We start from the raw sequence: 92,656 nt of genomic DNA on the forward strand, positions 1-92,656 counted from the left end.
CGTGGCAGGAAATAACAGAGAAGTTGGAGTGGGCAATGGTGTATTTATCCAAAAACGGCAAAAAGAGTAGGCAGAGAAAATCCAAGCAAAACAACACGTTAGACGGTATTATTAATTCGCTTGCCGCTTAAGGTTCTGTACATGAAAGTCCGATAAATCGGCATAGCCAATATTATCGTAATAGGGGGGATCAGAAGAAATCACCTTATTTCGACTAATTATCTGTGTTTGCGCGTCAGCCTGGATCGCGATCCCATGTATCGGGTTAAGTGGCAAATGCTCTAGACTTTTTTGAACCCATTCTGTTGAATTACCTGTCCAGTTCCCGCAAGAATCAGAGAATGGATTAACCTCTGCAAAATCCCATGTCATTGGAATTGCTTGCCGAGCAAAGGTATTCCGTGTTGCATCAACCTGATTTCGCCATGTAACTTGAGCACTCCAAGCATCTGATGCGCGACTAAGGCCAAAACCAAGAAACAGCCCCACTGCCTGTGCATAAGCAGTGGCGCCTAAGCCACCCGCATCAAGGCCAATACCATCGTCGGCCATTCCAGCTGAGAGCGCATCCTCACGGCAGCGGGCAATGGCCTCAGCAACCAGATCGGAGAAAGTAGTCAGCGCGACTAATTGGCGCGGAGTGAACAGGTCACCAAATTTATCCAAACCGTAGTTAGGCGTTTTAAAATCGCGTGGGTTATTGGGCAGGGACATTTCTGGTGACCACTCAGGTCTCGCTTGCAGCGCTGCAGCAAGTTGCTCATCTGTTGGGGATAGATAAACCCGCCCCTTTTTGCCTTCGGCGACAATTGCCATCAGCCGTTGCCCCATACGCCCCGCACTGCCTTCACTGCGGATATGTTTGTAATCAACAGGAGAACCTGACATCAGGCAAATGAAGGCGGCTCGCTTGCCCGCAGTGGTACCACCTTTGGCCGATTCAGGTGGTGTACCCACCTTAATGGCAAAACGATAACTATCCCCCTCAATAACAGGTTCAACATAGACCTCTTTGCCAGCCTTGGAGGAAAGGATAAAGGTGGAGGCAAGCGGCACCGCCACATGGGAGAATGCCGGGTTAGGGCTTTTTACGGTACGGGCCCAGAGCCAGGCGATGACGGTGAGTTCCTCGCCCAGATAGGACTTAAGATCCGGCCGCTCCGCCACCATGGCTTCGGTCACCAGCACCTTGGGGTAGAGATGGCCAACGCGCTTCTCGGCCTCGTCGCGCATCCAGGCGCCGTAGCGGCGCACATCCTCCGCCAGCCCCTGGGCACCGGACCAATCCTCGAAAGCATCCTTGGTGGCTTTTTTCTTGCTGAGCTTATCGCTGGCAGGCAGAGGCCCCACCGGCTCGCGTCCGGCAAATTTGGGCGGGATCTCGATCATCGCCTTATTGATGGTAACCGCCACCGGGTTGAGATCGGAGGCGTGAGATGCCAGCCCCAGCCGCTGGGCTTCGAGCGGCAGGGCACCGCCACCGGCGAAAGGATCGTGAAACCCCGGCAGTTGCTCGGGATTGAATAGCTCGGCAGCCTGTGGGTGATCCTTATTTAATGCGCAGATCTCGCGCCAGCTCTCCCGGATGGCCTCACGGGCCTCTTCGAGCACAGCCTCGTTATTGGTGTTCTCCCACTTCACCAGCTCGCGCAGGATATTAAACAACTTCTCGCGCTTTTTGGCGGCTTCCTGCTTGTTGACCCCGTACTTAAACCCCGCCCCCTGCTGATAGCCGGGGTCATTGACCATCTGGGCGAAGATCACCGCCCGCGCCGCAGCCAAGGGGCGACGTGCCCACCACAGATGCAATGTAGAAGGGTGACCATGACGAATGGATTTCTCGCGCGCCGCAGCAGCGTTGATATCATCCAGCGGCAAGGCCACTTCGATCAGTTTTTTGGGGGATTTGATTTGAGTCATACGAGTTCTGGGGCCTCACGCTGCAATACTGTTTCGGCGACAGGGCCGAAGAATTGGCGAGTCAGTGAAAAAAAATGGTTTAGCTGATGATGCGCCGTCGGCACTAAATCAAGGTGTAATAGCTGATTAAGATCCCAGCCTTTCGTGAGATGTTCTTCTTGGAGTTGCTCTAGCTCGTCCCACCATTGCTGGCGTAAATTCACCAAGTAAGGGCTATTCAGGTTGAGCAAGTCGATGCTGTATTGAGCCCGCTGTTGCTCACCTGCATTCAAATGAATGGAGGGTACCACTCGACCATCCGACATATAGGCAAAATAGCGCGCACAATCTGGTTGGTAACAGTGAACAAACCGAGCCATCTCCACGCCAGCTTGTTTACCCACCGCATGGCCACCAAAAACATCGGCCTTCACTCTCGACGAGACTGTGTCAGAGCTGAACGCACTTGCGGCGAGATTGGTTTCATCAAAGGTGCGGGTAGGCACTTGGCTTTTGTTCTCTACATGTTCGATGTGATAATCAAGCCCCAGTAGATCAGCGCGCACCTCGCTGTAGCAACAAAGTTGATATTGCTGGTTGCATAACCGGGACAATAGTTCGCGCTTGTGGCCAAAAGAGGACCAACGGCTTGTCGCTTGTTCCTGTGTGTGTGGTGGTGTTTGATGAGCCATTGCTAGGCCATGCACATGCAAACCAGATTGGTTGACATATCTCATTGCTTTGCATCCAATCCTTTCAGCCATTGTTGACGGGCGATACTGCGCTGCAATCGTTGTAACTGTGGGTGCCCAGCCCCCAGCACCATCAGCAATTGAGCCATCAGTCCCTTGGCTTCTTCCTCATCGCCCAATCCTTGATCGACTAGCTCGGTCAAGCGAAGCAATAAACTTTTTTCGTCAATCGGTGGCTGAGGATCAACCAGCATGACCGTGCGCAAGACATTATTACTCGGCTCACCGTAGGTGTTAGCTAGAGGGATTGCGGCAATCGCATTGCCATTGACATCCTCACCCAATACTCGAATTGATTCGGTACGCACAGTGCTGATTACCTGCGGGCTATGGGTGGTGACGATAAATTGGAGATTGGGAAATGCCTGCTGCAACGAGGCCAATACTGTCTGCTGCCACGCTGGGTGAAGGAACATGTCCACTTCATCGATCAGTACGATGCCTTGGGTTTTGTGCGCCGCATCCACACCTAAATGAGGGTTGAGCTTGATACAGCGAAAGGCAATATCCGACACCATGGCAACCATATTACGCAGACCATCGCTGAGCAGGGAAAGCGGCATATAGCCCAGTTCGGGATGCTCCATCACCAGTTGCTGGCCCATGCTGGAGCGGTATTGCAGATCCCGCCAGCCGGTCAGCGAAGTTGTGAGGGTGTTGATGGCACGCTGCACGACTTCAATGGCAGCCGCGAAGTTGGCCAGCGCACTCTGATCCGGCTTCTTAAGTCGATTCTCCAGCTGATCGATTTGCAGCTCGCGATAACTGCGAAATACCCAGCCATACCAGGTTTCAAACTGCTTATAGCTAGAGGTTGCCGTTAGACAGTTCTGGTAGCCCCAAAGGCGGGAAAACACGCTGGTATCGAGCTTTTTATCTTTTGCTTCAGAGGTATAGCGCCCCTGATACCAGAGGCGCCCAGTTCCTAAATAGACCACCAAGGGTAAATCGATAGCGTCTATGTTGGCTTCCTGCCCTTTATAAATCGTTGACTGGAATTTCTTTGCGAGCCGAGTCAGAACTTGTGTCGACTGATCCCCCTTGGTTTGGGTTCGTGGCTTGACCTGATCGCGGCTCTGTTGCCAGTGGAGCGGACGCGGCTTCTGATCCTGATTGGGGATACTACTGGTCTGGGCCGTAATCTGGCTGGGCAATATCGGTTCCATCTCTTGTTCACGGCGCTCAAGACGCACGTCTTCAATCTGAATAGTGGCCGACTTGCCGGTTTGGCTGCCCAGATCAAAGCCTTTGACGAACGGCCAAAGCGCAATGCGCACCGCATCGAGGATCGTGGTCTTGCCCGCACCATTGGGGGCAATCAAGACAGTCATCTGCGGATGAAAGGTCACATCCAGCAGCTCAAAACAGCGGAAATTTTTTAAGGTAATTTGTTCAATTTTCATAAGCTACCTTCGGCATCGGTGGCGCGCGCCAGCAAATCCGCCAGATCGTAATTGATGCTCGCCACGCCCATATCCGGCTCTTTGGTAAAGGGCTGGCGAATATAGAAGGGCACCTCGGTGTTGTCACCCTCTACCAGCACAATGGCCAGCAGGAATTTGTCGGCCTGGTTGAGGGCATAGAGGATCTCGTTGCGACTGACGGTGATGGTGGTTTGCCCCTTGCTGCGCCCTTTGACTTCGATATGCCGGTCTGGTTTGAGTGAGCCATCGGCATTCAACTGCGGGCGAGCGGTGATATCCCAACCACATTTATCCGCCGATACGTCGATCACCATGTGGCCGAGGGCTTGCTCGGCCTGCGTCACGGCCTGCATTGCAATCTTCTCGATATGGGCCCGGCTGGCGGCATCTGGGCTAAAGATTGCTTCGCCTTTGCGTTTGGCCAGTAAACCTTGTGGGATCACTAAGGCACTGCCAATCACCACCGGGGTGCTAGAGACCACCTGCTTGAGTGCGGTGAGCTCTGCCGTGCGCTGTTGCAGACGTGCGGTCAATTCATCGACTCGGCGACGAGCGTTTTCGGGCTGCATTTTGGGTTGCTTGCCCGCTTTGACGTCATCGCTCAATTTCAAGAAGCGATCCTGCCAGTAGTTGATCTCTTTGATCAGTCGCTCATGCACAGCCGTGAGGGTTTTATCGGCTTGCAGTTCACGGCGCGTTTTCACTTCCGCAAAGTGTTCTGGCACCAGCTTTTCAGAGGCCAGTTGCAGCGCCAGCGGTTCGAGTGGCTGAGATAACCAGGGTGAGTGCAGGATATCCTGCACCAGTGCCAGATCAGCATCCGCTATCGGTTGCAGGTCTAAATGGGGGGCCCAACCGGCATAGCTGGCCCGACAGGCAGTATCGATGGCGACAAACTGCAACCGCCGTGAGGCGACACTCTTGGCTTGTTCGCTGGTTTCGCGGATTGAGTGCTCCAGCATCATGATGAGGCGAGGTTCGTCCCCTTCATCGGCCGGGTCCACCAGCACAGCCCCCTGCTTGAGCTTGGTGCGATGGGCTTGCAAGGTGAGATCGAGCAGCGAGTGCATCAGTGGATGTACGGGATGAAGCAGTTCGGCCAGCACCTTGCCGGTGGGCCTGATCAGCTGCTTTTCAAAACAGACGCGTTCATAACGGGACAACACAGGGGTGCGGCTTTCGCCGATGCTGCGATCCCGTTCGCGGATCACCGCTGGGACATGCTTTATTTCATAGCGGCCCTGTTCACGCTCCCTCAGTTCGCCGTTTAATCCGGCAAAGGCTTCTTGGAAAAACGCCCGAATAAAGAACGGCTGCAAGCGACGGGCTTCTGCTTTTTCCATCTGCTCTTTGATGGCGTAAAGCCCCTCTAAGCCCATATGGGATTCAACCAGTGCGTTGCGGCGCATGATCTCTTTGAGATGGTCGCTATCGAGTGCCCCTTCAATGACCTGATCCATCTTGGCGCGCACTGCGGGATCTTCACCATAGCGAATGGCGTCGATCAGCAAGTCTTTCAGAGAGACGTTATCAAAGGCTTCACCAAGGATGTCGAACACCTTACCACCCAAGGCTTTTTTTTCTATTTCCAGCTTATCAAACAGCTTTTGGAACACTTCCCCTTCACGGGTTTCATTGGCCACGATATTCCACAGGTGGCATACCTCTTTTTGGCCGATCCGGTGAATACGGCCAAAGCGCTGTTCGAGGCGGTTCGGGTTCCAGGGCAGGTCGTAGTTGACCATCAGGTTGGCGTTTTGCAGGTTGACGCCTTCCCCGGCCGCATCGGTCGCAATCAACACCAAGACGGTGGGATCACTGCGGAACTCGCTCTGGATCTTGCGGCGCTCATCCCGATTGGTGCCGCCGTAGATGACCCTGACTGCTTTGGGCTGACCCAGCAGATCACTGACACGTTGGCGTAGGTAATTCAGAGTGTCTTTATGCTCGGTGAAGATAATCAGTTTGCGACGACTGCCGTCGCGGTTCTTCATCTCGGGGGAGTCTTGCAGCAGTGATGAAAGCTGTTCCCACTTTTTGTCATTGCCAGACTGCACCAGCGTCAGCGCCTGCTGCTCAAGGTCTTTGAGTGAGTGGATCTCGGCGTCCAGCTCAATGATGGTTTCTGCTGCGGTGGCCTGATCTGCCACCTGTTCGGCATAGAGTTCGTACTCTTCGGCACTGAGATCTTCATCCAGCTCATCCCAGTTATCAGGCAGATCGATCTGTTTGGTGATGGTGTAAGTGCCGAGTGTTTCAGCAACACCCGCTTGTTTAGCCTTCTGGCCACGGGCTAGCAGCTTCATCTCAGCAAGTTTGTCTTGCAGTCGATTACGTCGGCGCTTCAGCGATTGATAGATTGCCTCCGGGCTGGAAGCCAAACGCCGTTGTAGCTGGGTTAATGCAAAACCCACGGTGGTTTTTTTCTTGTTATCGAGCTTGTCGGCCCGATTCATCTCTTCCCTGACGTACGTCGTTACCTGCTCATAAAGGCTGGCTTCAAGGGGGGAGAGATCATAGTTGGCCGTGTAGGCGCGGCGCTCAGGAAACAGGGGAGTGCCGTCGAAGGTGAGCAGCTCTTCTTTAACCATCCTGCGCATCATGTCGGTGATATCGACCTTGTGGGCGCCTTCGCGGAACTTGCCATAGAAGCGGTCGCTGTCGAGCAGTGACATCCAGACTTGGAAGTCTTCCTCTTTGCCATTGTGTGGGGTTGCTGTCATCAGCAGGAAGTGGCGGCAAATAGACCCCAGCAGCTCACCAAGGACGAAGCGCTTGGTTTTGTTGATTTTGCTGCCAAAGTAGTTGGCTGAGAGTTTGTGCGCTTCATCGACGATGATTAGATCCCAGTCGGTATTGCGCAGCTTCTCTTGCAGCTCTTCGCTACGAGAGAGTTGGTCCAGTCGGCAGATCAGGCGATCGGTTTCAGAAAAATAGTTACCGGTCGCGCACTGCTCTTGTTTTTCTTTGCTAAAGATCTCAAATTGCAGACCAAATTTTTCAAACAGTTCGTCCTGCCACTGTTCAGTCAACGAGCCCGGCGAGACCACCATGACCCGTCGAGCATCTGCACGAAGCAGCAGTTCAGAGATGAACAAACCCGCCATGATGGTTTTGCCCGCACCTGGGTCATCGGCCAGAACATAACGCAATGGCTGCTTGGGTAGCATGTATTCGTAAACTGCTGAAATCTGGTGCGGTAGTGGGTCAACGTTCGCCATGTTGACCGCCATCATGGGGTCAAACAGTGCAGCCTGCGAGATCCGGTAGGCTTCCAAACCAAGTTTAAAATCTGCCCCTTTTGCATCAAATGACCAAGGACGGCCTACTGTGGCCAGATCCAATGCTATCTCATCGGTTCGGAACAACATTCGCTCAGCTAGATTGCCACTGCTGTCTTTGTAATAGACTGTCAGCGCATGTTCACCAATAGGTTCAACTGTCACAACTCGCACCACTTGCCCTTCGACAATGCCGCGAACCTGAGCATCCTTTTTGATTTCTTCGAGCTTGAGCATATTGTTCCTATCGATGGTCTGGCAGATAACGGGCTGGGGTAGGCAATGTCAGATCTTGGCTGGATCGAGCCCTGCCGCTTTCAAACGTGCAGTGAGGTTACGCATCTTGCTAAATTCGGTGCCAAGACTCTCTTTGAGTTCCACTTTTTCGCAAAACTCTTTAGCCGTCACGTGCTTGAGTTCGTCGGCATACTTGAGCATTTGCAGGTGCATTTCGACCATGTATTGCTTGCGAGGTGCAGCTAACAAGGCACTTTTGATCTGCTGGTAGATCTCTTCCTCAGTCACTCAGGGACTCCAAATCGGCAGGGCACAGCTAATTTAGCTAAATTAGCTTGCAGCCCCCTAAATGGCAAGACTGAAAAGTCTCAAATGTGACTTTCAACTCATACAACAGAACGCATTTACAGTGCATTCTCAGGCAAGATGCCCCATCACTCTCCTTCGAGAACCGCAGGCGGCGCACTCTGACCATCACACCTGACTTGCCCCAGGGAGTTGGTGCGACAGATGGTGCCATCGGAGGCGCGCAGGTTGCCGAGGCTATCCTTGCGCCAGGTGACCGTATCGCCGGTACCCGGATTGCTAACGCGCACATTGCCCAGGCTGTCTTTGCGATAGGTGGCGCCTTCGCTGCTGCGGACATTGCCGAGGGAATCTTTACGCCAAGTGGTGCCACTTTGCGAGTCTCTGACGTTACCGAGACTGTCTTTCCGCAGGGTGCCGCTCTTGCCATCGTCACACTGGTAGCGGGTATTGCCGAGGCTGTCTTTACGATAGGTGCAGTCAGCGGCCCCAGCACTCTGGGCCACCAGCAGCAACAATAAGACCGCACTGAACACAGTGCTAGATAAGAGTGACATTTCATGTCCTTGGGGCGGATTTTCAAGTTGGCTCAGTATATGTCGTCTGTATACTCATGCCGATACTGGTTACATTAACATGTCGCATTTTGGAGCACATATGCCCCCTAAGGCTCTCACTTGGGATCAGACCCTGCGCTTTCGACTACTTGAGATCGTGCTGCTATGGGAAGGCCGTCTTACCACCAATCACCTCTGCACCGCCTTCAACATAGGACAGCATCCGCTGCTCTACCCGCTGGTGCTGGCAAACCGGGACGAGTTGGTAGCCAAGGGCTGCATCTTCAAGCTCCGAAGCCCGGATTTGCGTGAGAGTTAAGGGACTTAGAGTGTTCCCAGAATAAAAACATGACTACAGGAAGGCTAGCCCCGTTTGTACCTACTTACTTGCTCAAGAAAGTAGCTGCCCAGTTCACCCTTATGCTGGCTTGCTTCGCTTTCTGCGCTGGCCAAGTGACCGTTGCGCTCCTTCCATACGGCATATGCGGCAGCCTTCTCGACCTCGACCCGTTCTTGCTGCTCTTTCGGTAGGGCACACAGATTGTGACCCATACTGACCTCTTTGTTATTTATTGGTGCCATGGTACGCCATCAGTGATATGCGGGACTTGCGCTGGTTCAAAGGTGGTGCGCTATAATACCTGTATATAAATACAGGTGTTGTTGCCATGAAGCTGTTAACCCCAGACCCATCACCCGCCGAGGTGACCATCCCGCTGTTCTTGCATCGCGCCTCTTGTGGCTTTCCCAGCCCAGCCAGCGACTATCTGGAAGGGAAGTTGGACCTCAACACCCACTGCGTGTCGCACCCTGCAGCAACCTTCTATCTGCGTGCCGAGGGGGAAAGCATGACCGGGGTCGGCATCTTTCCCGGTGACTTGCTGGTGGTCGATAAGAGCCTCACCCCACGCCATGGTGATGTGGTAATTGCACTGCTTGACGGCGGCTTCACGGTAAAGACCTTGCAGCTCAAGCCTAGGCTGCGGCTGTTGCCAGCCAATCCGGCGTTCGCGCCTATCGACCCTTGTATGAGTCTCTCCCTGGAGTTGTTCGGAGTGGTCACCCATGTGATTGGCAATCTGAGGCAGCGTGATGGCTATAGCGCTCGTTGATGTAAACAACTTCTACGCCAGCTGTGAGCGGTTGTTTCGCCCTGAGCTGCGTGGCCGCCCGATCGTGGTGCTTTCCAACAACGATGGATGCGTGGTGTCGCGCAGCCCCGAAGCCAAGGCGATGGGTATCAAGATGGCCGGGCCCTACTTCAAGATCCGCGAGCAGTTCGAGGCGCATGGCGGTGTGGCATTCAGCTCCAACTACGCGCTCTATGGAGACATGTCTGGCAGGGTGATGAGCACGTTGGAGACCATGGCCCCCGAGCTGGAGGTCTACTCTATCGATGAAGCATTCCTGTCACTGTCGGAGTCGTTTGCCGGGGACCTCATAGCCTATGGGCAACAGATCCGGCAGCGAGTGTGGCAGTGGACCGGCCTAACGGTAGGGGTTGGGATCGGCCCCACCAAGACCCTTGCTAAGCTGGCCAACTATGCAGCCAAAAAATGGCCTGCCACAGGCGGCGTCGTGGATTTGCGTGACGAGCTGCGCCGCGCACGGCTGATGGCTATCACCCCGGTGGACGAGGTGTGGGGCATAGGACGGCGCTTGGGAGCCAAGTTGGTGGCACAAGGCATCAACACCGTTGCTGACCTGGTGGCTAGCGACGCCAAAGGGTTACGCGCCCAATACGGCGTGGTGGTCGAGCGAATCGTACAGGAGCTGCGTGGCCTGCCTTGCGCAGAGCTGACCGTTGAACCGGCGGCGAAGCAGCAGATCCTCTCGAGCCGTTCCTTTGGTGAGCGCGTGACTGACCGTGGAGAAATGGCCCAAGCGTTGTCAGGCTTTATGGCTCGCGCAGCCGAGAAGTTGCGGGCCGAGGGGATGTGTTGCCAACGGGTGCACCTGTTCGTGCGAACCAGCCCCTTTGACGAACGAGCTCCTTACTACAGTGAGCAGGCTGGCGTCCGACTGGTCTGCCCTAGCGATGATACCCGGTTGCTGCTGCAGCAAGTGAACGTGCTGCTACCGCAGATTTGGCGCGACGGTTACCGCTATCAGAAGGGGGGCGTCATGCTGAGTGAGTTCACCCCCAAGGGGCAACAACAGGCAGATCTGTTTGCCCCGTCCTCCGCTCAATCGGACGCGCTGATGGCAGTGATGGACCAGATCAAAGCCAAGGGATTGGGGCGAGTAGGCTTTGCCAGCCAAGGTACGGGGTCGCCTGAGTGGATGATGCGACAAGAGCTCCTGAGCCCCTGTTACACCACCCGCTGGGAGGACCTGCCGGTGGCCAGGTAAGTGGATACAGTAATGTGCCTACCGTTTGCTAGATGTGGTACCCCACGTGGTACCCCAATACGAGGTTTTAGGATGATTTCTCAAGATCGACAAGTCGCGGCAGCAGACCGCGAGGATAGGCGCATCTCCTCCCCTCTGATAATCTGCCGTGGCCACGGTAGCCAACTATCCCGTTTTCATTTGGAGTTTTCATGTCACTGACCAAGAGTAAAACCTCGGCCAAGCGAAAAAAAGCCGAGCCGCGCCACGAGAGTCCGGCCCTTGCCTATTTTCATCGCCAGTGGCAGGCCATCGAAAAGCTGCAGGCCAAGCTGGCCAAACAGGAGCAAGAGGGGGCGGATATCTATCAGCGCTTTGTCAGCGACATTGAGCCTCTGGAGCGTGAGCAGTGTGGGCTGATTTTTCAGCTTTGCCAGCGGCTGGCCGGTTTCACCGCCCGCAAAAGTTTTACCCAGTGGCAGCGCGAGATGCTCCATGGCTGGATTGATGAATTGATGGGGTATCTTGAATCCAACCCGTTTCGGGGGGAGCTGGATCTGGAGTCACTCTATATGGCGGTGCAAGCGGGCAGCGTCAGCCAGCTCGATGATGATCAGCTCGAGGCGAGCTGCGATTTTATCACTGACATGCTGCAAGAGGCGTTTGGCGAGAGCCCCGATGATATCGAGCTGCTGCGCGAGATGGTCAGAAATCCCGAGAAGCTGCGCGACTATATGCAAGCCCAGGCCCAAAAACAGGGCGGTGATGAGCATGAGTGGGACGACGACGCGCCGGACTGTGGCGATGACCCCTTTGCCAATGACGAGGCTTTCGCACGTTGGCAGGATCATCATGACATGGCCGATCCGGATGAGGTTGCCAGGGTTGAGCAACTGCTCGATAACTCAAGCCTTAAGCAGCTCTATCGCAAGCTGGCTATGACGCTGCACCCGGATCGGGAGCAAGACCCGGTCAAGCGTGAAGAGAAGAGCCGCCTGATGGGCGAGCTCAGCCATGCGTGGGAAACGCGGGATATGTTTACTCTGTTGCACCTGGCTCACACCCATCTGCCCGAGGCAGACAAGCTGCTGAGTGAAGAGAATCTGGTGGCCATCAATCCGGCGCTCTGGCAGAAAAAACGTGAGCTCGAGATCTGCTTTTATAGTGGCCCGGAGGGAGTGCAAGGGGTTATCTTGCACAAGTTTAAACAGCGCTCGAAGAAGAAGACCGATCTCGCGTTCGAGGAGCATCAGCACTATCTACAGCGGGATATCAAGCAGTTGCATGGACAACTGGCGACCATCACCACCCTTGCAACCCTCAAACCCTATCTGGCCGAGCGCTGGGACGCACGTCAGCACGCCATCTGGGATGAAGAGCCGGACTTTGATGAGATCTTCTTTCGATAACACTTTTTTCGAAAACACATTTTTTGAAAACACCTATTTCGAAAACAAGAGAGAGCCAATGGCTCTCTCTTGTTTTGGGTAGCTTGAAGGATGTCGTGGCAATGAGACATCCAGATGAGTGCTATCGAGGCGCTGGACAGCCAAGGGCGCATGGAACACCAGCACAAGCTGACTGACCGAGTGAAAGGTGTTAGCGCCTTATTTATTCTCGGCCTGATACTGCACACCGCTCGCCGACATGGTAATGGCCGGTAGCTTTTGACGAACCGCCTCCCAAAAGCTGCTCTTGCGTTTGTGCTGCTGATAAAGCTGATTCAGATACTCCTGTGGCGAACAGAGAGGTCTCTCTCCATCCTCTTGTTCTACCTTTAAGGCCGCCTGATAATCCAGGCTCTTTTTCAGATCCGAGGCTGCCCCCGTGTAGTAGGTGCTCTTGCCCTGATTAACGACATTGGCCACCAATTGACGACGTAGCCGCACTGCCACCACGATAAATCCCTGCTGATAGAGGCGGCTCGACCAGGTTCGTACGGTTGAACCAGCAAGGAGTGAGAGATCCTCCTGCAAGTCTGCATCTGTACATTGCTCAAGCCGTTGTGCCAGTTGTGGCCATGCATCAACCTCCTCCAACAGCAACAAGACCTCGCGTAGCCCCCATGATTCGGCAATGGCAACAAACTGGCCTAATGCTACTTCTCTAGGCTCATCTCCACTTTGGCAATAACTCGCAAAAAACGAGTTTGCCCGTGTGCTAGCAAACGCGCGTAATGCCTGAGCATGAGCGTCAGCTCGGCGTCCCTCTTCCAGATAGGCCCGGATCAACACTTGATGCCACAGGTTCAATTGGCGGTGGCGCTGCAACAGAGCCGAGTCCATTGCCTCTAATACCGCGATGGCTTGATCGGCGCGTAATTCGTCGGTCAGCAGTCTGGCATAGTCAATCTGCTGACGGGGGTGGCTAAAGAGACCAGCCTGTTGCACCGAGTCAAAGAATGCAATATCACGCAACTCAAAGCTCAACCCCAACGCCTCTGGCAATAGACCTGCCGCCGCATAGTTATCGCGCAAGGCTCGCATCACTGGGGAGCCGAGCACATCACGGTAATCAAACAGGCAAGTAATGCTGATCGATGGATCAATGTCTGACAATCCGTCACGTAATCGACGAGCCAGCACCTCTGGGGGGACAGACTCTCGTTGAGCAGCGATCGCCATCAACCACTGTTCGACCAGCGCAAGATGGTAGTCCTCCCAGCTGCCACTGGATGTATCCATCTTTTCATACAAGGCTCTGGCATTCGCCAGCAACTCGAGGGCGAAGAGTTCTCCCTCCCTTGGAGAGGCGACGATCCCCTTGGCCAGCAACGGAATAAACTGATTTTGCAAGGTATCGAAGAAGGCATCCACCTCCTTATAATCCCAGGAAGGGGGGCGACGAGTGAGCTTGCTATACTCTTTTTTTGCCAATGCCAATAAGGCATCCTCAGCAGTAAGGTACTGGTTAATCAGGTGCTTTTTTGCGAGGGGAAGATGCGTTGCCAGGTCAAGCACGATAGCCAACAGCTCGGCTTGGCTTTTGCTTTCCAGTTTACTCAATTGCGCTTTGGTTAATATTCGTGCCATCAGCTGAACTACCCATTATCAGGTCTATCTAATCGAACATTGTGCCTGAGACCGATATAGATGCCTATCCATTGGAGCGACATCCCCCGGATGACAGAGACCATAAAGAACACATGGTTAAGAAACCATGTCTACGTCGCTGGAGGCGCTCAGCAATGAACACCTGCAAGAGCAAGCCACCAAGGCCCGATTTGCTGCTCGTATCCTTCATGCCCACTTTCTGGCACAACGTAGCGAACACCAGTGGTGGTACCCATCAAGATTGGCCGCAACGAGCCGTGTCCCTTTGGCTGCGGCTAGAAGTACAAGCAGTGCTGTTTGCACTGACCAACACAATAGATAGCAAGAGAGGGCCATTGGCCCTCTCTTGCTTTGGTTAAACTGAAAGGAGTAACGACGATGACCTGTCCAAAGAAATGCTATCGAGGAGCAGGACAGCCAACACCTAATGGCATACTCACTGGCATACCAAAAATCTCAGATACAAAAAAGCCCAACCGAATCAATCAGTTGGGCTATATATATGGCGGAGGAGGTGGGATTTGAACCCACGGATGGTCGCCCATCGCCGGTTTTCAAGGGCTGAGATGCCGGTTGTTAAGCGATTATAGGCACCATAAACCCATGATTACAAGCGGTTTCGGGTGTTTGTGGTATCGGGTGAGCGCGGGAGGTATTCGCCAAAGTCACGCCAATTGCGCCAAAAAAACGCCCCATTTAAGGGGCTCAGGCGGCATCAAAGCGGGGGTCATTGCTGGCTAGGGGTGGACGTGGCCGCTTTATCATCTCCTTGGCCTCGGCTGTAAAATCCCTAAGCACATGATCAGGCGGGACGGACAAGACGGCGAGAGGATACTTTGCCAGCCATGCACGGGGGCGGTTATGCCCCCATCGGTTCCACGCTGTTATGGCCTCCCCTCTCATTGCTGTGCGGCTGGTGTTCATTGCGGATCTTCTCCTATGTACGTCTCCCAAGGCGATTGCATCAGGGCTACATGTCCCGCTTGTGTTGGGCTGCGCCGCGCCATCTCTGCAAATGCCTCATAGCTCACGGCATAGGCCAGCCACGATGGGTGTATGGCTTCGGGTAGCTTTGCCCATGTGCCCGTTCTGGTGTCGTCTGCGGTGGTCTGCTTGAAGTACAAACAGGTGATTGGGATCAGGTCGCTTTTCATTCTTCTGGCTCCTGCATGATGCGCTGAAATGCGGCTTCTTCTTCGGGGGTGGTCGGTTTACTGGGTCGGCTCATTAGCTCGTCAAAGTCATCAGTTAGGCGGGATCTGGTTAGCTGGTTGGCGACTTTGGCTAGGGTGGTGCGGGGTGGTCGTCTCATTTAAGCGCCTCCAATTCCTCCACACGCTGCGCCAGCTCTGCCCACTCTGTCACACCTGCCACGGCGGTGAGGCTCGTTATAAGCTGCTGGGCTACGTCAGGGGCGATTCTGCCAGATACGGCAGCGGCTAGGATTGCCTCGGCTCGCTCTGGTGTCGTCATCTGCTCAAACTCGGCGGCGGTGATCAGCTCCACGGGCTCCTGTGTGGCCTTCAGTGGTGGGACTCCACGGGCAAGCACCAGGGCGGCGGCCTGCATGTCGCCATCAATAGCCTGTGCTATCACCTGCTGCAAAACGGCGGGGCTTGCCTGCTTAATTAGTTTCATAGCGGGCGAAACAGCCCCCTTTGGTCTGCCTTTAGGATTGCCGGATTGTCCGGCTTTGAACTGCCCGTTCATCCTTAATCCTCCACACGACCAGCGCTCTGCAAACCCTGTTCACACTGGGCGATCTCAATGTCGCAATAACCCCCTACGTTGCGGGTTAGGGTGTCCAGTGCCTTGAGTTCGTCAATGGCGGCCTGCTCGATCTGGGCCTTCTCTGGGTAGTGCCGTTCCCACGCCTTGTTCATCATCTCGGCGTGTTCTTCGCGCTTAAGGCCGAATGCCTCGGGCGGGTAGTAGTTCGCTGCCTGGGCAAAGCGGGGGTCGATCATCGCCAGCTTCTTGATCTCGGCTGGGCTCTTGTTCATCAGGTGAGCGGCAAGGGTCATCGCTGACAAGTTGGTTTCACTGGGCATCAGGTCACGCTGTCGGGCCTTCTGGGCTTCCTCTGCTCGTTCCACTCCGAACCGATAGGCAAGCGCCATCGTGCGTTCTAAATGTTGCTTGGCGTCCTGTGCGGCCTTCTGGCGCATCGGCAGCTTCTCCAGCGGGTTGCGGGTGCGGTCGTTCTCGATGCGGTTTAAACGCGCTTCCAGCTCGCGCCCAATGGCTGCGGCGTCATCAATGGCCTTCTGTGCAAGGTCGGAAATAAGTCCGCGCCATGCTCCGGTTGCTACGTGGTTAATCTTTGCCATGTTAATACTCTCTTTGGGTTGATTGCCTTTTGTTACATTATAACATAACAGCCCTTATTGAAGCCAACCTGCCCTGTTATTCCCTGATCTTTACAGGCAAACGGATTGGCAATCAGACGGGAGGAGGGGGGTGATCTGCTTGCTCAGATCGCTGAAAACCCAAAAAGGCACAAAACACACAAAAAACACGCTAAACCCAGTGGTGGCGTACCTTGCGGGCTGTGTATCAAAAAACAAAAAGGCACAAAACACACAAATTCCGGCATCCCATTTTGTGTGTTTTGTGTATTCCTGTGTTACCGACACACAACCGCAAAGCCGCGCCGTTACTGGGTTTTGGCCCTTTTTTGTGTGTTTTGTGTGTTTTCGGGAAATAAAAAAGGGGCACAAGGCCCCTGTCGGTGTTGTTACGGTCAAACAAGCCGGATCGTCTTGCGCTTCGTCATCCCTGTTTCTACCATTGCGATCCCGAGGGCTATTAGCTTCTCGATAGTCGCGCCGATCTGCTTGGTTCCTCTACCCTTGAAAGCCGCTTTGGAGCGTAGGCTGTTTTTTGCTTGCTCCATGTCTTTACCCTGCGGGAATCTCTCCAGATAGCTGATAACTGCATCAGCCTCGGCACCGAACCCGATGATCCGCTTGCTTATCAGCGCCAGACGGTAGCGGTTTAATAGTTCGCGGCAAATGGTTAGCGCGATCCTGAAATCAGCGGCCCCTATGTTTGGCGGAACGGCAATCCCCTGCATTAGATTGCGGCTAACATGCAAGATTGAAGCAACCTTCATCACCTGCATATCAAACTTACCAGCGGCCCCCCTCACTGCGTCATTGCCAAACTGTCCGCTATCGCCTAACTCCTTTTCGATCTCTTGCTTGGCCTTGCGCAAGTCCCCCAACAATGCGGCAGGGATTGCCAGCGGCGTGAGTCTATCCAGTGAGGGGGCGAGCGGCATTAGCTTGATGGTTTCTTCGCACATGCGGGTGAATTGTTCGGCGTCTGGTTTGATCCATGGTTTCAAGTGGTCGCGCTTCCCGAGGTTGTGATCATCACTAAGCCACAAAAAACGCTCGGCTAACCCAGTGCCTCCACTCGCCAGCATAATAGATTCAATGCTGCCAGGTTGCGCAAAGCAGACGATCGAGCCGTGAACCTCGCCGTCAAAGCCTCGCCGTGTTGCCCTCACCGATACATAGGCCCCACCATCAAACCCCTTTAGCGCGGCGTCCATATTGGCGGGAGCCCCCTTTCCATAGCTCAGGCCGAAAACGCTGTTAAGCAGGCCCCTTTCATCACTGGCGAGCATGAAAAAACCATCGTTTGGGCTAATGGCATCCTTCTCTAGTGCCTCCGGCGTTGCGTTGCTGATCCATCCCCTCACTGGCTTTGCCTGCCCTTGCATTTGCTCCTCTAGCGCCCCCTTCAGTGCGGGGTCATCAGCAGCATCAATCTGGGCCTCTAGCGCGTCCAGCGCATTGTTTCTGGCGTCGTTCATGCTGCGCAAAGCTGATCTAAATGGCTTTTGAAATGCTGCCATGACGCCAGACTTGCCAGCGGCTGGCGGTTGCTCTGCTGTCACATACAAACCAAGCGGCAAATCTGCATCCCAAGGCGTTTTCACGCTGTGGGTCGAGCCCACAACGGCAGACGTCAAACCCAAGCCGATCATGAATGTCGAATCTCGGCTTATCTGGATAGAGTCCGCAACCTGTCGGGCGTAAGTTGCCAGCGGGTGATCTCCGGCCATCTCTAACAGCGATACGGGGGCAATCTCCGGCCCATCGGCACTCTCGGCGGCTACCGATGCGAGTATGTCATCTAGTGTTGATTCGGTGGTCCCCATCACCTCACGGGCCATCCTGCCAGCCTCGTGCTGTGGCAGGTGCGGGGATTTACGGGATGGTTTCGTTTCCTGCTGATTCGGCTTTTTAAAGCGTGCCAAGTGTTCTGGATCGCCAAATGTCCCGTGGCTCATGCTGCCACCTCCATAGGCTGCTCACGCAACTGGCGCTGAATGTTAACCACTGCCATAACCATCTCGGCAAGCTCGCTAGGGGTTGCATCGTATGCGGCATAATCAACCCTCACGGGGTCGCGCATCTTGAGCTTAAAAACATCAATCTCGCCATCTGGGGAGCGTGGGATCTGTGCCTTATTCATTTGTCGCCCCCATAGATCCCAAACCCAAACTGATCGAGAATCGCCTTTGTTTCTTGCTGGCGTCTCTCTGTCGGGCTAATATCCATGTCGCTAATTTTGTTTTGCTTGTTCTGCCCCTGCTCGCTCTCTACAGCCTGCAGGGGTTTTTCTTTTGCGCTACCGGTCATTCTTTGCTCTCCTTTCCTGCCTAATGCGCCAATTTTTACGCCAGAATCTGTAAGTGATTGTTTTTGCTTGGTCATCTTCGGGTTACTCAGGCGGAGACGTTTTGTTCTGGCAATAATCCGGCAAGATATGCCCCAAACAGCGGCGCGCAGACGTACAACTTACGGCCTACCATGCGGGCGCATCGGTTAAGGGCTGGGTTCTCCTCCCGGTGCCATAGGTATTGTTTGAGTTGCTGATACTTGAACTGGGGGAAGTGCTCCGGCATCTCTCGCAACGGCTTCCAGTTGGTCAGGTCAGTGGCAAGCGCTTGGATCTGGTTCTCGTTCATATCGTTAAACTCCATTCGGTGCCGCTTTTCATCTGGACTGAATCACGGCGGGTCTGTGCGGTTGTCGAGCGCATTCTTGCAAGCAACTAGGCGGCTGTATTTGTCACTTTTCCCACCAAAACGACACGATCACTTGTTGAACCCCCGTTCTACCCTCCCACGCTGGGGCGTTGCTCTCGGCTATGGCTGTGCCCAAACTGTTTATGCCCCGTTCCATTTGAAATGCGGCGGTCATGATGTCAGCCAGGCAAGGTCTACCCCTCCACACGCAAGCAAGCCCATAGTGCAGTGCCATAGCCGGTAAAAGCGGCTTCATCTGCCGGTAAAAATTGCCCTGCTCTATGTCCTGTTGGCCTCTTAGGCGATCTTTTAGCTCGTTTGCTGAAACCCCCGCGTCAGGGGTGTTATACAGGTGCAGCATTAGCCGGTGGCCTTCAAATATCCGCTTCAATCCCTTATCTATGCGCGGCTGGTACTCCCTCTGTTTAAGGCGTGCCCAAGGCTTGCCTGTTGGCCCAATAGACGGGGCGAACTCCTTTGCCGTGTGTCCCTCAATCAGGTGAGATTGAGCCCAAAACAGTGCCTCCTTGAACTCCTCAGCCTTGGTGCTGTCTCTCTCGTGCGGATAGGCGAGCAAGCCGAAATAACTCAATACACCAGCAAAACTGGCCTTTATGTGCGCGTGTGTGTTCATTTCATCTGTTCCATGTATGCGGAAACGGCAGCACGCCAAAGAATGGCGGCTTCTTGGTGAAATCCTGCCCGGTAGGCAATGACGGCGGCTTGTGCTGCTTGTTGTGCGGCGGTTCGGGTGGTTACAATGCGGGTGTTCATGATCGATGTTCTCCCATCGGTCGTGTTCCATGGCCCTCGAACCGGTGCAACGGTTGCGGGGGCTTTTCTTTGCCTGATCCCTTCCTCTGGCTAGCCATCTTTAGGGCTTGCAAGCTGGCAAGATCAGGGCGGTCAGGCACTGTTTATCACTAGCAAATGACTTGCAAGGCATAGGGCTCCCCCCTCCCATAACCTCCTAGGTTATAGAGTGCGGCCCCTGCTCGTTTACAGGGTGGTCAGTGTTCTAGCTTGCCGGTGGTGTTAGCCCATAGCGTCCCCCCTAGCATGGCGGCGGATAATGGCCTTAACTTGGGTCACTCCTGCCCCCTCTGGTATCCAGATCTCGGGCTGCTCATCCCCTGCATCAGTCCAAGTAATGAACTGATCCCCCTTGAACCAACACCACTCGCGGTCGGTCTCGGTGTCGCCAGCTTCCAGAATGCCCACGCAATAGGTGAAGTTGATCATGCCTCCACCTCCTGCCAATCCCCGTTGCTGTCCTGCTCCACTTCTACCAGTACGGCAGCGGCGAACCCTTCCGGGCCTAGCTCTGCCAGCCAGTTAGATCGGGTGTCCACGCTTCCGGTGAACGGGTTCATCATCATCGGCTCGTTCATGCTGTGGCCCTCCGTCCGATACTGCCAAATGAACCGTTGACGGCTATCTGCTCGCATTCGTCACTGAGGTGGCTGTAACGGTCTGTCATGGCTGGCGAACTGTGGCCCAATATCTTGCCCACGATCTGCAGGCTGTGGCCGTCCATCGCTAGCCAAGAGGCGCAGGTATGGCGCAGGCCGTGAAACTTAATATCTACCCCGGCAGCCTTGCGGGCTACTCTCCATGTTTGGTCAAAGTGAACCCACGGGCGGTAGGGGTTAACCGCTTCATTGGTAAATACAAAGGCTTCACCAATACCCCGGAACCGGCGCAGCTCCTCGATAACTTCGGGTGTCAGCTTTAGATAGCGAACCTTGCCATTCTTGGTGTTCGGTAGGTATGCCTTGCAGCGGTCGAAATCAATGTCGCACCATCGCAGGTTGATCAGCTCTCCCTTGCGGCCTCCGGTACTGATTGCCATTAGTACCAGCAGGTAAAGGCGATCCCACCGGCTATCAAGGCAAGCGTCCAGCAGGCGGGCGGCTTCGTCCTTAGTCAGAAACTTGTCATATGGTTTGCTTTCTTTGCGCCGGTATGACGCTGTGGCGGGGTTTTCTTTGGTGTGCTTGCGGCGGATCAGCCAAGAGTAAAGCGTTGAAAGCTGGACACGGTAGCGGTTCAGGGTTGCACCTGATAAACCGTCCTCTTCCATATCGTTCAGGGCGTGATCTATGTCATCGGTGGTGATGGAAACAAGCTGGCGGTCTTTGAATCGCTTCATCCAGTAGCCAAGGCGCTGTGGAATGGTGGGATCTCGTAGCTCCTTGAACTCTGCACTCTGCAGGTACTTCTCGGCGGCTTCGTCAAAAGTCAGTTTGTTTTTGGTGCGGTCTAGGATGGTGCCAGAAAAGCGCTTGTCTACGGTCAGCAGGCCGTCAAACTCTTTGGCTTCTAGCTTGGTTTTGAATGTTTTGGATACGCGAACGCCGTCGAGCATACGCTCAACGCGATAGGTTTTTCGGCCATTGGTGCCAGTGCGGGTTTGTATGCTCATTTGTTGTTACCTAGCAGGGGTTCGCCCAATCACGCCAAATTGACGTGAACACTTAGATAACAACCGCAACTCACTGCCCTGTTAGTCACTCTAACCCTTTGTCCAGAAAGGGAAAAAATGGCGGAGGAGGTGGGATTTGAACCCACGGATGGTCGCCCATCGCCGGTTTTCAAGACCGGTGCATTCAGCCGCTCTGCCACCCCTCCGCAGCAGTGCGACGCATATTACCCATGCCCCCAGCCCTTGTAAATCCCCACTCCGTTTGTTTGCCCATTTATTGGGCTATCTGGCGCACAAAACCGGCAAAACCGCTACAAACCGTGCTTTTTCAAGCGTATGGCTTGACTTGAAAACAGACTCACCCACTATAGGGGCCACTACCACATCCCCAGCAAGATGGACTTATGAGAATCAAACATGCCCTGTTCGCCGCCCTGACCGGCGCGACCCTGCTTGCGGCGCCCGTGCAGGCGAGCGAGCTGACCAAGAGCGATGTCGAGCAGATCGTGCGCGACTATCTGGTCAAGAATCCGGAGATCCTGGTCGAGATGTCCAACGCCCTGCGTGCCAAGCAGGAGAGCCAGCAGGCCGAGAACGACAAGACGCTGATAGAAGCCCATGCCAAGCAGCTCTTCGCCAACCAGGATCCCGAGAGCGGCAATCCCAAGGGCAGCCTGACGGTGGTGGAGTTCTTCGACTACAACTGCGGCTACTGCAAGCGCGCTCATCCTCTCATTCAGCAACTGCTCTCTGAGGACAAGGAGATCCGCTACATCTACAAGCAGTTCCCCATCCTGAGCGAAACCTCCTACTACGCCGCCCGCGCGGCGCTGGCGGTGAAGCTCGGCCAGCCCGACAAATACCAGACCTTCCACGACAAGCTGTACGCCCATCAGGGGCCCCTCTCCGACGAAGCCCAGGTGAAAGACATCGCCAGAGCCGCCGGCGTGGACTGGAGCAAGGTCGAGGCGAAGATCAAGGACGGCAGCATCGATCAGAATCTGGGTACCAACCGGGCGCTGGCCGAAGCCATGGCTATTTCCGGCACCCCGGCCTTCATCATCGGCGATCAGATCCTGCGCGGCGCACCGCGGGATCTGGCCAGCCTCAAGGCCATCATCAAGGATGTCCGCGCCGGCAAGAGCATTCAGTAACCCGCGCGTTGTGCATGAAAAAACGCCCCGGCATGCCGGGGCGTTTTGCTATTCATGCTGCAAACCATCAGGTCTGATGGGCCGTCGCGAGAAGCTGTCAGCAAGGCGAAGAGCAGCGCAGGGACCCGAGTTTATATGAATAAATGAGGTTCCTGAGCAGCGCATGACCCTTGATCACGGCTTCGCAGCAGGGCCATAACCGTTCGGGTTCTGGCTTTGCCAGCGCCAGGTATCCACCATCATCTGCTCCAGACCCCGCTCAGCCTGCCAGCCCAGCTCGTCACGGGCCAGGGCCGGTTCAGCCCAGCACTCGGCAATGTCGCCGGGGCGACGGGGCTTGATCTGGTAGGGAATGGCACGGCCACTGGCTGCCTCGAACGCCTTGACCATCTCCAGCACGGAATAGCCCTGACCGGTGCCAAGGTTATAGGTGAAGACGCCGGTATCACTCTTGATGCGGGCCAACGCTTTGAGGTGACCGATGGCGAGATCCACCACGTGGATATAGTCGCGCACCCCGGTGCCGTCTGGGGTCGGATAGTCGTTGCCAAAGACCCCCAGCTCCTTGAGCTTGCCCACGCCGACCTGACTGATGTAAGGCAGCAGGTTGTTGGGGATGCCGTTGGGATCTTCACCGATGAGGCCGCTCTCGTGAGCCCCCACCGGGTTGAAGTAGCGCAGCAGCACGATGGCCCAGCGAGGATCGGATTTGGAGAGGTCACGCAGGATCTCTTCAACCATCAGCTTGGAGCGGCCATAGGGGTTGGTGGCGCTGGTGGGGAAATCTTCCCGCAGGGGTACCGAGGCCGGATCCCCATAGACGGTGGCCGAGGAGCTGAACACCAGCCGGAACACGCCGGCCCTGGCCATCTCTTCGCACAGCACCAGGGTGCCGGTCACGTTGTTCTGATAGTAGGTGAGCGGGATCTGGCCGGATTCCCCCACCGCCTTGAGGCCGGCGAAGTGGATCACGGATGCTATCCTGTGTTCGGCAAACAGCCGTTGCAGGCAGGCTCTGTCCAGAATGTCCCCTTCCACGAAGGTGACCGGCTTGCCGGTGATCCGCTCGACCCGCTTGAGAGACTCGGGGGAAGCATTGGAGAGGTTGTCCAGTACTACGACCTGCTGCCCGGTACCAAGCAGCTCGACCAGGGTGTGGGAACCGATGTAACCGGCTCCCCCCGTCACCAGAATTGTCATTTTTTATCCCGTACTTTGCTGAAACTGGGGTTGAGTCTACCCGCACGACCCGCCCGAGAAAAGCTCGGGATACCAATGACGCCCGTCAATACTCCAGGCTCACATCCCCTCTGGCGGTGCAGGAACAGGCCAGCGCAACCCCGTTCTCGAGGTCCTGCGCGCTCAGGGTCATCACGCTCTGGCGCTCGATTTCGCCTTCCGTGGTGCAGCGACAGGCGCCGCACACCCCGGCGCGGCAAGCGGCCATCATGGTCTCCCCCACCCCCTCCAGTGCCGCCAGCAGGGTCTGGCCAGGCAGTATCTTCACTTTCTTGCCGCTCTTTTTGAGGGTTAGCCAGAAGTGGTCGCTATCGGCCGCAACTGGCGCCGCGCTTGAGGCCACCCCAGGCAGGCCGAACGACTCCTGATGCAACTGCTCGGGGGGCAGCCCGAGCCCGGCCAGCATCTCGCTCACCACCGCCATATAGGGGGCTGGCCCGCACAGATAGACATGGCGGCTCAAGAGATCCGGCGCCAATTCCTTGAGCATCCCCGGTGTGAGCCGGCCAACCCAGGGATGAGCCGTTGGCGCCTCTTCCCCTACTTTCTCCAGCACTAAAGCATGGCGCACACCGGCATGAGCCTCGGCCAGCGAAGCCAGTTCCCTCGCGAAGATCACATCCCCGGGGGTTCTGGCGCTGTGAATAAAGCGGATATCGGCGTCCGGCCGCTTGGCGAGCTCGTCCCGCAGCATGGCCCACATGGGGGTGATGCCGGAGCCGGCGCTGAGCAGCAGCGGCCGCTCGCAGGGGAGCGCGGTCAGGTGGAAATCGCCGAAGGGGCCGTCTACCCGGATCTCGTCCCCCACTTGCAGGCTCTGGTGCAGATGGTGAGAGACCAGCCCCACATCCTTGATGGTGACCTGCCAGAAAGGATCCTGCGGGCTGGAGGAGAGGGTGTAGGCGCGGCAGTGGGGATGGCCGTCAATCATCGTGTGCAGGGTGACGCACTGGCCAGCCAGCACGGAGGGCAGGTCGCCAGCCAGGGGTTCAAATTGCCAGCTCGCCACATCGTGGGTCTCTGCCCGGCGGGCTATACAGCGCAGGCTCAAAGAGGTGGAGGTCATCGCAAGGCTCCTCTTGCTCGGAAATAGCGTTGAAAAAAGGCGAGCCATCAGGCTCGCCAAAGGCTTACAACATGCTGAGCGTGTAAGGCTGTGTCTTTGCTCAGGCCGCCAGGATCTCGGCGAGATCCGCGTCTGCCGTAGTGGTTCCTTTCAGGCCGAACTGCTCCTCCAGCACCTTGAGCAGGGCCGGGGTGAGGAAGGCCGGGGCGGTCGGGCCGGTGCGGATGTCCTTCACGCCGAGTGCAAGCAGGGTGAGCAAAATGACGATGGCTTTTTGCTCGAACCAGGAGAGCACCAGGGTCAGGGGCAGATCGTTGACGCCGCACTCGAACGCGTCGGCGAGCGCCAGGGCCAGCTGGATGGCAGAGTAGGCATCGTTGCACTGACCCACGTCCAGCAGACGGGGAATGCCACCGATGTCGCCGAAATCGAGCTTGTTGAACTTGTACTTGCCGCAGCCCAGGGTCAGCAGCAGGCTGTCCTGCGGGATCGCCTTGGCAAACTCGGTGTAGTAGGCGCGCTCGGCACGGTCGCCGTCACATCCCCCCACCAAAAAGAAGTGGCTGATTTCGCCAGCCTTGACCTTGTCGATCACTGCGGGAGCGGCCTGCATCAGGGCGTTGCGGGCAAAACCGATGGTGATGAAATGCTCGAGCTCAACGTGCTTGAAGCCTTCCAGCGCTTGTGCCTTGGCGATAACGGCGGAGAAATCTTCCCCTTCCAGGTGAGTCACGCCCGGCCAGCCGACGATGGAGCGAGTGAAGATGCGATCCGAGTAGTTGCCCACGTTCGGGTCGATGATGCAGTTGGAGGTCATCACCACGGCGCCCGGGAAGTTGGCAAACTCCTTCTGCTGGTTCTGCCAGGCAGAGCCGTAGTTGCCCACCAGGTGCGGGTACTGCTTGAAGAAGGGGTAGGCCAGCGCCGGCAGCATCTCGCCATGGGTGTAGACATTGATGCCGGTGCCCCTGGTCTGCTCCAGGATGAGCTTGAGATCCACCATGTCGTGACCGGAGACCAGAATGCACTTGCCCGGTACCGGAGTGACGCGTACCTGGGTCGGCTCGGGGTGGCCGAAGGCGGTGGTTTCACCGAGATCCAGCATCTCCATGATCTTGAAGTTCAGCAGGCCAATATCCATGGCGCACTTGAACAGGGGATCCAGATCGCAGGGATCCGTGCCGAGCCAACTCATGATGCGATGGAATTCGGCGGCGACCCCGGCATCCTGCTGATCCAGCACCCGGGCGTGTTCCATGTAGGCGGCGGCCCCCTTGAGGCCGTAGAGGCAGAGCAGGCGCAGCCCCATGATGTCTTCGTTGACGTCGTTCTTGCCCCGGTTGACCGCGGTCTGCGGCGCCTGGGCAAGCTGGGCCAGCAGATCGGCACCCGGCTCGAAGCTGGCCGCGGCGGGCAGTGTGTCGGCCTGCACCGCCAGCGGTGCCAGCTTGGCGGCCAGTTGCTGGCGATAGGCCAGCGCCTGGTTGACGTAGGCGACGATGCGAGCGGAGTCGAAGTTGACGTTGGTGAGGGTGGCAAAGAACGCCTTGGGCACGAAAGCGTCTATTTCGCTGTCGACGATGCCGTGCTCGCGGGCCGCCAGGGCCCAGGCGCTGAGCCCTTGCAGGGTATAGATCAGCACATCTTGCAGGTCGGAAGTTTCCGCCGTCTTGCCGCACATGCCTTGTGCATAGGCGCAGCCATTGCCTGCCGGGGTACGAATAGTCTGTTCACATTGCACACAAAACATCATGTCTCTCCTAATTGGACATTTCAGTTATCTGTTTTGTGGCGATTCTATTCCCCTCTTGGAAAACTTAATAGGCATTCAATTTACCAATTAACATTTCATTGATGCAGATCAAATAGAAAAAAGCCGCCCAAATCGGGCGGCAAGCGGGTGGGAAATCAAGGAGAGACAACTCGGGTTTGCAACAACAGGGGCAATGATACGGGCCGGAGCATGGGCAGCCGGCCCCAGGTTCATCAGGCCAGATAGGCGCGCAGCATCCAGACCAGTTTCTCCTGCTGCTGCACATAGTCGGAGAGGATGGATGCAGTCCCTTCATCACCGGCATCGGCGGCCTGACCCAGGATGCGGCGCTGGGCAACCAGCAGTTCGCGGAAGCTCGCCAGCAGGGATTCCACGCAGGCACGACCGTCATGCAGCCCCTTCTGCTCGGGGATGGCGGACACCTGGATGTAGTCGCTGAAGCTGTGCAGGGGCACGCCATCCAGGGTCAGAATGCGTTCGGCCAGGGCATCGACTTTCAGCAGCAGGTCGTTGTAGATCTCTTCGAATTTCAGGTGCAGCTCGAAGAACTGGTTGCCGCGGATGTTCCAGTGGAAGCCACGGACGTTCATGTAGAGGATCTGGTAGCTGGCCAGCAGCTTGTTGAGCTCGGCGGCCAGGGCTTGTGATTGAACGGTATCAAGACCAATGGGGCTCTTCATGATTCACCTCCAGGTGGTAAGCATTATCGGGAACGGAGTCAGCTTATCCAGAAGCAGACTCAAAGGACAATCGTCTGTGCCTTGCCGATCCATAGCCAATAGCTATTGTCGGCAAAAAATGCACCGGCTTTCATTGTTCAAGCCGTTCGATATAGAGGATCACCTCGCCGAGGTGAATGCCGAACTTGCTGATCTTCGCGCGGTTGATCAGGCGATCGTCGTCCAGCAGATACATCCAGTCATCAAAGCTCACCCTCACCACGCTCTCATCCGGCAGTGCCAGATCGAGTTGATAACGCCAATTGAGGGCAAAGCCCTCTGTCTTGCCTACCGCCTCCCCCACCACGTCTGAAGCCGTGCCGCGCCAGTGGCCATCCGCCCCCTTGCTCAAAAACCAGGTGCGGGTCTGCCGACGGCCATCATCGAAGTAGAACTGCTCGAACAGCTCCCCCTTGCCCTCTCGCCAGTGCCCCTGCATCTCGACCCGAAAGCGACTGGTCACTTCGCCGCTGCGGTCCGTCACCAGGCCGTGGGCCACCAGCTTGCCATTGAAGAAACGGGCGAGATCCCAGCCCGGCTGGGAGCCGCGATAATCGTCAAGACCCGCGCCGCAACCAGAGAGCCACAGCAGGGGCAGCAACCAGGCAAGACGCCACCAGGAAGAGAACTTCATGGAATACTCCATCAGGATTGGCCGCGCAGGCGGCGGGTCAGAGCGGGATCCTGGCTGTCGTCAGTCAGCCAGATGGCAAGAAACGCGGGGGCGAAGGCGGGATCATCAAGAGAGCCAAGGAGGCGATCTCGCAACCAGAAGTGGCCCGAGCCTTGCTCGTCCACATAAAAAACCAGCTTGTCGCCGGGGGCGACATCCGGCCAGAGCGTGGCCAGTCGAGCCAGCCAGCGTTGGCGCTCACTCTCGCTGCCAAGGCCGAGCCGCTGCCACTCGGCGGCGGTCGCCTCCAGCAAATCCTGGCGCTCGATGGCCCTCGCGTAGGTAATGCTGAGGGCCTGCGGGTAGCGCCCCGGCTGATAGCGGCCGCTCTCGCTGTAGAGGGTGGCGTCATAGAGCTTGAACCAGAGCCAGCGCATCTCCCCCTGTCCCACGGTACGCAGCCCCTGCCAGGGGGCGGCAACGCTCTGGGCGGTCGCAAACAGTGGCAGGCTCAAGGCCGCCAGCAGCAGGCTAGTTCCACCCCATGTGCCAACGGGCGGGATCCTCCAGTTCATGCCAGTCCATCTCCTGTTCCTGCAGGGTGTTGATATCCTGCATCACCACGCTCGCCAGATGCCCCTGAGCATCGCGCTGGCAGGCCACCACCAGGTAGAAACGCTCGGCCAGCTCGCACTGGCCATCCCTGGTCCACTTGGAAAACAACAAGGTGTCGGTCGAAAAGGTGTTCATCTCGTCTCACCCTCCAGCTTGACCGTTACCCACAGGAGTACGGGTAACCACCACATCCAGATCACCGCCAGCAGCACTGCGCTTGTCCAGATGCCCCAGGGTAAGTTTACTGCCCCCATGGCGGCCCCCGCCATATAGGAGGAGGCGCCCCCTACCATGCCGAACAGCCCCTGTTGCCAGCGCGGCAAGGGGCGAAGCCAGCGAAGGCCGTGGGAGAGGGTCAGGGCGAAACCGCACCAGAGCAGCAACAGCCAGAGCGGAAAACCGGACGGAAAGTGAAACAGGCCGAGGCGCCAGAGCAGGATGTCGAGCAGGCAGCCTGCCAGGGCGACCGGGATGAGGCGCCAGTCATGCCCACGGCGGGGGGAGAAGATGAAATGGAGCAGCAGCATCCCGAGCAGCGGGCCCGGTTGCTGCCATGTCACCGCCAGCAACCAGTAGAGGTTGAATCCCAGCAGGTGGGCCCACTGCCACATGATCAGCGACCGTGTGCCGGCAAGTCCCCGGACCAGCCATGGGGCCCCGGCTTGGCGGCCTCCAGTTGCACCAGGCTGATGGCCCGCTCCCAGAATCCCCCTTCACAGTAGGCGAAATAGAAGTGCCAGAGCCGGATGAAATCCTGGCTGTAACCGAGCTTGGGCAGCTCTGGGGCCAGCGCCAGGAAGCGTTCGCACCAGTGGGCCAGGGTACGGGCATAGTGGTGGCCGTGATCGTGCAGCCGTACCAGCTGCATGTCGGTCTCCCGCGCCAGCAGACCCGCCATCTGGGAGACGCAGGGCAGGCAGCCTCCCGGGAAAATGTAGCGCTGGATGAAGTCCACCCCGCGCAGATACTGGGCGTGACGCTGATCGGCGATGGTGATGGCCTGGATCAGCAGGCGTCCGCCGGGCTTGAGCAGGCGCGACAACTGGCGGAAATAGTCGGGCAGGAAGGCGTGCCCCACCGCCTCGATCATCTCGATGGAGACCAGCTTGTCATAGCGTCCCTCCAGCTTGCGGTAATCCTCCAGCAGCAAGGTGATGCGATCCCCCAGCCCCTCCCGCTCGATCCACGCCTTGGCATAGTCGTGCTGGGCCCGGGAGATGGTAGTGGTGGTGACCCGGCAGCCGTAGTGACGGGCCGCATAGACGGCAAGACCGCCCCAGCCGGTGCCTATCTCCAGCAGGTGATCATGGGGACCGAGCTCAAGCCGCTCACAGATGGTGCGCAGCTTGGCCTGCTGCCCCTCCTCCAGGGTGGCATCCGGGTGGGGATAGATGGCGCTCGAATACTGCATGTGATCGTCGAGAAAGCCCTGATAGAGGGTGTTGCCAAGGTCATAGTGGGCGGCGATGTTGGCACGCGAACCGGTCAGGGTATTGCGATTGAACCAATGGCGCACCTTGTTGAACGGGAAGCTGAGCCAGCCGAGGCGCCGTTCCAGGGCGTCGAGCAGCGGCAGATTGCGGGCCAGCAAGCGCACCAGTGCCACCGGCTCCGGGCTGGTCCAGAGACCCTCCACCCAGGTCTCTCCTGCGGCGATGCTTCCCCCCAGCAGCAGGCGGCGATAAAACGCCGGATCCTGCACCACCAGCTCGGCATGCAGGTCGCTGCCCGCCTTGCCGAAGCGGTGGCACTCGCTGCCGTCGTGAAGCACCAGTTGACCCTGCTCAAGGCGCGCCAGCAATTTGAGCAGCAGTTGCTTGGCCCCCTTATCGATGAAAGAGGCAGAGAGGGTTGATTGAGCAAGTTCCATTAGCGGCTCTCCGAATGGGTCAAGAGTGGGGTCGTTCGGTTGGGATGAACCCGCACCATGGGCTGCTGACAACACCAGGAAGCGGAATTAAACGGGTGTGTCGGCGTCATGGGCGGCTCTCCGGATGGGTGAAGACGGGGGTGCGTTTGATAAAAAGGCGCAGGGCCTGCCAGTAGATCCCGAGCAGCACCTTCAGGGTCATCCAGGGCCAGCGAGCCAGCAGCGCCGCCAGCCCGCTGCGGCACCAGGGCGCGCGGCGCAGGGCCAGGGTGGCGTCAAACAGCTTGTTCTCACCGGATACGGGGTGGCTCTCGATATGGATCAGCGCCTCCTCTTTCGGTGCCCGGATGCGCCAGTGGTAGCGCATCCCCAGTCCCATGAAGGGGGAGACATGAAAATCCTTGTCATGGGGGGAGAGCGCCGCCAGATCCAGCAGGTAGTAGTGGCGCTCGTTCCAGGGGGTATTGGAGACCTCCGCCAGCAGGTAGCGGGTCTCCCCCGCCCGATCGCAGAAGTAGAAATTGACCGGGCTGAAATAAAACCCGAGGCAGCGCACGTTGCCAAGGAGCAGCACCCGCCCGCCGGGCTCCGCATGCCCCCCAAGGGCCGCCACCTTGTCCCAGACCGCCTGCTTGAGGGGCCCTTCGCTGCCCCGCAGATAGTCCTCGCGGCGAAACGAGAGCAGTCCGGCCCGCTCCACGGCAAACCAGCGCCCCTGCTCAAGCCCGGGCAGTTCGTCCAGATCCAGCCCCAGCATGAAGAGGCTGTAGGAAAAGGCGTGGGGACGCGGCGCGAAGCGGCGATGGCGCACCGAACCTTGCCAGATGGCGCTGATCCCCTCCCCCATTCCCTCGTCCCCCTGCGTCAAGGCCGCGGCGCCGCTCATAGCTCGGCCCCGAAGCGTCTGGCCACGTCCAGGGCGCTGCGCACCCCGTCCTCGTGAAAACCGTTGTACCAATAGGCCCCGCAGAAGTGGGTATGCTGATGGCCACAGATCTCGCCCCGTCGCTGCTGGGCGGCGATGGAGCCCTGATTGAATACCGGATGATGATAGACGAAACGGCGCAACACCTTGCTCTCGTCCACCCGTCCACGGGGATTGAGGCTGACGCAGAAGGGCGCGGGGGAGCTCACCCCCTGCAGGATGTTCATGTTGTAGCTCACCAGGGGGCGCGCCCCGTCATCCTCACCGAGCTGGTAGTTCCAGCTCGCCCACGCCTTGCGGCGCATCGGCAGGCAGGAGGCGTCGGTGTGCAGCCAGACGTCGTTGGCCTGATAGGGCATGTTCCCGAGGATGGCCCTCTCTCCGTCGCTCGCATCCGCCAGCAGGGCCAGGGCCTGATCGCTGTGACAGGCGAAGATCACCTCGTCAAAATGGGCCTCCTGCCCCTGGCTGGTGACCACGACGCCATCCGCCACCCGGCGCACCGCCTCCACCGGGGTAGCGAGGCGGATGCGCGACTGCCAGCCCGCCGTGAGCGGCCCTATGTACTCTCGCGAGCCACCCGGGATCACATACCACTGGGGCCGGTTCGCCACCTCCAGCAGCCCGTGGTTGGCGAAAAACCGCAGGAAGAAGCTCAAGGGGAAGGCACGCATGTCCGCCAGGGTGGAGGACCAGATGGCCGCTCCCATGGGCAGGATGTAGTGGCGGGCGAAATAGTCGCTGAATTTCCCCGCCTGCAGGAAGTCCCCCAGGGTCAGCTCGGGGGTCAGCTCCCGCTGGCGATGCGCGGCCAGCCAGGCCCGCGCCTCCCGGTTGAAGCGCAGTATCTCGGCGACGAAGCGATAGAAGCGCGGGCTCAGCAGATTGCGGCGCCGGGCGAACAGGGTATCGAGGTTGTGGCCGTTGTACTCCATCCCCTCGGGACTCTTGACCGAGAAGCTCATCTCGGCGGGTTGGCGCCCCACACCGATGCGCTCCAGCAATTTGAGGAAGTTGGGATAGGTACGGTCATTGAAGACGATGAAGCCGGTGTCGATGGCATAGTGGCGCCCAGCCTGCTCCACCTCCACGGTGGCGGTGTGGCCTCCCAGGGTCGGCGCCGCCTCGAACAGGGTGATGTCATGCAGCTTGTGGAGCAGAAAACCGGCGGTAAGACCGGAGACACCGGAGCCGACGATGGCGATCTTTTTCTTCATGAAGGGCGTCCTTTCGAAACGAGTGTGCGGCCAAGGCGCAGCCAGAGCCCCGTCGGCAGGGCGCCGAGCAGGCGCAGCAGCCAGATGAAGCGACGGGGAAAGTGGATCTGGTGGCGACCGGCGGCAAGCCCCGTCATGATGGCGCGGGAAGCCTCTTCCACCGTCACCAGGCAGGGCATGGGAAAATCATTCTTGTCGGTGAGCGGCGTCTGCACGAAGCCCGGGCGGATCAGGGTCACCCCGATGCCCTTGCTGGCCAGATCCAGGCGCAGCGTATTCGCCAGATAATCGAGGGCCGCCTTGGAGGCGCCATAGGCCTCCGCCCGTGGCAGGGGCAGCCAGCTCACCGAGGAGCTGACGATGGCAAGCCGTCCACCTGCCCCCAGCCGCGGCAGCAAGGCGGCCAGGGCGTTGCCGGTGGCGATGAGGTTGGTCTCGATGACCCGGGCAAACAGGGCGCCGTCAAAGCCTTCTGCCGGATCCATGTATTCACAGTTGCCCGCATTGAGAATGAGCAGGTCGAGGGCGGGCAGACTCGCGGCCACCCCGGCCATGGCGGCGCTGTCGCGCGCATCGAATCGCAAAGGGGTGATCCCCAGGTCGGCCAGTGCCTGCAAGCGCACCTCGTCCCGGCCACAACCCCACACCTGCCAGCCGGCGCGCCGATAATCCAGCGCCAGCTGGCGGCCGATGCCCGAGGTGGCCCCGGTGATCAGCACCCGGCCGCTCATGTCCCCAGCCTCCCCTTGATGGCACGTACCACGGGCCCCAGCAGCGGCAACTGCTCGTAGAGCATGGCCCCGAGATCGAAGTAGTCCCGGTGCAGGAACACCTTGCCCCAGGAGTCGAACGTCAGCCGGGTGGCCCCCTCCACCCTGACGGCCCGGCCACCGGCAATCCTGGGGTGGGAGAAGGTCATGACCCAGGCGAGCCAGGCTTCGTTGCCCGACTGCTGCTGACTCGTTATCTCGAAACTGCACTGGGCAAGGCGCTCATAAAGGGAGGAAAAGTAACGGGTGAGCGCGGCCAGCCCCTCTATCCGGTGCGCAGGATCGATGAAGAGCACCTCATCGGCATAGACCTCCGACAAGCGGTGCAACTGATGCTTGTCCAATTGCAGGTAGAGGATGACAAAGCGGGCCAGCGCGTCATTCATGCTAGTTTTTCTCCAGTTCGCGGAACATCTCGATGGCCCTCACCCGTGCAACGGCATGATCCACCATGGGGGCCGGATAATCCTGCCGCCCCTTGAGCCGCAACCAGTCGTGGGGCTCGTGAAGATAGGCAGCAGGCACATCCGCCAGCTCAGTGACCCAGGTACGAATGAACTCCCCTTGTGGATCAAATCGTTGCCCCTGGGTGGTGGGGTTGAAGACCCGGAAATAGGGCGCCGCATCGGCCCCGGTCCCCGCCGCCCACTGCCAGCCGCCATTGTTGGCCGCCAGATCCCCGTCGATGAGCCGACTCATGAAGTAGTCCTCCCCAAGCCGCCAGTGGATATGGAGATCCTTGGTGAGGAAGCTCGCCACTATCATCCGTAGCCGGTTGTGCATCCAGCCGGTGGCGTTGAGGCAACGCATGGCCGCATCGACCACGGGGTAGCCGGTGCGCCCCTCGCACCAGGCGGCGAAGGCATCCGGATCCCAGCTCCACGGCAGGGCCGCCGTCTCCGGCTTGAAGGGGCGGTTCATGGAGAGGCTCGGGATCAGCACCAGCAAGTGGCGGTAGAACTCGCGCCAGATGAGCTCGTTGAGCCAGACGAAACCGGGTTGGGCCTTCGACTGGGGCCGGTAGCCGAGACGCTGCTGCAGCGCCCCCACGCACTGGCGGGCACTGATGATGCCCGCCGCCAGATAGGGGGAGAGCACGGAGGTGCCCGCCAGCGCCGGAAAGTCCCGGGTCTCGCCGTAATCGAGCACCGCCTGATCCAGAAAAGCGTGCAACCGGCGGCTCGCCTCGGCCTCCCCCACCGGCCAGCGGGTGTCCGGCGTCAAATCCCCCAGCCCGTCGTCCACCCACTCCCGCTCGGCCAGGGGCAGCCACGGCAACCGCTCGCCGCGTGGTGCGGGGGCACGGTGAATGACGAAGCCATCCTCCTCGAGAGCCTTGAGCCAGGCGCGGCTGAAGGGGGTGAAGACCTTGAACATCTCCCCCGACCCGGTCAGCACCCGACCGGGCGGCAGCACGCAGCAGCCGTTGAACCAGTGGCTGGTCAGGCCCTGCTCCCCCAGCGCGGCGCTGACGGCGTGGTCGCGGCGCAGCTCGTCAATCTCGATGGCCTGGTTGGCGTAGAGCTGGCTCACCCCGAGCTCCCGGCAAAGCGCCGTCAGCGCCGTCGGCACCTCGGCAAAGGTCTCGACCCGCAGCAGATGAAGCGGAATGCCGAGGGCCGCCAGCTCGCAGCCCATGGCATCCGCCTGTGCCAGCATGAAGCGCTGGCGGACCGGGGCCAGCTTGTGCTGCTGCCACTGGGTCGGCGAGACGATGAAGAGTGCGGCGACCGGTTCATCTCCGGCGCAGGCGTGGCGCAGGGCCGGGTTGTCGGCCAGACGCAGATCGTTGCGAAACCAGACCAGCCTCATGACGGTGTTCTCCCGCCCTTGCCCTTCGCCTTGGCAGTGCGGGGCGTCGCACTGACCTCTGCCAGGGTGGCGTGCCAGTTGCGGGCACGCCGCCACGGCTCATCGTAGAGGCGTCCCAGCTCGCCAAAGAAGCGGGTACCCGCAGGCCATTCGGCGGCCTGGTCCTGCTTGCCGAGCCCGGCCCCCAGCAGGATCAGCCAGGGGGGGGTGGCGCGCCCCTCCAGCAGGGTGGCATGGCGGGGCTCCACCGCCCCCAGCAGTTGCACCTCATATCCCTGACCGATGAGCTCATACGCAGCCCAGACAAGATCCAGCGGCCCCACCTGCCCCCAGCTTGCCAGGGTGACGGGGACGCCCTTCTCCTGCTCGATGAGGTGGCGGGCGAAGCGGGTATGCAACCAGCCGAGCCACACCTGTTGCAGCAGCTCGCCATCGGGGCGCTCGCGCCACAGCCCCAGCAGCCGCTCCACCAGGGGCTGCAGCACCCGGCTGCGCACCAGCTCGAAGGGGTAGCTCGCCAGCAGATCGCCAAGCTCGGCCTCCGCCTTGCGCTGGTTGAAGGCGAGCAGCGCCTGGCTGAACTGCTCCAGGGTCTGCTGCCAGTGATCGCTCACCGGCGCACTCTGGGGCTCGCTCAACAGCCCCTTCACCTGACCTATGCTCACCCCCCGCTCCAGCCAGCTCAGGATCTCGCCTATCTGGCGGATGTCCTGCTCGCTGTAGAGGCGATGGCCCTTCTCGGTTCGGGCCGGTTGCACCAGCCCGTAGCGGCGCTGCCAGGCGCGCAGGGTGACGGCGTTGACGCCGGTGAGGCGGGAGACCTCGCGAATGGGGTAGACGCCCTCGTCGGGGAGAGGCGCGGCTGCTTGTGGTTCATCAGACATGAGAGAGTCCATCAGACGTTGGGAAGAGGCCCCGGTCATCCGCCGGGGCCTGCACAGGGGGTTCAGAGCCCGTAGCGCAGCTTGAGCGTGTCGGGATGAAGGTCGAGGTAGGCCTGATCGGCCAAATCCAGCCACACCTTCACAGCCCGTAACGCAATTTCAGCGTGTCGGGATGGGGATTGAGGTACACCTGCTCGGCGAGATAGGGGTTCGGGTACTCGCGCAGGTAGTGGCGGATCAGGGTAAGGGGCACCAGCAACGGGAAGACCCCGGTGCGGTACTTGTCGATGGTGTCGCACAGCTCCTGCTTCTGGGCCGGGGTCAGCACCCGCTTGAAGTAGCCCTGCAGGTGCATCAGCACATTGGTGTGGCTGCGGCGGTTGGCCCGCAGGGTCAGCGCCGCCATCAACCCCTGGATGTAGCTGTCGGCCACCTCCTGCAGGTTGGCCTTGCCAAGGTTGGCGAGCAGGCGCCCCAGCGCCCGGTAGTGGGTGGTGGCGTGGGAGAGCACCAGGTACTTGTAGCGTGAATGGAAGCGGATCAGGGCTGAGGCGGTGATCCCCCGGGCGCAGAGCTGCTGCCAGTCGTGGTAGGCGAAGACCCGCAGCACGAAGTTCTCCCGCAGGATGGGGTCGCACAGGCGGCCATCTTCCTCCACCGGCAGCAGGGGGTTGGCCTCCATCAGCGCCTTGGCGAAGAGGCCGACCCCCTCCTTGGCGCTCCCCTCGTTGTTGGCGCCATAGATGCGCACCCGCTCCATGCCGCAGCTGGGGGATTTGGCGCAGAGGATGTAGCCGGAGAGGAAGTCGAGCTGGCGTGCCTTCTGCTCGCTGAAGGCAATCAGCTTGTCGGTGACGTCGAAGCTGCCGTTGCTTGCCTCGGCCCGCACCTCGCCCTGGCGCTTCACCAGCCGGATGGCGGCGCGGGGTGCACCCAGGCCAATGGCCATCTCGGGGCAGACGGGGTGATAGTCGAAATGGGCACCCAGATCCCGTTCGCAGAAACTGGATCGTTTGTGGCCCCCGTCGAAGCGCACTTCCTGGCCGAGCAGACAGGCACTGATACCGACCTTAATCTTGTACATGATGAAGCCCCTTGTATAAGCCTTGAGTAAGTTATAGCAGTTATACAAAAGATTGGAAGCTGTATAACTATTGCGAACTGATACGGCCAGGGGGCGGCGGGCGGATCAGCCCCCATAAAAAAAACCCATGACCGAAGTCATGGGTAAAGGTGAAGACCCTGCAGGAAGGATGATCAGAAGCTGTATTTCACACCCAGGCTGGAGATGGAGCCTTTTTGCAGATCCCAGTTGCGATAGGTGTAGTCGGCGGTGAGGGCCAGGTTCTGGGTCAGCTTGTAGGCCGCCCCCGCCTTGAAGTCGTGCATGTCGTCGGTCATGTTGGCGTAGCGATAGCCGGTGGAGAGCTCGACGGCGCCGATGTCGTAGCGCAGACCCACTTCTCCGTAGAGGCTGCCGCTCTTCTTGCGGGCCAGGGTATCCCAACCGGAGTGGTTCACGTCGGAAGCCAGCTCCCGTTCCAGGCTGTAGCCCATCAGGCCGGTTTCACCGTAGAGGTTCAGGCCGGTGCTGAGGGGGGTGTAGACACCCATCCCCAGACTGGAGATGGCCATGCTGTCGTTGCCGCTGCTGCGGGAGGTGTATTCGCTGCCGATCCGGCCATAGACATTGCTGGTGAAGCTCTTGGAGAGATCCAGGCTCAGGCCGCCGAAGTCGCGGTTCTCCCCATCCTTGCCACCGATGTAGTCAGACTTGGTGTGGGCCCAGGTGGCAGAGCCCTTGGCATAGCTGAAGGCATCTTGCGCCAGGACGGAGGTGGAAGAGAGACCGGCCAGAACCAGAACAGACAGTGCGATCTTTTGCATTTTGTTGACTCCATGGGTTGAGTTAGGCGGACCTAACTGGAATGGAGCCATTGTGACGGGCAAAGGGGGCAACGCCGAGGAGCAAGCTGTTGCCAAACCATGTCAGATGTAAGCGGATATTGCTGGCGGTTACCGGTGCAACACTCTGCGGGGGAGCGAGGGCTCCCCCGCCGTCATCCTAGCGGAACTCCACCTCGTCGATCTGCACCCGCACCAGCGGCTTGCCGGTGAGGCCGGCGGGTCGTGCCAGCTCGATGGCCCGGGAGGTGCGTGCCTCCCCCTTGCGCAGGTAGGAGTCAGGCAGGCGGTTCTCCCCGACCCAGAAGCGCACGGGCTCGCTCGAGAGCTGCACCCCGTCGGCGCTGAACAGGGTCAGGCTGCCGTTGACGCGCACCACGTTGCGACTGCCGGTGTTGCTCACCACGAACTGCAGGCTGAGGGGATCGTCCCCCGCCACCTGGTCCAGCTTCACCGTGATGCCGTCCCGGGTCGCCTGGGAGAGCAAGTCGGGATGGGCCATGGCCTGCTCGGTCAGCACCGGGGCCGCGACACTCGCCGTCACTGCCTGACCGGCTACCGTGGCTGCCGGCTTGACCAGCAGGTATTCCCAGGTGAAATCGTCATTGAGTTGCACCTGGCGACCATCCGGCAAGGTGATCTGGTGCAGGGGAGCCGCCTCGGCCAGCAGAGGGCACAGACAGAGGGCGACCAGCAGTCGGGAGAGGGGTTTCATGGGCAGGCACTCGATAAAGGATGCGAAGGGAGCAGTATAAAGAGTCGCGCCCTCCTTGCCTATGACCCCCCTCACGTTACGCCCCGACTCAGATGACCAGGGGGTGGGGATCCTCCAGCGTGGCCAGATCCAGGGTCACCAGATCGAACTGGGCACTCCTGAGGGCCTTCTGGATGGTGGGCTGCATGTCGAACACCAAGGCCCGCAGCCGTTCGGGCACCCGGATCCTCGCAAGGGTGGTGACCCTGTCACCCAGGGTATGGAAGAAGACCTGGGCTCCCCCCAGCCCCATGTCCACCAGCATCTGCTCGGCCATGTCGACCATCCGCAGGTGCCGCCTGTCCAGGGAGGTCATATCGACAAACCGCCGGCTCAGGCAGGCCTCCCCCACGTCTCCCCAGAGCGCCAGTTGCCGCTTGTGAAAGCCGTAGCGAAAATCCCGGTTGGTCATCCCCTGCTCGGCAAAGATCCAGAGGGTGTTGGCGGGCAGGCTGTGGAATCGGCGCAGGTACTCCCGCTTCTCCTCCACCGAGGCCGACATCAGCAGCGGCGGGCCCTCTTCATGTTCGAGCTGCTGGCAGAGGTAGCGCACCGGGTCGGTCACCTCGGCGAGGTGGCCCAGGTGCGCGCTGAAGATCATCTCGTCGGTCTTGAGCACCTGATGGGGGATGCCGTAGTGCCGGCAGTAGCGCTGTGCCCTGGCCACCGACTGGCGGCTGAGGGTGGGGTTGTCCAGGGTGATGGCGCGAAATCGCACCCCGCTGGCCCGGCACAGATCCATGCTGTAGCAAGATTCCTGTCGGCCGGAGAAGGAGACAAGCAGTTCGCTGTAACCGGCCAGGGTGTTGATGAGCCTCTGTTCCCTGGCTTGAAAGGTCTGATCGTATCCCCGATGCAGCGCAACGACATTGGCATCCATAACAACAACTCCGGATGATGAACTGGATACCATTTTGCCCGCACCAAGCTGAATATACACTTAAAGAGCATGGATAAAGCTGTACGTTATTTGCCCTCAATCAAGGTTTTGCACACTTTTTTCGCTGCGAAGCGAAACTGGCTCTCCTCAGGCAGGCAACAACCCCTGAGCGATCAGATGCGCCCGGCACCGGGCCGGATCGGTGAAGATCAGCCCCCGCAGACCGAGCGCCTCGGCCGCCGCCACGTTGGCCGGGCTGTCGTCGATAAAGAGGCACTCCCCAGCCTTGAGGTCGAACGACACCAGCAGATAGCGGTAGATGTCGGGCTCGGGTTTGAGCATTCGCACCCGGGCCGACACCACCTTGCCGCTGAAGAAGCGCCAGAAGGACTGATGCTGCTCCAGCCAGTCGATGCTGGCGTGCCCCATGTTGGAGAGGGCATAGAGGGGGTGGCCTGCACCGTGCAGTTCTTCGATGAGCGCCACCATGGCGGGATCCGGCACAAGGGAGGACGGCACCGCCTGCAAGATGGCCAGATTCTCCGCCATCGACAGGCCGGTGCGCCCCTGCGCCTGACGGGCCATGGTGTGCAGGGAGAGGGTCCCCCTGTCCACCTCCAGCCAGTCCGGGTGGTTGAACAGCTGCTCCGCGATCGCTGTCGCCCCATCAGGTCCGCGCACCCCACTCACGATGGCCACCGGATCCCAGCGCACCACCACCCTGCCCAGATCGAAGATCACCGCCATCGTCTCGTCCTCTCTATGTGTTGTTGCCACGGATGTGGTCACGGCGGTTGCCACAAACAGGGACCAGAACGACGCTCACTCCCCCTCGGCAACCCGAGCCACCACCCTGCCCCGTTCAACGCCCCCGGGCAAGTTTTACTTGCATCGCACCGCCAAATCCCTTAATGGTTATGGCGTTACATTCAGGACACGCCCATGAACACACCATTCTTCTTTGTTTTCTCGTTTACCCGGCCCACATGAGGGAAGGCCCGTCGTCACGTGAACCATTCGCGTAAACAGAAACCAAAGACGAATCGAGCCTCCCCAGCGGAGGCTTTTTTTTGCACCACACACCACAGAATCACTGGATAGGGAACCACCATGGCAACGCTCGACGAGATCAGACACGACATCACCCAGTTGGATCAGGAGCTGCTCGCCCTGCTGGCCAAACGCAAGACCCTCAGCATCGAGGTCGCCCGCGCCAAGCAGGCCAATCCCCGTCCCATCCGTGACCACCAGCGCGAACAGGACTTGCTGGTCGCCCTGATCCAGAAAGGGCGCGCCCTCGGACTGGATGCCCAGTACATCACCCGCATCTACCACACCATCATCGAAGACTCCGTGCTCTCCCAGCAGGCCTACCTGCAGAGCCTGCTCAACCCCCAGCAACAGGAGCCCATGACCAGCGTCGCCTACCTGGGACCGCGCGGCTCCTACTCGAGCCTGGCCGCCCGCAAGTACCTGGCCCGCTACAAGGATCAGGTGATCGAGGTGAACTGCCAGAACTTCCGCGAGGTGCTGGACACCGTGGAGTCGGGCCGCGCCGCCTTCGGGGTGCTGCCCATCGAGAACACCAGCTCGGGCTCCATCAACGAGGTGTACGACGTGATGCAGCACACCACCCTCTCCATCGTGGGTGAGCTCACCTATCCCATCGAGCACTGCATCCTCACCGCCGTGCCCACCGAGATCGAACGCATCAAGACCTTCTACGCCCATCCCCAGGTGTTCCAGCAGTGCTCCCATTACCTCAGCAAGCTGGAAGGAGCGCGCCACGAGATCTGCGACTCCTCCTCCAGCGCCATGATGAAGGTGAAGGAGCTGGCAAGCCCGGAAGCGGCGGCCATCGGCAGCGCCGCCGGCGGCGAGCTCTATGGCCTGGACGTGCTGGCCGAGCAGCTCGCCAACCAGAAGGAGAACTACAGCCGCTTCATCGTGGTGGCGCGCAAGCCCATCGACGTGGCGCCCCAGATCCCGGCCAAGACCACCCTCATCATGTCCACCTCCCAGAAGCCGGGCTCCCTGGTGGAGGCGCTGCTGGTGCTGCGCAGCCACGAGATCAACATGACCAAGCTCGAATCCCGTCCGGTGCAGGGCAACCCCTGGGAGGAGATGTTCTACCTGGATGTCTCCGCCAACCTGCAGACCCCGGCCATGCAGGCCGCCCTGCTGGAGCTGACCAAGATCACCCGCTACATCAAGGTGCTGGGCTGCTACCCGAGCGAAGACGTCAAGCCGACCGCCGTGCCGCCCGTCTTGATGGGAAGCTGATGGGGAGCGGATCCCGCCCCTGCCACACAAAGGCGAGCCCCGGCTCGCCTTTGTGCTCTCTGCGCCCTCCCCGTGAGACGCGGCCCAGTCCCGCCCTTCCCTTCCGGCGTTAAACCGCCCTCCACCCCCTTCCTCGTGGACCCGGGATCCTGGCGCTGCTGTCTCTCCACTCACCATCAGGCCATCTTCCTCCCGTTGCGGCCTCCTTTTGCCGCCTGCCGGGCCTTTCTATCGTTTGGCTTTATTTAACGACATGGTGATATCGTTAGATTTCCCTAAACAAAAAAGGCTGCCATTCCGGCGCCCGGGCACCTCTTGTTCTACTTCAGCCCCCTTTTTCCTCGCCACAGGCCGGATCCCGCCCGGCCATCAAGTCCGTTTCTCCTGCAGAAGACCAGCTCTCCCCCCAAGACGCCAATCCCGGTTATCCTCACCGCAGGCCAGTTATCCCCCAAGACGCCAACCCCGGTTATCCTCCCCAGGCCCTATCCCGTCCAAGGCGCCAACCCCGGTTATCCTCCCCAGGCCCTATCCCGTCCAAGGCGCCAACCCCGGTTATTCCCCGCAGATCCGAGCCCTTTCCCGACCAAACAAAAAGGCGAGCCTGCGCTCGCCTTTGTCTGTGCCGTGATCATCGCCGGGCTCATGCCGGCGCCCCCCGGACCCGCCCTAGAACTGGCCCGCCATCAGCTGGTTCAGGTGATAGAGGTTGCGGGTGTCGAGCTCCAGCTCGGTGGCATAGGTGTTGCCACGGGGATAGGTCGCCACCACCCGGGCACCGCGCACCATGCCCGCCACCGACACATCCAGGGAGTTGGAGGTCTGGGTCAGGTCCTTGTAGCTGCTCTGGCCGCGCACCTGCTGGCCGTTGAGCTGCTCCGCCAGCTCCCGGTAGGCGTCCATCTTGGAGGCGCGGATCGCCTGCAACATCTTCTCGGACTGGGAGGGACCGGGCTGGATGTCGATCACCGCATACCCCACCGCCTTGAGCACCGGGAAGTCATCGGGCTTCTCGCCCACGTCATAGTTCACCACCCGGTTGCCACTGCACGCCGTCAGCAACATGGCCATCAGGCAACCCAACAAGATTTTCATCGCTGTTTCCCCGTTTTCCTGTTCACCACACCCGATGTTTCACGGCTCAATGTCAGCCAGCCCGCTTCACGCTTCATGACGCGCCACCTCAAGGGGTCAGGTTGACCAGATGGCCGGACGGGCTCTGGCCCCCCCGCATCAGGTAACCGCGATTGATGGAGGCCCGGCCAAAGGAGTTGCTGGCACCGGACAAATATTGTTTCGGGATCAGGCTCTGGGCCGTGGTCTCCACCATCTTGGTGCGCAGATCGATGATGCGGGCGTTGACCAGGATCCCCTGCTGATTGCGGCTGAAGGTGCCGGTCAGGATGCGGGAGATGGGCAGCCGGGACGAGAGATCCTTGTAGTTGCGGCTCATCACGAAATCCCCCTGCGGGGTCACCTGGATGTTGCCCGTGGTCTTGAAGTCCACCACCACTTCCCCGCGCCGGTTCAGCTCGTAGATGAAGCTCTCCTCGATCTGCTGCCCCATCCAGTTGGTGTCCTTCAGGGTGTCGAGATCGACAAAGGAGGCGACCGCAATGGGCTCGGTCAGGGTCGTGAGGGACTTGCGCTCCATCAACTGATCCGTCATGCGGGCCACCAGCCAGTTGAGCTCCATCCCCTTCGCCGCCTGGCGAGGGTCTCCCAGCTCCCGATTGATGGGGTCGGCCGACCCGCAACCGACCAATGCCAGCGCCACCGCCAGCACCGTGATAACTCTCTTCATGGATACCTTTCCTGTATCTGCACCTGACCTGTTATCGGTCGCAACCGCCAACACTTGAGGCGGGAATGCGCGCAGGATCCTCGATGATCCCAGGGCAAAGGCGCGCACTGTGCCACCGGAGCCCACCGTACGGGCTCCGGCCAGGGAAGAAGGCATGGTTCTTGCTTTTATTTGGTCACCCGCTCCGGTGCAGACCGGATCTGTGTCCAGGATCCCTGACCCGCCTCACCGGCGGCAGCGGGGTCGCCCACTCAAGGTGTTTGTTATGAAAGTTTCGCTGCTGTTCACCCTGCTGCTGGCCAGCCTGTCGGCCAGGGCCGAACTTATCGAGGCCCAGGGCAGTGCCGCCATTCTGGGGGGCGACGAGGTCTACGCCCGCGAGCAGGCAACCCGGGATGCGCTGCGCCAGGCCCTGCTGGCCAGCGGGGCGTCCGTCTCCAGCATCCAGCGCCTGGAAAATGGCAGCCTGCGCTCGGAGCAGATCCAGATCCGTTCCGGCGGCGACATCCGCCAGTACCGCCTCAAGCGCGAAGAGGTGCGCAACGGCCGCATGTACATCACGCTGGTGGCCGACATCCAGGCCGAGCGCCAGATCTGCCAGACCCAGCACTACGCCAAGGATTTGACGCTGGTACGCCTGCGCATGCGCTACCCGGATCAGGCGAGCACCGGCGCCCTGGACGACATGCCCGCCGATCTCTCCCGCCGCCTGTTCGAGACCTTGGCGGCAGCCCCCCAGGGGGTGGTCGCCCGCCAGTGGCTCGACGAGAACCTGCGCATCGATCCGCTCCACCTGCAGCAGGGGGATCGCAGCGCCCTCGAGGAGATCAAGGCCCTGAGCCTGCGCACCGACAGCCAGTACCTGGTGCTCGGCAGCATCGACGATCTCTCCCTCGAGCCTCAGGGCAACGCCCTGACCAGCTGGTATGAGGATCCCGTGCGCAATTTTCGCATGCAGCTCTACCTGTTTGACGGCATCAACGGCACCCTGCTCGGTCGCAAGGAGTACCAGGGGCGCGCCAACTGGACCTTCTCCAAGCGGGAACAGGTCGGCAGCAGCGGCGGCCGGTTCTGGCAGTCGAGTTATGGCCAGGAGGTGGGCTACCAGTTGAAGGAGGCGGCCCAGGACATCGTCGCCGAGCTTGCCTGCGCCCCCGTCACCGCCCGGATCGTGGCCCAGCACGAGCGCGGTCCCCACATCAATCTGGGCCGTCGCAACGGCGTCAAGCTCGGGGATCAGTTCCGCGTCCAGCACAGCGCCGACTTCGTCGACCCCTACGGCAAGTCCCGCGTGATGCGCAATCCCGCCGACGGCCTGTTCGAGGTGGTGCAGGTGTTCGAGGACGGCGCCGTCATCAGCAGTCAGAACAAATATTCGCCATTCAATGTCCAAATCGGTGATTTGGCCGTATTGGAATAGGAATCAAGGGTTTAAAAGCACAATGCTTCTTGTATAATGCCCGCCACAAGGTTCCCGTAGCTCAGCAGGATAGAGCGGTCCCCTCCTAAGGGACAGGCCACTGGTTCGACTCCAGTCGGGAACGCCATACAAAACAAGGGGTTGGCATCGCAAGATGCCAACCCCTTGGTCGTTCTTGGCCCCTTCATCATCCCCCGCCAGCACTGTGCGCAGTGCGGCCCCAGCCCCGTGGGGATGGCGACAACCGGGGCAAGGGCTCGCCGTCCACCTGCCCACCCATGATCCCGATCACCCTCTGCCCTCGCCGCCAACGGCGAGCCGGCGTCGTCATCTACGCTTGAAGGGCGCCGTCCGGGATGACGGCCACTCTCCATCCGTTTGAGACACAAGAAGGACATCATGGGCAGCAAAAAAAAATCCAGGGCTGAACAGCCGGTCGTGGTCGAGGAGCAGAAGCCCCTCGGCAACAAGGCATACGAAAAGGCGCTGCGCCGCCTGCACGTGGAGCTGGTGAAGCTGCAGCAGTGGGTGGTGCACAAGGGGCTCAAGGTCTGCATCGTGTTCGAGGGGCGCGACGGGGCCGGCAAGGGGGGCACCATCAAGGCGATCACCGAGCGGGTCAGCCCCCGGGTCTTTCGCGTCGTCGCGCTGCCCGCCCCCACGGAGCGGGAGAAGAGCCAGCTCTATTTCCAGCGCTACATCCCCCACCTGCCGGCGGCGGGCGAGATCGTCATCTTCGATCGCAGCTGGTACAACAGGGCCGGCGTGGAGCGCGTCATGGGCTTTTGCAGCGAGGAGGCGAGCGACAAATTCCTGGCAGGCACCCCCATGGTGGAGAAGGCCATGGTCGATTCGGGCATCATACTGCTGAAGTACTGGCTGGAGGTGACCCCAGAGGAGCAGGAGCGGCGGCTGCGGGATCGCATCGACGACGGTCGCAAGATCTGGAAGCTCTCCCCCATGGACATCAAGTCCTTCAACCGCTGGGATGACTACACCCGGGCGCGGGATGCCATGTTCATCGCCACTGACACCGCCTGGGCCCCCTGGTTCGTGGCCCGCTCCGAGGACAAGAAGCGGGTGCGCCTCAACATCATCTCCCACCTGCTGTCGCACATCCCCTACGAGGCGCTGCCGGCCGAGCCGGTCAAGCTGCCCAGGCGCAAGATAGGCAAGGCCGCCCCCTCGGAACACCCCCTGCGCATCATTCCGGAGCGCTTCTAGGCAAGCGGGGTGAGCCCGGGCTCACCCCTGCCCTGCCGATACTGGCGGATAGCCGCCCTGGCATTGAACAGCATGCGGCTCTCCCCCAGCTGGCTGGCCAGCCCGCTACGGCGCACGTTCTCGAGCACCCCAGGGTTGAGCCCGGCCAGCCAGAGCGTGACCCCCTTGTCACGCACCTGCCGCTCCCCCTCCATCAGCATCATCAGGGCCGAGTATTCCACGTCCTGCACCCGGCTCATGTCGAGCACCACCACCTCGGGCCTGTGCGTCTCGGTCAGCTGCCGGACCTGGGCCGCCACGTGTTGCGCGTTGATGAAGAAGAGGCGCCCCTCCGGGCGCAGGATCAGCAGGCCCGGGATGGTCTCGTCATCGGGATGCTGCTCGCTGAGCGGGCGCAGCACATCCTCCCCGGGCTTGCGGCCGATCACATAGACCCTGGGGTGCGCCGTCTGGCTCGCCAGCCCCAGCAGGGAGGCGAGGATGGCGACCACTATGCCCTCCAGGGTGCCGAACAGCAGCACCCCCAGGCAGGCGATGACGGCCCAGCGAAACTCCATCATGCGGATCTGCCCTATCTTGCGAAACTCCCCCGGCTGGATGAGCCCCACCGAGTAGACGATGACCACCATCGCCAGGGTGGCGCTCGGCAGCCAGGAGAGCAGCGGGGCGAGGAAGATCATGGTGGCCAGCGCCATCGCGGCGGTGACCGCGGAGGCCCGCTGGCTCAGGCCCCCGACGGAGCGCACCACCGCCGTCTGGGAGGTGCCGCCCCCCGCCGGCATGCTGCCGCAGAAGGCGCCCCCCAGGTTGGCCAGCCCGGTGGCCACCAGTTCCCGATTCGCATTGATCTCGGGCTCCTCCTTCCCCACGAAGGCCCGCCCTGCGGCGATAGTCTCGGTGAAGCTCATCAGCGCTATGCCCGCCGCCCCCGGCAGCAGCTGCAACACCAGGGTCGGATCCGGCATCGTCAGGCTGGGCAGGCCGGTGGGGATGCTCCCGACGATGGCGACGCCCGCCTCGTTCAGGCCGAGGCCCCACACCAGCGCGATGCCGACACCCACCCCCAGCAGGGGGGCGGGGGAGTGGGGAAAGCGCCACTCCATGAACACCAGCACCACCAGGGTGGCGAGGGCGACCCCCAGGGTCAGCCAGGAGGTCTGGGGCAGCGCCTGGCCGAGGTGGTAGAGATCCAGGAAGAAGTTCTCCTTCTGGAGGTGCACCCCGAACAGCTTGGGCAGCTGGTCGAGGATGATCACCAGCCCTATGCCGCTCTTGAACCCCACCAGCACCGGCAGGGAGATGAAGTTGGCGATGAAGCCGAGCCGCAGCGCGGCCGCCAGCATCAGCATGGCCCCCACCATCAGGGTCAGGGTGGCCGTCACAATGAGCAGCCGGCCTGGGTCGCCGTCCGGAACCACCAGTCCGAGCTGGGTGGCGGTCAGGATAGCCAGGGTGCTGGTGGAGCTGACGCTGAGCACCCGGGAAGAGCCCAGCAAGGCGTAGATCACCATGGGCACGAACGCGGTGTAGAGACCGATCGCCACCGGCAGCCCCGCCACCGTGGCATAGGCCATGGCCTTGGGCAGCACCACGGCCGCCGCGGTGACGCCGGCCAGCAGATCGGACAGGAGGCGCCCAGGCGCCGACGCAAGTGATGACATCTGAATCCTCCATTATCCCGGGTCCGGGCTGGCGCACTATTCGCCTTGATGACAGTGTGAAGTGTAGGCGGCGAAGTGATGCAATAGCTTGTTGTGTCTCACGTTTTCCCGCTCCCTTCCCCTATACTTCAGCGACGTTCAGGCCTGGCCAGAGAGAGGATATCCCCCATGTTGCGACTGCTTGCCCTGCTGCTTGTCTGCCTGGCGCTCCCGGTGCGGGCGCTGACCCTGACCCAAGTGGCGGGGGAGCTGCGCCACCCCTGGGGGCTCGCGTTTCTCCCCGATGGCGGCTACCTCGTCAGCGAGCGCCCGGGCCGCCTGCTGCGCATCGACGCCGGCGGCGAGCGCCACCTTATCTCGGGCCTGCCCCCCCTCGCCGCCGCGGGTCAGGGGGGGCTGCTCGATCTCGCCCTGGACGGCGAGGGCTGGGTGTATCTCAGCTACAGCGAGCCGGGGGACGGCGGCGCCGGCACCGCCGTGGCCCGGGCCCGGCTGCAAAAAGATGCGTTGGTCGACTGGCAACTGCTGTTTCGCCAGCAGCCCAAGGTCGCCGGTGGCGCTCACTTCGGCTCCCGCTTGGTATTGATGGATGACTATCTCTTTATCACCCTGGGGGATCGCTACAGCGAGCGGGCGCGGGCCCAGACGCTGGACAACCACCTCGGCAAGACGGTGCGCCTGCACAGGGATGGCCGGGTGCCCGCCGACAATCCCTTCGTCAAGACGGCGGGGGCCCTGCCGGAGATCTGGAGCCTGGGCCATCGCAACATGCAGGGGGCGGCGCTGCGCCCGGTTAGTCAGCAATTCTGGGCCCACGAGCACGGCCCCCAGGGCGGGGACGAGGTGAACCTCATCCTGCCCGGCCACAACTACGGCTGGCCCAGAGTGACCTTCGGCGAAGAGTACGGTGGCGGCAAGATTGGCGTGGGCCAGAGCGCGCCGGGCCTGACGGCGCCGCGCTGGATCTGGGTGCCCTCCATCGCCCCCTCGGGCATGACCTTTTATCAGGGGGGGCTGTTCAAGGAGTGGCGGGGAGATCTGCTGGTCGGCGCCCTGCGCGGCCAGGCCCTGTTGCGCCTGCGCCTCGACGGGGACACCATAGTGTCACAGGAGCGGTTGCTGACCGATCTGGGGGAGCGGATCCGTACCGTCAAGGAGGGCCCCGACGGCGCGCTCTATCTGCTGACGGACTCGGGTCAGGGACGCCTGCTCAAACTGACCCCATAGGATGCAAGGAGGAAGGATGAACGCGAATCGCATGCTGCTGGTGCTCTGTGCCAGCCTCTGGTTGCTGGGCTGCAACACCATCCACGGGATGGGACGGGACATCGAGAAGGCGGGGGAGGTGATCCAGGGCTCAGCCAACCTGGCGGAGGAGCCGGCGGCAGGCAGCCGCTGACCCGGGGCCCGTCCCTGACCAGTCTCAGGGACGAGGCCCCCTCACTCGGCGCTGACCGCCAGGCTGGCCAGCGGCGCCATGGTCACCCTGACCCCGTGCTGGGCCAGCGCCTCGCGGGCACTCTGGGGCAGTTGCTCGTCGGTGATCACCTGATCGATCGCATCCCAGCTCACCACGTTGAAGGTCCCCACCTTGCCATATTTGGACGAATCGCAGATGAGGATGCGGGTCGCCGCCGACTCCACCACGGCCCGCTTCACCGGCACTTTCTGTTCGCTCGGGGTGGAGATCCCCTGACTGTCCCAGGAGGAGGCTGACAGGAAGGCAACGTCCAGATGGAGGTTGCGCAGGAAGTGGGCGGTGGCCTCCCCGGCACAGGACTGGTTCTCGCGAATGACCTGGCCCCCGGTGTGATAGAGGCGGCAGCGGCCGTGCTCGATGAGGTAGGCGCAGACCATGAAGTCGTTGGTCACTATCATCAGGTCTTCCCGCAGCGCCAGCTCCCGGGCCAGCTCCAGGGAGGTGGTACCGGCATCCAGATAGACGGTGCTCCCCTCGCTCACCTGGGCGGCGGCGAGCCGGGCAATGGCCAGCTTGGCCCCCTGCATCAGGCTGCGCTTGGCGGCGTGGGAGGGCTCGCTCTTGATCCGCTGGGAGAGGCTGACCCCACCCGAGACGGAGAGAACCCGCCCCTGCTCCTCCAGCTTCTGGATGTCGCGCCTGATGGTCATGTGGGAGACCTGCAACCAGTCGGTCAGCTCCACTATGCTGACCACGCCGCGCTCTGCCAGCAGTTGCAGGATACGTTGCTGTCGCTCTACGGGAATCATCTTGCCTCGCGCCTCGGGGAAGGGAAGGCGCCATTCTACCCCAGCGACCTGGGAAAAAATGATAAATAACCTGCAACGGGCTCAAAAATCACATTTATTCACACAAAAAACGCCAAAACTTGACTCGAAAGAATCTCAACTCTCTCAAATAACAAAAATTAACATCAATTAAGTTATTTTTTGTGACGACTGCCTGATATTTCATCGCCGCAAGCCTCTACTATCGGCTCATCAGTCGTAATCGAGGAATCACGAGATGAGCACTCCCTATCATGTTGCGGTCATCGGCCTGGGCGCCATGGGCATGGGCGCCGCCCGTTCCTGCCTGCGGGCTGGGCTCACCACCTATGGCATCGACATCAGCGAACAGGCTCGCGGCCAGTTGCAGCAGGCCGGTGCCGCCGCCGTCATGGCCGATGCCAGGCCCCTGGCTGAGACGCTCGATGCGGTGCTGTTGCTGGTGGTCAACGCCACCCAGGTGCGCCGCATCCTGCTCGGCGAAGCGGGGCTGGCTCGCCACCTCAAACCGGGCACCGCCATCATGGTCTCTTCCACCATCGCCGCCGAAGAGGCGAGCGCCCTGGCTGCCGAGCTGGCGCTGATGGGGTTGCCGATGCTGGATGCGCCGGTTTCCGGCGGTGCCATCAAGGCCGATGCCGGCGAGATGACGGTGATGGCCGCAGGCTCAGACGACGCCTTCGACAAGCTGGCCCCGGTGCTGGATGCGGTGGCCGGCAAGGTCTACCGGGTCGGCAGCGAGCCGGGCCAGGGCAGCACGGTCAAGATCATCCACCAGCTGCTGGCCGGGGTGCACATAGCCGTTGCCGCCGAGGCCATGGCGCTGGCCAGCCGGGCAGGCGTGTCCCTGGATCTCATGTATGACGTGGTGACCCATGCCGCCGGCAACTCCTGGATGTTTGAAAACCGCATGCCCCGGGTGCTGGCCGGTGACTACCAGGCCCGCTCCGCAGTGGACATCTTCGTCAAGGATCTCACCCTGGTGGCCGACACCGCCAAGGCGCTGCGCTTCCCGCTGCCGCTCGCGAGCACGGCGCTGAACATGTTCCTCGGCGCCAGCAACGCAGGGTACGGCCAGGAAGATGACAGCGCCGTCATCAAGATCTTCTCCGGCATCCAGCTGCCGGGTCAGGAGGAACTGCTATGAAACTCGGTGTCATCGCAGACGACTTCACCGGCGCTACCGACATCGCCGGTTTCCTGGTGGAGAACGGCCTCTCCACCATCCAGTTTGCCGGCATCCCGGCAGCGGCGGATCTGACCGGGGTCGATGCCGTGGTGATCAGCCTCAAGAGCCGCTCCTGTCCCGCAGGCGAAGCGGTGCGCGACTCCCTGGCGGCCCTCGACTGGCTCAAGGCCCGCGGCTGCCCGCGCATCTACCAGAAGTACTGCTCCACCTTCGACAGCACGGCGGCGGGCAATATCGGCCCCGTCACCGACGCCCTGCTGGCGGCGCTGGAGAGCCGGTTCACCCTGATCTGTCCGGCCCTGCCGGTGAATGGTCGCACCGTCTATCAGGGCAACCTCTTCGTGGGGACCCAGCCGCTGGCCGAGTCCGGCATGCGCCACCACCCCATCACCCCCATGACCGACAGCAACCTGCTGCGGCTGATGGAGGGACAGGCCCAGGGCCGCGCCGGTCTGGTGCCGTTCAATACCATCGCACAGGGTGCCACCGCCATTGCCGACGCCTTTGAGCAGCTAACACAAGCTGGTGTGCGCTACGCCGTGGTCGACACCCTGACCGAGCAGCACCTGCTGGACATCGCCACCGCCGCCCTCGACATGCCCCTGGTGACCGGCGGATCCGGCCTCGCCATCGGCCTGGCCCGTCAGCTTGGCAGCGGCGATCTGCAGGGTGCCCGCGAGGCGGGCTGGCCCAGAGGCACCCGCGCCGCGGTGCTGTCGGGCTCCTGCTCCGAGATGACCAACCGTCAGGTGGCCCGCTATCGCCAGCACGCTCCTGCCCTGGCGCTGGATGTGGTGCGCTGCCTCGAAGAGGCCGACTACCCGGCCGAGCTGGCGCGCTGGGTACTGGACCAGCCCCGGACCCCGGCGCCGCTGGTCTACGCCACCACCAGCCCGGCGGAGCTGGCCCGCATTCAGGAAACCCACGGCCAGCAGGCGGCCAGCGATGCGGTGGAACACTGCTTTGCCCGCCTAGCCCAACTGCTGCAAGGCGCCGGCGTGGACCGCTTCATCATCGCCGGTGGCGAGACCTCGAGCCGGGTCACCCAAGCCCTTGGCGTCAAGGCGTTCCACATCGGCCCGCAGATCGCCCCCGGAGTGCCCTGGGTGCGGGCCATCGACGCCCCCCTGTCGCTGGCCCTCAAATCCGGCAATTTCGGGAGCGACGACTTCTTCGACAAGGCTCAGGAGTACTTCCATGACTGAACAGGCACTGCGCGACACCATGGTGATGCTGGGGGCCTCCCTCTTCCAGCGCGGTTATGCCACCGGGGGCGCCGGCAACCTCTCCGCCCTGCTGCCGGACGGTACCCTGATCGCCACCCCGACCGGCTCCTGCCTGGGACGGCTCAGCGCCGACAGGCTCTCTCACGTCAATCTGCGGGGGGAACACCTGGGGGGAGATCGCCCCTCCAAGGAGGTGGCCTTCCACCTTGCCATCTACCACAACAATCCGGACTGCCGGGCCGTGGTACACCTGCACTGCACCCACCTGACCGCCCTCTCCTGTCTGGAGGGGCTGGATCCGGCCAACGTCATCCGCCCCTTCACCCCCTACTACGTGATGCGGGTCGGCCAGTTGCCGCTCATCCCCTACTACAAACCGGGGGATGCCCGCATCGCCGAGGAGCTGGGGCGCCACGCCCCCGAAGGCAACGCCTTCCTGCTTGCCAACCACGGCCCCGTGGTGACGGGCAAGGATCTGGTGGATGCGGTCAACAACATGGAAGAGCTGGAGGAGACGGCGCGCCTGGCACTGATGCTCCATGGCCACGCCATCCGCTACCTGAGCGAACCCGAAATTGATGAATTGAGGAGGATGAAACCATGAGCAAGTTTGCCGCCAATCTCACCATGCTGTTTACCGAGGTGCCGTTCCTGGAGCGCTTCGCCGCCGCCCGCGACGCAGGCTTCGAGGCGGTGGAGTTCCTCTTCCCCTACGAGTGGCCGGCCGCAGAGCTGGGCCGCCGCTTGCGCGAGCAGGGGCTCTCCCAGGCCCTGTTCAACATGCCGCCGGGCAACTGGGGCGCGGGGGAGCGCGGCATGGCTGCCATCCCGGGGCGGGAAGCGGAGTTTCGCGGCCACCTGCCAAGCGTGCGTGACTATGCCCTGGCGCTCGGCTGCACCAAGGTACACGCCATGAGCGGCATCGTAGACCCTGCTCATAGCCTCTCGGCCCACCGCCAGACCCTGACCGACAACATCCGCTTCGCCGCCGACTTCCTGGCCGAAGACGGCATCAAGGTGCTGCTCGAGCCCCTCAACGATCGGGATGTACCCGGCTACTTCCTGGCCCACCAGCTCGACGCCCTGGCCCTGGTGCAGGAGATAGACAGACCCAACGTGGGGGTGCAGCTCGACCTCTATCACGCCCAGATCATGGACGGGGATCTCACCCGTCTCATCGGCAAGCTGGGCCCGGCCATCGGCCACGTCCAGATCGCCTCGGTGCCGGATCGCCACGAGCCGGACGAGGGGGAGATCGCCTACCCCCACCTGTTCAAGGTGCTGGCGCAGGCGGGCTACCACGACTGGATAGGCTGCGAGTACAACCCCAGAGCCGGCACCCGGGAAGGGCTGGCCTGGCTGACACAACAATAACGACCCTGAACATGAACGAGTCTGAGGATAACAAGATGCAGATCATCATCACCGGCGGCGGTGGCTTCCTGGGCCAGAAACTGGCCCGGGCCCTGCTGCAAGGCCCCCACCCCTTCACCGAGCTGCTGCTGGTGGACATCCAGCAGCCGCAATCCCCTCTGCCGGACCCCAGGGTTCGCTGTCTGCGGGCCGACCTCACCGAAGCCGGTGTCGCCGAGTCCCTCATCAGCGAGCGGACCGCCGTGGTCTACCACCTGGCGGCCATCGTCAGCAGCCACGCGGAGCAGGATTTCGATCTGGGCTGGCAGGTCAACCTGGACACCACCCGCACCCTGCTGGAGGCGTGCCGCCATGCCCGGCCGGGCATCCGCTTCGTCTTCACCAGCTCGCTCGCCGTCTATGGCGGCCCGCTGCCGGAGCTGGTGAATGACGGCACGGCGCTCACCCCCACCTCCTCCTACGGCGCCCAGAAGGCCATGGGGGAACTGCTGGTCAACGACTACAGCCGCAAGGGCTTCGTCGACGGTCTGGTATTGCGCCTGCCCACCATCTGCGTGCGGCCGGGCAAGCCGAACCGCGCCGCCTCCTCCTTTGTCAGCAGCATCATCCGCGAGCCGCTGCAAGGGGAGAGCGCCATCTGCCCGGTGAGCCCGGATCTGCGCCTCTGGCTCTCCAGCCCCGCCACCGTGGTCGCGAACTTCCTGCTGGCGGCCAGACTTCCCGCCACCGGTGACGCCCGCAGCATCAACCTGCCCGGCATCAGCGTGACCGTCGGCGAAATGCTGGAGGCCCTCGCACGGGTCGGTGGCCAGGCGGCCCGGGATCGGGTGCAGTTTGCCGCCGATCCGGCCATCGAGCGCATCGTGGCGAGCTGGCCGGGACGCATCGACAACCTGCGGGCCAGCGCCCTCGGTTTCGCGGCAGACAGGACGTTTGCCGACATCATCGACAGTTTCATCACCCATGACATGCAGGAGGCATCATGAGCGACATCCCAACCCCCATCATCGGTCTCATCATCGCGGTCTTCGTGCTGGTGTTCCTGGTCATCCGCACCCGGGTGCACGCCCTGATCGCCATGCTGGCGGCGGCCTGCATCGCCGGGATCACCGGCGGCATGAGCATCGACAAGACCCTCACCGTGATCACCCAGGGCTTTGGCTCCACCCTCGGCAGCATCGGCATCGTCATTGGCCTCGGGGTCATGATGGGTCGCCTGCTTGAGGTCTCCGGCGCCGCCGAACAGATCGCCTACAGCTTCATCAAGTGGCTCGGCAAGCGCCGCGAGGAGTGGGCCCTGGCCATCACGGGCTACATCGTCAGCATCCCCATCTTCGTGGACTCCGCCTTCGTCATCCTCTATCCGGTGGCCAAGGCGCTGGCAAAAAGTGGCAAGCGCTCCCTGCTCACCCTGGGGGTGGCGCTGGCGGGCGGCCTGGTGGTGACCCACCATACCGTGCCGCCGACCCCGGGCCCGCTGGGGGTTGCCGGTCTGTTTGGCGTGGACATCGGCGCCATGCTGCTGACCGGCATGGCCCTGGCCATCCCCTGCGTGCTCGGCATCGTCTTCTACGCCCAGTGGCTCGACAAGAAGTACCCCGAGTTCGGTGCCCAGGCCGCCCAGACCCCGGACGAGCTGCAAGCCACCTATGAGCAGTACCTCAAGGAGAAGGAGGGCAAGACCCTGCCGAGCCTGACCCTGTCGCTGCTGCCGATCCTGGTGCCCATCGTGCTCATCTTCGTCAAGGCCATCTTCACCACCCTGGCCACCCTGGAGGGCATGGACGGCCTGATGGCGAACCCCCTGGTGCAGGGCATCAACTTCATCGGCACCCCCATCATAGCGCTCGCCATCAGCGTGCTGCTGGCGGTCTACACCCTGGTCCCGCACATGGACAGGCACGCCACCGCCGCCCGCCTGGAAGAGGGGCTGCAATCCGCCGGCATCATACTGCTGGTGACCGGTGCCGGCGGGGCGCTGGGAGCCGTGCTGCGCGACAGCGGTGCGGGTCAGCAACTGGCCGAGCAGATCGCCCAATTGCCCATCTCCCCCATCCTGATCCCCTTCATCGTGGCGACTCTGGTGCGCCTCATCCAGGGGTCCGGCACCGTGGCCATGGTGACGGCGGCCTCCATCTCCGCCCCCATCCTGGCGCAGATCCCCGGGGTCAACATGCTGCTGGCCGCCCAGGCCGCCACCATGGGGTCGCTCTTCTTCGGTTACTTCAACGACAGCCTGTTCTGGGTGGTCAACCGCATGATGGGGATCTCCGACGTCAAGCAGCAGATGATCGTCTGGTCCATCCCGACCACCATCGCCTGGGCCATCGGCGGCACCGGCGTCGCCCTGCTGAACCTGATGTTCGGCTCCGGCGGCACCTGGTTCGACCCCGTGCTGCCGCTGCTGGTGCTGGCGCTCATCGTCTGGTACGTCAAGGGGCAGTCCCTGGCCCCGGCGGCAGGGGTCGTCCCGAGCCGGGAGTCATAACCCGCACCGTCACGGCAACGCTGTGTGACGAGGGCCAGTCTGCTAGACTGGCCCTCTTTTTCGTTCATTCATCTTGCAAAGGAGTGTTGGATGCCTGCGTCTTCCTGGTGGGACAAGTCCACCGGTTTTGCCCTGCTCACCATCTTGCTGTGGGCCTCCCTCGCCGCGCTCACCTCCCGGATCACCAGCGTCTCGCCGCTGGTGCTGGTCGGGCTGGTGCTGCTGTTCTGCGGGGCGGGCACCCTGCCATTCTGGCGCCAGTGGCGCGCCAGCCCCCTCACCTGGCTGGTGACCATCACGGCCCTGCTGCTCTATCACCTGCTGCTGTTCACAAGCTTTCGCCACGCCCCCGTGCTGGAGGCGAACCTCATCAACTACCTGTGGCCGCTGTGCATCATCCTGTTCACCCCCTTGCTGCTGCCGGGCCACCCCTTGAGCCTGCACCACCTGCTGGCCGGGGCCCTGGGTCTCGCGGGGTCGGTGCTGGTGATGGTCGATGGTCACCTGCAACTGCAACAGGCCCACTTGCCCGGCTACCTGCTGGCGCTCGGCGCCGCCATCGTCTGGGGCGCCTATTCCGTGCTCTCCCGCCGCCTGCCTCCCGCTCCCGCCGTGATCACGGCCGCCGCCTGCCTGCCCGCAGGGCTCCTGGCCCTGCTGCTGGCATGGATGCTGGAAGGCCCCTTGCCATTCGCCCGGATCCCCCAGGGTGACTGGCTGCTCATCGCCGGGCTCGCCCTCGGCCCCATGGGGGCGGCCTTCGTCACCTGGTATCTGGCGCTCCGGGACGGGGATCCGCGCCGCATCGGCGCACTCGCCTACCTCACCCCGTTGCTGAGCACCCTGCTGCTGGTCTGGCTCAACGGCGAGGCGCTCACCCCGCGCCATCTGCTGGCGGGGGCCCTTATCATGGGCGGCGCCCTGCTGGGCCTGCTGGTGAAAACACCGAAGACTCAGCCAGTTGCAGAGCCTCTGTCATAAAAACGCCATCAGGCCTGCTTAAGCTCACGCCCATTGCGTGGTTCAAGCAGGACTGAAAAGTGAAAATTGCCCATTTTGCCTCCCTCTCCTCCCTCGTCTTGTTGCTGGTGGCCGGTGTTCAGGCCGCCGCCCTCTATCAGGGCTGGCAACAATTCAACCACTCGGCCCAGGCCCAGCGTCTGCAGGAGCGCCTGCAACAGCAACTGAGCGGTCCGCTGCAGGGGGCGCTTCGCGACTATCTCGGCAGCGGGGATCCCCTGCTGCTGGCCCAGGCCCAGGGCGTACGCCAGCAGGCGCTGGCGCTGTTGTCCCGCCTGGAGGATCCCCAGACCCAGCCGCTAAACGCCCGGCTTGAGCAGATGAAAACCCGCATTGACGGCGACTATCTGGCGGCGGGCAAGCTCTCCGGCAACAGCCAGTGGTTGCTGCAAAATGCCGAGAACGAGTTGACCACCCAGGCCAAAGCCTTGCTCCGTTACGGCCAGCAGGGAGCAGCCGCCGGGCGGGATCCGGCCCTTGCCGAGCAGTATCGCCAGGGGGCGGCCGACATCCTGACCGCCCTCCCCTCCCTCGCCCACCAGCGCCAGAACTACATGGAGCAGGCGAGTGCCAAGCGTCTCGAAGGGCTGCAATTCGAGCTGGCTGCCCTGCAAAAGCAGGCCGACTCCCTGGCCGCCCTGCCGAGCCTGGAGCTTTTCGAGGAGGCACCGGCCGACGAATTCACCCTGGGAGAGCCGATACGCAAGGAGCTCGGGGATCAGCCCAAAGCCGAGCTGACCTCCCTGCTCAAGCGCTATCCCCAGGAGCTGGAAAACAGCCGCAAGGCGCTGCAACAGCAGCAGGCCGCTCGTCAGATGGTGCAGCAGGACATCACCCAGCTGCTGCAAGCGGGGGAGCAATTGGGTGAACAACTCGCCGCCGCCCGTCAGACGGTGAACCGGGAACTGGCCACGGTGCTCGGCGTGCTGGCGCTCTGCCTGGTGGTGGTCGCCCTGCTGTTCGCCCTGGTGCAGCGCCGCTGGCTGGTCAGCCCCCTGCTGCGGCTGCGGGCCGCCTTCCTGCAGCTCGACGCCACGGGTCAGGCCCAGCTGCTGACCCCGGGGCGCGAGCGCAACGAGCTGGCGGACATCGTCGCGAGCTACAACCGCCTGATACAGCGCCTGCAACAGGATCAGCAGCAGAAAGAGGGCCAGCTATCGGCGGTGTCGCAAAGTCTGCAAGGGATGGTCAACCAGGTGCAGGAGATCCATCACAGCACCCGCACCACGGAGCAGGCGGTGGATGAGAGCGACACCATGATGCAGGAGCTCAACCAGCTCGCCAGCGAGGTGCACCAGGTCGCCGCCGAAATCGCCCAGCACGCCCAGCACAATGAACACTCCATGAGCCAGAGCGAGCGGCTGGTCGGGGGCATGCTGACGGCTACCGCCCAGACCGGGCTCGCCATAGACGAGAGCAGCGGCGCCCTGGCCCAGCTGACCCGCTCGGTGGAGGACGTGACCGCCATCGTCGACGTCATCGGCCATATCTCCCAGCAGACCAACCTGCTGGCCCTCAACGCCGCCATCGAGGCGGCCAGGGCCGGGGAGCAGGGACGCGGCTTCGCGGTGGTAGCCGACGAGGTGCGCCACCTCTCCGCCGACACCCAGCGCTCCCTCGGCCAGATCACCGAGATCCTGGCCAGCCTCACCCAGGCGGGGGATCAGCTCGCCACCGTGCTGGCCCGCATCACCGCAGAGGCCGCCGAGCAGCGTCAGCAGGCGGAGCAACTGCGCCAGACCACCCTGACGGTGCGGGAGATGGCGCGCAGCACCGCCGTCATCGCCCTGCAAGGCGCCGACAATGCCAAGAGTCAGGAGCACAGGCTGGCGAGCTTCGCCGCCCTCATCGGTCGCATCAGCCAGCACGCCCGCCAGGGCAGCCGCCTCTCGGTACAGGTCTCGGAGCATATCCACCACCAGGCCCAGCAGATCCCCCGTATCCTGAGCCAGACCTGATAACCCCCGGGCCTGGTTCGCACCAGACCCGGGGCGCGCTCCCTGTCAATCTCCCCGCGGCCCGGCCTTGCCGCAACCCTTCCCCTGATACTCCCGTCACGTCTTCACGGGCGATGACGGGTTGCCTCATCCATTCAGTCACAGACTCCCTCACCCCTTTCACATCTCTGGTCCCCCTGTCTGTCGGGGCGACGGCTCACGCTCACGACAGTGGGCATCCGGCCGGGTCCATCTTTTTTTGTGATACAAAATTATATGTTGCCACCGGGTTAACAAAGAAAGTTCTGCCTTGACGGCAAGATCTGCGCAGGAGAACGGTGAAATCACCATGAAAGCGCTGTCATTGCCGACATGAGTGGCCTGGGAGTGCCCACACCAAGAATCATGATTATTTGCACTCGGTCATATTTTTGAAACTTGCCGGGAACTTTACATTGATATTTCGCACCGCGAACGTACTCTTGGTGATGTCAGATCGCCAAGGATCGACAGCCAAAAAATAACGACTGTAACGATGCAGATAGCCCCGACCGATGCGCCAAGGCATCAGGCACAAGGGCACGACAGAGAACCATTTTTTTGCCCTTCGGGGTGTTGATTGCAATGCCAATACCGAGCGGCGGGTGCCTACCCGGCTGCCGGATAAAAAAGCTAAGTCCATAAAATCAGGAGCAATAACAAATGGAAAAAGTGATCTTCAAGCGCGCCGCGTTGAGTGCTGCCGTGGTCGCGGCACTGGTCGCACCTGGCATGGCGTTCGCCGCTCAAGACATGATGAGCCCGGAATACGGCAAGTCCTACAGCGCCTTCATCGACGAAGGCAAGCTCACCGGTGGCCTGTTCTACTTCCAGCGTGAGCGTGATCGCGTCCAGGCAGGTCCGGGTCAGGATGGCAAATACCACTCCAACCTGAGCCATGCCACCACCCAGGCAGCCCTGAACTTCAACTCCGGCTATGCATGGGGTGTGGTCGGCGTCGACGTGGGCGGCTTCGGTGCCTACGACCTGGCCGTTGACGAGAGCAATGGCGTCAACGAAGAGAACGAGTTCTCCTTCTGGGGCGACAAGTGGGGTTCAGGTGGTGACGGCGTTCCCGAGAACGGCTTCAGCCTCTCCAACGCCGCCCTGAAATTCAAGTTCGGTGACGCCGTCACCGCCAAGGGTGGTTACACCCAGCTCTATGTACCCGGCATCCTCGGCGTCAACTGGTCCTATCAACCCGGTACCTACCGTGGTGGCCAGATCGAAGGCACCTTCGGCGGCCTCTACCTGACCTACGCCATCGCCGACGAGTACAAGGCTCCCTGGTTCAAGAACACCACCGGCTTCTCCAAGAGCAGCCCCTATGCCAGCGATCCCTTCACCGATGCGAACAAGATCGACTACATCCACGGTCTGGCCGCTCGCTACACCTTCGAGAACGGCACTGCCGTCACCGCCGGCTTCGGTCAGTCCGAAGGCTACATGGACAGCTACCACTTCAAGCTGGCCCACAAGTTCGACGTACTGGGTGGCCTGAACACCAGCTACCAGTTCTACGGTTCCGACACCGAGAACAGCGACTATGACGGCCTGGCCTGGCAACAAGCCCTGACCGCCAGCTGGGCAGCCGGCCCCTATGGCTTCCGTCTGGAAGGCCTGTGGACCAAGGCTGAAGGGGATCTGGGCAACTACCTGCCCCGTCTGACCCGCGGCTACGGCAACTCCCAGGGCGCGAACGAAATCTGGTGGGATTCCCGCTCCGACTGGAACCACAACGACGAGAAAGCCCTGTTCTTCGGCGTGACTCGTTCCCTGGATGATCTGGTGGGTGCACCGGGCTGGGGCGTGGGTGTCTCCGGTGCCTACGGCTGGGATGCCAACAACGGCGACAAGTCCCTGGAAGGCGGCAAAGAGTGGGCAGCCAACTTCGACGTCATGTACACAGTGCAGGACGGCAAGCTGAAGGGCACCCTGTTCAAGCTGCACTACACCGACTACAACAACGAACAGGACGACAAGGGCAGCTGGTACTACCCGAACATGTTCAGCTCCGAGCATGACGTCAAGTTCCACATCATCATGCCGTTCACCATCATGTAATCAGGCATCTGACGTGACCGAAAACCGGGCCTCTGGCCCGGTTTTGTTTTTGGTGGCACCACGCTACCATGCCAGCTTCGGGCCACCTGCCGGCCGTCAATCAGGACCATGCTCATGCCCCATCCCTTCGTGCTCGTCACCGGCTGCTCCAGCGGCATCGGCCTCGCCGCCGCAAGAACGCTCGGCGCCCGGGGCTTCACCGTCATCGCTTCCGCCCGCAAGGCCGAGGATGTGGCCCTGCTACAGCAGCAGGGTCTGTTGGCGGTGCAACTGGATCTGGCGGACAGCGCCAGCATAGAGCGAGGGGCGGCAGAGGCGCTGGCCCTGGCAGAAGGGCGCCTCTACGGCCTCTTCAACAACGGCGCCTACGGCCAACCCGGTGCGCTGGAAGATCTGCCCACCGAGGCGCTGCGCGAGCAGTTCGAGACCAACCTCTTTGGCTGGCATCACCTCATTCGCCAGATATTGCCCCCCATGCTGGCGGCAGGCGAGGGGCGCATCGTACAGAACAGCTCGGTGCTTGGCCTGGTGGCCATGAAGTATCGTGGCGCCTACAACGCCAGCAAGTTCGCGCTGGAAGGCTATACCGATACCCTGCGCCTGGAACTCGCGGGCAGCGGCGTGCACATCAGCCTGATCGAACCCGGCCCCATCGACACCCGGTTTCGCGCCAATGCCCGGGAGGCCTTCCTGCGCCACATAGACCCCGCCACCAGCCGCCACCAGGACGCCTATGCCCAGACGCTGGCCAGGCTGGAGCGTGAAGAGGGTGCCCGGGGCTTTACCCTGCCAAGCGAGGCCTGCATCCCGCCGTTAGTGCATGCGCTCACGAGCAAGCGTCCCAGGCACCGCTACCCGGTCACCTTCCCGACCAAATTGTTTACCGTGCTGCGCCGCCTGCTGCCAAGTCGCTGGCTTGACAAGCTGCTGATCAAATCCGCCTGATAAAAGGGGCCCTCGGCGGCCCTCCTCTTGACATGCACCGGTCTCAGCAACGATGCCCGCTCAATAGTGCTGGCCGTTGCTGTAGTAGTGACTCTTGACGATGGGCAGCACCTGCACCACCACATAGGTCTGCTCCCCCAGCACCCCTTTCAGGTGGCGGGTGATGAGGGCTGCGGCGGCATCCTGCATCTCCTGCGGTCGCTCGAACCAGACCAGCTCCACGAAGGGGAAACCGGCTTCGGGCTGGCCATCTCGTACCCACTGGCTCGGCACACACTCCAGGGTGACGAACTCCGGCTTGCCACCGGTCAGGGCGCAGAGATCCGCCATCAGGGGGGCGCTTATCCGCTGCAGGGTGTCGACAGAAACTGCCCGAAAACGAAGGTGGGGCATGGGAAACCTCTTGGCTGTGACAAATGAGGACTTATCATAGAGCACTCATCCCGCTCACATAAGGTGCCTCATGAGATTCCATCCCACGCTGCTCTCCTTCCTGCTCTGCCTGCTGCTGCCGCTCCATGCCATGGCCGATCCGGCCTTTTACCGCATCAACAAGGGCAACGAACAGCACTGGCTGCTGGGGTCCATCCACGCGGGCAAACCCTCTCTCTATCCCCTGCCGGACCCGGTGGAGCGCGCCTGGCAGCAGAGCCGCGCCCTGGTGATGGAGGTGGACATGACCCACATCAGCCAGGAGCAGTGGCAGGAGATGGGCGCCATCACCCGGCTCGTCGACGGCAAGACCCTCAAGGATCACCTGCCCATCGACCTCTACCGTCGCACCCTCATCGCCGCGGGCCAGAATGGTCTGAACGAGAGCATGCTGGCCCCGCTGCGTCCCTGGTTTGCGGCCATTACCCTGACCCAGGCGGCCCTGGAGCGCACCGGCTATCGCGGTGAATACGGTGTCGACCAGCACTTCGCCAAGCGGGCGAACGACGGCGGCAAGCCCATCGTCGGGCTGGAGACCCTGCTGGAGCAACTCGGCTATCTCGCGAGCGTCGGCGACAACCAGACCCTGATGCTGGAGAGCACCCTGGACGAGCTGCCCGACATCCAGCAGGGGTTCGACGCCGTGATGACCGCCTGGCAGAACGGGGATCAGGACACCCTCATCAATCTGCTCAGGGAGGAGATGGCGCCGCCCAAGCTGCAAGTCTGGCTGGAACAGACCCTGCTGGCAGAGCGCAACCGCAACTGGGTCAAGAAGTGGCCCAGCCTGCCGAACGAGAGCTTTATCGTGGTAGGGGCCCTGCATCTTTACGGCGAGCACGGGCTGCTCGCCCTGCTGGAGCAGCAGGGCTGGCGCATCACACCCCTCACCGAACCGACCCTGGAGAAAGCAAAATAGCGTCCAGTCCGGCGACCTGACGCGCCGGATGCGCGTCGGCTCACAGAATTTGCTGCCGATTAAATAACCAGAGAGGGAGTTGATCGAGATCATCCCCTCCCTCCTGAAGAGGTATCTATCATGCCTGTCACCGCCCAGTGACAGGAGTGAACGAGATGGCATTCTGGATGAACCTGATGTTCGGCAACAGCGTGGGGCTGATGTCCATGCTGGTGATTTTCGGCACCTTCCTGCTCATCAGCGCCTATGCGGTCTATTTCATCTACAAGGTGATGCACGCAGAGCCGCCCAAAGAGGGGCAATAACCAGGCTCGCTCAGACCGCCCTCCCCGGCAGGGCCAGGGCCTGCGAGCGTTGCCATTCTAAGGCCCACCAAGGCCCGCTATACTGGCTCCCTCATTTTCATGCGGGGAGCCTGCCGTGTCTCATAACGACGAACTCTCACTGTTCCTTCAGGAAGTGGCCGACGTGCGGCCCCTTCGCAGCGACCATATCGCCCCCGTTGCGGGCAACAGCCAGCCCACCGAGGCGCAACTCGCGCGCCGGGAAGCCGCCACCGCCGAACAACTCACCCTGGATCACCTTGGCACGGAAGCAGTCGAGATGCTGGACCCCCACGCCATCGTCGGCTTCAAGCGTGACGGCGTGCAGGAGGGGGTCTACAAGAAGCTGCGCCTTGGCAAGTACGAGCTGCAAGGCTCCCTCGACCTGCACCACAAGACGCTCAACGAGGCCCGTATCGCCCTGGTGCAGTTCATTGCCGAATGCGAAGTGCGGGATATCCGCTGCCTGCTGATCCTGCACGGCAAGGGGGAGCGCAGCACCCCGCGTGCCCTGCTCAAGAGCCATGTCAGCGCCTGGCTGCCACAGTTGCCTTCGGTGATGGCCATGCACAGCGCCGAGCGCCGCCACGGCGGCAGCGGTGCGCTCTACGTATTGCTGCGCAAGAGCGAGCGCAAGAAGGCGGAAAACCGCGAACGGCACCAGAAGCGCCTCGGCTGACTGCCTGAGGGTGGCACCAGGATGGATGGCAGTGCTAGCATCGGGCGGCCCCGATCATGCCAGGTACGGGGTGCATACCATCAGGGACGATAACAAGGACAATCCCATGTCATACCAGAAACTCGAACAACATCAGCAACAACTGCACCGCCTCTCCCACCTCTCCGCCATCTGCGGCTGGGATCAGGCCGCCATGATGCCGGAGGGGGGCAACGAGGCCCGCGCCGAGGCGATGGCGGAGCTTGGCGTGCTGATCCACGGCAAGCGCACCGCCCCCGAGCTTGGGGAGTGGATTGCCAAGGCAGAGAGTGAACCGCTGGACGAGCACCAGCGTGCGAACCTGCGGGAGATCAAGCGCCAGTGGCAGGATGCGAGCCTGCTGCCGGGGGCGCTGGTGGAGGCGCTTTCCCTGGCCGGCAGCAAATGCGAGCACGCCTGGCGTCGCCAGCGCAAGGAGAACGACTGGGCAGGTTTTGCCCCGAACCTCGAGGAGGTGGTGCGCCTGTCGCGGGAGGTGGCTCGCCTGCGCGCCGACGCGCTCGGGGTGCGCCCCTATGACGCCATGCTGGCGCTGTACGAGCCCGGCATGACGAGCGCGAGGCTGGATCAGATCTTCGGCGATCTGACGAGCTGGTTGCCCGGCCTCATACAGACCGTGAGCGAGCGGCAGAAAATCGAGACCCTCCTCACCCCGCAAGGCCCGTTCCCGATCCCAACGCAGCAGGCGCTCGGTCAGGAGGTGATGGGACTGCTCGGCTTTGATTTCGCGCACGGCAGGCTCGACGTGAGCAGCCACCCGTTCTGCGGCGGCGTGCCGACGGACGTGCGCATCACCACGCGCTACAACGAGCAGGAGTTCGTCTCCAGCCTGATGGGCATCGTCCACGAGACGGGCCACGCACGCTACGAGCAGGGCCTGCCGCGCGCACTGCTCGGCCAGCCGGTGGCCGAGGCGCGTTCCATGGGCATTCACGAGAGCCAGAGCCTGTTCTGCGAGATGCAGCTCGGCCATCACCCCGCGTTCCTCGCACTGATTGCACCGCGCATTCGCGCGCACTTCGGCGAACAGGCCGCGCTCGCACCGGCGAACCTCGAGAAGCTGTACAACAGGGTCGAGCCCGGCTTTATCCGCGTCGATGCGGACGAGGTCACCTACCCGGCCCACGTCATCCTGCGCTACGAGCTGGAGCGGGACCTGATGGAAGGGCGCATCGAGGTCGCGGACATCCCCGAGCTGTGGGACGCGAAGATGCAGAAGTGGCTCGGCTTGTCCACGAAGGGCAATTACCAGAACGGCTGCATGCAGGACATCCACTGGACGGACGGCTCGTTTGGCTACTTCCCGAGCTACACACTCGGCGCCATGTACGCGGCGCAGCTGCGCTTTGCACTCGAGCGTGAGCTCGGCGACATGGGCACGCTCGTAGAGTCCGGCCGCCTGCCGGAGATCTTTGGCTGGCTCGGTCGCCATATCTGGTCCCAGGGCAGCCTGCACGGCACGGACGAGCTCATTCGCCGCGCGACCGGTGAGGCGCTCAATCCCCAGTGGCTGCGCAAACACCTCGAACAGCGCTACCTGAAATAAGCGAGGTTGAACCCCCTCCCTGCCTCCCCCTTCACAAGGGGGAGGAGCTAACCCCGCCCCCGTTCACAGAGGGGAGCTGTTTGTCCCCTCCCCTTACGAAGGGGAGGGTTAGGGTGGGGTCCTGCCCCCCTAACCTTACAAAGGGAGGACTGGGATTCCTCGGATCGCACTATTTTTGCTATCCCTGTCCGTTTTTGGCTAGTCACTCCCCTTGCACCCGCTTAGTCTCTGGGACATGCACACCCTCAGCCGAGTCATGCCATGAACACAGCGTCCCCCGTCTCATCACCCCAGGACGAGATCATCCCCGGCCTCACCCGCGAGCAGTGCCACGCCGCACGCCTCGCGCGAGACGCGCGTTTCGATGGCCGCTTCTTCACCGGGGTGCTCTCCACCGGCATCTATTGCCGCCCCGTGTGTCCGGCGCGGGCACCGCATGAGCACAATGTGCGCTATTTTCGCTTCGCGGCGGCGGCGGAGCAGCACGGGCTGCGCCCCTGCCTGCGCTGTCGCCCCGAGCTCGCACCGGCCCAGAGCGGCGATCTGCCACCGCTCGTCGCCCAGGTGCTGGCGCGCATCGAGCGCGGCGAGCTGGCGGAGCACAGCCTGGGCTCCCTTGCAACACAGGCCGGGATCACGGAGCGCACCCTGAGGCGCCAGTTCGAGCAACACCTCGGCGCCTCGCCGAAACAGGTGGAGCAGACGCGCCGCCTGCTCCTTGCGAAACGGCTGCTGACGGAGACGCGCCTGCCCATCACGGACGTGGCGTTTGCCGCAGGCTTTGCGAGCATTCGTCGCTTCAACGACGCCTGGCTGCAGGCGTATGGCATGACGCCGGGCGCCCTGCGCAAGCAGGAAGGGGGCGCGGAGCAGGAGACGCCGCAATCGAGCCTGCAACTGCACCTGCTGTATCGCCCGCCGTTCGACGTCCAGGCCATGCTCGCGTTCTACCGGTTGCGCGCCATTCCGGGGCTGGAGCGGGTGGATGAGCACGGTTACGAGCGCCTTCACCGGGTCGGTGAGCAGGAGGGGCTCATCCGCATCGAGCCCGTCGAGGGGGAGAGGCTCAGACTCACGGTGCGGGATCTGCCGCCGGGTGCGCTGCCGGACATCCTGTACCGCGTGCGCCGCATGTGGGATCTCGACGCCGACATGAGCCGCATCGGCGAACACCTGGGGCAGGATCCGCTGCTCGCCGGCATCCAGGGGCGCTGGCCCGGGGTGCGGCTGCCGGGGGGGTGGGATGAATACGAGGTGATGCTGCGCGCCATCGTCGGCCAGCAGGTGTCGGTCAAGGGTGCCATCACCATCATGGGGCGCCTGGTGGCGCGCACCCAGGCTCAGTTCGACACCGCACAGCTGCCCACCCCGACCCAGCTGTGCGAGCTGGATCTCGACGGCATCGGCATGCCGGGCAGCCGCATCCGCACCCTGCAAGGGCTGGCCTCGGCGCTCGCAAGCGGCGCACTCACCCTCGCCACGGCAAGCGACGAGCAACTGCTCGCGCTGCCGGGCATAGGTCCCTGGACGGTCGCTTACTGGCGGCTGCGCTGCGGGCTCGACACGGATGCCTTCCCCGCCTCGGATCTCGTGCTGCAAAAGGCGCTGGGGGGCGGTGACAAGCTGCCGGTGAAAGAGGTGACAGCGCGCAGCGCCCCCTGGCAGCCGTGGCGCGCCTATGCCGCGAGCTGGCTGTGGCACGCCATGAGTGAACAACCGGCGCTGCTCACCCGGCCAACACAGACACAAGACGAGGAGAAGAGCCCATGATCCGCTATGACATGATGCCCACCGACCAGGGCGAACTGCTGGTCGCCATCGACGAACGCGGTCTGGTCCATGTGGACTTCCTGGCCGGACTGCGGCCGCTGCCCGACATGCAGGACTGGCTACAGGACGGCGAGGCGCTCGCCCCCTTCCTCGCCGAGTTTCGGGACTACTTCGCGGGCCGGTTGCAGCGCTTCACCCTGCCGCTCGCCCCCAGGGGCACGGCGTTTCAGCAAGCGGTGTGGCAGGCGCTGTGCGACATCCCCTACGGGGAGACCCGCAGCTACGGCGACATCGCCCGCACCATCGGCAAGCCAAACGCGGTGCGGGCGGTGGGTGCCGCGAACGGTCGCAATCCGCTCTCCATCATCATCCCCTGCCACCGGGTGATCGGCCAGAATGGCAGCCTCACCGGCTATGCGGGAGGCCTGCCCATCAAGCAGGCACTGCTGACGCTGGAGAGGGCCTCTCGTTGATCCGGCGCCACCCGGCCAGGGCTCACTGCCGCTGCGCCAGCCAGCCGTGAAACCCCAGCGCCTGAAAGAAGCGGTGCGCCTCCGCGAAACCGGCCCCTTGCAAGAGGCGCCGGGTCTGTCCCTCGTCCAGGGAGGTGAAATCCTCTCCGAGGCGGCGCACCATCTGCTCGCAGGCAGGAAGCGGCAGACCGGCGAGGGCGGCTTGCAACCCCATCGCCTTGCGCTCGAGCGGGTCCGTGGGCGCCATCAGATCCGCCAGCAGCAGGGGAGCACCAGGATTGAGCTGGCGATAAATATCACCCAATAGCGCAGCTTTGGCATCTTGCGCCAGAAAATGCAGAACCAGCAGACAGAGTGCACCATCGCAAGGCTTATCCACCACAGGCAATGCGCCCAGGTGCCAGCACACCCTCTCCCCCATGCCCGCCTGCTCGGCCCGCACCCTGGCCTGGGCCAGCATGTCCGCCGAGATATCCTGGGCCACAAAGGTCCAGCGGGGGCAGAGACGGCCAAGCAGCAGCAACTCACTGCCCGTGCCCACCCCCACCAGCAGCACCCGGGCCTCCTGGCCCAGCGCGGCCATCAGCCGGGAGGCACAAAGCTGGTGCAGCAGCTCGTAGCCTGGCACCAGCAGGGGGATGCGGCTGTCATAAGCCTTCGCCCCTTCTCCTTCGAATCGCTCCGTCATCTTTTGCTCCTTTGGTGTGAGCCCCCTTGATAGGGGCTGCCGCCGGGAGAAGGTCAAGAGCCGCCGGGGCGAGCCAGTTGCCAGCCCAGCCCTTCCCATGAAGGGAGGGCCCTAGCCCCCCTTGCCCAGCACCGCTTTCAGAGCCGGATTGAAGACGCGCTGGAGGGAGGCGGGGTTGTTCACCAGCTTGGCCGCCGGGCGGCGCGGGCGCCTGACCAGCTCGCCGCCACAGTTGGGGCAGGTCAGGTGCAGATACTGATCGTTGCACTCGGCGCAGAAGGTGCACTCGAAGGAGCAGATGTAGGCCGTCGCCGTGTCGGCGGGCAGATCCCGGTCACAGCACTCGCAGTTGGGTCTGAGTTCAAGCATGGCAAGTTCCTGAAGCGCAAAGGGAAGCGGGAAAGAGGGCGGCTCAGTCGACGATAAAGAGGCGAGCGCCCAGTTCGGTATAGGAGCGATGGGGTTCGGCGTTGTCCGCCACCTGGTAGCTCATGCCCGGCGTCAGGCTCTGTGGGTCAATCTCATAAAGCTTGCGCTGGGCGGGCACAACGGAGCCATCCACAATGGGGCGAACATTAGCAATACGCCAAGCCCAGTAGCCGGGCACCCAGCCACTCGAGCAGGCGGCGGCGACTTCATCGGGTTGCCATTCATGCACCTCTTCAATGTCGACGATCGCAACGACTTTGCCATCAGGATCAACTGGCATATCGAGAGATAAAAATACTGAATTTTCAACGATCAATAAATCACGAACAGGCAGAGATGGAGGGCACCAGGAACGGACTTCCAATGTCTTTTTACCTGACGCGATATTTGTCCCGTGTGGACTGACTATCGAGAGTGCGAGCATAGATCCGTCTAAACCTCATTCCTTGTGGTGATAACACAGACATAGAGGCTCGAATAAGGCATCAAGCCTCTCACGAAGAGAGATGACAGCCCCTCTTCGCAGTCCCCCCATGATAAGAGCACACTCCTTCCCCCAAGTCATGGCCCACTCTGGTGATGGATACCTGACACCGGGCATCCCCCAGGAAAGGGGACAGGACTAGGCCATCACCCCTTGAGGCTGCCCATCACCTGCATCTCGCAGCGGTGGCAGTCAAAGCGCAGGCGGAAACTCTCCTTGCCCATCTTGAGCTCCAGGGGCTCGGCCTTGAGACCGGGCATCTCCTTGGGGCAGAGCTGCTGGCTGTAGCGAATGCAGTGCTTCGTTGTCATCAGCACCACTTCCCGCTCCTCCTTGTTCGCCTCATACGCGGGGGCGATGCTCCCCACCCCGTGTTCGCGAAAGAACTGCTCCGCCGCGCTGTTCAGCACGTTGCCGAGGTAGGAGAGCCGATGCTGGGGATAAACGGCGCCTCGCAGGGGAATGCGCCGCTCGGGTCGCCGGTAGGCAGCCAGACGGGCCGCCTCCAGGGCGGCGATCCCCTCCCGGCGCAAGCCGTTAAGCTGTGAAGCCGCAATAAACAGCGGGTGAGTGAATGCCAACTCAATCTGGCGAGCCACAAACAGGGTGTTGCCGAGTTTGCCGAGCTGATCCCTGGCCTGTTGCAGCGCCCGTTCCGGGTTGTCGGCCGGCTGCTGGTCGCAGGGGAGCGTGACGGCGGCACCAATGCCCTGCTCGTCCACAAGTTCGAGCCGCAGTCCCTCGTCGCACTCCGATAGCCGCATATCGACCCGGATGCGGCGATCCGCGCTCCCCTTTTCGAGCTGCTTGCTGAAGGCCTGATCGTGGTTGCGAAAGATCTCGGTGCCTACCTTGAGACCGGGCATGGGTTCCGACAGGAGTAACCGCTTGCTCTGTGCCTTCTCCTCCACTTTATTGAGGCGCATCCCCACCAGCTCGCCCCCCGGCTTGAAGAAGCCGAGGCCATCGCCGTTGTTGAGGGCTACGGCCTGGCCGTCGATCTCGATGCCATCGCGGGTCACGCTGGTGACGCGTCCGAGCGGCTCCCCGACGTATTTCGGGCTGCGCGGCGAGTCGATGCCTGGCTGTCGGCCATGGAGGAAGTAGTCGGTGCTGCCCCGGTTGAAACTCTTCTTGGGATCCGGCGTAAAGGTGTAGCTGCAACGACCGGCGGAAGCGGCCACCAGATCGGGGCGGCTCGCCAGAATGGTGTCCAGCTTCTGGCGATACCAGGCAGTGACGTTCTTGACGTAGTCGAGCCCCTTGAGGCGCCCTTCAATCTTGAAGGAGCGGATCCCTGCGGCGATCAGCGCCTCCAGGTTGTCGGTCTGATCCATGTCTTTCAAGGAGAGCAGGTGGCTGTTTTCCACCAGCACCTCCCCCCCTGGCGTTTGCAGGGAACAGGGCAGCCGACAGAGCTGGGCGCACTCGCCGCGATTCGCGCTGCGCCCGGTACGGGCGTGGCTGATGTTGCACTGGCCGCTGTAGGAGACGCACAGGGCGCCGTGGATGAAGAACTCCAGCTGCACGCTCGTGGCGGCGCTTATCTCGCGGATCTGCGCAAGGGAGAGCTCGCGGGCCAGCACCACCTGGGAGAAGCCCACGTCCTGCAGAAACGTCACCTTTTCCAGGGTGCGGTTGTCGGTCTGGGTGCTGGCGTGCAGCGCGATGGGGGGCAAATCGAGCGCCAGCAGCCCCATGTCCTGCACGATCAGCGCATCGGCCCCTGCCTCGTAGATCTGATGGGTCAGGCGCCGGGCCTGCTCCAGCTCGTGGTCGTGCAGCAGGGTATTGAAGGCGACGAAGACCTGGGCGCCGAAGCGGTGGGCATGGCGGGCCAGCGCCTCGATGTCCTCGAGGCTGTTGCCTGCTGCGCTGCGGGCACCGAAGGCGGGGCCGCCCATGTAGACGGCGTCGGCGCCGTGGTTGATGGCCTCGATGCCATAGGCAAGGTTCTTGGCCGGGGCCAGCAACTCCAGGCGGTTGTGATGGTTCTGATCGCGCATAACGTCCGGTTCGAAGGGCTGCAAATGGCCGCCACTCTAGCCAGACTCCCCGCCCCCCGCCTTGATCCCGCTTAAGATCACCGCAGAATGCAGGATTGACCCGGAACAAGGACATCTGGCGGGCCCTCATCCCCCGGCCCTGAGAGTGTGCCGACTACGCTGGCACCCGACGCGGAGCTAGATCACGACCTTGAGGGCCAGCCCCAGCAGCACCAGGCCGCTCACCTTGTCGATCACGGTGGATTTGGCCTTGAGCCAGGCGAGTACGGGCCCGCGAGAGAGCACCAGGGCCACCAGCACATACCAGAGCGCATCGATGCCGCCTGCGGTCATCATCATGATGCCCCCCTCACGCCAGCCGGTGTCGGCGTGCACGAACTGGCTGAACAGGGCGATAAAGAAGATGGCGAGCTGGGGGTTCAAGAAGGCCACCATAAAGCCCTCGAACGCCCCTTGACGTCCCCGTGGCGGGTGCCCCTCCTCCTTGCCTGCCTCACCCCCTGCGGGCCTGGCCAGCAGCGCCTTGATCCCGAGCCAGGCGAGGAACGCCGCGCCGCCGTAGCGGATGAGATCGAACAGCAGCGGGGTCTGGGTGATCAGGATGGCGAGGCCGAGGGCCGTGATCAGCGCATAGATGCCGACTCCCAGGCCGTGGCCCAGCGCAGTGGCAACCCCGTGGCCCTGCCCTCCCTGCACCGTATTGCGGATGATCAGTGCCAGGCTCGGCCCCGGGCTGATGGCCCCCATCACGCAAATGGCGGCCAGCGCCAGCCAACTCGTCAGCTCCATACCCTCTCTTCCTTCGTGTCGATTGTTGTCACCCGGGATCAGGGTAGGGGGTGGCTCGCTATGCCAGAAGTGAAAGTTATGAATAGAGTCCATAGCCAGTGGTTATAGAGTGGCACAACCCGCTGCCATCAGTGGCCCGCCTGCGACCCTCCAGCCAACTGCTTGCGACTCTCCCCCAGGGTGAATTGCAGGTGATCCCGCAGGAAGGGATAGGCCAGCTCGCGAAACCAGCGGTGAGCCGGATCCAGGTGGTGGCGCTGGTGCCACAGCAGATGATACTGCTGGACCCGGGTGGCGAAGGGGAGATCGCAAAAACTCAGGGCATGCTCCCTGGACAGCTGCCAGGCGATATGGGCCGGGGTGGTCATCAGACAGTCTGTGCGCAGCAGCACCTCCACCGCTGCCTGGAAGAAGGGCACCCGGGCAAACCAGCGGCGGGAGAGCCCTCGGGGGGCCAGCACCTGCTCCACCGGGCTGTCCTTGTCCCCGCCCCCGCTCACCTGCAGGTGGGGCCAGGCGAGGTAATCCTCCAGGCTGAGCGCCATGCCAGAGAGCGGGTGATGGCGCCCCATCAGCACCACCAGCCTGTCCTCCCCCTGATGCAGGCCGCGGATCTGATCCGGCACCAGCTCGGTGATGGTGGAGACCAGATCCAGCTCGGACTGCCACAGCTGCGGCAACTGGCGCTTGTCCCACAGGCTGTACTCCAGCGCCGCCCGGGGGGCGGCCCTCGCCAGGGCCGCACAGATGTCCGGCAAGATGTGCTGGGCCACGTAGTCGGAGGAGGCGAGCCGAAACACCCGCTCGCAGCGCTCGGGGGCAAATTCCGGCGCCTCGTAGAGCCGCTCCAGGGCCCCGAGGGAATCGGCAAGCTGGGCCGCCAGGGCCTCGGCCCGCGGGGTCAGCAGCCAGCGCTGCCCTTCCCGCACCAGCAGCTCGTCGCCAAACTCGCTGCGAAGCTGGCCGAGCTGCTTGCTGATGGAGGGCTGGCTCAGGTTCAGCAGCTCCGCCGCCCGGCTGATGTTGCGGGTCTCCAGCAGCACCTTGAGGGTGGGCAAGAGATTGAGATTCGCTTTGTGCACAGGAGTCACCTCGGGAAGGGGTCGCCGGGATCGGGCCTTCATCTTACGGCAAGGAGAAGCGGAAATTTAAGCAAAATCACGGTCTTGCTCCCGCCACTCCCCTTACACTGGGGGGACCGCAGGATGACAGTGAACGCCCCGTGCGGCATAATTTCGCCACTTTCCGCCCCAGGGCGGCCATCACGACAAGCGACGACAAGATGACATACGCCACTATCACCGGGTGGGGAAAATGCCTGCCCCCCGCCTCGCTGACCAACGATGACCTCGGCACCATCATGGATACCTCGGACGAGTGGATCTACCCGCGCACCGGCATCAAGGCCCGCCGGGTCTCCCATGTCAGCACCCAGACGCTCGCCACCCTGGCCGGCCGTCGCGCCCTGGCGTGCGCAGGCCTGGACGCCGCCGCCCTCGATGGCATCATCCTGGCGACCGCCACCCCGGGCACGCTGGTCCCCAATGGTGCCTCCGCCGTGCAGCAGGCTCTCGGCGCCCACAAGGCGGCGGTGTTCGACCTCAACGCCGCCTGCACCGGCTTCGTCTATGCCCTCTCGGTCGCCACCTCCCTGGTGCAGACCGGCATGATGCAAAGGGTGCTGGTGATCGGTGCCGAGCGACTGACCCAGTTGCTGGACTGGGCCAAGCGCGACACCGCCGTGCTGTTCGGGGATGGCGCTGGCGCCGTCATCATCGAGGCGAGCGAGCAGGAGAGCGGCCTGATTGCCAGCAAGCTCGGTTGTGACAGCGAAGCGCGGGAGATACTGCACGTGCCGAACTTCGGTACGGATCGGGTGCGTTTCGCCGACATTGACGGCCTCTTCACCTTCAACTTCGAGGGGCAGGAGATCTTCAAGCGCGCCGTACGCGGCATGGGCGAAGCCACCGGCACCGTACTGGCCCAGGCCGGCATCGCCCCCGAGCAGATCGACCTCATCGTGCCGCACCAGGCGAACGTGCGCATCATCGAGACCCTGGCCAAGCGGATGAACGCCCCCATGGAGAAGGTGATGGTCAACATAGAGCAGTACGGCAACACCTCCGCCGCCACCGTGCCCATCGCCCTGTGCGAGGCGCTGGAGCGGGGTCGGGTCAAGCCGAACAGCTACCTGCTGACCGCCGCCTTCGGGGCCGGGCTGACCTGGGGCGCCGCCCTCATCAAATGGGGAGATCGCGTCACCCCGATCGCGAGTTGCGACGAGGTGCTGCCCCCCTGCGAGCAGAGCGCCCTCGAACTCATCGCCCATGCGGTGCAGGGTTGCCAGCAGGCCCGCCCCGCCGACGCCTGAGCGAGCGCCCGCTCCCCATGATCCGCCAGGAGCCCCGTGGCTCCTGGCAGCCAGCCCCCCTACGCCCCCTCGCCGTTTCGGCAGCGACATAAAAGTCATTGAAAAGTGTGAATTTTGAGCGAAACATATCAAAAAATGACCACTTGACACTTTTTTGTCGTCAGAATGCGGCCAAGGGGTTCACAACCTTGCCGGATCTGGTAGTATGCGGCCTCGCACTTGGGGAGGGGTTCCCGAGCGGCCAAAGGGATCAGACTGTAAATCTGACGGCTCTGCCTTCGAAGGTTCGAATCCTTCTCCCTCCACCATTCAAGTGCGTCAAGTAAGTAAAAATCAGGAAAATACCCCGTGGAGGGGTTCCCGAGCGGCCAAAGGGATCAGACTGTAAATCTGACGGCTCTGCCTTCGAAGGTTCGAATCCTTCTCCCTCCACCATCTTCCTGAATACAATATGCAATGCCCCTGTGGAGGGGTTCCCGAGCGGCCAAAGGGATCAGACTGTAAATCTGACGGCTCTGCCTTCGAAGGTTCGAATCCTTCTCCCTCCACCATCCTTCAGACAACCCGGCCTCGCGCCGGGTTTTCGCTTTTCTGGATAGAATCCATATGGCGCTGTCAGATCTGACAATTGCCCTCCCCGCACTTTTTAGAAACAGTGGAGCCTCATGTCGCAAGGAGTGCACACAGATGTTTGAAATCTGGGATGAAACGGGTCGCGAGCACGGGCTGACACTGCCCGAGCTGCAACTGCGGCTGCGGGATTACCAAGGAGACGTGATGGTGCGCTACCTCAACCGCCTCGGCCTGCCGAGCACCCTCTTCCTGACCATCCGTCAGGGATGCGCCTATCAGCGCTTCAAGGCGGGTTCCCCCATGCTCGACTGGTCCTGGCTTGCCCAGGCCATGCACGCAGCCCCCCTGGCTGGCACCGCACCTGCACAGGGCCATGCCCTTCCCTGATCCCTTCCTGCCCACGCCCAAGCAGGGCCCATTATCAGACTCTTCCTACAGCCTCCCTTTAGACCCTCCCTGTATGATGCGCAGCCATGTTCCCGTCAGGTGAGAGCCATGTTTGCGTTCAAAGAAGAGTATCCCGTGAGTGCCATGGTCAGCATGGCGGATATCGTCGTCCCCTTTTATCAGCCCATCATCGGCCAGGATCGTCAGGTCAAGGGGTATGAGGTGCTGGCCAGACGCTGGGATGCCGGCAGCCAGGGTTATCAGGGCATCGATTTTGCCGCCCTCGGCGAAGATGACGCTCTGCACCTGGATATCGTCATGCTCAGGGCCATCATGCGCGATCTGCCCGTGCTCGCCCAAAAAGGCCCCTATGCGCTCTCCATCAACCTCAATCCGGCGCTCTCCAGCCCCACCTACCGCAATCTGCTGTTGCTGGTGCTGCTCCAGGCCCGCAAGCTGGGGATTGCCATCTGGTTCGAGGTGCTGGAACACGTCAGGCTCAAGCACCAGCACAGGGAGATGATCGAGGTGTTGCGAGCCCATGGCGCCCACATCGCCTGTGACGACTTCGGCTCCCTGGCATGCAACTTCCAGCGCCTGATGATGCTCCCCTACGAGATCGTGAAACTGGATCGTTCCCTGCTGCTCCAGGCTGTACGCAGCACCCATGCCCTCAACATGCTGACGGGGCTGGTGAAATACCTGCAACGACTCGGCATGGCCGTGGTGTGCGAGGGAGTGGAGACCCAGGCCCATATCGAGGTGGCGAACCGGCTGGGCTGCGACTACCAGCAGGGCTACGCCTACGCCATTCCCTCCCCTCTCTCCCGCTGGGCCTGAGCCGAGCGCTTGCGTGTCACGGGGGAAACCCGGGCACCTTTCCCATGAAATTCGGCAGGGTGCTGCCATTTTCCTGCCAAAGATGGCAGGCTGTCCCGGCCACACTGACGCCGAGGCCCGCCATGGTTCGCTTTGCCACCTTCAATCTCGCCTTCGATCGCACTGCACCCGGCATGCTGGGGGAAGAGCTCGCCCTGACCCGCACCGAGCAGGATGCCCTGCTGGCCCGCCTCGCCGACGGCACCTTGAGCGGCGCCGAGAAGACCAAGGCCCTCGACCTGCAGCAGATCCGCAACATCGCCGAAATCATCCAGCGCACCCGGCCGGACGTGTTGCTGCTGAGCGAATTCGACAATGACGGCAAGGGCAGCGACACCACGGACCTCAACGCCTTCAACGACAACTACCTGGCCCATGCCCAGCACGACGAGGTGACCGCCATCAGCTATCCGGTGCTGCAGAACTTCGCCACCAACACCGGTTTGATGAGCGGCCATGACCTCAACCTGGACGGCAAGGTCAACAACGGGCCGGACGACGCCTGGGGCTTTGGCAACTACCACGGCCAGTACGCCTTCGCCGTGATGTCCCGGTATCCCATCGATACCAAACAGATCCGCACCTTCCAGACATTCAAGTGGAAGGAGATGCCGGGCGAAGCGAACCCCGTCATCGACGACTGCCACAACCCCAGGGCACCGATCCCGAGCGGCCGCCAGTGTGGCGATGCCTGGTATGACGACGCCGCCTGGCAGGCGCTCCCCCTCTCCTCAAAGAACCACGCCGACGTACCGGTGCGCATCAGGCAGGGAGACAGGGAGGAGGTGCTCCACTTCCTTATCTCCCACCCGACCCCGCCCATCTTCGGCAACGCGGCGCGCCACAACGTCAAACGCAACCGTGCGGAGATAGCCTTTTGGCAGGACTATGTGGCAGGGGCTGGCTACATGGTGGATGACGCCGGCAAGGCCGGTGGCTTGGCCGAGGGCGCCAAGTTCGTCATCGCCGGCGATCTCAACGCCGATCCCCAGATTGGCGATGGGGATCTCACCGCCATTCAGGCGCTGCACAACCATGTTCTGGTCAATCAGGCCGTCACCAACGGCGCCCTGATCCCGGTCAGCCAAGGTGGCCCCGAGTGCCTCGCCAGCCAGCCGGATCAGTGCAAGCGCAACAACAACCGCCCCACCCCGGAGCGCATCACCAGCAGCAGCGGTCTGCAGCTCGACCACGTGCTGCCCTCCGCCAACCTGAACGCGGTCGCCTCCGGCGTGTTCTGGCCGGCCAGCTTCGAGCCTGGCTACCACCTGGTGTATGACGCCAAGCTCGGCATCGCCAAGGGAGTCAGCTCGGATCACCGCCTGGTGTGGGTCGACGTCACACTGTGACAGTGACGCAGAGCAGACAAGCAACGGGGCCCGCAGGCCCCGTTTTCATTGGTTTGTCATACCAGCTTCTCCACCCGGGCCGGCAGCCCCTGACGGGCCGACGAGCCGATGGCCCAGTCCACCAGGGGGTAGCGGCCATGGCGGCTGGGATCCAGCACCGCCAAGTCATTCAGATTGACCCCGGCTCCGCGCAGCGGATTGGCGACCACTTTCTGGCCGTCTATCCAGTGTTCCCGCGCCCCCAGTTCCTTGTGGCCGAAGCCGTGTTCGATGGCGATGGCATCGGCCTGCACCCCGGCCACGCACTCGGCCACCCCGATCACGCTGCCATCCGGGGTGCTGACCCGCACCCTGTCCCCGCTCTCGATGCCCAGCTGCGCCGCCGTCTGCACATTGAGCCGCACCCGGTTGCTGGGGTTCACCTGGCGCAGGCGATCCGAGCCGATGCTCATGGAGCTCATGGTGTGGGACTTGTAGCTGGTGAGCAGCAGCGGCCACTGGGCCGGCTTGAACGCCTCATTGAGCGGCGTGCCGTCCGCCAGCTGGGGACGGAAGAAGCGCGGGGTGCCACTCAAGAACTGCCCGCTCTGGCTGTGGCGGCGGCTGCCCACCTCGGGGTTCCACACCATCAGCGGCTTGGGCCAGCGCTTGCTTGGCTGACCCGCTTCGTCGCGCCCCTTGGCCGCCGGCTCGAAGCGCCCGCCACGGGCGAAGAGATAGGCGGCGCGGCCCGCCTCTTCCGCACTCAGGGTGGCATTCAGCACCGGCAGGATCCGTTCCACCCCGGACCAGGCAAGATCCTCAGGCCCGATAGGAGGCACCGGCTCGCCGAGATAGGCGACGTTGGCCGCGCCGTAGAGGGAGAAGTCCGCCGCCCGGTTCAAACCGTGCAACTTGCCGTCCGCCCCTTTGAGCGCCCCCTCGCCAAAGCCCGGCAGCCCCAGCCGTTTGGCCACCGCGATAAAAAAGGACTCCATGCAGACAGGATCTCCCTCGGCGGTCTTGGCGACACGGGGCTCCACGATGGGCCAGCGACCGGTGGAGACCTTGGTCATCACCCCGTGCCAGGCGGTGGCCCAGCCCCAGGACTCGTAGGTCAGGGTATCCGGCACCAGGTAGTCCGACAGCGCCGACGACTCGTTGATGAAGCTGTCGATGCTGACAATGAGCGGCAGCACGGCAGGGTCTTTGAGCTCTTCGCCTATGGCCTTGGCGAGCCCGGCCTGACCGTAGAGGGGGTTGCCCATGTGGTTGATCCAGGCCTTGAGCCGGTAGGGATAGCCGTTCACCGCCGCAGTCAGGTGTTCGCCGAGCAAGGGGCCCGAGATCGGGAACCAGGGCTCTTGCGCCGGATAGGGGTTCTGGCCCGCCTCGCGCTTGCGCCGATATTCGGAGGTCTTCTCGTAGGGGAACTTGGATCGCGACAGGAAGACCCCGGCGGGCTTGACCATGCCGGGGAAGCTCGCCAGATCGTAGCGCGGCCCCGCCCCGAAGGGCTCGAACTTGCCGCCACTCGCCACGGCGCCGCCCCGGGCGTTCAAGTTCCCAATCATGACGTTGAGCATCATGATGGCCCAGGCCGAGTAGAAGCCATTGGCGCTCATGGTACCGCCGTGGGAAACCACTGCCGCGCGGGCGCCGTGGCTGGTGAACTCCCGCGCCAGCGCCTCGATATCGCTCACCGGCACGGCGCACTCGGCGCTGTATTGCGCGAGGGAGTGCTCCCGGCACGCCTCGGCCAGCAGCTGGAAGCTGCTCTTCACCATCAGCTCCCCCTTGGGGCCCTGAATGGGGCGATCCACCCAGAGATTGGCCCGCTCACACTGGCCGGCGGGTCTCGGCTCGCCGCTGCTCGCCTCCTCTACCAGCATGGCGTCCCCCTCCCCGTAGGCTTCCCCCTCAAAGGACAAGCCAAGATCGCTGGCCCGCAGCATCTGGCCAAAGCGCGGATGCCCCTCGTTGCAGACAACCAGATGGCTGGCGTTGCAAAAACCGCGATAGCCGGCTCGCTCGGCGGCAGCGGCATTGGGCGCAGTCAGGAAGGGCTCGGCGTAGCGTTGGTTGTCGATGATCCAGCGCAGCATGGCCATGGCCAGGGCGGAATCAGTGGCAGGGCGGATGGGCAGCCAGCGGTTGGCGGGGGAGGACGGCATGTTCACCGTGTTGGGCAGGCTGGGGGCCACCACCACGTAGGAGAACGGCTTGTCCTGCCGCGCCCGGTTCGCCGCCAGCTGACGGGACTGGCGCTTGAAGGGATTGCCCGATTGCTGGGGCGAGGTGCCCATGAACAGCAGGAAGTCGCTCTCGTCCCAGTCCGGCTTGAGGTGGGCGTTCTTCTCCAGATCGTCCAGCAGGGCGCCGGCCCCGACCCGGAACGACAGACCGCAGTAAGCGCCGTGATTGGCGAAGTTGCGGGTGCCGAAGCTGTTGAAGGTGAAGCGCTTGATGAAGTGATCCCGCCCCTCGTCCGAGGCGTTGCTCACCAGCAGCTGGTTGGCCCTGGGGCCGTACTCCGGGTTGGCCGGATCGAGCGGCTCGGCGAGGTTGCGAATGGCCCGCAGCCCCTCAACCTGGCCCTCGCCAAACAGATCCCCCCCCTCCACCACCTCGGCCACCAGCTGCTCGAAGGGGATGCTCTGCCAGCGGCCGCTGCCACGGGGCCCCAGCCGCTTGAGGCAGCGGGTGACTCGCTGCGGGCTGTCGAGCTGCTCGAGCATGGCGTTGCCCCGGGCGCAGGCGGTGGAGCGCCCGTCCAGCCCCCCCTTCCTGGTAGCCACTGGTGGCGAGCAGCGCCTGCTTGACCGGGGTCTTGAAGTCGATGTGATGGCGGGCGGAGAGGGGGTGATAGGGGTTGCCCAGGATCCGCACTATCTGGTCGCGCTCGTTGTCGATGCGGGCCCGCACTCCGCACAGGGTCCAGCAGCCGAGACACATGGTGTTGGCAACCCGCTGGGCCGGGTTGGGGTGCAGTTCCCCCTGCTCGTCAACCCGGTACTCCACGGCCAGCGAGTTGCCATGGATGGGATCCCGGGTCGGCTGGCCCGAGCTACCGGTGGCAAGGCCGCTCGCCACCTGCTTGAGGGTGTCGCTGTAACCGGCGACGAACAATCCGGTACCTCCGGCGATGGCGGCGCCCTTGAGAAACTTGCGTTTGCTGTGATCCATCAGAGTGCCTCGCGTGCAAAAGGAGTGGATGCCTTGATGGCGGGGGAAACAGAGGAGCGCACCAGCTCCGAGAGGGCTACCAGCAGGGCCAGCAACAGACCGAAGGTGCCGAGAATGCCGAGCACACCGGCCGGCCCCCAGGCGATTTCATAGAGATAGACGCCGGCCCCGTACTTGGGCGCGAGTTGCCCCTGAATGAGCACCAGCCAGCGCAGGCCCCACACCAGGTGCAGCCCCAGCAGCGCCAACCCCCAGAGTGACAGGCGAGCAGAGATCCTGGGCCGCAGCAGCATCAGCAGGCTGGCCAGCCCCAGGGTCAGCAACAGCCAGTGGGCCGCCAGCCGCCAGCTCGGGTCGAGCCGATAGAGGGCCGCGGCCTCTGCCGCCGAGGCGCCGCCAAACAGGGCCCAGCCCAGCAGGGAGAGCGCCAGCAGGCCTAACGTCCAGCCGCTCTGGCGCAGCAGGGTCGACTCGGTCTGGGCACCCCAGCCCGCCAGCAAGCGGTTGAGCAGCAGCAGGGCACTCTGGGCCCCCAGCACAGCGCTCAGGGTCAGCAGCCAGGGCAACCAGGGGGTATGCCAGAGCGGGCGCGCCGCCACCGCCATGGTCTCGAGCCCGGTGTAGAGGGCGATGCTGAGCCCGCTCAGGGCCGCCAGCAGGGAGAGGGGCCGCAGCCAAACGTGCCCCGACCAGCTTCCCAGGCAGAGCAGCCGGGCAAGGCGGGCGATCTTGTCCCCTTCTGCGCCACGCCGGGCCAGGGCTGGCCTTAGCAGCAGCCAGCCGAGCAGCATGGAGAGCAGGCTGAACAGCGGCAGCAGATAGGCGCCATACCACATGACGGAGCCAAAGCGCGTCTGGGCATAGAAGTGCCAGGCCCGGGCCGGCTGGTGCAGATCCGCGGTCAGGGCAATGGGAGCCACCAGACCGGCCGCCACCATCAGCACCGCCGCCAGGGTCTGCAGCCGCGGGGCCGGCGCCTTGCGCCACAGCTCAAACGCGCCGAGCCAGAGGGCCCCGTAAGCAAGGCCGATGAGGAAGAAATATTGCACCGCCCAGGGCAGCCAGGTGATGGGCTGAGCCGGGGCCAACAGTTCGTTAATGACCATGGGCTATCTCCTTGCCATCGTCGGTGAGCAGGGTGCGCAGGGCCGGGTTGCCGTCGACCTTGCTGACGAAGGCCTCGTCCATGCCGAGATAAAAGACCCGCGGCTGGGTATGGGCCTCCGGCTTGAGCACCTTGAGGGCCGACTCGTGTTCGCGCAGCAAGCGGCTGATCCGGCTCTTGGGGTCGTTCAAATCGCCTATGATGCGCGCCTCGCCGACACAGCTCTCGACGCAGGCGGGCAAGAGCCCCGCCTCCAGCCGATGGGCGCAGAAGGTGCACTTGTCGGCGGTGTTGGTCTCGTGGTTGATGAAGCGGGCGTCATAGGGGCAGGCCTGCACGCAGTAGCCGCAGCCGACGCACCAGTCGTTGTTGACCACGACGATGCCGTCATCGCGCTGGAAGGTGGCGCCGGTGGGGCAGACATCGAGGCAGGCGGGCTCGGCGCAGTGGTTACAGAGCCTTGGCAGCATCAAGAGGGAGGCGGGAGCCTCGAGGGCGGCCACGTCGCTCACCTCGTACTGGCTCACCGTGGTGCGAAACTGGCCGAGGGGGGGCTGGTTTTCGATGGTGCAGGCCACGGTGCAGGCCTGACAGCCGATGCAGCGGCGCAGGTCGATCAGCATGCCGTAACGCTTGCGCCCGTCCCCCCGGCTGATGGCCGCCCGCCCGTTGCGGGGAGCGGGAACGGACTGCGCCTGAACCTGGGTGACGGGGATCAGGGCCGCCCCTGCGGTGAGGGCGGCGATCCCGGATAACAATCGGCGCTTGCTGGGCTCCATGGCATCTTTCCTTCTGCTGAGCTGGCTTGAAAGGGGTCGGGCCGATTGTCCTCAACGCAGGAAGTCGCCTCTATTGTGGTTTTCCACATACCGGGAGCCGGGTTGATCCAGCGCAATAAAAAATGCCCCAGCCCTGCTGAACTGTGACCGGGGCGGCGTTTGCTGCTCCTCCCGGCCCCGTTCGCGTGCAAGCGCACGTCCCGGTGATAGACTGCCCCCTTTGCACCGAGAGGAGAGCCCCCTGCACGCCCCAGTCCCCTTGCCCCTGCTCAGCCTGCTGCTCTGGCTCGCCCTGTCAGCCCTGCCGCTGCGGGTGCAGGCCGCCCCGACCCCCTCTTCACCAGCGCCAGTCCGACAGGAATCCGCCCCATCCCAGGCCACGCCGGTGCAGACCATGGCCGAGCCGATACGCATCGGCGTGCTGGCAACCCGCGGCCCGGCCCTGGCCAGAGCCCAGTGGCAACCGCTGTTGCGCTGGCTGGCACTGCGCGTGCCCGACCATCGCTTCGTGCTGCATCCGCTGGGGCTCGATGAACTGGCCGAGGCCGTCGCCCGCGAGCACCTCGATTTCGTCATCACCAACCCGGGCCAGTCGGTGAGTCTGGCGCGCCAGTACCCACTGGCCTGGCTCGCCACCCTCAAGAGCCCGGCCGGGGGGGACAATCTCGCCATCGGCGCGGCGCTGGTGGTGCCCGCCCGGGCCCCCTACCGACACTGGCGTGACCTCGAGGGGCAAGCGGTCGCAGCCGTTTCGGAGAACGCCTTCGGCGGCTACCTCGCCTATCGCTTCGAGGCGGGCGAACAGGGGGTCAGGCTGGAGCGCTTCTTCTCCACCGTGCAGTTCACCGGATTTCCACTGGATCGGCTCATCGAGCGGCTGGCGGCAGGGGAGGTGGCCGCCGCCATCATACCGGTGTGCCAGCTGGAGCGCATGGAGCGGGAGGGCAAGGTCGCCAGGGGAGCGTTTCGGGTGCTGGACGATCAGGCGCCGGCCGGCTTTGGTTGCCAGAGCTCGACCCGGCTCTACCCCAACTGGTCCTTCGCCAAGACAGAGCGGGCCTCCCCCGCGCTGGCACTGGCGGTGACTCGTGCGCTGTTCGACCTGCCCTCTGATAGCGAGGCGGCCATCGCCGCCGATTCGGCGGGCTGGACCGTGCCCACCAGCGAGCTTGCCATCGACCGCCTGCTCAAGGCGCTGGATCGCCACCCGCTGCAGGGCCCCTGGTGGCAAGCGGCCTGGCACTGGCTGCGCCAGCATCAGCAGTGGGGATGGGGCGCCCTGGCGCTGGTACTGCTGCTGGGAGGCCACCACCTGCTGCTGCAATACCTGTTCAACCGCAGCCAGCGCCGGCTGCTCAAAGCCCGCCACCAGCTTGAGCAGAAGGGACGCCAACTGGCACAGGCCAGACGACTCGCCGAACTGGGTGAGCTAGGCGCCAACGTGGCCCACGAGATCAATCAGCCCCTCAGCGCCATCGCCAACTACAGCCAGGGGGCACTGCTGAGACTGGACAGATTGGCACAGGATCCGGCCCAGTCTGCCGCCCAGGCCTCCCTGCGTCAGGCCCTGGAGCAGATAGGGCGCCAGGTCCAGCGCATCACCCAGACCGTCAACCGGCTCAGGGCCCGACTGCAAAAGCGCCCTCCCCGCGTCGAGCCTTGCGACCTGCTCACCCTGGTGGCGGAGTTGCGCCCCCTGCTGGAGCAGATGCTGGCGCCCCTCGACGTCGCCTTCACCCTGCACTGGCAGGGCCAGCCGCGCCGACTCCCTCTGGATGGCACCGGGATGGAGCAGTTGCTGGTCAACCTCATCAAGAATGGCGCCGAGAGTGCAGCGAAGAGAGCGGCGCAGAGGGCAGCTAAGAGTGCAGCGAAGAGTGCGCACCCCGCTGTTCACTCCCCTGCTCACCCCCCTACGCAAGCAGCGGCGCAGGCGCCTGCCCGGGTCGAGCTGCTGATCGCCTTCGAGGCGCAGAGCCTGCTGCTGGAGATCCGCGACAACGGCGCTGGCCTGAGCGTCCCCGCCACCGAACTGCAGCAGGCGTTTTACAGCGACAAGCCGGACGGCATGGGGCTGGGGCTGGCCATCTGCCGGGAGGTGGTCGAGAGCCATCGCGGCCAGTTCAGCCTGGAGAACCTGAGCCCCCACGGCTGCCTGGCCCGGGTCACCCTGCCCGTGCCGCCACCCGAGGATCACACCTCAGCCACCCCCACCCACCATCCAACACCGAGTAACTGAGATGACGTTTCCCTCCCGCCCCCCGCTCTATCTGGTCGATGACGACGAGGCCGTGCTCGACTCCCTGCGCTACATGCTGGAGAGCTGCGACGAGCGACAGCTGTTCAGCTTTACCGATGGCGAGCGCTTCCTGGCCGAGGTCGATCTGCACCAGCCCGCCTGCCTCATTCTCGACTGCCGCATGCCGGGGCTCTCTGGCCCCGAGGTCCAGCAGCGGCTGAAGGCGGCCCAGAGCCCCATCGCCATCCTGTTTCTCACCGGCCACGGCGAGGTCCCACTGGCGGTGGAATCCCTCAAGCTGGGGGCGGTGGATTTCTTGCAAAAGCCGGTGCAGCTGGCCCCCCTGCTCGCCGCCATCGAGCGGGCCGATCAGGCGACGCAGGCGGCGGCCACCCGCCTCGCCCAGCTGGCCGCCTTTGAGCGCCTCACCCCGCGCGAACGCCAGTTGTTGCAGCTCATCGCCCGGGGCCACAAGAACCAGCAGATAGCGCAGGATCTCTGCATCTCGGTGCGCACCGTCGAGGTGTGCCGCGCCAGCCTGATGAAACGCCTGGCGGTGAACTCCCTCGCCGAGATGCTGCTGCGCTACGCGCAGGTGAACGAACAACTCTGAGTGGCTTGCAACCGTACAAAACGGGCAGGGATCACACATTTGGCGCTTCGATGGCGGTAGAGTGCCCTCTTCTCTTCACCAGGATCGCTCGGGTCCTGCGCCTTGTTTCGAGGACACATCATGGAACTGCTTCTGCTCAGCAACGGTAAAACCACAGAACACCCCGGCCTGCTCGGCTGGGCCCGCGACCGGGTGCAAACCCTGCTCGCTCGCAACCAGGTCAAGCGCATCCTGCTCATCCCCTACGCGGTGATCCGCTGCGACTGGGATGCCCGCGCCCGGGAGCTCACCGAGAGTCTGGGGGTGGACGCCATCAGCATCCATCACTTCGACGATCCGGTGGATGCCATCAACCGGGCCGACGCCATCTTCATCAGCGGCGGCAATACCTGGCTCCTGAACCAGCGGCTGCACGAGTATGGTCTGGTGGTACCCATCCAGCGTGCGGTGCGCGAGCGGGGCGTGCCCTATGTGGGCTGGAGCGCCGGCTGCAACGTGGCCACCCCCAGCATCCGCACCACCAACGACATGCCGGTGTGCAGCGCCGTGGTGCTGCCTGCGCTGGGGCTCTTCCCCGTGCAGATCAACCCTCACTATCTGGACGCCAGCATCAGCGGCCACATGGGGGAGACCCGGGACGAGCGTCTGGCCGAATTCTGCGCCATCAACCCGAGCGAATCCGTGGTGGCCCTGCGCGAGGCGAGCCTGTTGCAGATCGGCGGCAATCACATCGAGTACTGGAGTGCCCGGGGCGAGACCTTCAAGATCTTCAAGCACGGCGAACCCATCCGGGAATACGGGGACGCTGCGCCTCTGGCAGCGCTCACCCCCTTCACGCCGGCACGCTGATCCTGCCAAACGACAGAGGGATGGCCTGCGCCATCCCTCTTTCTTTGTTGCTCGCCCCTTCGTGATTCACTCCAGAATGGCCATCTCCTCCCGAGAGCCGCTGCGCCCGGGAGCCCTCAGCAACACCACCAGCGGCACGGCGCACAGGCTGACCCACATCATCAGGCGAAAATCCTGCAGGTAGGCGAGCAGGCTGGCCTGCCGGGTCACCTCGCCGTTGATCATGGCCAGCCCCTTCGGCGTCATCAGCTCCGCCATGCCCCCGCCCTGATGCAGGTTGACATTGAACGGGGTGATGTAGGCGGCGAACGCCTCGTGGTTCATCTGGGATCGCTGGGCCAGATAGGTGATCACCACCGAGATGCCGATGCTGCTGCCGATGTTGCGCACCAGGCTGAACAGCGCCGTCCCCTCGTTGCGATAGCGCGGCGCCAGGGTCGCAAAGGTGATGGTGGAGAGGGGCACGAAGATGAAGCCGAGCCCCAGCCCCTGGATGATGCCGGTGCGCACTATGTCCCAGCTGCCGATGTCCGTGTTGAACAGGGTCATCTCCCACATGGAGAAGCTGGTGAGCAGCAGCCCTGACAGGATGAGGTAACGGGCGTCCACCCGGCCCGACAGCCTGCCCACCAGCATCATGGCAACCATGGTGCCCACCCCGCGCGGGGCGAGCAGGTAACCCACGTCGATCACCGGGTAACCCATCAGCCCCTGCATGAAGGGAGGCAGCAGCGTCATGGTCGCCAGCAAGATGATGCCGACGATGAAGATGAAGAGCAGACCGACGCTGAAGTTGCGATCCCGGAACAGGGCCGGTTCTATGTAGGGGTGCGGGTGGGTGAAGATATGCACCACGAAGAGGTAGAACGCCATCACCATCAGGGCGGTCTCGATGACGATCTCCCGGCTGGCGAACCAGTTCTGGGACTCTCCCCTGTCCAGCGCCATCTGCAACGCCCCGATGCCGAGACTCAGCAGGGCGAACCCCAGCAGATCGAAGCGGCGGCTGGCATCGATCTTCGTCTCCTCGATGAAGGCGGCAAGTCCGAACCAGGCCAGCAGGCCGAACGGCAGGTTGATGTAGAAGACCCAGCGCCAGTTGTAGTACTCGGTGAGCCAGCCCCCTAGCGACGGCCCCAGAATGGGGCCCACCATGACCCCTATCCCCCAGAGCGCCATGGCGGAGCCGTGCTTCTCTGGCGGATAGGTGTCCAGCAGCACCGCCTGTGAGAGGGGCACCAGACTGGCACCGAAGATCCCCTGAAGCAGGCGGAACAGCACTATCTGATCCAGGCTCTGGGCCGCGCCGCACAGCATGGAGGCAACGGTAAAGCCCGCCACCGACCACATGAACAGCCTTTTGCGGCCAATTCTTGCCGAGATGAAACCGGTCAGCGGCATGAAGATGGCGGCCGCCACTATGTAGGAGGTGAGCACCCAGGAGATCTGATCCTGGGTCGCCCCCATGGCTCCCTGCATGTGGGGGAGGGCGACGTTGGCGATGGTGGTGTCCAGCGCCTGCATGATGGTCGCCACCATCACCGACAGGGTGATGAAGGTGCGACGGGAAGCCTGGTCTGCCTGCCCTGTGGCTGCGCTCGTCATATCAACCTCGACCTGACAGGCCAGGCAGGGTGCGCTGATGGCCGGTGTCTATCTCGGCGGTGGCACTCAGACCCGCCCTCAGGGTGGGCAGATCCGCTCCCGAATCCAGCTTGATCCGCACTGCCACCCGCTGGGCGATCTTGACCCAGTTGCCGGTGGCGTTCTGGGCCGGGATCACCGAAAACTCGGAGCCTGTGGCCGGGCTCAGGCTCTCCACCACCCCGGTCCAGTGCGCATCGGGGTAGGTATCCACACTGATGTCCACCTTCTGGCCAGGTTGCACATGGGTCAGCTCCGTCTCGGTGAAGTTCGCCTCCACCCAGGGGGTGTCGGTCTCCACCAGCATCATGGCGGTCATGCCCACCAGATTGTACTGGCCGGGCTTGGGCAACTGGCTGACGATGCCGTTGGCGGGGGCATAGATGGTGGTGCGAGCCAGATCCAGCCTGGCCTTGGCCAACTCGGCCGCGGCCTCCTGATAGGCGGGCTGCTGCTCCACCGGCAGGTTCACGTCCCCGCTGAGGGAGGCTTCAATCTTCTTGAGCCCCTCCTCCAGCGCCACCTGCTGCTGGGCGGTCTGTATGGTGAGCTGGCGGGCATCGTCGTAATTGGCGGTGGAGGTGAAGTGCCTGGTCACCAGATCCGCCTGGCGATGCTCCTCCTTCAGGGCATAGGCATGGCGGGTGCGGGCCACGGCGATCTCCGCCTGCTGGCCGCGATAACTGGTCTGCAGCGCCACCAGATCGGTGCGCACCTTGGCAAGTTCCGCCTCGGCCTTGGCCACGGCGACCCGGAAGGACTCCTGATCCAGCTCGAACAGCGGCTGGCCAGCCCGGACCTGCTGGTTTTCCTCGACGAACACCTTGGCCACCCGGCCCAGCACCTCGGTGCTGATGGGGACCTTGTCCGCCTTCACATAGGCGTTGTCCGTCTCCACATAGCGCCCGCCCTGCAGGTAGATAACGCCCGCCCCGATCAGGGCCAGTGCCGGCACCACCACCAGCAACAGCAGGCGGGTGCGGCGCCGGTTGGCGGCGGGACGGGAGGAAGAGGGGGAATCAGTGGTCATGATATGGCTCCACGTTGGTTGGCATCACAGGAAAGCATCAGAGGTGGCCGAGGTTGGCACGCAGGATCTTGAGGGAGCGGCACAGCGCCTCGGTCGCCTCCTCCCCCAGCTCGCCGATGGCCCTCTGATGCACCAGATCGGACGCCTGTTTGATCATCGCCAGATAGGGGGCGGCCCCTTCGGTCAGATGGAGCTGATAGGCCCGCCTGTCATGGGGGTCGCTGCGCCGCTCCACCAGGCCGCTCTCCGCCAACTGATCGAGCTGACGGGCCAGGGTGATGGGCTGGATGTCGAGCCGCTCCGCCAGATCCACCTGGCGGATCCCTTCGCTGCGTGCAATGTGCACCAGAGCCCTGGCCTGGGCCAGGGTGAGGCAGCTTCCCTCCAGCTGCTGCTGGAACTGGCGGCGCATCAGGCGCTGGACGTCGCCGATGAGAAAGCCAAGGGTGTCCGGTTGTTTGTTCATGATATGCAACCTATATAGTAAGCTTTACTTATTATATGCGAAGCGTATCCATGTGCAAGCTGGCCCCGGCCGCCGTTTGGGTTCATGCTGGGTGCCACCACCTCAACGGCAGGAGACACGTCATGGATATCAGGATGGAGCGGGACAGCCTGGGGGAGATAGCCGTCCCGGCGGACAGGCTCTGGGGGGCCCAGACCCAGCGCTCCCTGCATCACTTCAACATCTCGGGGGAGCGCCAGCCCATGGAGATCATCCATGCCCTGGCCCGCATCAAGTCCGCCTGCGCCCGGGTCAACCACGCCCTGGGGCTGCTGCCGGCCCGCAAGGCCCAGGCCATCATGGCCGCCGCCGACGAGATCCTGCGCGGCCTGCACGACGCCGAGTTTCCCCTGATGGTGTGGCAGACCGGCTCCGGCACCCAGACCAACATGAACCTCAACGAGGTGCTGGCAAACCGGGCCAGCGAACTGCTCGGCGGCCCCCGGGGGGAAGCGCGGCTGGTGCATCCCAACGACGAGGTAAACAAGAGCCAGTCCAGCAACGATGTCTTTCCGAGCGCCATGAACCTGGCGGCGGTCACCGCCATCACGCAGCGGTTGCTGCCAGCCCTCGCAGCCCTGAAGCAGACCCTGGCAGGCAAGGCCGCCGCCTTCGACCACATCGTCAAGATTGGCCGCACTCATTTGCAGGATGCCACTCCCCTCACCCTGGGCCAGGAGATCTCCGGCTGGGTCGCCCAGCTTGAACAGGGGGAGCGCCATCTACGGGCCGCCCTGCCCCATCTGTGCGAGCTGGCGCTCGGCGGCACCGCCGTAGGCACCGGCCTCAACTGTCCTCCCGGCTTTGCCGAGGCGGTGGCCAGGACCCTGGCCGAGCAGACCGGCCTGCCGCTGGTGAGCGCCCCCAACAAGTTCGAGGCCCTGGCGGCGAGTGACGCCCAGGTTCACGCCCACGGTGCGCTCAAGACGCTGGCAGCCTCCCTCATGAAGATCGCCAACGACGTGCGCTGGCTGGCGAGCGGCCCCCGCAGCGGGCTGGGGGAGCTGCTCATCCCCGAGAACGAGCCTGGATCCTCCATCATGCCCGGCAAGGTCAACCCGACCCAGAGCGAGGCCCTCACCATGCTCTGCGCCCAGGTGATGGGCAACGATGTGGCCATCAACATCGGCGGTGCCAGCGGCAACTTCGAGCTCAACGTGTTCAGGCCCATGATCGCCTACAACGTCCTGCAGAGCGTGCGGCTGCTGGCGGACGGCATGCAGAGCTTCCACGACCACTGCGCCGTCGGCATCACCCCGAACCAGGCCAGGATCGACGATCTGCTCTCCCGCTCCCTGATGCTGGTGACGGCCCTTAACCCCCATATCGGCTATGACAAGGCGGCCGAGATCGCCAAGCGGGCGCACCATCAGGGACTGAGTCTGCGGGAGGCGGCCATTGCCTCGGGCTACCTCAGCGCGGAGCAGTTCGATGCCTGGGTGATCCCCGCTGACATGGTGGGTCGCACGTCATAAGGCAGCGCAGCGCACGGCAATCCCATGCCCGGGGCATACCAGCGCAGGTGGCAGGCGCAGCAAATAGGGACAGTGATGGGAAATAAAGATGAAAAGGGTGCCATGGCGCCCTTTTCATTGCAGATCTGCCGTCAGGTCTTGCTCTGGCAGTTGAACATCCAGTGGGTGCCGAACTTGTCCACCAGGGATCCGAAATAGTCACCCCAGAACATCTCCGCCAGCGGCATCTCCACCTTGCCTCCCTCGGCCAGGGCTGCGAACAGGCGATCGGTCTCACCCCGGCTGTCCGGCTCCAGGTTGAGGTAGCTGTTGTTGCCCTGCACCAGGGTGAACCCCATGCTGGCCGGAGCATCAGTGCCCATCAGCACGTGACCCCCAAGGATGGGCAGGGCCACATGCATCACCAGCTCCCCGTCTTCCTCCGATAAAGGGGGCTGGCCCGGGCAACCCGGGGACTCCTTGAACCTGTGGATGGGGCTGCTGAAGTCACCGCCGAACACTTCGCGATAGAAGAGGAAGGCAGCCTCCGTCTCCCGGGCAAAATTGAGGTTCATCGCGGCTTTCCGGGGAAGGCCGCCTTGATTTTCAGAAAAAAGTATTCTGAGTCCCTAAATCCATATGCCATACGCTTTATCACTTTGATCTTGTTGTTCACCCCTTCCAGCACACTCGTGTGCATCGGGTAGTTT

93 protein-coding genes, 5 tRNA genes, 1 pseudogene and 1 other annotated feature are annotated in these 92,656 nt (G+C 62.4%); of the genes and pseudogenes, 38 read left to right on the forward strand and 61 right to left on the reverse strand.

Annotated elements, in window-relative coordinates; translation table 11 throughout:
• Window positions 1-111: 111 nt before the first annotated feature.
• The 6 genes from MUW49_RS03350 to MUW49_RS03375 form a co-directional block, all read right to left on the reverse strand.
• Window positions 112-1,920 (reverse strand): DUF1156 domain-containing protein, encoded by a 1,809-nt coding sequence (locus MUW49_RS03350; protein ID WP_244812397.1) that lies wholly within the window; start codon window positions 1,918-1,920, stop codon window positions 112-114.
• Complete coding sequence (locus MUW49_RS03355) at window positions 1,917-2,636, reverse strand: retron system putative HNH endonuclease (RefSeq protein ID WP_103858990.1); 720 nt, start codon at window positions 2,634-2,636, stop codon at window positions 1,917-1,919. Before MUW49_RS03355 ends, MUW49_RS03350 begins: the two co-directional genes overlap by 4 nt.
• Window positions 2,633-4,054 carry an AAA family ATPase gene (locus tag MUW49_RS03360; RefSeq protein ID WP_103858991.1) on the reverse strand — a complete coding sequence of 474 codons (1,422 nt, stop codon included), beginning with the start codon at window positions 4,052-4,054 and terminating at the stop codon, window positions 2,633-2,635. Before MUW49_RS03360 ends, MUW49_RS03355 begins: the two co-directional genes overlap by 4 nt.
• Complete coding sequence (locus MUW49_RS03365) at window positions 4,051-7,593, reverse strand: helicase-related protein (protein WP_103858992.1); 3,543 nt, start codon at window positions 7,591-7,593, stop codon at window positions 4,051-4,053. Before MUW49_RS03365 ends, MUW49_RS03360 begins: the two co-directional genes overlap by 4 nt.
• Window positions 7,594-7,641: 48 nt before the next feature.
• Complete coding sequence (locus MUW49_RS03370; protein WP_103858993.1) at window positions 7,642-7,881, reverse strand: transcription factor; 240 nt, start codon at window positions 7,879-7,881, stop codon at window positions 7,642-7,644.
• Between the two features lie 146 nt (window positions 7,882-8,027).
• A complete protein-coding gene (locus tag MUW49_RS03375) occupies window positions 8,028-8,456 on the reverse strand; it encodes a hypothetical protein (RefSeq protein WP_103858994.1) in 429 nt (142 codons plus the stop codon).
• 100 nt (window positions 8,457-8,556) lie between these two features.
• Here MUW49_RS03375 and MUW49_RS03380 point away from each other — a divergent pair, with 100 nt between their 5' ends.
• Window positions 8,557-8,775 (forward strand): hypothetical protein, encoded by a 219-nt coding sequence (locus MUW49_RS03380; RefSeq protein ID WP_234924878.1) that lies wholly within the window; start codon window positions 8,557-8,559, stop codon window positions 8,773-8,775.
• 44 nt (window positions 8,776-8,819) lie between these two features.
• Here MUW49_RS03380 and MUW49_RS03385 read toward each other — a convergent pair whose 3' ends face one another.
• Entirely contained in the window at window positions 8,820-9,038 is a 219-nt protein-coding gene (locus MUW49_RS03385; RefSeq protein ID WP_308457649.1) for a DUF3283 family protein, read from the reverse strand.
• Between the two features lie 86 nt (window positions 9,039-9,124).
• Here MUW49_RS03385 and umuD point away from each other — a divergent pair, with 86 nt between their 5' ends.
• The 3 genes from umuD (at window position 9,125) to MUW49_RS03400 (ending at window position 12,196) form a co-directional block, all read left to right on the forward strand.
• Entirely contained in the window at window positions 9,125-9,568 is a 444-nt protein-coding gene (gene umuD, locus MUW49_RS03390; protein ID WP_024941056.1) for a translesion error-prone DNA polymerase V autoproteolytic subunit, read from the forward strand.
• Window positions 9,549-10,808 (forward strand): translesion error-prone DNA polymerase V subunit UmuC, encoded by a 1,260-nt coding sequence (gene umuC, locus MUW49_RS03395; RefSeq protein ID WP_052815106.1) that lies wholly within the window; start codon window positions 9,549-9,551, stop codon window positions 10,806-10,808. Before umuD ends, umuC begins: the two co-directional genes overlap by 20 nt.
• Before the next feature lie 191 nt (window positions 10,809-10,999).
• Window positions 11,000-12,196 carry a J domain-containing protein gene (locus MUW49_RS03400; RefSeq protein WP_042649079.1) on the forward strand — a complete coding sequence of 399 codons (1,197 nt, stop codon included), beginning with the start codon at window positions 11,000-11,002 and terminating at the stop codon, window positions 12,194-12,196.
• Window positions 12,197-12,394: 198 nt separating this feature from the next.
• On the opposite strand, the gene MUW49_RS03405 is transcribed toward MUW49_RS03400, so the two are convergent.
• From MUW49_RS03405 to MUW49_RS03470, 14 genes are all read right to left on the reverse strand, one after another.
• The gene (locus MUW49_RS03405; protein WP_042649080.1) at window positions 12,395-13,819 is read right to left on the reverse strand and encodes a hypothetical protein; all 1,425 of its coding nucleotides are present in this window, start codon (window positions 13,817-13,819) and stop codon (window positions 12,395-12,397) included.
• Between the two features lie 941 nt (window positions 13,820-14,760).
• Window positions 14,761-14,994: a hypothetical protein gene (locus MUW49_RS03410; protein ID WP_182925707.1), complete on the reverse strand. Its 234-nt coding sequence runs from the start codon at window positions 14,992-14,994 to the stop codon at window positions 14,761-14,763.
• A 154-nt stretch (window positions 14,995-15,148) separates the two neighbouring features.
• On the reverse strand, window positions 15,149-15,550 hold the full coding sequence (locus tag MUW49_RS03415; protein ID WP_244812398.1) for a DUF5681 domain-containing protein: 402 nt from the start codon (window positions 15,548-15,550) through the stop codon (window positions 15,149-15,151).
• 2 nt (window positions 15,551-15,552) lie between these two features.
• The gene (locus MUW49_RS03420) at window positions 15,553-16,170 is read right to left on the reverse strand and encodes a hypothetical protein (protein ID WP_244812399.1); all 618 of its coding nucleotides are present in this window, start codon (window positions 16,168-16,170) and stop codon (window positions 15,553-15,555) included.
• 413 nt (window positions 16,171-16,583) lie between these two features.
• Window positions 16,584-18,143 (reverse strand): DUF3987 domain-containing protein, encoded by a 1,560-nt coding sequence (locus MUW49_RS03425; protein ID WP_244812400.1) that lies wholly within the window; start codon window positions 18,141-18,143, stop codon window positions 16,584-16,586.
• Window positions 18,140-18,328: a hypothetical protein gene (locus tag MUW49_RS03430; RefSeq protein ID WP_244812401.1), complete on the reverse strand. Its 189-nt coding sequence runs from the start codon at window positions 18,326-18,328 to the stop codon at window positions 18,140-18,142. The genes MUW49_RS03425 and MUW49_RS03430 overlap by 4 nt, the downstream gene beginning before the upstream one ends.
• Window positions 18,325-18,570, reverse strand: a complete 246-nt coding sequence (locus MUW49_RS03435) for a hypothetical protein (protein ID WP_139751295.1) — start codon at window positions 18,568-18,570, stop codon at window positions 18,325-18,327. The genes MUW49_RS03430 and MUW49_RS03435 overlap by 4 nt, the downstream gene beginning before the upstream one ends.
• A gap of 11 nt (window positions 18,571-18,581) precedes the next feature.
• Entirely contained in the window at window positions 18,582-18,824 is a 243-nt protein-coding gene (locus tag MUW49_RS03440) for a hypothetical protein (protein WP_244812402.1), read from the reverse strand.
• Window positions 18,825-18,927: 103 nt separating this feature from the next.
• Window positions 18,928-19,518: a hypothetical protein gene (locus MUW49_RS03445; protein WP_244812403.1), complete on the reverse strand. Its 591-nt coding sequence runs from the start codon at window positions 19,516-19,518 to the stop codon at window positions 18,928-18,930.
• A complete protein-coding gene (locus MUW49_RS03450; RefSeq protein WP_180344998.1) occupies window positions 19,515-19,658 on the reverse strand; it encodes a hypothetical protein in 144 nt (47 codons plus the stop codon). The genes MUW49_RS03445 and MUW49_RS03450 overlap by 4 nt, the downstream gene beginning before the upstream one ends.
• Window positions 19,659-19,919: 261 nt before the next feature.
• A complete protein-coding gene (locus MUW49_RS03455) occupies window positions 19,920-20,126 on the reverse strand; it encodes a hypothetical protein (RefSeq protein ID WP_244812404.1) in 207 nt (68 codons plus the stop codon).
• Window positions 20,123-20,275 (reverse strand): hypothetical protein, encoded by a 153-nt coding sequence (locus MUW49_RS03460; protein ID WP_180344999.1) that lies wholly within the window; start codon window positions 20,273-20,275, stop codon window positions 20,123-20,125. Before MUW49_RS03460 ends, MUW49_RS03455 begins: the two co-directional genes overlap by 4 nt.
• Window positions 20,272-21,309: a site-specific integrase gene (locus MUW49_RS03465; protein ID WP_244812405.1), complete on the reverse strand. Its 1,038-nt coding sequence runs from the start codon at window positions 21,307-21,309 to the stop codon at window positions 20,272-20,274. Before MUW49_RS03465 ends, MUW49_RS03460 begins: the two co-directional genes overlap by 4 nt.
• 118 nt (window positions 21,310-21,427) lie before the next feature.
• Window positions 21,428-21,515, reverse strand: a tRNA-Ser gene (locus tag MUW49_RS03470).
• A gap of 198 nt (window positions 21,516-21,713) precedes the next feature.
• Between MUW49_RS03470 and MUW49_RS03475 the strand changes: the two genes are divergently transcribed.
• Window positions 21,714-22,463 (forward strand): DsbA family protein, encoded by a 750-nt coding sequence (locus tag MUW49_RS03475; protein ID WP_103858963.1) that lies wholly within the window; start codon window positions 21,714-21,716, stop codon window positions 22,461-22,463.
• Between the two features lie 174 nt (window positions 22,464-22,637).
• Here the strand turns inward: MUW49_RS03475 and galE are convergent, their stop codons facing one another.
• The 20 genes from galE to MUW49_RS03575 all read right to left on the reverse strand — a co-directional run bounded on the left by galE (window position 22,638) and on the right by MUW49_RS03575 (window position 40,253).
• On the reverse strand, window positions 22,638-23,663 hold the full coding sequence (gene galE, locus MUW49_RS03480; protein ID WP_042017704.1) for a UDP-glucose 4-epimerase GalE: 1,026 nt from the start codon (window positions 23,661-23,663) through the stop codon (window positions 22,638-22,640).
• A gap of 85 nt (window positions 23,664-23,748) precedes the next feature.
• The gene (locus tag MUW49_RS03485; RefSeq protein WP_103858962.1) at window positions 23,749-24,768 is read right to left on the reverse strand and encodes a hybrid-cluster NAD(P)-dependent oxidoreductase; all 1,020 of its coding nucleotides are present in this window, start codon (window positions 24,766-24,768) and stop codon (window positions 23,749-23,751) included.
• A 100-nt stretch (window positions 24,769-24,868) separates the two neighbouring features.
• Window positions 24,869-26,518 carry a hydroxylamine reductase gene (hcp, locus tag MUW49_RS03490; protein ID WP_049637030.1) on the reverse strand — a complete coding sequence of 550 codons (1,650 nt, stop codon included), beginning with the start codon at window positions 26,516-26,518 and terminating at the stop codon, window positions 24,869-24,871.
• Window positions 26,519-26,754: 236 nt separating this feature from the next.
• Window positions 26,755-27,222, reverse strand: coding sequence for a Dps family protein (locus MUW49_RS03495; RefSeq protein WP_010673329.1), 468 nt, complete (start codon window positions 27,220-27,222; stop codon window positions 26,755-26,757).
• Window positions 27,223-27,352: 130 nt separating this feature from the next.
• Window positions 27,353-27,895 (reverse strand): DUF3833 domain-containing protein, encoded by a 543-nt coding sequence (locus MUW49_RS03500; protein ID WP_109421952.1) that lies wholly within the window; start codon window positions 27,893-27,895, stop codon window positions 27,353-27,355.
• Between the two features lie 11 nt (window positions 27,896-27,906).
• A complete protein-coding gene (locus tag MUW49_RS03505) occupies window positions 27,907-28,449 on the reverse strand; it encodes a chalcone isomerase family protein (protein WP_162540813.1) in 543 nt (180 codons plus the stop codon).
• A complete protein-coding gene (locus MUW49_RS03510; protein WP_010673326.1) occupies window positions 28,406-28,624 on the reverse strand; it encodes a TIGR02450 family Trp-rich protein in 219 nt (72 codons plus the stop codon). The genes MUW49_RS03505 and MUW49_RS03510 overlap by 44 nt, the downstream gene beginning before the upstream one ends.
• On the reverse strand, window positions 28,621-29,100 hold the full coding sequence (locus MUW49_RS03515) for a DUF2878 domain-containing protein (RefSeq protein WP_109421950.1): 480 nt from the start codon (window positions 29,098-29,100) through the stop codon (window positions 28,621-28,623). The genes MUW49_RS03510 and MUW49_RS03515 overlap by 4 nt, the downstream gene beginning before the upstream one ends.
• A gap of 2 nt (window positions 29,101-29,102) precedes the next feature.
• A complete protein-coding gene (locus tag MUW49_RS03520) occupies window positions 29,103-30,359 on the reverse strand; it encodes a cyclopropane-fatty-acyl-phospholipid synthase family protein (RefSeq protein WP_113978854.1) in 1,257 nt (418 codons plus the stop codon).
• A 106-nt stretch (window positions 30,360-30,465) separates the two neighbouring features.
• On the reverse strand, window positions 30,466-31,245 hold the full coding sequence (locus MUW49_RS03525) for a DUF1365 domain-containing protein (RefSeq protein WP_111896704.1): 780 nt from the start codon (window positions 31,243-31,245) through the stop codon (window positions 30,466-30,468).
• Window positions 31,242-32,501: an FAD-dependent oxidoreductase gene (locus tag MUW49_RS03530; protein ID WP_244812406.1), complete on the reverse strand. Its 1,260-nt coding sequence runs from the start codon at window positions 32,499-32,501 to the stop codon at window positions 31,242-31,244. Before MUW49_RS03530 ends, MUW49_RS03525 begins: the two co-directional genes overlap by 4 nt.
• Complete coding sequence (locus tag MUW49_RS03535; RefSeq protein WP_143237942.1) at window positions 32,498-33,232, reverse strand: SDR family NAD(P)-dependent oxidoreductase; 735 nt, start codon at window positions 33,230-33,232, stop codon at window positions 32,498-32,500. The genes MUW49_RS03530 and MUW49_RS03535 overlap by 4 nt, the downstream gene beginning before the upstream one ends.
• Window positions 33,229-33,657, reverse strand: coding sequence for a nuclear transport factor 2 family protein (locus MUW49_RS03540; protein WP_198497815.1), 429 nt, complete (start codon window positions 33,655-33,657; stop codon window positions 33,229-33,231). The genes MUW49_RS03535 and MUW49_RS03540 overlap by 4 nt, the downstream gene beginning before the upstream one ends.
• Before the next feature lies 1 nt (window position 33,658).
• The gene (gene phrB, locus MUW49_RS03545) at window positions 33,659-35,083 is read right to left on the reverse strand and encodes a deoxyribodipyrimidine photo-lyase (protein WP_198497816.1); all 1,425 of its coding nucleotides are present in this window, start codon (window positions 35,081-35,083) and stop codon (window positions 33,659-33,661) included.
• Window positions 35,080-35,967: a MerR family transcriptional regulator gene (locus MUW49_RS03550; RefSeq protein ID WP_113069793.1), complete on the reverse strand. Its 888-nt coding sequence runs from the start codon at window positions 35,965-35,967 to the stop codon at window positions 35,080-35,082. Before MUW49_RS03550 ends, phrB begins: the two co-directional genes overlap by 4 nt.
• A 139-nt stretch (window positions 35,968-36,106) precedes the next feature.
• Entirely contained in the window at window positions 36,107-37,051 is a 945-nt protein-coding gene (locus MUW49_RS03555; RefSeq protein ID WP_010673317.1) for a DUF523 and DUF1722 domain-containing protein, read from the reverse strand.
• A gap of 173 nt (window positions 37,052-37,224) precedes the next feature.
• Entirely contained in the window at window positions 37,225-37,854 is a 630-nt protein-coding gene (locus MUW49_RS03560) for an outer membrane beta-barrel protein (RefSeq protein ID WP_039041374.1), read from the reverse strand.
• A 178-nt stretch (window positions 37,855-38,032) separates the two neighbouring features.
• On the reverse strand, window positions 38,033-38,587 hold the full coding sequence (locus MUW49_RS03565) for a DUF3157 family protein (RefSeq protein ID WP_010673315.1): 555 nt from the start codon (window positions 38,585-38,587) through the stop codon (window positions 38,033-38,035).
• An 88-nt stretch (window positions 38,588-38,675) separates the two neighbouring features.
• Window positions 38,676-39,539, reverse strand: a complete 864-nt coding sequence (locus MUW49_RS03570) for a hypothetical protein (protein ID WP_210538474.1) — start codon at window positions 39,537-39,539, stop codon at window positions 38,676-38,678.
• 114 nt (window positions 39,540-39,653) lie between these two features.
• A complete protein-coding gene (locus tag MUW49_RS03575) occupies window positions 39,654-40,253 on the reverse strand; it encodes an HAD family phosphatase (RefSeq protein ID WP_210538475.1) in 600 nt (199 codons plus the stop codon).
• A gap of 191 nt (window positions 40,254-40,444) precedes the next feature.
• Window positions 40,445-40,578: a sequence feature (Phe leader region), on the forward strand.
• Window positions 40,579-40,616: 38 nt separating this feature from the next.
• On the opposite strand from MUW49_RS03575, the gene pheA reads away from it, so the two are divergent.
• Window positions 40,617-41,789 (forward strand): prephenate dehydratase, encoded by a 1,173-nt coding sequence (pheA, locus tag MUW49_RS03580; RefSeq protein WP_010673312.1) that lies wholly within the window; start codon window positions 40,617-40,619, stop codon window positions 41,787-41,789.
• A 669-nt stretch (window positions 41,790-42,458) separates the two neighbouring features.
• Here pheA and MUW49_RS03585 read toward each other — a convergent pair.
• Window positions 42,459-42,884, reverse strand: coding sequence for an LPP20 family lipoprotein (locus MUW49_RS03585; protein ID WP_010673311.1), 426 nt, complete (start codon window positions 42,882-42,884; stop codon window positions 42,459-42,461).
• A gap of 88 nt (window positions 42,885-42,972) precedes the next feature.
• On the reverse strand, window positions 42,973-43,593 hold the full coding sequence (locus MUW49_RS03590; RefSeq protein WP_010673310.1) for a FlgO family outer membrane protein: 621 nt from the start codon (window positions 43,591-43,593) through the stop codon (window positions 42,973-42,975).
• 265 nt (window positions 43,594-43,858) lie between these two features.
• On the opposite strand from MUW49_RS03590, the gene MUW49_RS03595 reads away from it, so the two are divergent.
• The 3 genes from MUW49_RS03595 to ppk2 all read left to right on the forward strand — a co-directional run bounded on the left by MUW49_RS03595 (window position 43,859) and on the right by ppk2 (window position 46,237).
• Entirely contained in the window at window positions 43,859-45,013 is a 1,155-nt protein-coding gene (locus tag MUW49_RS03595) for a flagellar assembly protein FlgT (RefSeq protein WP_210538476.1), read from the forward strand.
• A 50-nt stretch (window positions 45,014-45,063) separates the two neighbouring features.
• Window positions 45,064-45,140: transfer RNA gene (locus tag MUW49_RS03600), tRNA-Arg, on the forward strand.
• 272 nt (window positions 45,141-45,412) lie between these two features.
• Window positions 45,413-46,237, forward strand: coding sequence for a polyphosphate kinase 2 (gene ppk2 / locus MUW49_RS03605; RefSeq protein ID WP_113978546.1), 825 nt, complete (start codon window positions 45,413-45,415; stop codon window positions 46,235-46,237).
• On the opposite strand, the gene MUW49_RS03610 is transcribed toward ppk2, so the two are convergent.
• The gene (locus MUW49_RS03610; protein WP_113978547.1) at window positions 46,234-47,898 is read right to left on the reverse strand and encodes a SulP family inorganic anion transporter; all 1,665 of its coding nucleotides are present in this window, start codon (window positions 47,896-47,898) and stop codon (window positions 46,234-46,236) included. The two genes, ppk2 and MUW49_RS03610, sit on opposite strands and share 4 nt — an antisense overlap.
• Window positions 47,899-48,066: 168 nt before the next feature.
• Between MUW49_RS03610 and MUW49_RS03615 the strand changes: the two genes are divergently transcribed.
• A complete protein-coding gene (locus MUW49_RS03615; RefSeq protein WP_113978549.1) occupies window positions 48,067-49,125 on the forward strand; it encodes a PQQ-dependent sugar dehydrogenase in 1,059 nt (352 codons plus the stop codon).
• A gap of 16 nt (window positions 49,126-49,141) precedes the next feature.
• Window positions 49,142-49,297: an entericidin A/B family lipoprotein gene (locus MUW49_RS03620; RefSeq protein ID WP_084202561.1), complete on the forward strand. Its 156-nt coding sequence runs from the start codon at window positions 49,142-49,144 to the stop codon at window positions 49,295-49,297.
• Window positions 49,298-49,338: 41 nt separating this feature from the next.
• Here MUW49_RS03620 and MUW49_RS03625 read toward each other — a convergent pair whose 3' ends face one another.
• Complete coding sequence (locus tag MUW49_RS03625) at window positions 49,339-50,127, reverse strand: DeoR/GlpR family DNA-binding transcription regulator (protein ID WP_113978551.1); 789 nt, start codon at window positions 50,125-50,127, stop codon at window positions 49,339-49,341.
• Between the two features lie 256 nt (window positions 50,128-50,383).
• Here MUW49_RS03625 and ltnD point away from each other — a divergent pair, with 256 nt between their 5' ends.
• From ltnD to MUW49_RS03675, 10 genes are all read left to right on the forward strand, one after another.
• Window positions 50,384-51,292, forward strand: coding sequence for an L-threonate dehydrogenase (ltnD, locus tag MUW49_RS03630; RefSeq protein ID WP_113978552.1), 909 nt, complete (start codon window positions 50,384-50,386; stop codon window positions 51,290-51,292).
• A complete protein-coding gene (gene otnK, locus MUW49_RS03635; RefSeq protein ID WP_113978554.1) occupies window positions 51,289-52,539 on the forward strand; it encodes a 3-oxo-tetronate kinase in 1,251 nt (416 codons plus the stop codon). The genes ltnD and otnK overlap by 4 nt, the downstream gene beginning before the upstream one ends.
• On the forward strand, window positions 52,532-53,164 hold the full coding sequence (locus MUW49_RS03640) for an aldolase (RefSeq protein ID WP_049636735.1): 633 nt from the start codon (window positions 52,532-52,534) through the stop codon (window positions 53,162-53,164). Before otnK ends, MUW49_RS03640 begins: the two co-directional genes overlap by 8 nt.
• Complete coding sequence (gene otnI, locus MUW49_RS03645) at window positions 53,161-53,934, forward strand: 2-oxo-tetronate isomerase (RefSeq protein ID WP_049636736.1); 774 nt, start codon at window positions 53,161-53,163, stop codon at window positions 53,932-53,934. Before MUW49_RS03640 ends, otnI begins: the two co-directional genes overlap by 4 nt.
• Before the next feature lie 11 nt (window positions 53,935-53,945).
• Entirely contained in the window at window positions 53,946-54,920 is a 975-nt protein-coding gene (gene denD / locus MUW49_RS03650; protein ID WP_244812407.1) for a D-erythronate dehydrogenase, read from the forward strand.
• Window positions 54,917-56,422, forward strand: a complete 1,506-nt coding sequence (locus tag MUW49_RS03655; RefSeq protein ID WP_198497911.1) for a gluconate:H+ symporter — start codon at window positions 54,917-54,919, stop codon at window positions 56,420-56,422. Before denD ends, MUW49_RS03655 begins: the two co-directional genes overlap by 4 nt.
• A 90-nt stretch (window positions 56,423-56,512) precedes the next feature.
• Window positions 56,513-57,403, forward strand: a complete 891-nt coding sequence (locus tag MUW49_RS03660) for a DMT family transporter (protein ID WP_198497910.1) — start codon at window positions 56,513-56,515, stop codon at window positions 57,401-57,403.
• Window positions 57,404-57,462: 59 nt separating this feature from the next.
• Complete coding sequence (locus MUW49_RS03665) at window positions 57,463-59,400, forward strand: methyl-accepting chemotaxis protein (RefSeq protein ID WP_244812408.1); 1,938 nt, start codon at window positions 57,463-57,465, stop codon at window positions 59,398-59,400.
• Between the two features lie 681 nt (window positions 59,401-60,081).
• Window positions 60,082-61,482: an OprD family outer membrane porin gene (locus MUW49_RS03670; protein ID WP_010673291.1), complete on the forward strand. Its 1,401-nt coding sequence runs from the start codon at window positions 60,082-60,084 to the stop codon at window positions 61,480-61,482.
• Window positions 61,483-61,596: 114 nt separating this feature from the next.
• Entirely contained in the window at window positions 61,597-62,427 is an 831-nt protein-coding gene (locus tag MUW49_RS03675) for an SDR family oxidoreductase (protein WP_244812409.1), read from the forward strand.
• Between the two features lie 60 nt (window positions 62,428-62,487).
• Here the strand turns inward: MUW49_RS03675 and MUW49_RS03680 are convergent, their stop codons facing one another.
• A complete protein-coding gene (locus tag MUW49_RS03680) occupies window positions 62,488-62,820 on the reverse strand; it encodes a DUF1904 family protein (protein ID WP_041214640.1) in 333 nt (110 codons plus the stop codon).
• A gap of 70 nt (window positions 62,821-62,890) precedes the next feature.
• Between MUW49_RS03680 and MUW49_RS03685 the strand changes: the two genes are divergently transcribed.
• The 6 genes from MUW49_RS03685 (at window position 62,891) to MUW49_RS03710 (ending at window position 68,608) form a co-directional block, all read left to right on the forward strand.
• Window positions 62,891-63,778, forward strand: a complete 888-nt coding sequence (locus MUW49_RS03685; RefSeq protein WP_244812410.1) for a TraB/GumN family protein — start codon at window positions 62,891-62,893, stop codon at window positions 63,776-63,778.
• Window positions 63,779-63,933: 155 nt separating this feature from the next.
• Window positions 63,934-64,083, forward strand: a complete 150-nt coding sequence (locus tag MUW49_RS03690; protein ID WP_244812411.1) for a DUF3149 domain-containing protein — start codon at window positions 63,934-63,936, stop codon at window positions 64,081-64,083.
• Window positions 64,084-64,198: 115 nt separating this feature from the next.
• The gene (gene smrA, locus MUW49_RS03695; RefSeq protein WP_010673286.1) at window positions 64,199-64,780 is read left to right on the forward strand and encodes a DNA endonuclease SmrA; all 582 of its coding nucleotides are present in this window, start codon (window positions 64,199-64,201) and stop codon (window positions 64,778-64,780) included.
• A 106-nt stretch (window positions 64,781-64,886) separates the two neighbouring features.
• Window positions 64,887-66,365, forward strand: coding sequence for a carboxypeptidase M32 (locus MUW49_RS03700; RefSeq protein WP_244812412.1), 1,479 nt, complete (start codon window positions 64,887-64,889; stop codon window positions 66,363-66,365).
• Window positions 66,366-66,626: 261 nt separating this feature from the next.
• Window positions 66,627-68,135: a DNA-3-methyladenine glycosylase 2 gene (locus MUW49_RS03705; RefSeq protein WP_244812413.1), complete on the forward strand. Its 1,509-nt coding sequence runs from the start codon at window positions 66,627-66,629 to the stop codon at window positions 68,133-68,135.
• Window positions 68,132-68,608 (forward strand): methylated-DNA--[protein]-cysteine S-methyltransferase, encoded by a 477-nt coding sequence (locus MUW49_RS03710; protein ID WP_042017732.1) that lies wholly within the window; start codon window positions 68,132-68,134, stop codon window positions 68,606-68,608. The genes MUW49_RS03705 and MUW49_RS03710 overlap by 4 nt, the downstream gene beginning before the upstream one ends.
• Before the next feature lie 22 nt (window positions 68,609-68,630).
• On the opposite strand, the gene MUW49_RS03715 is transcribed toward MUW49_RS03710, so the two are convergent.
• From MUW49_RS03715 to MUW49_RS03740, 6 genes are all read right to left on the reverse strand, one after another.
• Window positions 68,631-69,296 carry a class I SAM-dependent methyltransferase gene (locus tag MUW49_RS03715; RefSeq protein ID WP_161470728.1) on the reverse strand — a complete coding sequence of 222 codons (666 nt, stop codon included), beginning with the start codon at window positions 69,294-69,296 and terminating at the stop codon, window positions 68,631-68,633.
• A 111-nt stretch (window positions 69,297-69,407) separates the two neighbouring features.
• Window positions 69,408-69,665, reverse strand: a complete 258-nt coding sequence (locus MUW49_RS03720) for a DUF1272 domain-containing protein (RefSeq protein WP_069651793.1) — start codon at window positions 69,663-69,665, stop codon at window positions 69,408-69,410.
• A gap of 43 nt (window positions 69,666-69,708) precedes the next feature.
• Entirely contained in the window at window positions 69,709-70,149 is a 441-nt protein-coding gene (locus tag MUW49_RS03725) for an ASCH domain-containing protein (RefSeq protein ID WP_081331948.1), read from the reverse strand.
• A 206-nt stretch (window positions 70,150-70,355) separates the two neighbouring features.
• Window positions 70,356-72,215: a U32 family peptidase gene (locus MUW49_RS03730; RefSeq protein ID WP_244812414.1), complete on the reverse strand. Its 1,860-nt coding sequence runs from the start codon at window positions 72,213-72,215 to the stop codon at window positions 70,356-70,358.
• Window positions 72,216-72,392: 177 nt separating this feature from the next.
• Complete coding sequence (locus MUW49_RS03735) at window positions 72,393-73,004, reverse strand: LysE family translocator (protein WP_041211219.1); 612 nt, start codon at window positions 73,002-73,004, stop codon at window positions 72,393-72,395.
• Between the two features lie 128 nt (window positions 73,005-73,132).
• Window positions 73,133-74,086, reverse strand: coding sequence for a LysR family transcriptional regulator (locus MUW49_RS03740; protein ID WP_244812415.1), 954 nt, complete (start codon window positions 74,084-74,086; stop codon window positions 73,133-73,135).
• Between the two features lie 200 nt (window positions 74,087-74,286).
• Between MUW49_RS03740 and MUW49_RS03745 the strand changes: the two genes are divergently transcribed.
• From MUW49_RS03745 to MUW49_RS03775, 7 genes and pseudogenes are all read left to right on the forward strand, one after another.
• Window positions 74,287-75,375, forward strand: a complete 1,089-nt coding sequence (locus MUW49_RS03745) for a ketoacyl-ACP synthase III (RefSeq protein ID WP_049636968.1) — start codon at window positions 74,287-74,289, stop codon at window positions 75,373-75,375.
• Window positions 75,376-75,598: 223 nt separating this feature from the next.
• Window positions 75,599-75,683: transfer RNA gene (locus MUW49_RS03750), tRNA-Tyr, on the forward strand.
• Window positions 75,684-75,725: 42 nt separating this feature from the next.
• Window positions 75,726-75,810, forward strand: a tRNA-Tyr gene (locus MUW49_RS03755).
• A 31-nt stretch (window positions 75,811-75,841) separates the two neighbouring features.
• A tRNA-Tyr gene (locus MUW49_RS03760) sits at window positions 75,842-75,926 on the forward strand.
• A 136-nt stretch (window positions 75,927-76,062) separates the two neighbouring features.
• On the forward strand, window positions 76,063-76,335 hold the full coding sequence (locus tag MUW49_RS03765) for a hypothetical protein (protein WP_049636154.1): 273 nt from the start codon (window positions 76,063-76,065) through the stop codon (window positions 76,333-76,335).
• A 108-nt stretch (window positions 76,336-76,443) separates the two neighbouring features.
• Entirely contained in the window at window positions 76,444-77,175 is a 732-nt protein-coding gene (locus MUW49_RS03770; protein WP_049636155.1) for an EAL domain-containing protein, read from the forward strand.
• Window positions 77,176-77,257: 82 nt separating this feature from the next.
• Window positions 77,258-78,563, forward strand: a pseudogene (locus tag MUW49_RS03775) (endonuclease/exonuclease/phosphatase family protein).
• A gap of 56 nt (window positions 78,564-78,619) precedes the next feature.
• Here the strand turns inward: MUW49_RS03775 and MUW49_RS03780 are convergent.
• The 4 genes from MUW49_RS03780 to dsrO are packed head-to-tail and all read right to left on the reverse strand — an operon-like array spanning window position 78,620 to window position 83,612.
• The gene (locus tag MUW49_RS03780) at window positions 78,620-81,178 is read right to left on the reverse strand and encodes a molybdopterin dinucleotide binding domain-containing protein (protein WP_244812419.1); all 2,559 of its coding nucleotides are present in this window, start codon (window positions 81,176-81,178) and stop codon (window positions 78,620-78,622) included.
• Complete coding sequence (locus tag MUW49_RS03785) at window positions 81,129-81,728, reverse strand: hypothetical protein (protein WP_244812416.1); 600 nt, start codon at window positions 81,726-81,728, stop codon at window positions 81,129-81,131. The genes MUW49_RS03780 and MUW49_RS03785 overlap by 50 nt, the downstream gene beginning before the upstream one ends.
• Window positions 81,728-82,834 (reverse strand): NrfD/PsrC family molybdoenzyme membrane anchor subunit, encoded by a 1,107-nt coding sequence (nrfD, locus tag MUW49_RS03790; protein ID WP_244812417.1) that lies wholly within the window; start codon window positions 82,832-82,834, stop codon window positions 81,728-81,730. Before nrfD ends, MUW49_RS03785 begins: the two co-directional genes overlap by 1 nt.
• A complete protein-coding gene (gene dsrO, locus MUW49_RS03795; RefSeq protein ID WP_201871793.1) occupies window positions 82,824-83,612 on the reverse strand; it encodes a sulfate reduction electron transfer complex DsrMKJOP subunit DsrO in 789 nt (262 codons plus the stop codon). Before dsrO ends, nrfD begins: the two co-directional genes overlap by 11 nt.
• A 259-nt stretch (window positions 83,613-83,871) precedes the next feature.
• Here dsrO and MUW49_RS03800 point away from each other — a divergent pair, with 259 nt between their 5' ends.
• The 3 genes from MUW49_RS03800 to pepE all read left to right on the forward strand — a co-directional run bounded on the left by MUW49_RS03800 (window position 83,872) and on the right by pepE (window position 87,313).
• Window positions 83,872-85,851 (forward strand): sensor histidine kinase, encoded by a 1,980-nt coding sequence (locus MUW49_RS03800; RefSeq protein WP_201871812.1) that lies wholly within the window; start codon window positions 83,872-83,874, stop codon window positions 85,849-85,851.
• A gap of 1 nt (window position 85,852) precedes the next feature.
• Window positions 85,853-86,464, forward strand: coding sequence for a response regulator (locus tag MUW49_RS03805; protein ID WP_201871794.1), 612 nt, complete (start codon window positions 85,853-85,855; stop codon window positions 86,462-86,464).
• Window positions 86,465-86,584: 120 nt separating this feature from the next.
• A complete protein-coding gene (pepE, locus tag MUW49_RS03810) occupies window positions 86,585-87,313 on the forward strand; it encodes a dipeptidase PepE (RefSeq protein WP_182957197.1) in 729 nt (242 codons plus the stop codon).
• A gap of 66 nt (window positions 87,314-87,379) precedes the next feature.
• Here pepE and MUW49_RS03815 read toward each other — a convergent pair whose 3' ends face one another.
• The 3 genes from MUW49_RS03815 to MUW49_RS03825 are packed head-to-tail and all read right to left on the reverse strand — an operon-like array spanning window position 87,380 to window position 90,453.
• The gene (locus MUW49_RS03815; protein WP_103858720.1) at window positions 87,380-88,918 is read right to left on the reverse strand and encodes a DHA2 family efflux MFS transporter permease subunit; all 1,539 of its coding nucleotides are present in this window, start codon (window positions 88,916-88,918) and stop codon (window positions 87,380-87,382) included.
• Window position 88,919: 1 nt separating this feature from the next.
• Window positions 88,920-89,987, reverse strand: coding sequence for an HlyD family secretion protein (locus MUW49_RS03820; protein ID WP_103244376.1), 1,068 nt, complete (start codon window positions 89,985-89,987; stop codon window positions 88,920-88,922).
• Between the two features lie 37 nt (window positions 89,988-90,024).
• Window positions 90,025-90,453 carry a MarR family transcriptional regulator gene (locus MUW49_RS03825; RefSeq protein WP_045523708.1) on the reverse strand — a complete coding sequence of 143 codons (429 nt, stop codon included), beginning with the start codon at window positions 90,451-90,453 and terminating at the stop codon, window positions 90,025-90,027.
• 122 nt (window positions 90,454-90,575) lie between these two features.
• Here MUW49_RS03825 and fumC point away from each other — a divergent pair, with 122 nt between their 5' ends.
• A complete protein-coding gene (gene fumC, locus MUW49_RS03830; RefSeq protein ID WP_161470761.1) occupies window positions 90,576-91,967 on the forward strand; it encodes a class II fumarate hydratase in 1,392 nt (463 codons plus the stop codon).
• A gap of 131 nt (window positions 91,968-92,098) precedes the next feature.
• Here fumC and MUW49_RS03835 read toward each other — a convergent pair whose 3' ends face one another.
• Window positions 92,099-92,521: a VOC family protein gene (locus MUW49_RS03835; RefSeq protein ID WP_244812418.1), complete on the reverse strand. Its 423-nt coding sequence runs from the start codon at window positions 92,519-92,521 to the stop codon at window positions 92,099-92,101.
• Window positions 92,518-92,656: transposase (locus tag MUW49_RS03840; protein ID WP_210537942.1), on the reverse strand; the 139-nt coding region annotated here is incomplete at its 5' end. The genes MUW49_RS03840 and MUW49_RS03835, both read right to left, overlap by 4 nt.

It is taken from the genome of Aeromonas sp. LsrichE-8G (assembly GCF_022869435.1).
In the GTDB taxonomy this organism is placed as follows: domain Bacteria; phylum Pseudomonadota; class Gammaproteobacteria; order Enterobacterales; family Aeromonadaceae; genus Aeromonas; species Aeromonas caviae.

What these genes read in the sequence shown, in the direction of transcription:
- MUW49_RS03350 (WP_244812397.1), bottom strand. Translation starts at nt 1,920, where the DNA reads ATGACTCAAATCAAATCCCCCAAAAAACTGATCGAAGTGGCCTTGCCG.
- MUW49_RS03355 (WP_103858990.1), bottom strand. Translation starts at nt 2,636, where the DNA reads ATGAGATATGTCAACCAATCTGGTTTGCATGTGCATGGCCTAGCAATG.
- MUW49_RS03360 (WP_103858991.1), bottom strand. Translation starts at nt 4,054, where the DNA reads ATGAAAATTGAACAAATTACCTTAAAAAATTTCCGCTGTTTTGAGCTG.
- MUW49_RS03365 (WP_103858992.1), bottom strand. Translation starts at nt 7,593, where the DNA reads ATGCTCAAGCTCGAAGAAATCAAAAAGGATGCTCAGGTTCGCGGCATT.
- MUW49_RS03375 (WP_103858994.1), bottom strand. Translation starts at nt 8,456, where the DNA reads ATGTCACTCTTATCTAGCACTGTGTTCAGTGCGGTCTTATTGTTGCTG.
- MUW49_RS03380 (WP_234924878.1), top strand. Translation starts at nt 8,557, where the DNA reads ATGCCCCCTAAGGCTCTCACTTGGGATCAGACCCTGCGCTTTCGACTA.
- MUW49_RS03385 (WP_308457649.1), bottom strand. Translation starts at nt 9,038, where the DNA reads ATGGCACCAATAAATAACAAAGAGGTCAGTATGGGTCACAATCTGTGT.
- umuD (WP_024941056.1), top strand. Translation starts at nt 9,125, where the DNA reads ATGAAGCTGTTAACCCCAGACCCATCACCCGCCGAGGTGACCATCCCG.
- umuC (WP_052815106.1), top strand. Translation starts at nt 9,549, where the DNA reads ATGGCTATAGCGCTCGTTGATGTAAACAACTTCTACGCCAGCTGTGAG.
- MUW49_RS03400 (WP_042649079.1), top strand. Translation starts at nt 11,000, where the DNA reads ATGTCACTGACCAAGAGTAAAACCTCGGCCAAGCGAAAAAAAGCCGAG.
- MUW49_RS03405 (WP_042649080.1), bottom strand. Translation starts at nt 13,819, where the DNA reads ATGGCACGAATATTAACCAAAGCGCAATTGAGTAAACTGGAAAGCAAA.
- MUW49_RS03410 (WP_182925707.1), bottom strand. Translation starts at nt 14,994, where the DNA reads ATGAAAAGCGACCTGATCCCAATCACCTGTTTGTACTTCAAGCAGACC.
- MUW49_RS03415 (WP_244812398.1), bottom strand. Translation starts at nt 15,550, where the DNA reads ATGAACGGGCAGTTCAAAGCCGGACAATCCGGCAATCCTAAAGGCAGA.
- MUW49_RS03420 (WP_244812399.1), bottom strand. Translation starts at nt 16,170, where the DNA reads ATGGCAAAGATTAACCACGTAGCAACCGGAGCATGGCGCGGACTTATT.
- MUW49_RS03425 (WP_244812400.1), bottom strand. Translation starts at nt 18,143, where the DNA reads ATGAGCCACGGGACATTTGGCGATCCAGAACACTTGGCACGCTTTAAA.
- MUW49_RS03430 (WP_244812401.1), bottom strand. Translation starts at nt 18,328, where the DNA reads ATGAATAAGGCACAGATCCCACGCTCCCCAGATGGCGAGATTGATGTT.
- MUW49_RS03435 (WP_139751295.1), bottom strand. Translation starts at nt 18,570, where the DNA reads ATGACCAAGCAAAAACAATCACTTACAGATTCTGGCGTAAAAATTGGC.
- MUW49_RS03440 (WP_244812402.1), bottom strand. Translation starts at nt 18,824, where the DNA reads ATGAACGAGAACCAGATCCAAGCGCTTGCCACTGACCTGACCAACTGG.
- MUW49_RS03445 (WP_244812403.1), bottom strand. Translation starts at nt 19,518, where the DNA reads ATGAACACACACGCGCACATAAAGGCCAGTTTTGCTGGTGTATTGAGT.
- MUW49_RS03450 (WP_180344998.1), bottom strand. Translation starts at nt 19,658, where the DNA reads ATGAACACCCGCATTGTAACCACCCGAACCGCCGCACAACAAGCAGCA.
- MUW49_RS03455 (WP_244812404.1), bottom strand. Translation starts at nt 20,126, where the DNA reads ATGATCAACTTCACCTATTGCGTGGGCATTCTGGAAGCTGGCGACACC.
- MUW49_RS03460 (WP_180344999.1), bottom strand. Translation starts at nt 20,275, where the DNA reads ATGAACGAGCCGATGATGATGAACCCGTTCACCGGAAGCGTGGACACC.
- MUW49_RS03465 (WP_244812405.1), bottom strand. Translation starts at nt 21,309, where the DNA reads ATGAGCATACAAACCCGCACTGGCACCAATGGCCGAAAAACCTATCGC.
- MUW49_RS03475 (WP_103858963.1), top strand. Translation starts at nt 21,714, where the DNA reads ATGAGAATCAAACATGCCCTGTTCGCCGCCCTGACCGGCGCGACCCTG.
- galE (WP_042017704.1), bottom strand. Translation starts at nt 23,663, where the DNA reads ATGACAATTCTGGTGACGGGGGGAGCCGGTTACATCGGTTCCCACACC.
- MUW49_RS03485 (WP_103858962.1), bottom strand. Translation starts at nt 24,768, where the DNA reads ATGACCTCCACCTCTTTGAGCCTGCGCTGTATAGCCCGCCGGGCAGAG.
- hcp (WP_049637030.1), bottom strand. Translation starts at nt 26,518, where the DNA reads ATGTTTTGTGTGCAATGTGAACAGACTATTCGTACCCCGGCAGGCAAT.
- MUW49_RS03495 (WP_010673329.1), bottom strand. Translation starts at nt 27,222, where the DNA reads ATGAAGAGCCCCATTGGTCTTGATACCGTTCAATCACAAGCCCTGGCC.
- MUW49_RS03500 (WP_109421952.1), bottom strand. Translation starts at nt 27,895, where the DNA reads ATGAAGTTCTCTTCCTGGTGGCGTCTTGCCTGGTTGCTGCCCCTGCTG.
- MUW49_RS03505 (WP_162540813.1), bottom strand. Translation starts at nt 28,449, where the DNA reads ATGAACTGGAGGATCCCGCCCGTTGGCACATGGGGTGGAACTAGCCTG.
- MUW49_RS03510 (WP_010673326.1), bottom strand. Translation starts at nt 28,624, where the DNA reads ATGAACACCTTTTCGACCGACACCTTGTTGTTTTCCAAGTGGACCAGG.
- MUW49_RS03515 (WP_109421950.1), bottom strand. Translation starts at nt 29,100, where the DNA reads ATGTGGCAGTGGGCCCACCTGCTGGGATTCAACCTCTACTGGTTGCTG.
- MUW49_RS03520 (WP_113978854.1), bottom strand. Translation starts at nt 30,359, where the DNA reads ATGGAACTTGCTCAATCAACCCTCTCTGCCTCTTTCATCGATAAGGGG.
- MUW49_RS03525 (WP_111896704.1), bottom strand. Translation starts at nt 31,245, where the DNA reads ATGAGCGGCGCCGCGGCCTTGACGCAGGGGGACGAGGGAATGGGGGAG.
- MUW49_RS03530 (WP_244812406.1), bottom strand. Translation starts at nt 32,501, where the DNA reads ATGAAGAAAAAGATCGCCATCGTCGGCTCCGGTGTCTCCGGTCTTACC.
- MUW49_RS03535 (WP_143237942.1), bottom strand. Translation starts at nt 33,232, where the DNA reads ATGAGCGGCCGGGTGCTGATCACCGGGGCCACCTCGGGCATCGGCCGC.
- MUW49_RS03540 (WP_198497815.1), bottom strand. Translation starts at nt 33,657, where the DNA reads ATGAATGACGCGCTGGCCCGCTTTGTCATCCTCTACCTGCAATTGGAC.
- phrB (WP_198497816.1), bottom strand. Translation starts at nt 35,083, where the DNA reads ATGAGGCTGGTCTGGTTTCGCAACGATCTGCGTCTGGCCGACAACCCG.
- MUW49_RS03550 (WP_113069793.1), bottom strand. Translation starts at nt 35,967, where the DNA reads ATGTCTGATGAACCACAAGCAGCCGCGCCTCTCCCCGACGAGGGCGTC.
- MUW49_RS03555 (WP_010673317.1), bottom strand. Translation starts at nt 37,051, where the DNA reads ATGTACAAGATTAAGGTCGGTATCAGTGCCTGTCTGCTCGGCCAGGAA.
- MUW49_RS03560 (WP_039041374.1), bottom strand. Translation starts at nt 37,854, where the DNA reads ATGCAAAAGATCGCACTGTCTGTTCTGGTTCTGGCCGGTCTCTCTTCC.
- MUW49_RS03565 (WP_010673315.1), bottom strand. Translation starts at nt 38,587, where the DNA reads ATGAAACCCCTCTCCCGACTGCTGGTCGCCCTCTGTCTGTGCCCTCTG.
- MUW49_RS03570 (WP_210538474.1), bottom strand. Translation starts at nt 39,539, where the DNA reads ATGGTATCCAGTTCATCATCCGGAGTTGTTGTTATGGATGCCAATGTC.
- MUW49_RS03575 (WP_210538475.1), bottom strand. Translation starts at nt 40,253, where the DNA reads ATGGCGGTGATCTTCGATCTGGGCAGGGTGGTGGTGCGCTGGGATCCG.
- pheA (WP_010673312.1), top strand. Translation starts at nt 40,617, where the DNA reads ATGGCAACGCTCGACGAGATCAGACACGACATCACCCAGTTGGATCAG.
- MUW49_RS03585 (WP_010673311.1), bottom strand. Translation starts at nt 42,884, where the DNA reads ATGAAAATCTTGTTGGGTTGCCTGATGGCCATGTTGCTGACGGCGTGC.
- MUW49_RS03590 (WP_010673310.1), bottom strand. Translation starts at nt 43,593, where the DNA reads ATGAAGAGAGTTATCACGGTGCTGGCGGTGGCGCTGGCATTGGTCGGT.
- MUW49_RS03595 (WP_210538476.1), top strand. Translation starts at nt 43,859, where the DNA reads ATGAAAGTTTCGCTGCTGTTCACCCTGCTGCTGGCCAGCCTGTCGGCC.
- ppk2 (WP_113978546.1), top strand. Translation starts at nt 45,413, where the DNA reads ATGGGCAGCAAAAAAAAATCCAGGGCTGAACAGCCGGTCGTGGTCGAG.
- MUW49_RS03610 (WP_113978547.1), bottom strand. Translation starts at nt 47,898, where the DNA reads ATGTCATCACTTGCGTCGGCGCCTGGGCGCCTCCTGTCCGATCTGCTG.
- MUW49_RS03615 (WP_113978549.1), top strand. Translation starts at nt 48,067, where the DNA reads ATGTTGCGACTGCTTGCCCTGCTGCTTGTCTGCCTGGCGCTCCCGGTG.
- MUW49_RS03620 (WP_084202561.1), top strand. Translation starts at nt 49,142, where the DNA reads ATGAACGCGAATCGCATGCTGCTGGTGCTCTGTGCCAGCCTCTGGTTG.
- MUW49_RS03625 (WP_113978551.1), bottom strand. Translation starts at nt 50,127, where the DNA reads ATGATTCCCGTAGAGCGACAGCAACGTATCCTGCAACTGCTGGCAGAG.
- ltnD (WP_113978552.1), top strand. Translation starts at nt 50,384, where the DNA reads ATGAGCACTCCCTATCATGTTGCGGTCATCGGCCTGGGCGCCATGGGC.
- otnK (WP_113978554.1), top strand. Translation starts at nt 51,289, where the DNA reads ATGAAACTCGGTGTCATCGCAGACGACTTCACCGGCGCTACCGACATC.
- MUW49_RS03640 (WP_049636735.1), top strand. Translation starts at nt 52,532, where the DNA reads ATGACTGAACAGGCACTGCGCGACACCATGGTGATGCTGGGGGCCTCC.
- otnI (WP_049636736.1), top strand. Translation starts at nt 53,161, where the DNA reads ATGAGCAAGTTTGCCGCCAATCTCACCATGCTGTTTACCGAGGTGCCG.
- denD (WP_244812407.1), top strand. Translation starts at nt 53,946, where the DNA reads ATGAACGAGTCTGAGGATAACAAGATGCAGATCATCATCACCGGCGGC.
- MUW49_RS03655 (WP_198497911.1), top strand. Translation starts at nt 54,917, where the DNA reads ATGAGCGACATCCCAACCCCCATCATCGGTCTCATCATCGCGGTCTTC.
- MUW49_RS03660 (WP_198497910.1), top strand. Translation starts at nt 56,513, where the DNA reads ATGCCTGCGTCTTCCTGGTGGGACAAGTCCACCGGTTTTGCCCTGCTC.
- MUW49_RS03670 (WP_010673291.1), top strand. Translation starts at nt 60,082, where the DNA reads ATGGAAAAAGTGATCTTCAAGCGCGCCGCGTTGAGTGCTGCCGTGGTC.
- MUW49_RS03675 (WP_244812409.1), top strand. Translation starts at nt 61,597, where the DNA reads ATGCCCCATCCCTTCGTGCTCGTCACCGGCTGCTCCAGCGGCATCGGC.
- MUW49_RS03680 (WP_041214640.1), bottom strand. Translation starts at nt 62,820, where the DNA reads ATGCCCCACCTTCGTTTTCGGGCAGTTTCTGTCGACACCCTGCAGCGG.
- MUW49_RS03685 (WP_244812410.1), top strand. Translation starts at nt 62,891, where the DNA reads ATGAGATTCCATCCCACGCTGCTCTCCTTCCTGCTCTGCCTGCTGCTG.
- MUW49_RS03690 (WP_244812411.1), top strand. Translation starts at nt 63,934, where the DNA reads ATGGCATTCTGGATGAACCTGATGTTCGGCAACAGCGTGGGGCTGATG.
- MUW49_RS03700 (WP_244812412.1), top strand. Translation starts at nt 64,887, where the DNA reads ATGTCATACCAGAAACTCGAACAACATCAGCAACAACTGCACCGCCTC.
- MUW49_RS03705 (WP_244812413.1), top strand. Translation starts at nt 66,627, where the DNA reads ATGAACACAGCGTCCCCCGTCTCATCACCCCAGGACGAGATCATCCCC.
- MUW49_RS03710 (WP_042017732.1), top strand. Translation starts at nt 68,132, where the DNA reads ATGATCCGCTATGACATGATGCCCACCGACCAGGGCGAACTGCTGGTC.
- MUW49_RS03715 (WP_161470728.1), bottom strand. Translation starts at nt 69,296, where the DNA reads ATGACGGAGCGATTCGAAGGAGAAGGGGCGAAGGCTTATGACAGCCGC.
- MUW49_RS03720 (WP_069651793.1), bottom strand. Translation starts at nt 69,665, where the DNA reads ATGCTTGAACTCAGACCCAACTGCGAGTGCTGTGACCGGGATCTGCCC.
- MUW49_RS03725 (WP_081331948.1), bottom strand. Translation starts at nt 70,149, where the DNA reads ATGCTCGCACTCTCGATAGTCAGTCCACACGGGACAAATATCGCGTCA.
- MUW49_RS03730 (WP_244812414.1), bottom strand. Translation starts at nt 72,215, where the DNA reads ATGCGCGATCAGAACCATCACAACCGCCTGGAGTTGCTGGCCCCGGCC.
- MUW49_RS03735 (WP_041211219.1), bottom strand. Translation starts at nt 73,004, where the DNA reads ATGGAGCTGACGAGTTGGCTGGCGCTGGCCGCCATTTGCGTGATGGGG.
- MUW49_RS03745 (WP_049636968.1), top strand. Translation starts at nt 74,287, where the DNA reads ATGACATACGCCACTATCACCGGGTGGGGAAAATGCCTGCCCCCCGCC.
- MUW49_RS03765 (WP_049636154.1), top strand. Translation starts at nt 76,063, where the DNA reads ATGTTTGAAATCTGGGATGAAACGGGTCGCGAGCACGGGCTGACACTG.
- MUW49_RS03770 (WP_049636155.1), top strand. Translation starts at nt 76,444, where the DNA reads ATGTTTGCGTTCAAAGAAGAGTATCCCGTGAGTGCCATGGTCAGCATG.
- MUW49_RS03785 (WP_244812416.1), bottom strand. Translation starts at nt 81,728, where the DNA reads ATGGATCACAGCAAACGCAAGTTTCTCAAGGGCGCCGCCATCGCCGGA.
- nrfD (WP_244812417.1), bottom strand. Translation starts at nt 82,834, where the DNA reads ATGGTCATTAACGAACTGTTGGCCCCGGCTCAGCCCATCACCTGGCTG.
- dsrO (WP_201871793.1), bottom strand. Translation starts at nt 83,612, where the DNA reads ATGGAGCCCAGCAAGCGCCGATTGTTATCCGGGATCGCCGCCCTCACC.
- MUW49_RS03805 (WP_201871794.1), top strand. Translation starts at nt 85,853, where the DNA reads ATGACGTTTCCCTCCCGCCCCCCGCTCTATCTGGTCGATGACGACGAG.
- pepE (WP_182957197.1), top strand. Translation starts at nt 86,585, where the DNA reads ATGGAACTGCTTCTGCTCAGCAACGGTAAAACCACAGAACACCCCGGC.
- MUW49_RS03815 (WP_103858720.1), bottom strand. Translation starts at nt 88,918, where the DNA reads ATGACGAGCGCAGCCACAGGGCAGGCAGACCAGGCTTCCCGTCGCACC.
- MUW49_RS03820 (WP_103244376.1), bottom strand. Translation starts at nt 89,987, where the DNA reads ATGACCACTGATTCCCCCTCTTCCTCCCGTCCCGCCGCCAACCGGCGC.
- MUW49_RS03825 (WP_045523708.1), bottom strand. Translation starts at nt 90,453, where the DNA reads ATGAACAAACAACCGGACACCCTTGGCTTTCTCATCGGCGACGTCCAG.
- fumC (WP_161470761.1), top strand. Translation starts at nt 90,576, where the DNA reads ATGGATATCAGGATGGAGCGGGACAGCCTGGGGGAGATAGCCGTCCCG.
- MUW49_RS03835 (WP_244812418.1), bottom strand. Translation starts at nt 92,521, where the DNA reads ATGAACCTCAATTTTGCCCGGGAGACGGAGGCTGCCTTCCTCTTCTAT.